The 89,229-nt window shown below is 67.3% G+C and carries 69 protein-coding genes, 1 tRNA gene and 1 pseudogene; 30 read left to right on the plus strand and 41 right to left on the minus strand.

From position 1 onward, the window contains the following. Nucleotides 1–471: 471 nt before the first annotated feature. The 4 genes from ACIG5A_RS43655 to ACIG5A_RS43670 form a co-directional block, all read right to left on the minus strand. On the minus strand, nucleotides 472–1,008 hold the full coding sequence (locus ACIG5A_RS43655; RefSeq protein WP_397251587.1) for a nuclear transport factor 2 family protein: 537 nt from the start codon (nucleotides 1,006–1,008) through the stop codon (nucleotides 472–474). Between the two features lie 25 nt (nucleotides 1,009–1,033). Next, nucleotides 1,034–1,118: transfer RNA gene (locus tag ACIG5A_RS43660), tRNA-Ser, on the minus strand. A gap of 32 nt (nucleotides 1,119–1,150) precedes the next feature. Continuing rightward, on the minus strand, nucleotides 1,151–1,561 hold the full coding sequence (locus ACIG5A_RS43665) for a MarR family winged helix-turn-helix transcriptional regulator (RefSeq protein ID WP_397251730.1): 411 nt from the start codon (nucleotides 1,559–1,561) through the stop codon (nucleotides 1,151–1,153). Nucleotides 1,562–1,693: 132 nt separating this feature from the next. Further along, nucleotides 1,694–2,869: a lactate 2-monooxygenase gene (locus ACIG5A_RS43670; protein ID WP_397251589.1), complete on the minus strand. Its 1,176-nt coding sequence runs from the start codon at nucleotides 2,867–2,869 to the stop codon at nucleotides 1,694–1,696. A 128-nt stretch (nucleotides 2,870–2,997) separates the two neighbouring features. On the opposite strand from ACIG5A_RS43670, the gene ACIG5A_RS43675 reads away from it, so the two are divergent. Next, a complete protein-coding gene (locus ACIG5A_RS43675; RefSeq protein WP_397251591.1) occupies nucleotides 2,998–3,996 on the plus strand; it encodes an NAD(P)H-quinone oxidoreductase in 999 nt (332 codons plus the stop codon). Nucleotides 3,997–4,122: 126 nt separating this feature from the next. Here ACIG5A_RS43675 and ACIG5A_RS43680 read toward each other — a convergent pair whose 3' ends face one another. Beyond that, on the minus strand, nucleotides 4,123–5,325 hold the full coding sequence (locus ACIG5A_RS43680) for a cysteine desulfurase-like protein (protein WP_397251593.1): 1,203 nt from the start codon (nucleotides 5,323–5,325) through the stop codon (nucleotides 4,123–4,125). Nucleotides 5,326–5,687: 362 nt separating this feature from the next. Between ACIG5A_RS43680 and ACIG5A_RS43685 the strand changes: the two genes are divergently transcribed. From ACIG5A_RS43685 to ACIG5A_RS43700, 4 genes are all read left to right on the plus strand, one after another. Next, nucleotides 5,688–6,296, plus strand: coding sequence for a bacterial proteasome activator family protein (locus ACIG5A_RS43685; RefSeq protein ID WP_397251595.1), 609 nt, complete (start codon nucleotides 5,688–5,690; stop codon nucleotides 6,294–6,296). A gap of 100 nt (nucleotides 6,297–6,396) precedes the next feature. Beyond that, nucleotides 6,397–7,329, plus strand: coding sequence for an ABC transporter permease (locus ACIG5A_RS43690; protein ID WP_397251597.1), 933 nt, complete (start codon nucleotides 6,397–6,399; stop codon nucleotides 7,327–7,329). 15 nt (nucleotides 7,330–7,344) lie between these two features. After that, nucleotides 7,345–8,184 (plus strand): ABC transporter ATP-binding protein, encoded by an 840-nt coding sequence (locus tag ACIG5A_RS43695; RefSeq protein ID WP_397251599.1) that lies wholly within the window; start codon nucleotides 7,345–7,347, stop codon nucleotides 8,182–8,184. Nucleotides 8,185–8,330: 146 nt separating this feature from the next. Then, nucleotides 8,331–9,359, plus strand: a complete 1,029-nt coding sequence (locus ACIG5A_RS43700; RefSeq protein ID WP_397251601.1) for a glycosyltransferase — start codon at nucleotides 8,331–8,333, stop codon at nucleotides 9,357–9,359. Here the strand turns inward: ACIG5A_RS43700 and ACIG5A_RS43705 are convergent. Continuing rightward, nucleotides 9,356–9,763 carry an NUDIX hydrolase gene (locus ACIG5A_RS43705; RefSeq protein ID WP_397251603.1) on the minus strand — a complete coding sequence of 136 codons (408 nt, stop codon included), beginning with the start codon at nucleotides 9,761–9,763 and terminating at the stop codon, nucleotides 9,356–9,358. The two genes, ACIG5A_RS43700 and ACIG5A_RS43705, sit on opposite strands and share 4 nt — an antisense overlap. A 441-nt stretch (nucleotides 9,764–10,204) precedes the next feature. On the opposite strand from ACIG5A_RS43705, the gene rsgA reads away from it, so the two are divergent. From rsgA to ACIG5A_RS43720, 3 genes are all read left to right on the plus strand, one after another. Beyond that, nucleotides 10,205–11,251 carry a ribosome small subunit-dependent GTPase A gene (gene rsgA / locus ACIG5A_RS43710; protein ID WP_397251605.1) on the plus strand — a complete coding sequence of 349 codons (1,047 nt, stop codon included), beginning with the start codon at nucleotides 10,205–10,207 and terminating at the stop codon, nucleotides 11,249–11,251. Between the two features lie 439 nt (nucleotides 11,252–11,690). Continuing rightward, on the plus strand, nucleotides 11,691–12,512 hold the full coding sequence (locus ACIG5A_RS43715) for a hypothetical protein (RefSeq protein WP_397251607.1): 822 nt from the start codon (nucleotides 11,691–11,693) through the stop codon (nucleotides 12,510–12,512). A 199-nt stretch (nucleotides 12,513–12,711) separates the two neighbouring features. After that, nucleotides 12,712–13,563, plus strand: coding sequence for an SDR family oxidoreductase (locus ACIG5A_RS43720; protein ID WP_397251609.1), 852 nt, complete (start codon nucleotides 12,712–12,714; stop codon nucleotides 13,561–13,563). Between the two features lie 124 nt (nucleotides 13,564–13,687). On the opposite strand, the gene ACIG5A_RS43725 is transcribed toward ACIG5A_RS43720, so the two are convergent. Next, nucleotides 13,688–15,583 (minus strand): glycosyltransferase, encoded by a 1,896-nt coding sequence (locus ACIG5A_RS43725; protein WP_397251611.1) that lies wholly within the window; start codon nucleotides 15,581–15,583, stop codon nucleotides 13,688–13,690. 120 nt (nucleotides 15,584–15,703) lie between these two features. Continuing rightward, complete coding sequence (locus tag ACIG5A_RS43730) at nucleotides 15,704–16,177, minus strand: GtrA family protein (RefSeq protein WP_397251613.1); 474 nt, start codon at nucleotides 16,175–16,177, stop codon at nucleotides 15,704–15,706. 235 nt (nucleotides 16,178–16,412) lie between these two features. Between ACIG5A_RS43730 and ACIG5A_RS43735 the strand changes: the two genes are divergently transcribed. Further along, nucleotides 16,413–17,384: a glycosyltransferase gene (locus tag ACIG5A_RS43735; protein WP_397251615.1), complete on the plus strand. Its 972-nt coding sequence runs from the start codon at nucleotides 16,413–16,415 to the stop codon at nucleotides 17,382–17,384. Continuing rightward, nucleotides 17,381–18,997: a DUF2142 domain-containing protein gene (locus ACIG5A_RS43740; protein WP_397251617.1), complete on the plus strand. Its 1,617-nt coding sequence runs from the start codon at nucleotides 17,381–17,383 to the stop codon at nucleotides 18,995–18,997. The genes ACIG5A_RS43735 and ACIG5A_RS43740 overlap by 4 nt, the downstream gene beginning before the upstream one ends. Before the next feature lie 146 nt (nucleotides 18,998–19,143). On the opposite strand, the gene rfbB is transcribed toward ACIG5A_RS43740, so the two are convergent. After that, nucleotides 19,144–20,160, minus strand: coding sequence for a dTDP-glucose 4,6-dehydratase (rfbB, locus tag ACIG5A_RS43745; RefSeq protein ID WP_397251619.1), 1,017 nt, complete (start codon nucleotides 20,158–20,160; stop codon nucleotides 19,144–19,146). Nucleotides 20,161–20,456: 296 nt separating this feature from the next. On the opposite strand from rfbB, the gene ACIG5A_RS43750 reads away from it, so the two are divergent. Then, a complete protein-coding gene (locus ACIG5A_RS43750; RefSeq protein WP_397251621.1) occupies nucleotides 20,457–21,167 on the plus strand; it encodes a hypothetical protein in 711 nt (236 codons plus the stop codon). Between the two features lie 168 nt (nucleotides 21,168–21,335). After that, nucleotides 21,336–22,043 carry a hypothetical protein gene (locus tag ACIG5A_RS43755; protein WP_397251623.1) on the plus strand — a complete coding sequence of 236 codons (708 nt, stop codon included), beginning with the start codon at nucleotides 21,336–21,338 and terminating at the stop codon, nucleotides 22,041–22,043. A gap of 57 nt (nucleotides 22,044–22,100) precedes the next feature. Here ACIG5A_RS43755 and ACIG5A_RS43760 read toward each other — a convergent pair whose 3' ends face one another. Continuing rightward, complete coding sequence (locus ACIG5A_RS43760) at nucleotides 22,101–23,087, minus strand: alpha/beta hydrolase (RefSeq protein WP_397251625.1); 987 nt, start codon at nucleotides 23,085–23,087, stop codon at nucleotides 22,101–22,103. A 244-nt stretch (nucleotides 23,088–23,331) separates the two neighbouring features. Between ACIG5A_RS43760 and rfbA the strand changes: the two genes are divergently transcribed. Both rfbA and ACIG5A_RS43770 read left to right on the plus strand, forming a co-directional pair. Next, a complete protein-coding gene (rfbA, locus tag ACIG5A_RS43765; protein WP_397251627.1) occupies nucleotides 23,332–24,204 on the plus strand; it encodes a glucose-1-phosphate thymidylyltransferase RfbA in 873 nt (290 codons plus the stop codon). Nucleotides 24,205–24,206: 2 nt separating this feature from the next. Then, nucleotides 24,207–24,773 (plus strand): dTDP-4-dehydrorhamnose 3,5-epimerase family protein, encoded by a 567-nt coding sequence (locus ACIG5A_RS43770; protein WP_397251629.1) that lies wholly within the window; start codon nucleotides 24,207–24,209, stop codon nucleotides 24,771–24,773. Nucleotides 24,774–24,957: 184 nt separating this feature from the next. On the opposite strand, the gene ACIG5A_RS43775 is transcribed toward ACIG5A_RS43770, so the two are convergent. Continuing rightward, nucleotides 24,958–26,421 (minus strand): MFS transporter, encoded by a 1,464-nt coding sequence (locus ACIG5A_RS43775; protein WP_397251632.1) that lies wholly within the window; start codon nucleotides 26,419–26,421, stop codon nucleotides 24,958–24,960. An 85-nt stretch (nucleotides 26,422–26,506) separates the two neighbouring features. Between ACIG5A_RS43775 and ACIG5A_RS43780 the strand changes: the two genes are divergently transcribed. Continuing rightward, nucleotides 26,507–26,908 (plus strand): MarR family winged helix-turn-helix transcriptional regulator, encoded by a 402-nt coding sequence (locus ACIG5A_RS43780; protein ID WP_397251634.1) that lies wholly within the window; start codon nucleotides 26,507–26,509, stop codon nucleotides 26,906–26,908. A 9-nt stretch (nucleotides 26,909–26,917) separates the two neighbouring features. On the opposite strand, the gene ACIG5A_RS43785 is transcribed toward ACIG5A_RS43780, so the two are convergent. Together ACIG5A_RS43785 and ACIG5A_RS43790 are read right to left on the minus strand one after the other, a co-directional pair. Then, nucleotides 26,918–27,793 (minus strand): helix-turn-helix domain-containing protein, encoded by an 876-nt coding sequence (locus ACIG5A_RS43785; protein WP_397251636.1) that lies wholly within the window; start codon nucleotides 27,791–27,793, stop codon nucleotides 26,918–26,920. A gap of 155 nt (nucleotides 27,794–27,948) precedes the next feature. Next, nucleotides 27,949–28,518: a DUF4282 domain-containing protein gene (locus tag ACIG5A_RS43790; RefSeq protein WP_397251638.1), complete on the minus strand. Its 570-nt coding sequence runs from the start codon at nucleotides 28,516–28,518 to the stop codon at nucleotides 27,949–27,951. 193 nt (nucleotides 28,519–28,711) lie between these two features. On the opposite strand from ACIG5A_RS43790, the gene ACIG5A_RS43795 reads away from it, so the two are divergent. The 3 genes from ACIG5A_RS43795 (at nucleotide 28,712) to ACIG5A_RS43805 (ending at nucleotide 32,374) form a co-directional block, all read left to right on the plus strand. Continuing rightward, nucleotides 28,712–29,191, plus strand: coding sequence for a hypothetical protein (locus ACIG5A_RS43795; protein ID WP_397251640.1), 480 nt, complete (start codon nucleotides 28,712–28,714; stop codon nucleotides 29,189–29,191). A 150-nt stretch (nucleotides 29,192–29,341) separates the two neighbouring features. After that, nucleotides 29,342–31,525 (plus strand): molybdopterin-dependent oxidoreductase, encoded by a 2,184-nt coding sequence (locus ACIG5A_RS43800; RefSeq protein ID WP_397251642.1) that lies wholly within the window; start codon nucleotides 29,342–29,344, stop codon nucleotides 31,523–31,525. Between the two features lie 231 nt (nucleotides 31,526–31,756). Further along, nucleotides 31,757–32,374: a pyridoxamine 5'-phosphate oxidase family protein gene (locus ACIG5A_RS43805; RefSeq protein WP_397251644.1), complete on the plus strand. Its 618-nt coding sequence runs from the start codon at nucleotides 31,757–31,759 to the stop codon at nucleotides 32,372–32,374. A 99-nt stretch (nucleotides 32,375–32,473) separates the two neighbouring features. Here the strand turns inward: ACIG5A_RS43805 and ACIG5A_RS43810 are convergent, their stop codons facing one another. After that, nucleotides 32,474–32,929 (minus strand): GtrA family protein, encoded by a 456-nt coding sequence (locus ACIG5A_RS43810; RefSeq protein WP_397251646.1) that lies wholly within the window; start codon nucleotides 32,927–32,929, stop codon nucleotides 32,474–32,476. A gap of 101 nt (nucleotides 32,930–33,030) precedes the next feature. Between ACIG5A_RS43810 and ACIG5A_RS43815 the strand changes: the two genes are divergently transcribed. From ACIG5A_RS43815 to ACIG5A_RS43825, 3 genes are all read left to right on the plus strand, one after another. Further along, on the plus strand, nucleotides 33,031–34,488 hold the full coding sequence (locus tag ACIG5A_RS43815; protein WP_397251648.1) for an FAD-binding protein: 1,458 nt from the start codon (nucleotides 33,031–33,033) through the stop codon (nucleotides 34,486–34,488). 16 nt (nucleotides 34,489–34,504) lie between these two features. Next, the gene (locus ACIG5A_RS43820) at nucleotides 34,505–35,266 is read left to right on the plus strand and encodes a decaprenylphospho-beta-D-erythro-pentofuranosid-2-ulose 2-reductase (RefSeq protein ID WP_397251650.1); all 762 of its coding nucleotides are present in this window, start codon (nucleotides 34,505–34,507) and stop codon (nucleotides 35,264–35,266) included. Nucleotides 35,267–35,444: 178 nt separating this feature from the next. Continuing rightward, nucleotides 35,445–37,502: a galactan 5-O-arabinofuranosyltransferase gene (locus ACIG5A_RS43825; RefSeq protein WP_397251652.1), complete on the plus strand. Its 2,058-nt coding sequence runs from the start codon at nucleotides 35,445–35,447 to the stop codon at nucleotides 37,500–37,502. An 18-nt stretch (nucleotides 37,503–37,520) separates the two neighbouring features. On the opposite strand, the gene ACIG5A_RS43830 is transcribed toward ACIG5A_RS43825, so the two are convergent. Both ACIG5A_RS43830 and ACIG5A_RS43835 read right to left on the minus strand, forming a co-directional pair. Further along, nucleotides 37,521–37,946 (minus strand): type II toxin-antitoxin system death-on-curing family toxin, encoded by a 426-nt coding sequence (locus tag ACIG5A_RS43830; RefSeq protein WP_397251654.1) that lies wholly within the window; start codon nucleotides 37,944–37,946, stop codon nucleotides 37,521–37,523. Further along, nucleotides 37,943–38,143 carry a CopG family transcriptional regulator gene (locus tag ACIG5A_RS43835; protein WP_397251656.1) on the minus strand — a complete coding sequence of 67 codons (201 nt, stop codon included), beginning with the start codon at nucleotides 38,141–38,143 and terminating at the stop codon, nucleotides 37,943–37,945. The genes ACIG5A_RS43830 and ACIG5A_RS43835 overlap by 4 nt, the downstream gene beginning before the upstream one ends. Before the next feature lie 312 nt (nucleotides 38,144–38,455). Here ACIG5A_RS43835 and ACIG5A_RS43840 point away from each other — a divergent pair, with 312 nt between their 5' ends. Beyond that, on the plus strand, nucleotides 38,456–40,273 hold the full coding sequence (locus ACIG5A_RS43840; protein WP_397251732.1) for a glycosyl transferase: 1,818 nt from the start codon (nucleotides 38,456–38,458) through the stop codon (nucleotides 40,271–40,273). 270 nt (nucleotides 40,274–40,543) lie between these two features. On the opposite strand, the gene ACIG5A_RS43845 is transcribed toward ACIG5A_RS43840, so the two are convergent. Further along, a complete protein-coding gene (locus tag ACIG5A_RS43845; RefSeq protein WP_397251658.1) occupies nucleotides 40,544–41,224 on the minus strand; it encodes a GAP family protein in 681 nt (226 codons plus the stop codon). Between the two features lie 104 nt (nucleotides 41,225–41,328). Here ACIG5A_RS43845 and ACIG5A_RS43850 point away from each other — a divergent pair, with 104 nt between their 5' ends. Further along, entirely contained in the window at nucleotides 41,329–44,733 is a 3,405-nt protein-coding gene (locus tag ACIG5A_RS43850; RefSeq protein ID WP_397251661.1) for an arabinosyltransferase domain-containing protein, read from the plus strand. Nucleotides 44,734–45,139: 406 nt separating this feature from the next. Here ACIG5A_RS43850 and ACIG5A_RS43855 read toward each other — a convergent pair whose 3' ends face one another. Next, entirely contained in the window at nucleotides 45,140–46,174 is a 1,035-nt protein-coding gene (locus tag ACIG5A_RS43855; RefSeq protein WP_397251663.1) for an NADP-dependent oxidoreductase, read from the minus strand. 100 nt (nucleotides 46,175–46,274) lie between these two features. Between ACIG5A_RS43855 and ACIG5A_RS43860 the strand changes: the two genes are divergently transcribed. Continuing rightward, nucleotides 46,275–46,670 carry a winged helix-turn-helix transcriptional regulator gene (locus ACIG5A_RS43860; protein ID WP_397251667.1) on the plus strand — a complete coding sequence of 132 codons (396 nt, stop codon included), beginning with the start codon at nucleotides 46,275–46,277 and terminating at the stop codon, nucleotides 46,668–46,670. A 231-nt stretch (nucleotides 46,671–46,901) separates the two neighbouring features. Next, complete coding sequence (locus ACIG5A_RS43865) at nucleotides 46,902–47,063, plus strand: hypothetical protein (protein ID WP_397251672.1); 162 nt, start codon at nucleotides 46,902–46,904, stop codon at nucleotides 47,061–47,063. A gap of 476 nt (nucleotides 47,064–47,539) precedes the next feature. On the opposite strand, the gene ACIG5A_RS43870 is transcribed toward ACIG5A_RS43865, so the two are convergent. Then, nucleotides 47,540–51,100 carry an arabinosyltransferase domain-containing protein gene (locus tag ACIG5A_RS43870; protein ID WP_397251674.1) on the minus strand — a complete coding sequence of 1,187 codons (3,561 nt, stop codon included), beginning with the start codon at nucleotides 51,098–51,100 and terminating at the stop codon, nucleotides 47,540–47,542. Between the two features lie 20 nt (nucleotides 51,101–51,120). Here ACIG5A_RS43870 and ACIG5A_RS43875 point away from each other — a divergent pair, with 20 nt between their 5' ends. Together ACIG5A_RS43875 and ACIG5A_RS43880 are read left to right on the plus strand one after the other, a co-directional pair. Continuing rightward, entirely contained in the window at nucleotides 51,121–51,324 is a 204-nt protein-coding gene (locus ACIG5A_RS43875) for a hypothetical protein (RefSeq protein WP_397251676.1), read from the plus strand. A 31-nt stretch (nucleotides 51,325–51,355) separates the two neighbouring features. After that, nucleotides 51,356–51,856, plus strand: coding sequence for a peptidylprolyl isomerase (locus ACIG5A_RS43880; RefSeq protein WP_397251678.1), 501 nt, complete (start codon nucleotides 51,356–51,358; stop codon nucleotides 51,854–51,856). Between the two features lie 197 nt (nucleotides 51,857–52,053). On the opposite strand, the gene ACIG5A_RS43885 is transcribed toward ACIG5A_RS43880, so the two are convergent. The 17 genes and pseudogenes from ACIG5A_RS43885 to ACIG5A_RS43965 all read right to left on the minus strand — a co-directional run bounded on the left by ACIG5A_RS43885 (nucleotide 52,054) and on the right by ACIG5A_RS43965 (nucleotide 79,276). Beyond that, complete coding sequence (locus ACIG5A_RS43885) at nucleotides 52,054–53,598, minus strand: acyl-CoA carboxylase subunit beta (RefSeq protein WP_397251680.1); 1,545 nt, start codon at nucleotides 53,596–53,598, stop codon at nucleotides 52,054–52,056. Between the two features lie 76 nt (nucleotides 53,599–53,674). Further along, nucleotides 53,675–58,972, minus strand: a complete 5,298-nt coding sequence (gene pks13, locus ACIG5A_RS43890; RefSeq protein WP_397251682.1) for a polyketide synthase Pks13 — start codon at nucleotides 58,970–58,972, stop codon at nucleotides 53,675–53,677. A 110-nt stretch (nucleotides 58,973–59,082) separates the two neighbouring features. Beyond that, on the minus strand, nucleotides 59,083–60,993 hold the full coding sequence (gene fadD32, locus ACIG5A_RS43895) for a long-chain-fatty-acid--AMP ligase FadD32 (protein ID WP_397251685.1): 1,911 nt from the start codon (nucleotides 60,991–60,993) through the stop codon (nucleotides 59,083–59,085). 268 nt (nucleotides 60,994–61,261) lie between these two features. Continuing rightward, the gene (locus ACIG5A_RS43900; RefSeq protein ID WP_397251688.1) at nucleotides 61,262–62,305 is read right to left on the minus strand and encodes an LLM class F420-dependent oxidoreductase; all 1,044 of its coding nucleotides are present in this window, start codon (nucleotides 62,303–62,305) and stop codon (nucleotides 61,262–61,264) included. A gap of 230 nt (nucleotides 62,306–62,535) precedes the next feature. Further along, complete coding sequence (locus ACIG5A_RS43905) at nucleotides 62,536–63,516, minus strand: cutinase family protein (protein WP_397251690.1); 981 nt, start codon at nucleotides 63,514–63,516, stop codon at nucleotides 62,536–62,538. Then, entirely contained in the window at nucleotides 63,516–64,040 is a 525-nt protein-coding gene (locus tag ACIG5A_RS43910; protein ID WP_397251692.1) for a DUF732 domain-containing protein, read from the minus strand. Before ACIG5A_RS43910 ends, ACIG5A_RS43905 begins: the two co-directional genes overlap by 1 nt. 110 nt (nucleotides 64,041–64,150) lie before the next feature. Further along, the gene (locus tag ACIG5A_RS43915) at nucleotides 64,151–66,010 is read right to left on the minus strand and encodes an alpha/beta hydrolase-fold protein (protein WP_397251694.1); all 1,860 of its coding nucleotides are present in this window, start codon (nucleotides 66,008–66,010) and stop codon (nucleotides 64,151–64,153) included. A 286-nt stretch (nucleotides 66,011–66,296) separates the two neighbouring features. Continuing rightward, complete coding sequence (locus ACIG5A_RS43920; protein WP_397251696.1) at nucleotides 66,297–67,304, minus strand: alpha/beta hydrolase; 1,008 nt, start codon at nucleotides 67,302–67,304, stop codon at nucleotides 66,297–66,299. A gap of 351 nt (nucleotides 67,305–67,655) precedes the next feature. Next, the gene (locus tag ACIG5A_RS43925; protein ID WP_397251698.1) at nucleotides 67,656–68,657 is read right to left on the minus strand and encodes an alpha/beta hydrolase; all 1,002 of its coding nucleotides are present in this window, start codon (nucleotides 68,655–68,657) and stop codon (nucleotides 67,656–67,658) included. 239 nt (nucleotides 68,658–68,896) lie between these two features. Beyond that, nucleotides 68,897–69,976 carry an alpha/beta hydrolase gene (locus tag ACIG5A_RS43930; protein ID WP_397251700.1) on the minus strand — a complete coding sequence of 360 codons (1,080 nt, stop codon included), beginning with the start codon at nucleotides 69,974–69,976 and terminating at the stop codon, nucleotides 68,897–68,899. 300 nt (nucleotides 69,977–70,276) lie between these two features. Beyond that, a complete protein-coding gene (locus ACIG5A_RS43935) occupies nucleotides 70,277–71,341 on the minus strand; it encodes an alpha/beta hydrolase (protein ID WP_397251702.1) in 1,065 nt (354 codons plus the stop codon). Between the two features lie 275 nt (nucleotides 71,342–71,616). Next, on the minus strand, nucleotides 71,617–73,593 hold the full coding sequence (zomB, locus tag ACIG5A_RS43940) for a flagellar motor control protein ZomB (protein ID WP_397251704.1): 1,977 nt from the start codon (nucleotides 73,591–73,593) through the stop codon (nucleotides 71,617–71,619). Nucleotides 73,594–73,597: 4 nt separating this feature from the next. Then, entirely contained in the window at nucleotides 73,598–74,530 is a 933-nt protein-coding gene (locus ACIG5A_RS43945; protein WP_397251706.1) for a decaprenyl-phosphate phosphoribosyltransferase, read from the minus strand. Next, on the minus strand, nucleotides 74,523–75,050 hold the full coding sequence (locus ACIG5A_RS43950) for a phosphatase PAP2 family protein (RefSeq protein WP_397251734.1): 528 nt from the start codon (nucleotides 75,048–75,050) through the stop codon (nucleotides 74,523–74,525). The genes ACIG5A_RS43945 and ACIG5A_RS43950 overlap by 8 nt, the downstream gene beginning before the upstream one ends. Before the next feature lie 185 nt (nucleotides 75,051–75,235). Continuing rightward, nucleotides 75,236–77,209: pseudogene (locus tag ACIG5A_RS43955) on the minus strand (glycosyltransferase); the annotation flags it as partial. A gap of 15 nt (nucleotides 77,210–77,224) precedes the next feature. Then, nucleotides 77,225–78,445, minus strand: coding sequence for a UDP-galactopyranose mutase (gene glf / locus ACIG5A_RS43960; protein ID WP_397251708.1), 1,221 nt, complete (start codon nucleotides 78,443–78,445; stop codon nucleotides 77,225–77,227). Between the two features lie 108 nt (nucleotides 78,446–78,553). Next, on the minus strand, nucleotides 78,554–79,276 hold the full coding sequence (locus tag ACIG5A_RS43965; RefSeq protein ID WP_397251711.1) for an SDR family NAD(P)-dependent oxidoreductase: 723 nt from the start codon (nucleotides 79,274–79,276) through the stop codon (nucleotides 78,554–78,556). A 98-nt stretch (nucleotides 79,277–79,374) separates the two neighbouring features. Here ACIG5A_RS43965 and ACIG5A_RS43970 point away from each other — a divergent pair, with 98 nt between their 5' ends. Further along, nucleotides 79,375–80,001 carry a TetR/AcrR family transcriptional regulator gene (locus tag ACIG5A_RS43970; protein ID WP_397251713.1) on the plus strand — a complete coding sequence of 209 codons (627 nt, stop codon included), beginning with the start codon at nucleotides 79,375–79,377 and terminating at the stop codon, nucleotides 79,999–80,001. Nucleotides 80,002–80,011: 10 nt separating this feature from the next. On the opposite strand, the gene ACIG5A_RS43975 is transcribed toward ACIG5A_RS43970, so the two are convergent. The 4 genes from ACIG5A_RS43975 to ACIG5A_RS43990 all read right to left on the minus strand — a co-directional run bounded on the left by ACIG5A_RS43975 (nucleotide 80,012) and on the right by ACIG5A_RS43990 (nucleotide 83,225). Then, the gene (locus ACIG5A_RS43975; RefSeq protein ID WP_397251715.1) at nucleotides 80,012–80,596 is read right to left on the minus strand and encodes a hypothetical protein; all 585 of its coding nucleotides are present in this window, start codon (nucleotides 80,594–80,596) and stop codon (nucleotides 80,012–80,014) included. Nucleotides 80,597–80,655: 59 nt separating this feature from the next. Then, nucleotides 80,656–81,216, minus strand: coding sequence for a hypothetical protein (locus ACIG5A_RS43980; protein WP_397251717.1), 561 nt, complete (start codon nucleotides 81,214–81,216; stop codon nucleotides 80,656–80,658). 213 nt (nucleotides 81,217–81,429) lie between these two features. Beyond that, a complete protein-coding gene (locus ACIG5A_RS43985; RefSeq protein WP_397251719.1) occupies nucleotides 81,430–82,203 on the minus strand; it encodes a MerR family transcriptional regulator in 774 nt (257 codons plus the stop codon). A 77-nt stretch (nucleotides 82,204–82,280) separates the two neighbouring features. Beyond that, entirely contained in the window at nucleotides 82,281–83,225 is a 945-nt protein-coding gene (locus ACIG5A_RS43990; protein WP_397251721.1) for an EamA family transporter, read from the minus strand. A gap of 106 nt (nucleotides 83,226–83,331) precedes the next feature. Here ACIG5A_RS43990 and ACIG5A_RS43995 point away from each other — a divergent pair, with 106 nt between their 5' ends. Next, the gene (locus tag ACIG5A_RS43995; RefSeq protein ID WP_397251723.1) at nucleotides 83,332–83,835 is read left to right on the plus strand and encodes a MarR family winged helix-turn-helix transcriptional regulator; all 504 of its coding nucleotides are present in this window, start codon (nucleotides 83,332–83,334) and stop codon (nucleotides 83,833–83,835) included. Between the two features lie 177 nt (nucleotides 83,836–84,012). Here the strand turns inward: ACIG5A_RS43995 and ACIG5A_RS44000 are convergent, their stop codons facing one another. Further along, on the minus strand, nucleotides 84,013–86,370 hold the full coding sequence (locus tag ACIG5A_RS44000; protein WP_397251725.1) for a SpoIID/LytB domain-containing protein: 2,358 nt from the start codon (nucleotides 86,368–86,370) through the stop codon (nucleotides 84,013–84,015). Between the two features lie 340 nt (nucleotides 86,371–86,710). On the opposite strand from ACIG5A_RS44000, the gene ACIG5A_RS44005 reads away from it, so the two are divergent. After that, nucleotides 86,711–89,047 (plus strand): N-acetylmuramoyl-L-alanine amidase, encoded by a 2,337-nt coding sequence (locus ACIG5A_RS44005; protein ID WP_397251728.1) that lies wholly within the window; start codon nucleotides 86,711–86,713, stop codon nucleotides 89,045–89,047. Nucleotides 89,048–89,229: the final 182 nt, after the last annotated feature.

Genomic DNA, 89,229 nt, shown 5'->3' on the forward strand with positions numbered 1-89,229 from the left:
ACACGGGGGTATGAGAGGCTAGAACCAATAAATAATTGGCACTGACATTCATCGACACACTATTGAGTTCTCAAAGAACACACGCACACACCATCGCCCCGGTTTTACTCGGATTGATCGGTGAGGCAACTTTTCTAGCTTAGCTCAGGCAGCAGCCCAGATCAAAATCGGGGTCGCTGTCGAACCAGTGTGATCATCAGGCGCTCCTCGTCCTACCTCGTTTCCCAGGCCATCCGCTCAGCGTTTCCGCTGGGCTTCTCGGCTCCGGGTCGGTGTCCGTGTCGCTCTGACCTGGAATAAGTTACGTGTCGGGAAACGCTACGTCAAATGCCCTGGACAACGGAGTGTTTCCGCAGGTAGGAGCGGACGGGATCGGCCGGTTTACCGGCACCAACCGGACAAATGTGACCCAGCTCACCGAGATCTGGTTGTTTGAACCGCCCACGGACACCATCGGCGCAGGTCGCACCGCTACCGCGGTTCGAGCGTGCACGCCTTCCACTTGCCGTCCTCCCTTTTCAGGTCGAAAACCTTGTCTTCCTCCTTGCCGCGAATGACGGCGCGCACGTGCGCGGTCGCGGAATCACCGGTGATCCGGATCCGATCGACGCTTTTCACCTCGGGCCGATAGACGGCGACATCGGTCTTGCGCCTGCTGCGGTACTTCTCCCGGAATGCGGCACAGGCGACTTCTGGATAGGCCGGATCATCGGCGGAGGTGATCTGCAGGAAGCGGCGCATCGCCGACTCGATCTGCGCGGTGTCCGCCGCGGTCGTGTCCGGCTTGCTCTGCTCGTCGTCACCACGGGTCATGATCACCGAGGTCACGCCGGCGCCGATCAGCACGACGACGGCGCATCCGAGGGCGACGAACATCCCGATCGGCCGCCTCTGCGGTCGCACCGGCGCGGGCGGCGGCTCGGGTAGCGCTTGCGGTTGCGGGTAGTACGTCCAGCCGTCCACGTAGAGGGGCTCGGGCTGGGCTTGCGTCGGCTCCTGTTCAGGCACAACGCAGATGGTTCCACTCAATGAGCGGAGACGGAGGGATTTGAACCCCCGGTCGCTCTCGCGACGCTCGCTTTCAAGGCGAGTGCATTCGGCCGCTCTGCCACGTCTCCAGGCCACCGATCCTAGCGTGCGGACCGGCGAGTCAGCCCTCGCGCTGAACGATCTCCTCGTCGACGCGGCCGAAAACCTCGGCGATCACGTCCATTTGCGTGTTGGTGAGCAGGTCGATGAAGTCACGGCGGACCTCGTCGACATGGCCGGGCGCCGCGGCGGCCAGCCTGCGCATGCCTTCGTCGGTGAGTTCGGCGAGCACGCCGCGCCCGTCCTCCAGGCAGGTATTGCGGCGCACCATCCGCTGCGCCTCCAGCCTGCGGATCTGATGGGTCAGCCTGCTGCGCGAGGAAAGCACGCCGTCGGCCAGTTCGCTCATACGTAGCGAACGGTCGGGAGCTTCGGAGAGTAGGACCAGGATCCGGTACTCGGCCAGGCTGAGATCGGAATCGCGCTGAAGCTGACGGTTCAGCGCGGTCATCAGACGCTGATGGCCGTCCATGTAGGCCCGCCAGGCACGCTGTTCCGTCGAGGTCAGCCAATTCGGCTCGACGAGCGTGCGACTGTTCCGTTCGGGATGCACGATTCTCATTCTATGCCCCCGACCAGGCAAGACTTGCGGGGCGCCGTCGGTTCAGCGAACCGAGGCGATCAACGAGCGGTTCAGTTCGGCGGCGCTCACGCAACCGGAAAGGCCAACGGTGGCATCGAAATCGGCAAGCAGCAGCCGTAGCGCGTGACGCACACCCGCCTGTCCGGCGATGCCGAGACCGTAGGCCCACGGCCTGCCGTAGAGGACGGCCTTCGCGCCGAGCGCCAGCGCGATGACCACGTCCGAGCCGGAGCGGATACCGGAGTCGAACAGCACGTCCGCCCGGTCGCCGACGGTCGCGACCACGGTGGTCAGCGCGTCGAGCGCGGCGATCGCGCCGTCCACCTGGCGGCCGCCGTGGTTGCTGACCACCACCGCGTCGGCGCCCGCGTCCACCACCTGGCGCGCGTCGTCCGGATGCACGATGCCCTTCACCGCGATCGGCAGATTCGTCCATTCCCGCAGGCGGGCGAGGTCGGCCGGGCGCAGCGAGTGATTGCCGAACAGGCCGATCCAGGTGAGGATCGCGGCGCGCATGGCGTCCTCGCTCTCCTCCGGCCGGGTGGCCAGCTTGGCGCGGAACACCGGATCGGACAGGTAGTTCGCGATGCCTTTGCCCTGGAGGAACGGCAGGTGCGCCAGCTCCAGATCGCGGGGCCGCCAGCCCATGGCCGGTGTATCGACGGTGACAACGATGGCCTTGGCGCCCGCCTGCTCCGCGCGGCGGACGAACGAGCGCGCGAGTTCGTGATCGTTCGGCCAGTACAGCTGATACCACCACTCGCCCGCCGCCGCGCCGACCTCTTCGATCGTCGAGGACGCCGCGGTGGACAGGACGCAGCCGATGCCCAGTTCCTTGGTCGCCTTGGCGACGAGCACCTCACCCTTGTCGTGCAACAGCTCGAGCACACCGATCGGCGCGGTCAGTACCGGCGCGGCGAGCCGGGTGCCGAGCACCTCCGCGGAGAGATCGCGCGCACCGGGACCGGTCGCGCCGCGCAGCATGCGCGGCAGGATCCGATGCCGCTCGAACGCGGCGCGATTGGCGTCGGCGGTGCGTTCCGCAGAGGCGCTGCCCGCCACATACGCGAAGGCCTTGGGATCGAGCAACTCTTCGGCACGCTTCGCCAAACCCTCGGCCGTCATCGGCAATTCGGGCACCGCGCCGCCGAGCCCGGCCAGGTAGATCTCGTTCTGGAAGTCGACGAAGCTGCTCACGCCACCGAACGGTAGTGCGTCCGCACCCTCCGCGCAGCAAGCTCACCGAATTGCTCGCTACCCAGCGATTTCCCGGATCGGATCACCCACAGGACAGAACGGACAGGAGGGAGGCGCACTATGAGTTCATGCGCGCTATCAACCTGAACGGTTTCGGCGGACCCGAGGTGATGGAGTGGGCCGAGGCGCCCGATCCGCACCCGGGGCACGGCGAGGTGCTCATCGAGGTGGTCGCGGCCGGGGTGAACCGCGCGGATCTGCTTCAGCGGCAAGGGTTTTATCCGCCGCCCGCGGGCGCGAGCACGATCATGGGGCTGGAGTGCTCCGGTGTCATCGCCGCGGTGGGTGACGGTGTGCGCGAATGGCAGGCCGGCGATCGGGTGTGCGCGCTGCTGTCCGGCGGTGGCTATGCCGAGCGGGTCGTCGTGCCCGCCACGCAGGTGCTTCCGGTACCGGAGGGACTCGATCTGGCCGCGGCCGCCGGGCTGCCCGAAGTGGCGGCGACCGTGTGGTCGAACCTGGTGATGACCGCCGGACTGCGCGCCGGTCAGCTACTGCTGATCCACGGCGGCGGCAGCGGAATCGGCACGCACGCCATTCAAGTGGCGACGCATCTCGGCGCACGGGTCGCGGTGACCGCGGGCTCGCAGGAGAAGCTGGCGCGCTGTAAGGAATTGGGCGCGAGCGTGCTGATCAACTATCGGGAGGACGATTTCGTCGCCGCGGTGCGCGCGGAATCGGACGGCCGTGGCGCGGACGTCATCCTCGACGTGATCGGCGCCGCCTACCTCGCGCGCAATGTCGACGCGCTCGCACCGCGCGGTCACCTGGTGGTGATCGGCATGCAGGGCGGCGCCACCGCGGAGCTGAATCTCGCCGCGCTGCTTGGCAAATGGGGCAGCATTCACGCGACGAACGTGCGCAACCGGCCGGTCACCGGGCCCGGCAGTAAAGCGGAGATCATCACCGAGCTGACCCGCCACCTCTGGCCACTGATCGCCGACGGCACCATCGCTCCGATCATCGACGCCGAACTCCCCATCACCGACGCCGCCGAAGCCCATCGCATCCTGGACTCCTCGGCCAACGTCGGGAAGGTGATCCTGTCCATCAGAAGCGACAACTGATTTCGAGAGAACATGGGTAACTCGTCGGGCACGCCCAAAACTCAGCCGAATACCCAACCGTCGGCCGCCGACGTAGGTCCCGCGGCACTCGGTCCGGCCTGAATACGCGGAGAGGCGGGGAGGGCACTACTCCAGCGCGGCGAGCGCGCGGCCTAGCTGGTCTATCTCGAATTTCGTTGTGTAGGGGGCTAGTCCGATCGTCACGGCACCGCCCTCGTCGTTGACGCCGAGCGCGTCGAGCAGGCGGCTGCCCCCGTGCACACCGCTGAGGGTGCCGATGCGATTGTCGGCGAGCTTCGCGGCGACCTTCTCGGCCTGCATGCCCGCCATGGTGAAACTGACCGTCGGGATGCGGGTGGAGGCGCGGCCGATCACGGTGAGATTCGGCAGTTTGTCCAGCACATCCATCAGATGCTCGAACAGCTGGTCGTGGTAGTCCTGCAGCGAGGTGATGGAGATTTCCAGCCGCTCGCGCCGGGTGCCCCTGGCTCGTTCGTCCAGGCCGGCGAGGAAATCGATGGAGGTGGTCAGTCCGGCGAGCAGCGCGTACTGATGTCCGCCGACCTCGAGCCGCTCGGCGCCTTTGGCGTAGGGGTTCAACGACATCGACGGAATCCGGTCCAGGAACGCCGGATCGCGGAACACCAGCGCGCCGATCTGCGGACCGCCCCATGCGGGCGCACTCAGCGCCACCACATCGGCATTGAGCTCATCGATATCGATCAGCGCATAGGGCGCGGCACCGAACGCGTCGGCGACGAGCAGCCCGCCGACTTCGTGCACCCGGTCTGCGGCGACCCGCACCGCGGGCGCGGAGCCGACGATCGGCGAGGCCGCGGTGAGCGCGACCAGCCGGGCCGTCGGCCCGATCAGCTCCTCGAACTGCCAGGACGGCATCTCGCAGGTTTCGATCTCCACCTCGGCCCAACGCACATGCGCGCCATAGCGATTGGCGATCCGCAACCAGGGCGCGACATTCGCCTCGTCATCCAGGCGGGACAGCACGATGCCGGTGCCGAGCCCGAGCCGCGAGCTCAGCGATTCGGCGAGCCAGGCGAGCAGGACCGCACGGTCCGGTCCGAGCACGACGCCCGCCGGATCACCGCCGACCAGATCGGCGACCGCCTCGCGCGCCGCCTCGAGTATTCCGGCGCTGCGCACGGCGGCGCCATGCCTGCCGATATGTGAAAACGACGAAGTCCGGAAACCTGTTGAGACGGCACGGGATACCGAATCCGGCACCAACATCCCGGCCTGCGGATCCAGATGAATCCAGCCGTCGCCCAGGGAGGGTATGAGGCCCCGAACCCGCGCGACGTCGTAAGTCATGTTGGCCACTCTAAGGGCAGCGGCCGAGCCTGTGTAACCGCGTTCCCCCAGACCGGCGGGCGGCGAAGCGAATCGGACACGGGCGGTGGCGGGCATGCGCGAAGCGACCGGGGAAGTGACCGGGACATCGGCACGGAGCACCGGGGCAGCGACGACCTGGGACTCAGCATGGCAACCGACTTTCAGCAAATCCGAACCACACGACCCGAACAGAATAGCGGTGCGCGCCCCTCGCCGGGCCGTGTCCGTCGGGCATGGGTGAGGGCCCTGCGTGGTGACGCTGTCGCTACCGCCTCCGGGGCTTGACCGCGCCGGGCCACCCTTCTTAGCGCGTTGCGCCGGGACGCGACATGATGGGGACCATGACGCAATCGGAAGAGGCACCGGACTCCATTGTCGTGATCGGACCCGACGGCCGGCCGTTGGTCATTCCAGCGGACGCGAACTCGGACGCGCCCCTGACCGCGCAGGTGGTTTCCGACAGCGATAAGGATTCCGACGATCGGGATGACCGTGACGATTCCGGCGAATCGCTCGCGGACATGGTCGAGCAGCCCGCGAAGGTCATGCGCATCGGCACCATGATCAAACAGCTGCTCGAAGAGGTCCGCGCGGCGCCGCTCGACGACGCGAGCCGGACCCGGCTGCGCGATATCCACAAATCCTCGGTCCGCGAACTGGAACAGGGGCTCGCCCCCGAACTACGCGACGAGCTCGAGCGGCTCACGCTGCCGTTCACCGACGACGCCATCCCCTCCGACGCGGAACTGCGCATCGCGCAGGCACAGCTGGTCGGCTGGTTGGAAGGGTTGTTCCACGGCATCCAGACCGCGCTGTTCGCACAGCAGATGGCGGCGCGCGCGCAACTCGAGCAGATGCGCCAGGGCGCACTGCCGCCCGGCATCCACGCGGCCGATCCGCGCGCGGGTCAGTCCAGCCAGGTGACCGGCGGTTCGGGACAATATCTGTGAGAGAAGGACCCGCGTGTGCCACGCGGGTCGGTAGGAATTTCCAAGGGTAGTGTCGTGCACCGTGCCCGCCGCTGCCGCTCGCCCCGACTCGGTTCCCGCCATGGGTACGGGGCGTCCTGAAGAAAGCCGAGTGGATGAAACGGATCGGGAACAGGTGAGCGCCGCGGAAGATACGGCCGTAGCGGAGGTCGCGGGCGACCAGCCGCTGGTGTCGGATTCGCAGACCTTCCACCGCGCGTTCAAGGATCTGCGCGACGGCTTCTCCCAGCGCGAACTGTGGCTCTCCCTCGGCTGGCAGGACATCAAGCAGCGCTACCGGCGCTCGGTGCTCGGACCGTTCTGGATCACCATCGCCACCGGCCTGCAGGCCGCGGCGATGGGCGTGCTGTACGCGGCGCTGCTCGATCAGTCGCTGAAGACGTACCTGCCGTACGTCACCGTCGGACTCGTCGTCTGGAATGTGATCAACGCGAGCATTCTCGAGGGCTCCGAGGTGTTCATCGCCAATGAGGGCTTGATCAAACAACTTCCGTCGGCGTTGAGCGTGCACGTCTACCGGCTGGTGTGGCGGCAATTGCTGTTCTTCGCGCACAACATGGTCATCTATCTGGTGCTGCTCGTCGCGCTCGGCGTCTGGCAGAACGTGGGATGGTCCAGCCTGCTTGCGATTCCGGCGATACTGCTGCTGTTCCTCAATTCGATGTGGGTGTCGATCGTGTTCGGCATTTTCAGCACCCGCTACCGCGATATCGCGCCCATCCTCAGCAGCACCACGCTGATGCTTTTCGTGCTGACCCCGGTCATGTGGAACACCAAGGTGCTGAATTCGCAGATCGGCGGCAACGGCGATCGGGCCAGGCTGGTCGAGCTGGTACCGACCTTCCACTACCTCGAAATCGTCCGCGCCCCCCTGCTCGGCGAACCGCAGGCGCTGCGGCACTGGGTGATCGTCGGGGTGATCACGCTGGTCGGCTGGATCGTGGCGATCCTCGCCATGAAGCAGTACCGTTCGCGCGTGCCGTACTGGGTATAGGAGACTGGCGTCCTGATGACCGATCACGTGAGTATCGAAACCCGCCAGGCCTGGGTCGAGTTCCCCATCTTCGATGCCAAATCCCGGTCGTTGAAGAAGGCCGTGCTCGGCAAGGCGGGCGGCGCGATCGGGCGCAACCAGTCCGACGTGGTGGTGGTCGAGGCGCTGCGCGACATCACGCTGTCACTGAAGGAAGGCGACCGGGTCGGCCTGGTCGGGCACAACGGCGCGGGCAAATCGACGCTGCTGCGGCTGCTCTCCGGTATCTACGAACCCTCGCGCGGCAGCGCGCGCATCCGCGGGCGGGTGGCGCCGGTATTCGACCTCGGCGTCGGCATGGATCCGGAGATCTCCGGCTACGAGAACATCATCATTCGCGGGCTGTTCCTCGGGCAGACGCGTAAGCAGATGCTGGCCAAGATCGATGAGATCGCCGATTTCACCGAACTCGGCGAATATCTGTCGATGCCGCTGCGCACCTACTCCACCGGTATGCGGGTGCGGCTGGCGATGGGTGTGGTCACCTCGATCGATCCCGAGATCCTGTTGCTCGACGAGGGCATCGGCGCGGTGGACGCCGAATTCATGAAGAAGGCGCGACTTCGGTTGCAGTCGCTGGTGGCCAGGTCCGGCATACTGGTGTTCGCCAGCCATTCCAACGAATTCCTCGCCCAGCTCTGCGATTCCGCGCTGTGGATCGACCATGGTCAAATCCGGTTGCGCGGCGGTATCGAAGAAGTGGTGCGGGCCTACGAGGGTCCGGACGCGGGGAATCACGTCGCCACCGTGCTGCGGGAAATGGAAGCCGAGCGGGCGGCGGATAATGAACGAGAATTGGAGAGCAATCAGGCATGAGTGAGTCAGGCCCGGAGGAGGCAGCGCAGCGTAACCACGCAGGGCCCTCACACATGCCCGATGGACACGGCATGAGTGAGTCAGGCCCGGAGGAGGCAGCGCAGCGTAACCACGCAGGGCCCTCACACATGCCCGATGGACACAGCATGAGTGAGCCGACCGGGCAGGACGCCGCCCCGATCGAGACCGGGGCGGCGACCCCGGTCGACTCCGCGCCTACGGGCGCCGCAGACGAACCTGCGGTGTTCGATCGCGAGACCTTCACGCCGACCGATACCGGGCCGAACGCGAAGATCGTCGCCGTCGTCGTCACGCACAAGCGCCGCGAGCTACTCGCGGAATCGCTGAAAATCGTTGTCTCCCAGTCACGACCGGTGGATCACCTGATCGTGGTCGACAACGGGAACGAGGCCGAGGTCGCCGATCTGGTGCGCGAGCAGCCGATCGAATCGACCTATCTCGGGTCGGCGCACAATCTCGGTGGCGCGGGCGGATTCGCGCTCGGCATCCTGCACGCGCTGACGCAGGGCGCCGACTGGGTGTGGCTCGCCGACGACGACGGCAGGCCCGAAGGGCCAGAGGTGCTCTCGATCCTGCTGGATTGTGCCGACAGGCACGGGCTTTCGGAAGTATCCCCGGTCGTCTGCGATATCGATGAGCCCGACCGGCTCGCCTTCCCGCTGCGCCGCGGCGTGGTGTGGCGGCGGCTGCGCTCCGAACTCGGCGACGAGGATTTCCTGCCCGGTATCGCCTCGCTGTTCAACGGCGCGCTGATCTCCGCGCAGGCCGTCGATCTCATCGGCGTGCCCGACCTGCGCCTGTTCGTGCGCGGCGACGAGGTCGAGGTGCATCGGCGCCTGGTCCGCTCCGGCCTGCCCTTCGGCACCTGCCTGCAGACGGCCTACCTACATCCCAACGGCGCCGCCGAATTCAAGCCGATCCTCGGCGGCCGCATGCACACCCAGTACCCGGACGATCCGGTGAAGCGCTACTTCACCTACCGCAACCGCGGCTACCTGATGTCCCAGCCCGGCATGCGCAAACTTCTCCCCCAGGAATGGATCCGCTTCTCCTGGTTCTTCCTCGTCACCCGCCGCGACCCCGCGGGCCTGCGCGAATGGTTCCACCTGCGCTCCCTCGGCCGCCACGAGCAATTCGGCAAGCCCGACAACTAAGCGCGCGAACTCACGATCACCGCGGCCACGGCCTTCCTGACATCCGCGAAGGCCACCTCGGGCACCTCATCGAATCCGAACCAGGCGTATTCGGAGTTCTCGTCGGACAACTCGATCGGGCTGCCGTCGACCTCGCAACGGAAAGCGATACCCAGCGTCTGCAGACCCGTATCGCCATAGACCGACGCGAACGTGCCCAAGAAGGACAGCGCGTGGACATCGATCCCGATTTCCTCGCGCGCCTCTCGCCGCAAGCACTCCTCGGCCGTCTCGTCACCGGACAGAAATCCGCCGACGGTATCCCACTGCCCGCACGCAGGCTCGATCGCCCGGCGCAGCAGGAGCACGCGCTCCGCCACGGTGATCACCCCAATGGCCGTCGGCAACGGGTTGTCGTACTTCACGAAACCACACGCCGCGCAGGCGGCATGAAGATCATGTCCGACACCCGTAACAGCCAACGCACCACCACATCTGGGGCAGAACTTCCAATCCTGCATCAGCGAGCCTCACTATCCGATCACGGAAACCCGCCGCACCGCCTCGGCTGCGGCTGCCCGCGCATTGTGCCACTTTCCACTCCGGCCGCCGCTTTTGTCACGCGGCAGTACCTGCGGGCACCTATGGCACCCGCGATCGGAAAATAGGTTGCGACGGATCGAGGGGTCTGTCAGGGTTGGGAGAACTTCGAGATGAGTGAGGAGGTGTGGACCGTGACCAGGAACGTTCGGGTTGTTGTGCCTGGGCGAGCTGTGGGGTTCCACGCCGCCGGACGGACTTCTACCTCCATCTCACTTCGCTGAGTCCTGGTCGGGCTCGGCGCTCGACGAAGGACTTCTTCCATCATGGTCGATCACGACCTTCTTGTTTCTTACGGCTGGACCGAAGCGGTAGCCGATGACTACGCACCACTCATCGAGGATGGGTGGGCACCGGCCCGGGTGATCCGGATGGATCGCAGTGAATGTGATGTCGCGACGCCGACGGGGCTCGGGCGTGCCCGGTGCCCTCGGGCGGACTCCGAGGTCAGCGGGCTGTGCACCGGTGACTGGGTGGCCGTCGACGCGGAAATGAACGTCCGGCGGCTGCTGCCGCGGCGCGGGGCGATCATGCGGTCGGTGGTCGACCGGCGGTCGGAGGGGCAGGTGCTCGCCGCCAATGTCGATACGGTGCTGATCTGTTCGGCCGCCGATGGCGATGTGGATCTCGGGCGGATCGAACGGATGCTCGCGCTGGCCTGGGAAAGCAACGCGCAGCCGATCGTTGTGCTCACCAAAGCGGATGCGGCGGTGGATATTCCGATCGACGAGGTGCGCGCGGTCGCGCCCGGCGCCGCCACGGTGACGGTCAGCGCGAACAGCGGCGCCGGACTCGATGTGCTCACCGCGATGCTCGACGGCACCGTCGCGCTGATCGGGCCGTCGGGCGCGGGCAAATCCACGCTGGCCAATGCACTGCTCGGCCGAGAGGTGTTCGCCACCAACGCGGTTCGCGCGGCGGACAAGAAGGGCAGGCACACCACGGTGCATCGGGAGCTGCAACCGCTGCCCGGCGGCGGCACGCTGATCGATACGCCCGGACTGCGCGGCATCGGGCTGTGGGATGCGGCCGACGGTATCGAAAAGACGTTCAGCGACGTCGAATCGATCGCGCGGGACTGCCGATTCAGCGACTGCGCGCACAACGGCGAACCCGGCTGTGCCGTACAGAAAGCCATCGACAGCGGCGAGCTGACCCAGCGCCGCATCGACAGCTACCGCAAGCTCGCCAGGGAGAACGCTTGGATGTCCGCCCGGACGGACAAGCGGTTGCAGGCCGAGCGAGAACGCGTCTGGCGCGATATCACCAAGCAGCAGCGGCAGATCTACCGCCAGCGCGGCTCCCGGCGCTGATCGCTCCACCCGCCTCGTGCCAACGGTGAACGGCACGAGGCGGGCCGCCCGCCCCACCGGACGCAGTCAAATGGCGGTCCGACACGCCTACGGGAACGACCATCTGACTGCGCTCGACAACGTGACACTGGCTCCGCAGGCCAGGTCGGCGGCCATGCTGCGCGCGGTAGCGCCGTACCGCCCGGGCAGGCGGACGGCGGGGATCATCTCACCGTCACAACGACATCAGGATCTAGGACTCGCGAACCTCCTCCTCTCGGAGGCGAATCACGCTGCGCGAGCACAGGAAACTCCGAGGTCGGTTGACCAAAGTTGCGGTGAGCGCCGCTCCTCCTGCTCCACCGCAGGGCGCCGCCGCTCGCCTAATCGAGGCTCGTAGCGCCGATTCGTTGGCGCCAAGGTAGATTCGGCACGCACCATCGCTATCTGGGAGGGATAGATGAATCAACCTGGCGGATTCCCGCCTCATGGCCAGCAGCATCCGGGCACAGGTCCGCAGGGCTATGGTCAGCCACCGCAGCACGGCGGACAGTACCCGCCGCAGTACGGTCAGCAGGCCGGAAATCCTTACGGCGCAACGCAACCCGGCCAGCCGGGTACCGGTCCGCAGTTCGCGCCGCCGCCCGGCGCACCGCAGTACGGTCAGCAGCCGCCGCAGTACGGTCAGCCGCAGCACGCCCAGCCACCGCAGTTCGGCCAGCAGCCGCAGCAGCACGGCCAGCAGCAGCACGGCCAGCAGCAGTTCGGGCAGCAGCCCGGTCAATTCGGCCAGCAGCCAGGCCAGTTCGGGCAGCAGCAGGGCCAGCCGGGCCAGTTCGGTCAGCAGGGTCAGTTCGGCCAGCAGGGCCAGCCGGGCCCGGCACCGGGCGCGCCCGCCGATCCCCCCGGGATCACGGTCGACGCCTCGTACCACCCGTTCGCCTTCCTGCTCGGTCTGCTGACCAAGCCGAAGATCCGGATCAACGGGCAGCCGGTGCCGAATACCAAGTGGGGCGCCAACCACATCCCGGTCGGACCGGGTCAGTACGACGTGTGGGTGGCCACGCCGTGGATCTTCGACATGGGCGCGAACCAGCTGCCGACGCAGATCGGGCAGGGGCCTGGCACCAGGGTCTACTACCGCACGCCCGCGGTGTTCTTCCTGAAGGGCGGCATCGGCCTGACCCCGCAGAAGACGCCGGGCATCCTGTTCATGTACATCCTGCTCGGGTTCATCGGCCTGATGTTCCTGCTGAACATCCTGCTGATCGCGGTCGCCTGACCATCGCGTTCGCCTGATCGAGGCGCCGGGTCCGGGGGGCTTCCCGGGGTCGCCGAAGCGGTAAGGGGCGTCGGAGTTCACCTCCGGCGCCCCTTCTTCGACCACCCTATGCAACTGGTTGCATAGGACTCGGGTTTACGCTTACTGTCAGACAAAGCCGCGGGCCAACCCCTGCGGCAGAGACGACAGGAGCAGGTCAATGACGGAACCGGTTTCGAAGCCGCTCGCGGGCAAGACGATGATCATGTCCGGCGGCAGCCGCGGTATCGGCCTGGAGATCGCCAAGCGGGCCGCCGCCGACGGCGCCAACATCACCCTGATCGCCAAGACCGACCAGCCGCATCCCAAACTGCCTGGCACCATTCACACGGCGGCGGCGGAGCTCGAGGAGGCCGGCGGTCAGGTGCTGCCGTTCGTCGGCGATGTGCGCATCGACGAGTCGGTCGCCGAGGCCGTGCGCCAGACCGTCGAGCGGTTCGGCGGCATCGACATCGTGGTGAACAACGCCTCCGCCATCGATCTGTCGCCGACCGATGTGCTGCCCATGAAGAAGTACGACCTGATGCAGGACATCAACTGCCGCGGCAGCTTCCTGCTGTCCAAGCTGAGCATTCCCGCGCTGCGCGAATCGGCCGCGGCGGGCCGCAATCCGCACATCCTCACCCTCTCACCGCCGCTGAACCTCGACCCCAAGTGGGCGGGCATGGCGCTCGGCTACACCATCGCCAAGTATGGAATGTCGCTCACCACACTGGGTTTGGCGGAGGAGCTGAAGGGCGACGGCATCGGCGTCAACTCCCTGTGGCCGCGCACCACCATCGCGACCGCCGCGGTGAAGAACCTGCTCGGCGGTGACGAGATGATCGCCACCTCGCGCACCCCCGACATCTACGCCGACGCCGCCTACCTGGTGCTGACCTCCCCGGCCAAGGAAACCTCCGGCAACTTCTTCCTCGACGACGAAGTCCTTGCCACGCACGGCATTACCGACCTCGACAAGTACCGCGTGGTCCCCGGCGACGGCGAACTCAGCACCGACCTGTTCCTCTAACCGCGCACGCCCTGATTTCCCGCAGCGGCCGGAGGCCGCTTCGCGCCGGGCCGGAGCGACGCGATGCGGAGTCGGAGGCAGCCACACACCGAACCGGTATGCGGGAAGTCAAAGGTGTCCGGCGCTATTCGGCGTCGATGCCGTAGAGGCGTTCCCAGTTGGCGCGGCTGGTGAGCTCCGGCATCGCCGCGCGGTATTCCCGTTGCAGCGCGGGCAGTTCGCGGCGCAGGCGGCGCAGCACACGCCAGGTGCGCAGCAGCAGGGCACGCGCACGCGCCTTGTCCCGCCTGCGGATTCGCACACCGGACTGCGAGGCGTCGGTGACGACGACGTGATCGAACAGCGAGACGTGCCACCAGTAGGCGTCCTCGCGGGTGACGCCGATCAGCCCGCGCTGGGTGCGCCCGGTCCACTGGGTGATGGCCCGCTTGACCAGCACCAGGTTGGCGCGGCTCGGTTCACCACTTGCCCGGCGCAATTGGATGTCGCCCGAACGCACCGGCGGCGTCGCGGCGGCGTGCTTGACGGTCTCCGGATAGTCGCCTCGGGTCGAGCGGGCGGCGGACAGCGCGGCGATACCGCCGTCGCGCAGCACCTTCGGCCCCTTCAAGAAATCCTCGATGCCCTGCAGCGTGGTGTGCACCAAGCCGTACTGCATCGCGACCAGGTGTTCGGCGAGCTCGCGGAACAGCTTGCGGGTGATGGCTTTTCCGTCGAGATCGGTGTGCAGCGAGCCGACGATGAGCGAGTTGCGCGTGCTGAAGTAGCGCGCCCAGTCGTCGTAGTCCTTCCAGTAGAAGTCGGCGTGCCACACCGCCGCGTTGGGCAGCGTCACCGTCACGAAGCCGGCCTCGCGGGCGCGGACACCGTATTCGACGTCGTCCCACTGGAAGAAGATCGGCACCGGCAGCCCGATCCGCGCGACCACCTCGGCCGGGATCAGGCAGGTCCACCAGGCGTTGTAGCCCGCGTCGACGCGGCGTTCCTGGTTGCGCTTGAGCATGCTGGTGTTGCGCAACGCCTTCGGCACCTTCTGCCCGTGCTTGAGCTCGTTCAGGTGCACCTCTTCGGCGCCGACGTTGAGGTAGTCGGGGTTGAGCAGGAACAGCATCTGCGCGCCGACCAGGGTCGGCTCCACCGTCATATTGGCGAAGGCATTGAGCCGCACCACCGTTTCCGGTTCGCACAGGATGTCGTCGTCCATCAGGATGACGTCGGCGTGCTCGTTCACCGCGGACACCTCGTAGAGCCCGCGCGTGAAACCGCCCGCGCCACCGAGATTGGGCTGGCGGATGTAGCGCAGCTTGTCACCGAAGATCGGGCGCACCTCTTGGAAGTGCGGGCGGTTCTCCACCAGGTCGGTGCCCTGATCGACGACGTAGACCGCGTCGATGGCGGCGAGCACGGTCGCGTCGGATGCCAAGGCGGCCACCGTGTTCGCGCAGTCCTCGGCCCGGTTGAAGGTGCAGATCGCGATGGCGACCGGGCGCACGTGATCGGGCGCGACCGAGGTCCAGGTGAGCTCGGAGATGCCGAGTTCGCCACCGACGGCATCGAATTCCAGCCACAGCGCGCCACCGTCGACGTACTGGTCGAGCGGCGCGGACAACGAAAGCGGGCCGCTGGCATCGACGTCGGCGGTCTGGATGATCCGGCGGTGGCCCGCGATATCGGAGGCGACGATCCGCACCCGCGCCTGCTTGGCGACATCGAGCACCATCGAGGCGCGCACCTCGGTGACGGTGGTCCAGCGCTGCCAGTAGCTGGCGGCGAACCGGCCGAAGTAGGTGTTGGTGTGCGCGGCGGCGCCCTTGTCCAGTCGCAGCGCCTGCCGTTCCCGCTCTGCCCTGCCCTTCACGACGGCGTAGAGCTCGTCGCTCACCTTCGCCGACGGACCGGTGAAGATGCCGCGCTGCAGCACCAGCCGGTCGGGCGCCCGGTGATCGGCGCGCAGCGAGGCGGGTGCCTCGGCCGCGCGGTGGTTGGCTTCGGTAACGGCATGGGTAGCCGACTGCTCCATGAAGTCCTCGAAATCTTTATTGTGCCGACGGGACAGACACGCCCCTGGATGCCGTTCGCGGCGGGGCGAGGATATCAATCCACTTCGCGGTGCGCCCGCCCAGCAACCAGCCTACGGTGACTACTTTTGTTGCTCTGTGTTCGCCGCTCCGCCGGTGAAGACGAATTTTCCGTACGCCCAGTAGCGGAACACCACCGCGACGATCTGGCCGATGAGCGTGCCGGAGACGTTGTCCGCCAGCTGTGACGACAGGTCGAGGACATAGCGGGAGAACCCGAGGCAGCCCAGTTGCAGTGCGATCGCGAGGACGTTGAACAGCGCGTAGAGCAGGTACTCACGGCCGGGATTGTCGGTCTGCTTGTGCGAGTAGGTCCACCACTTGTTGCCGAAGTAGGTGACCACGGTCGCGGTGGCGATCGCGATGATCTTGGCGGGCAGCGGCGCGGCGCTCAGCGCGCCGGTCCAGAAGACCAGCAGGTTGTAGGTGCCCGCGTCGACGAGGAATCCGATCGCGCCGACTATCAGGAAGGGGATGCCGATCTGCCGCAGCGCGGTGAGCACCTTCGCGAACAACCCGGATTCTCGTGTGTCCACTGGATCCACCGTGTCTACGGGGTGAGATTCGGGGTGTTCGGGGTAAGACACTTAGCGAAGGTACCCCAACTCGACCCGACGCGAGCTCAGGCCCGAAGGAGGCAGCGCAGCGTAACCACGTAGGGCCAGGGAGCGTCGGCATTGAACACAGCCCAACCGAGTGAGCATCAGCGGTACCGGCCCTGTACCCTCCCGGTGTTCCCCAATTCACCGCCGACCTCGAGGATTGACCCGGGTGGACTCCACCGAGCTTCGAATTGCCGCTGTGGTCCCTTGCCACAATGAAGAGGCCGCGGTCGCCAAGGTCGTTGCCGACCTGCAGGCCGCCGTGCCGGGGATCGTCGTCTATGTCTACGACAATCTGAGCACCGACAAGACCGCCGAACGCGCCCGCGAGGCCGGGGCGATCGTGCGCCACGAGCACACCAAGGGCAAGGGAAACGTGGTGCGCCGCGCCTTCGCCGATATCGAGGCCGACGTCTACCTGATGATCGACGGCGACGACACCTACGAGGCCTCGGCCGCACCGCTGATGATCAAGACGCTGCTCGACGGCCCCTACGACCACGTGCTGGGCGTGCGCAAGCAGGAGCATGAGGGCTCCTCGGCCTACCGCGCGGGCCACGAGACCGGCAACAAGGTGCTCAACGGCGTGGTCGGCAAGGTGTTCGGCGAGAACGTCGAGGACATGCTCAGCGGATTCCGCGTCTTCTCGCGCCGGTTCGTGAAGAGCTTCCCCGCGGTGTCGCGCGAGTTCGAGATCGAGACCGAACTGACGGTGCACTCCCTACACCTGCGGGTACCACGCACGGCGGTGCCGGTCGGCTTCCGCGATCGCCCGGCGGGCAGCGAATCGAAGCTGCGCACCTACCACGACGGATTCAAGATCCTCGCGCTGATCGCCGGGCTGGCCAGGCACGAGCGGCCGGTCGCGTTCTACGGCGTCTTCGGCACGCTGAGCTGGCTGGTCTCGATCATCCTGAGCGTCCCGATCGTCATCGAGTTCTACAACACCCATGAGGTGCCGCGCTTCCCCACGCTGTTCCTCGCCTTCACGCTGCTGCTGCTCGGCAGCCTGGCGTGGACCGCAGGCCTGATCCTCGACGGCATCCGGCGCTCGCGGCACGAGGCGGCTCGCCTTGTCTACCTGCGGTATTCGGCGGTCGGCACCGACGAAACAGCCGGCGGTGACGGGGCAGGCCGTTGACCACCTCCGCCGACCGGGCCGGGACGACCGGTTCCGCATCGAGTGAGGAGCAGGCGCTGAGCGCACCGGCGAGCACCACGACCGAAACCAACGGCAAGGCCACGTCCGCCGAGACGGTCACGGCCCGAACCGATTCGGCGGGTGCGCGCGCGACTGTGCGCCGCCTGACCGGCCCGCTGGTCGCCCGGTTCGGTGCGGCGACCCTCGCGTTCACCGTCGTCGCCGGCATCTTCGGCGTCGTATTCGCCTGTCTCACACCGCCGTTCTGGGGTCATGACGAGATCACCCAGTTCGGCAGGGCCTATCAGGTCGCGCACGGCGGGATCATGCCGCAGCGGATCACCGACGACCGCGGCGTCGCCTACGGCGGCGACGTGCCCGCCTCCGTCGATCACCTGATGAGCTACGCCTTCCAGGACTACAACCACAACCCGGAAGAACCGGATCCGATGGTCGCCGATCCCGGCGCCTACGACCGGCTCGGCGACGCGAAGGTCTCCTCGGCCACCACGCAGGTCTGGTTCACCAACACCTCGGCCTATTCGCCGGTGCCGTATGCACCTGCCGCGGTGGGTATTCGGCTCGCCGAACTGTTCGACCTGAACGTCGGCGGGATGATGCTGCTCACCCGGCTGTGCGGGCTGTTCGCCTACCTGCTGATCGTCGGATTCGCGCTGCACGCGCTGCGCGGGCATCGGGTGCAGTGGCTGGCGTTCACGGTCGCGGTGCTGCCGATCGCGGTGTTCCAGGCGGGCACCGTCACCGCGGACACGATGACCAACGCGCTGGCGATCCTGGTGTCCGCGTTGCTGATCAAGGCGCTGTTCCTCGGTGATCGGCTGCATCCGGTGGAGACCGCGGCGCTGCTGACCGCGACGGTCCTACTACCCGTGAGCAAGCCGACCTACGTCCTACTCGCCATGCTCGTCGTCCTCGTCCCCGGGCAGCGGCTCGGCCTCTCCGGCGTGCTGCGCTGGCTGCCTTGGGTTTTCGCGGGCCTCGGCGCGCTCGCCTTCGCGGTCTGGATGAAGATCGCCGCGCCGACCGGCGAGGGCATGGGCCTGATGCGGCCGCAGCCGCAGTGGCATTCGGTGCGGCCAGGCGATCAGCTGCACGAGATCCTGTCCAGTCCGGGTCATTTCGCCAACGTGTTCGCCGAGAGCATCTGGCTGCGCGACAACCGGTGGTTCACCCAGTTCTTCGGCGAACTCGGCTTCGCCTACATCGACGTGCCCGCCCTGACCATCGTGACCTGCCTGCTCGCCCTCGCGGTGAGCGTCGGCATCGCGGATCGGATGAACAAGGAGACGGCCACCTTCCGGCGCACCCTGCTGGTGGCGCTCACCGTGGCGGCCAGCGTCGCGATGATCTACGTGACGCTGTACATGTCGTTCACGCCGGTCGGCTACTACCTCATCGACGGCGTGCAGGGCCGCTACTTCGTGCCGCTCGCGCTGCTCGCGTTCGCGGTGCTGCTGCGCTGGATGCCGCTGCGGCTCACCGATGCTCAGGGCCGGACGCCGACGTGGGGGCCCGCGGTCACCATCGTTGCGGCCAGCAGCATCGCCCTGCTCGCGACGATCGGCAAGTACCACGCCATCGTCTGGGGCTGAGCATTCCGCTCAGCCCCCGGCGAATTCCCCTTGTTTCACCGATGTTTCCGAATTGGTTCCGTTGATGTTTCCGAATTCTCCACGCGTGCAATAACTCCGACAATTCGGGCACATTGACCGGTTGCCGAGTTAACTGGACGTCTGCCCTATTCGCTTGCGCCGCTGAGAGTTTTCTCCCCGGCCTCGGCATAGGCGCGCTCGGTAACCGCTTTGCCCGGGCGCCACCACGACTCGTTGTCCCGGTACCACTGGATGGTCGCGGCCAGCCCGGCGGCGAAGTCGCCGTACCGCGGCGTCCAGCCGAGCTCGGTGCGCAGCAGGCTCGCATCGATGGCGTAGCGCTGATCGTGACCGCGCCGATCGGTGACATGGTCGAAGTCGTCCGGATCGCGATCGAAGGCGGCGAGCAGCATCCGCACCACGGCCTTGTTGTCCAGTTCGCCGTCGGCGCCGATCAGATAGGTCTGCCCGATCCGGCCACGCTCCAGGATGTCCCACACCGCGCGGTTGTGATCGTGCACGTGGATCCAGTCGCGCACCTGGTGGCCCGCGCCGTACAACCGCGGCCTGATCCCATCGATCAGATTGGTGATCTGACGCGGGATGAACTTCTCCACGTGCTGGTAGGGGCCATAGTTGTTGCTGCAGTTGGAGATTGTCGCGCGTACGCCGAACGAGCGGGTCCACGCGCGAACCAGCAGGTCGCTGCTCGCCTTGGTGGCAGAGTACGGGCTGGACGGGTTGTAGGCGGTGGTCTCGGTGAACGCCGGATCCGCCGGGGCGAGATCGCCGTACACCTCGTCGGTGGAGACGTGGTGATACCGCACGTCGTGCCGGCGCACGGCCTGGAGCAGGGCATAGGTGCCGACGATATTGGTCTGCACGAACGGCCACGGCTCGGCGAGCGAGTTGTCGTTGTGTGACTCGGCGGCGAAGTGCACCACCGCGTCGACGCCGCTGACCAGCTCGTCGACCAGGTCCAGGTCGGCGATATCGCCGTGCACGAAATCGATGCGGTCGGCGACGGGATCGAGCGAGGCCTTGTTTCCCGCGTAGGTCAGCGCGTCAAGGACCGTTACGGTCGTGCCTGGCCGATCGGTCACGGTCTGCTGAACAAAATTCGAGCCGATGAATCCGGCGCCGCCGGTTACGAGCAATCGCACCCCACGACTCTACGTCGAGCCCGCTCGCGCGCCCGTCGAGCCTGGCCAGGGCGCTTTGCGAGGGTTTCATTCTGTGAGCTTCGTCTCAATGACTGCACAGTGAGTGGTACGTCAAGTCCGTATTTTCGGGCAAAAGCCCGCCCAGAATGCGGGTTTCCAATTACCCACCAAGCCTCAGGTCTCCTCGGTGAACAAAATTTGAATAAAAGGTCACAATCGGTTCACCACGCGTTAGCTGTCCTAGATTTCGATCGGTTAGTCCCCTCCGAACGCTCCACCCTCGAGGAACCGAACAAATGCTGATGAGGAAATTCGCCGCTACGTCGGCGCTGCTGATCGCCGCGATCGGCGTGACCGCGGGAACCGTCAACGCGACACCCACCGACCAGGCCGACAACGGTGTCATCAACTTCACCGCCAAGGCCACCGACACCCAGTCGATCATCACCACCGACGCCGGCTCGATCGTCGTCGAAGACGACGTACTGAAGATCAAGGCCGCCAACGGCACCGTGGTCGCGGGCACCCCGCTGAAGTTCCGGGTCGACGAATTCGAATTCCCGATCGCCGCCCAGATCACCGACCGCACCGCCACCCTGACCCCGCAGCTCGACATGCAGCACGCCGCGTACAAGCCGGTCGCGCTGCCGTTCGAGGACAAGGCGCCGTGGAAGTCCGAGTACGACCGTGAGCAGGCCGCCTTCAACCGCATGAAGGACACCATCGCGATGGGCGCCACCGTCGGCACCCTGGTCGGCGGCATCGGCGGCGGCGCCATCGGCTGCGTGCTCGGCGGCATCGTCGGCGCAGGCGCGGCCGCCGCGGCCATCGTCGGCCTGTTCGGTCCGTTCGTCCCGGCCGCCATCCTCGGCTGCCTCGGCGGTATCGCCGCCATCGGCGCCATCGGCGCGCTGGCCGGTCAGATCTTCATCACCGCACCGGTCGCCATCGCCGCGGTGATCCAGTACGTCACCACCATCAACCAGCCGTTCGTCGCTCCCAAGTAAGCACGAACTCGCACAACTGAATTCGCACAACTGAAACAGCGAGCCAGGAAGCCCCATCCGGCCCACCCGGATGGGGCTTTTCTCGGCCAGGCCGAATTACTGAAAGTTTGCGTCGTCAGTTCTCGGTCGCCACCACTTGCACAACGCACCTGATGAGGACCAAATCCAATGAGTATCAAGAAGTTTGCCACTACAGCCGCTCTGCTCACCGCCGCGATCGGCGTCACCGCGGGCACCGTCAACGCCGCGCCCGCCGTCGACAACCCGGTCATCAACTACACCGCCCGTGCGACCGACACCTCGTCGATCATCACCACCGACGCGGGCTCGCTCGTCGTCGAGGACGACACCTTCAAGATCAAGGCCGCGAACGGGACCGTTGTCGCGGGCATGCCGCTGAAGATGCGTATCGACGAGTTCGAATTCCCCATCGCCGCACAGATTTCCGACCGCACCGCGACGCTCACCCCGCAGGTCGACATGGCGCACGCCGCCTACAAGCCCGTCGCGCTGCCGTTCGAGAACAAGGCGCCGTGGAAGACCGAATACGAGCGTGAGCAGGCCGCCTGGAGCCGCATGACCGCGACCATCAGCATGGGTGCCACCGTCGGCACCCTGGTCGGCGGCATCGGCGGCGGCGCCATCGGCTGCGTGCTCGGCGGCATCGTCGGCGCGGGCGCCGCGGCGGCATCGATCGTCGGCCTCTTCGGCCCCTTCGTCCCCGCCGCCGTCCTCGGCTGCCTCGGCGGCATCGCCGCCATCGGCGCCATCGGCGTCCTGGCCGGCCAGATCTTCATCACCGCCCCGGTAGCCATCGTCGCCGCAGTCCAGTACTTCACCACCATCAACGCCCCCTTCGTCCCCGCAGCCAAGTAGGGCCACACACACAAAGAACCCCGCCCGGCCACTCGGCCCGGGCGGGGTTCTTCGGACTCAGGCGGTGCGCACTGCCTGGGCTTCCTCGGTGCAGGTGCGGACGAAGCGGGCTACTCGGCCTAGGACGGCTCGGGCTTCGGGGAGGTTGGGGAAGATGCTCATGAAGGCGTGGACTTGGCCGCGCCAGAGTTCTACGGAGTTGGGGACGCCCGCGGCGGTGAGGCGTTCGGACATGAGTTCGCAGTCGTAGCGCAGGACTTCGTCTTCGGCGGCGATGAGCAGCGCGGGTGGGAGGGCGGCGAGGGCGGCGTTCACCGGGGACAGGGTCGGGTCCAGGTGGCCGTCGACTTCCGCGCCGATCCGGACCACCGCCGCTAGGGCGGAGAGGGGGATGTAGGGGTCGCGGCGGGCGTTGACGTGAGCGCGCTTGGCCGCGTAATCCAGATCGAGCAGGGGGCTGAGGCCGACCAGGCCCGCCGGAGCGGGCAGGCCGGATTCGATCGCGCGCAACGCGGTCGCGAAGGTGAGGTAGCCGCCCGCCGAATCGCCCGCGAAGACGATGCGTGCCGGATCGGCGCCGTGGCGCAGCAACCAGCGGTAGGTGGTGAGGCAGTCCTCGATGGATTGCTCGATGCTGCGGCCGGGCAATTGGCGATAGTCGACGTTGAGCACGGGCAGGCCGGTGCGCCTGGCCAGGCTTGCGGCGATCGGGCGGTGGGTGCGCAGGCCGCAGACGGCGAAACCGCCGCCGTGCATGTACATCACCGCGCCGTGCCGCAGCGCGCGGCTCGCGCCGGCGGGGCGCAGGATCTCGACCTGGAAACCGTTGAGCGTCACCTGTTCCCGATCAATACCGCGCGGCTGGGGTCGCAGCCTGGCGAGGCCGTCGATCGCGACGGCGCCGATCGGGATGGTCGCGCGGGTGATCGGCAGGGTCCGCAGTACGGGACGCACCACGCTCTGGCAGGTTGCCAGCAGCACTCGCGCCTGGGCGCTGGGTCCGTTCGGATTCATGACGACGGGGGAATCACTGGTCGCGGACATCGCGCACCTACCTCACCAACAGGCGTCGTTGCCCGGCCGAGGGTCTTCCCGGCGGATGTCGACGCTGACATCGCACCCCGCGTTCAACTGGTGTCACACGGTGTCAATTCAGAAGACCATGGAATAGTGACCTACGCAACAGAAATCATCCGACGCGCCCGATCGCGAAACGTTCGTGATCAATTCGCCGACGAGTCGGAACCTCCCCGCGTCCACCCGCCACTGAGCTGGCAGACTCCATGCCATGCGCGGAATCATCCTGGCGGGCGGCACCGGATCCCGGTTGCACCCGATCACGCGCGGGGTAAGCAAGCAGCTGGTGCCGGTCTACGACAAGCCGATGGTCTACTACCCGCTGTCCACCCTGATGCTCGCGGGCATCAGGGACATCCTCGTGATCACCACCCCCGAGGACGCCGAGGCGTTCACCCGGCTACTCGGCGACGGCGCCCAGTTCGGCATCTCGATCAGCTACGTGGTGCAGCCGGAACCGGACGGCCTGGCCCGCGCCTTCGTGCTCGGCGCCGATCACATCGGCACCGACAGCGCCGCCCTGGTGCTCGGCGACAACATCTTCCACGGCCCCGGCCTCGGCACCAGCCTCAATCGCTTCGCCGATATCGACGGCGGCGCGGTGTTCGCCTACTGGGTATCGGATCCGACCGCGTACGGCGTCGTCGAATTCACCGACGGCCGTGCGGTGTCCATCGAGGAGAAGCCGAAGGCGCCGCGCTCCAACTACGCCATCCCCGGCCTCTACTTCTATGACAACGATGTCGTGGAGATCGCCCGCACGCTGCGCCCTTCGGCGCGCGGCGAATACGAGATCACCGATATCAACCGCGCCTACCTGGCCCAGGACAAGCTGCGCGTCGACGTACTGGCCCGGGGCACCGCGTGGCTGGACACCGGCACCTTCGATTCGCTGCTCGACGCGGCCAACTACGTGCGCACCATCGAAGAGCGGCAGGGCCTGAAAATCGCCGTGCCGGAAGAGGTCGCGTGGCGGATGGGCTTCATCGACGACGAGAACCTGCGCGCGGTGGCCGAGCCGCTTGTCCGCTCCGGCTACGGCCGTTACCTGCTCGACCTGCTCGATCGCGGGAGGGACTGGTAGCCATGGAGTTTCGCGAGCTCGCCGTACCCGGCGCCTGGGTGATCACCCCGCGCCAGCTCCGCGATGAGCGTGGGGTGTTCACCGAATCGTTCAAGGCCACCGAATTCGAGAAGGCCACCGGGCGCGGGTTCGACCTGTGCCAGGTGAACGTCTCGGTGTCGGCGGCGGGTGTGCTGCGCGGCATCCACTACACCGAAGATCCACCGGGCCAGGCGAAATACGTGACCTGCATGCGCGGCGCGTTCCTCGACGTGGTGGTCGATCTGCGGCCGGGCTCGCCGACCTACGGCCGCTGGGACAGCGTGGTGCTCGACGATGTCGACCGGCGCTCGATGTTCCTGGCCGAGGGGCTCGGGCACGCGATCCTCTCGCTGGAGGACGAATCCACCGTCACCTACCTGTGTTCGCTGGAGTACACGCCCGAATTCGACAGGGATATCGACGCTTTCGATCCGACGCTGGCCATCGACTGGCCGACCGTCGGCCGCGACGGCAAGCCACTCATCTACACAAGGTCCCCAAAAGACACTGTCGCTCCGCTGTTCTGTCCCGCCTCCCCGCAGATTTAGGCCGGACCTAGGTGCCCCAAGAGTTGACGCCGGCGGTCAGGTGACGACGGACTTTGCTGGTCCCCGATGAGTTACCCGTGTACTCACGAGATCAGTTGACCGGTTCGTGAAAACTGCGCCCACAGCCGAACGCCACGCCAGGTAACGAGTACCTGCGTGGCGTCGACTATCGGCTGGAGGGGGTTCAGCCGACGAGTTCCATCTCCCGCTCCGCTACCGGCTGCGCCCGCTTGGCGCGCTTGGGCAGGTAGACGGTCAGGGCGACCAGGGCGCCGACGATGGCGACTCCGGCGGCGAACTCCAGGCCCGGCCGGTAGGCGTCGAGCATCGCGGCCGGATCCTTGGCGACGTGCCCGCCCGAGGAGATGATGGCGGTGGTCACCGCGAGCACGATGGCCGCGCCGACCTGCATCGAGGTCTGCAGCACACCGGCCGCCAGGCCCTGCTCGTCGTCATCGATACCGCTGGTGGCCTGAATGTTGATGGCGGGGAAGCCGACCCAGCCGATGCCGATCAGCAGCACCGCGGGCAGCAGCACCGTCAGGTAGGACGGCGCGGTGTCCAGCCGCAGGAACAGCAGGTAGCCGATGGCCATGACGACCAGGGTGATCGCGATGATCGGGCCGGTGCCGAACTTGTCGACGAGCTTGTCGGAGACGAACGCCGACGCGACGACGAGCAGACCGACCGGCAGCAGCGCCATCGCCAGCTTCAGCGGCGACCAGCCGAGCGCGTCCTGCATGTACAGCGTGGTGATGAACTGCCAGCTGAAGTAGGAACCGCCGACCGCGATGATGGCCAGGCTGGCGCGGACCAGCGACACCTTCTTCAGGATGCCGAGCCGGACCAGCGGGTGCTTGACCTTGTTCTCGACCGCGACGAACGCGGCGAACAGTGCGATGACCGCGGCGAACGAGGCGAGGGTGCGCACCGAGGTCCAGCCGACCTCGGGGGCGGTCACCACGGTGTAGACCAGCAGCAGCATGCCCGCGGTGGAGAACAGCGCGCCGAACAGATCGTGGCCGCCCTCTTCGGCGGGCTTGTCCTTCGGCACCAGCACGAGGGCGGCGACCAGTGCGGCCAGCGCGATCGGGACAGGGAGCAGGAAGGTCCAGCGCCAGCCGACGCCGGTCATCAGACCGCCGAACAGCAGACCCATGGAGTAACCACCGGCACCGAACACGGTGTAGATGGACAGCGCCTTGTTACGGGCCGGTCCCTCCGCGAAGTTGGTGGTGATGATCGACAGACCGGTCGGCGCGGTGAACGCGGCGGCCAGGCCCTTGATGAAACGGGTGAGGATCAGCAGCGGACCCGAGGTCACCAGGCCGCCCGCGAGGGAGGCGACGGCGAAGACGGCCAGCGCGATCAGGAAGACCTTGCGGCGCCCGAGCAGGTCGGCGGTGCGGCCGCCGAGCAGCAGCAGACCGCCGTAGCCGAGCACATAACCACTCACCAGCCACTGCAGTGTGGAGGTGTTCAGATCGAGTTCGGCGCCGATGGACGGCAGCGCCACACCGATCATCGACACGTCGAGACCATCGAGGAACAGCACGATGCACAGCGTGATCAGCATGCCCCAGAGCCGGGTTGACCATCTGGTCGGATCGGTCGCCGTGGCGGCCGAGAGGGTTGCTGGTGAAGTCATGCGGGGTACATTACATGCACACGCATTAAATGCCAACACATCTAATGCGGTTGCATGGATTGGTGCGAGTGACTAGGATGGGCCCATGTCGAAGCCATCGACGATTGACGAACCCCAGCGCAAAGCAGCGCCCACCGGGGTGCTCGGCGAGTGGCGTGATCTGCTCGAGCGCCATGCCGTGGTGAGCTGCGCATTGGAAAAGGCGCTGGCAGTGCACGGAATCGGCCTCAGCGAGTTCGAGACGCTCGAGCGGCTGGTCGATGCGCAGTGCGGCAACTACCGGATGAGCGACCTGTCCGGCGATATCTACCTGAGCCAGAGCGCGCTGTCCCGCGCGGTGGCCAGGCTGGAACGCGACGGGCTGGTCTCGCGCAACATGTGCGCCGACGACCGCCGCGCCGTCTTCGTCTGCCTCACCGACAAGGGGCGCGAGGTCTACGAAACGGTGCTGCCGACGCACCGCGAAGTGCTCGACCGCTGCCTGTGATCCGGTAGCTCAGATGCCGGTGCGGGCCTCTTCGATGCCCGCCCGCGCGTCGACCGCCACGCTCTTGATACTCGTGAACGCGTTGCGGTACTTGTCGATGTCGTGGTCTTTGTCCAGGTACACCGGCCCGGTGTAGGACTCGAGGTAGACCACCGGCGGCTCCAGCGGCTCCGCGGTGCCCGCCTCGGTGAATTCGAGCATGACGAACCGGCCCGAATCCATGCCCTCGTGGTAGCCGGATTCGGCGGGCACCAACTGGATTCGCACATTCGGCAGCTCGGACAGCTCACGCAGCCGGTCGAGCTGATCGGCGGCCACCGCGGTGCCGCCGATGCGGTGCCACAGCACCGGTTCGCTGATCACCACATCGAGCTGCACCGGGGAATCACCACGGGTGACCAGGGTTTGGCGCGCGATCCGCAGCGCGACCCTGCGCTCGAGTTCGTCCTCGGCGATGCCGGGACGGGCCGCGGTGAACAGCGCGCGGGCATAGGACTCGGTTTGCAGCAGTCCGGGAATCAGCTCGTTCTCGTAGGTGGACAGCCTGGTCGCGGCCTCCTCCAGCCCGATGTAGACATCGAAGCCCTCACCGATCACGTCGCTGTACGCGGTCCACCAGCCCCTGGCCTTGGTCTCCCTGGCCAGCGCGGTCAGCGGTTCGACGAGATCGGTTGGCGCGCCGTAGATCTTGCACATCGCCTCGACATCGAGGCTGCGCAGCGAGGTCTGCCCGGTTTCGATGCGCCAGATCTTGGCCTCGGACCATTCGAGCTGCTGAGCGGCCATCCTGGTGGTCATCCTGGCCCGGTTGCGCAGGTCACGCAGGTGCCTGCCCAGCTGCCGACGCGGCATGGTCGATCCCGTGGTGCCCTGTGGTAAAGCCATGCTTCCCCCTTATATGCCGTGCGCGAACCGCCCCCGCGGACCTCCCGTGTCCGCCCGACGGCATTTCTCCGAACAGCATTGTTTCACAGTGAAACTGACACAGGTCACTGTGGGCGTCGCAGATACGCCGATGACCCTCCCGCGACAATGAGTGTTTATTTTCGGGAGCCTCGTTTGCCGAAGCGCCAGAACTGCACCGCCCGAACGTCTTCGGAGAGTTGATTCACCGGTTCCGCGACATCCGACAGCGCCTGGAACAGGTCGTCGGCGAGCTCGCTGATGTGCTCGACCCGCGTCGCCAAACGCGAGGCGTTCACCAGGAATTCGAGCATCAGGCGCACCGCGGCCGCGATGGTCAGCCCGAGCGGCAGCGCGATCAGCGCGAAAAGCACACCGAGCAGCGCCGAGTACGGCCAGATCAGCACCGTCAACGCGATCGGGGTGCCGAAGGCGAAGGCAAGGCCGAGAATATAGGCGAGCGGGAGCAGCGTGCGGGTCGCCGAGCGGTGGAACTGCACGTCGAGCAGGGCGCGGGCGGTGTCGATGCTCCACTCACGGAAGGCACGGGGGCTCCGGAACGGTTCGGCTGGTTCGTCTTCCGTCGGCGGCGTACGAGAGAAGCGGCGGGTCGCCGATTCTCGCCATGCCAGCCAACGGGATTCGACCTCGTACTCACCCCGGTCCGGCGTCCCGGCGGTCCCGGCGCCGGTGGGCTCATCGGTCATGCCGGAATCTTCCCCGCAGTACACCGCACTCGGCAACCGTTCAGCAATAGCCGATCGCTACCAAAACCCCATGGAATGAGACGAATACAACACTTATGAAGAAATTCTGGAAGACCCCGTAACGCTGGGGTCGTCGGGTGCCGATAGCACCCATGTAGCAGGACCCAGATCTACCGGGGAATGGAGAAAGACAGTGCGTACGACGTTTCCGACTTCCGTCTCGGCGGCTGAAATGACCGCCGCCGCGCAGGACTACAGCGAGCGTGGCTGGACGGTCGCCGAAACGGCCAACGGGCTGTGCCTCATCACCGATGAGGAACTGGCCGGTATCGAGATCAGCGGCGAACTGGCCGCCGAGGTTCGCCGCTTCCTGCGCGCGAACAACCTCACCGGCCCGGTGATCGAGCTCCCCGGCGCCGAGCGCCGCGAGATCCACCTGGTGACCGGCCTGCGCAAGGCCGAGATGGCGCTGGCCGCGCTGAAGGACGCGGGCGTCACCGTTTACACCGACGGCGCGGGCATCCCGCTGCCGCCGACTCAGCTCATGGCGGGCTCCGCCTGCTGGGGTGTCGCTCCGGGCGAGGCCCGCTGGGTGCCGCCGGTCGTCGCGATCGGCGCCGCCGTGCGCGCCGCGCGTGCGCGCAAGCGCACCGCGCTGACCGTCGCCTGCTGAGCCAACCCCCACCAGAGTCCTGCTGGACCGGTACCCGCACCGCGGGTACCGGTCTTCTTTGTGTCCGGGGCAACGGAAATGCACGAACGTTCGGCCGTCTTTTTTAGACGTTCTCGTTTCAGAACCGTCCGGTGCGCGCGATGATGGGTTATGGCCTCTGTGACCGACCGGACGCTGCTGCGTACCTGCCCGCTCTGTGAGGCCGTGTGCGGCCTCGAAATCACCCTCGACTCCGACGACCACGTGACCGCCGTGCGCGGGGACAAGGCGGATCCGTTCAGCAACGGGTTCATCTGCCCCAAGGGCGCGAGCCTCGGACACCTCGACGAGGATCCGGACCGGGTGACCGCGCCGATGATCCGGGACCGGGCGAGCGGCGCATGGCGCACCGCCTCGTGGGCCGAGGCGCTCGACTACATCGCCGAGCGTTTCGCCGCGATCGTCGCCGAATACGGAAGTCAGTCCGCGGCACTGTATCTGGGCAATCCCAACGCGCACACCGTGGCTGGCGCGCTGTATGTGCCCGTACTCGCCCGCGCGCTCGGCACCCGCCACATCTACTCCGCGAGCACCGCCGACCAGATGCCCAAGCAGGTGGCCAGCGGGCTGATGTTCGGCGATCCGCTCACCGTGCCGGTGCCCGACCTCGATCGCACCGACTATCTGCTGATGCTCGGCGCGAACCCGCTGGAATCGAACGGATCGCTGTGCACCGCACCGGATTTCCCGGGCAGGCTCAAGGCCTTGCGCAAGCGCGGTGGCCGGTTCGTCGTCGTCGACCCACGGGTGACCAGGACGGCGAAACTCGCCGACGAGCACCTGTTCATCCGGCCGGGCAGCGACGCCTACCTGCTCTTCGGCATCGTGCACACGCTGTTCGCCGAGGGGCTCACCGACGTGCGCGTCCCGGTCAGCGGGCTGGACGACGTGCGTAGCGCGGCAGCGGAATTCACCCCGGAGGCCGTCGCGACGCGCACCGGCGTACCCGCCGAGACGGTGATCAGGCTGGCCCGTGAGCTCGCCGCCGCGCCGAGCGCCGCCGTGTACGCCCGAATGGGAACGTGCACAGCCGAATTCGGCACGCTGACGCAGTGGCTCGTCGACGTGATCAACGTGCTCACCGGCAACCTGGACTCCCCGGGCGGCGCCATGTTCGCCGACGCGGCGATCGGCGGCATCCGCCGCAGCAAGCCGTTCCGGATCGGGCGCTGGACCAGCAGGGTGCGCGAATTGCCCGAGACCATGGGCGAATTGCCGGTGGCGACGCTGGCCGACGAGATCGAGACGGCGGGCGAGGGACAGATCCGCGCACTGATCACCGTCGCGGGTAATCCGGTGCTCTCCGCGCCGAGCGGCGGCAGGCTCGACGGCGCCTTCGCCACACTCGATTTCATGGTGAGCGTCGACCGGTATCGCAACGAGACGACCAAGCACGCCGATGTGATCCTGCCGCCGCCGCGCACGTTGCAATCGGCGCACTACGACTTCGCTCTGCTGCAGTTCGCGGTGCGCAATTACGCCCGCTACTCGCGCCCGCTGGTTCCGCTGGACGGCAGGCCGTCGGAACCGGAGGTCCTGGCCAGGCTGGCGGCGGCGCTCACCGGACAGCCGCACTCGCCCACCGATGGCCCGGACCCGCTGACCGCGCTCGACGAGATGCTCATCATGGGCACCCTGCAGAAGGCCGGAATGGCGCAGCGGCGACCGGAACTGCACGGCGCGAACAGCACCGAGCAGCGCATCGACATGATGTTGCGACTGGGCTCGTATGGCGAATGGAACGGTGGCACGCTGAATCTGCAAGTGCTGCTGGACAATCCGCACGGGCTCGATCTCGGTCCACTGCGGCCCCGGCTGCCCGGCGCACTGCGCACCGAATCCGAGACGGTGGAGCTGGCGCCGCGGCCGCTGCTCGACGATGTCGCCAGGATGCGGGCCAGGCTGGCCGACGCGGCGCCCGACGTGGTGCTCATCGGCCGCCGCCAGCTGCGGTCGAACAACAGCTGGATGCACAATATCGCCACGCTGGTCAGCGGGTCGAATACCTGCACGCTGCATATCAATCCGGCCGACGTGGCGCGGCTCGGACTCGGCGATCATGCGGTGGTGAAATCGGCCGCCGGGACGCTGACGGTGCCGTTGGAACCGACCGAGGCGATCATGCCCGGCGTGGTGAGCCTGCCGCACGGATGGGGGCACACGGGCAGCGCACAGGCGGTGGCTGGCGCGCACGCGGGCGTCAATGCCAATGTGCTGACCGATGATTCGGTGGTGGATGTGCCGTCGGGCAATGCGGTGTTCAATGGTGTACCGGTGACCCTGATACCGGCCTGATACCGAACGCCCTGTATTTTCGGCCGATCGGCCCGGGTTATCAATCCGGCCGGTCGGCTTTTTGTGTCACCACGGAATCCCTTGCGCTAACTAGCCATTCCATGCATTCTCAACATGGATTTTGTAGATTTGCTCGTCGAACTCTATTAAAATGTATACGATTTCGGCTTCCCGGCAGGTTCAGTGGCGAACCCCGAGGCATCCGGACTCCGGCCACCAAAGGGGGCGCAGATGCCCGGCACACACTGTGGCAGCGACGGCGAACACGAGCTGCAGGACAGGTACGGTACGCAGGATCGCGCCGATCGCTTCTATCAGGACCAGGTGCTCGACCATCTCAACCCGGCAATGATCGAGTTCATCGCCAGGATGGATATGGCCTTCATCGCCACCTCCGATAAACACGGCGAATGCGACGCAAGCTTCCGGGCCGGCCTGCCCGGCTTCCTGCACGTCATCGATGAACGCACGATTGCTTACCCCGAATATCGCGGCAACGGCGTGCTGGCCAGCCTCGGCAATATTCTGGAGAATCCGCATATCGGCGTGCTGCTCATCGATTTCGTCCGCGATCTGATCGGTCTGCATATCAACGGGTCGGCTCGCATCATCGAAGACGATGCCCTGCGGCGCCACCTACCCGATCTGCCGAGCCCGCACAGTCTGCGCGGCCGCATCGTCGAGCGCTGGGTGGTGGTCCAGGTGGAAGAGGCCTATATCCACTGCCGCAAGCACATCCCGCACCTGGCGCCCGCGGTGCGCGAGGCGCGCGAATGGGGCACCGACAACGTGCGCGCCAAGGGCGGCGATTACTTCGGCGCGAAAGCCGGGGCGCTGGCCGGTCATTGACCCTTCATTGGGGGCCCGGCTCGTGTTCGACGGCCGACGTGCTTGCGACGACGCCGCGGGGACCAGGAGAACACGAGCCACCAGGGTCGCTCGAGCTCGTCAGTGGATCTTGAAGATCACCAGACGCTGCACGACGAAGTTGATGACCGTCGCGGTGCCCTGCGCGACAACGAACGCAAAAGGCACGCGCCACCACTGCTCACCGATCCAGAGGTAGAGCACCTGGTTGATGCCGACCTGGACGGCGAAGGTCACCGCGTAGAGCGCGATCACCGCGAGGAAGCGGGCGCGGCTCGGCGCCGCCTGGAAGGTCCACCGGCGATTGATCAGGTAGGCGGTGGTGGTGCCCGCGATGAAGCTGATCGACTTCGCGACATAGACCGGAAGGCCGACGACGTTCAGCAGAAAGACGTAGATCCCGAAATCGACGATCGCCGACAACCCGCCGGTCACGGTGAACCGGATGATCTGCGTCTTCAGATCGACATCGGTGCCACCGGGCTCGTCGACCAGCGGCAGTTCTACCGGCAGCGGCAGATGGGGTTCGGCAGGCACGCGACGAGCATAAGGGGAAGGCGGGGTGTGACGAGGACCAAGTACTGGCGAGTACGGCGACTCCGGCCCGCCAGGGCGTCATACCTGTAGCCTCTATCCCGATGTCCACGAAAGCTTCGACCGCCACAACGACCGGTAACGACAACGGTGCCAGTACCGGCGGCGCGTTCGCATTGCCCACCCACACCCGGTCGCTGACCGGGTGGGGTCGCACCGCACCGACCTCCGCTGAAGTGCTCTCGACCAGCGATCCGGAATTGATCGCCAAGGCCGTCGCCATGGTCGCCGAGGACAACGAATCCAAGCCGGCCCATCTGCGCCGCGGCGTGATCGCCCGCGGCCTCGGCCGCTCCTACGGCGACAACGCGCAGAACGCCGGCGGCCTAGTCGTCGACATGACGGCCCTCAACAAGATCCATCGCATCGACCGCGACACTCGACTCGTCGACGTCGACGGCGGCGTGAACCTGGATCAGTTGATGAAGGCCGCGCTGCCGTTCGGACTGTGGGTGCCGGTGCTACCGGGCACCCGTCAGGTCACCATCGGCGGCGCCATCGGCTCCGATATCCACGGTAAGAACCATCACAGCGCGGGCAGCTTCGGCAACCACGTGCGCTCGATCGATCTGCTCACCGCCGACGGCACCGTGCAGCACATCACACCGCGCAAGAACGCCAAACTGTTCTGGGCCACCGTCGGCGGCTCGGGGCTCACCGGCATCATCCTGCGTGCCACCATCGAGATGACGCCGACCGAGACCGCGTACTTCATCGCGGACGGCGACGTCACCGCGACCCTGGACGAAACCATCGCCTTCCACAGCGACGGCTCCGAGGACCACTACGAATACAGCTCCGCCTGGTTCGACGCGATCAGCCCGGAACCCAAGCTCGGCCGCGCCGCCATCTCCCGCGGCAACCTGGCCAAGCTGGACCAGCTGCCCGCGAAACTGCAGAAGGATCCGCTGCGGTTCAACGGCAAGACGTTCTTCACGCTGCCCGATATCTTCCCGAACGGGCTGGCCAACAAGTACACCTTCACCCCGATCGGTGAGCTCTGGTACCGCAAGTCGGGTACCTATCGCGGCAAGGTGCAGAACCTGACGCAGTTCTATCACCCGCTCGACATGATGGGTGAGTGGAACCGCGGCTACGGCTCGAACGGCTTCCTGCAGTACCAGTTCGTGGTGCCGCCGGAATCGGTGGACGAATTCAAGCGGATCATCGTCGATATCCAGCGGTCCGGGTTCTACTCGTTCCTCAACGTGTTCAAGCTGTTCGGCGCGGGTAACCAAGCGCCGCTGAGCTTCCCGATGCCGGGCTGGAACATCTGCGTGGACTTCCCGATCCTGCCCGGACTCAACGAGTTCGTGACCGAGCTGGACCGGCGGGTACTCGAATTCGGCGGGCGGCTCTACACCGCGAAGGATTCGCGGACCACCGCGGAGACCTTCCACAAGATGTACCCGCGGATCGACGAGTGGATCAAGGTCCGCCGAAGTGTCGACCCCACAGGCGTTTTCATGTCCGATATGGCGAGAAGGCTGGAGCTTCAGTGACTGTAAGGACTGGCAAGTGATCAATGCCGTTGGTAACCCCCAAGCCATCCTGCTGCTTGGCGGTACTTCCGAGATCGGCCTTGCGATCTGTGTCGAATACCTGCGCAAGGGGTCGGCGCGCGTCATCCTGGCCGCACTGCCCGGCGATCCGCTGCGCGAGGACGCCGTCGCGCAGATGAAGGCGGCGGGCGCGAGCCAGGTCGAGGTCATCGACTTCGACGCGCTCGACACCGAGAGCCACCCGAAGGTCATCGACGCGGCGTGGGCCGGCGGCGATATCGACGTCGCCATCGTCGCGTTCGCGCTCGACGGTGATCCGGAAGAGCTGTGGCAGAACCAGCGCAAGGCCGTGCAGGTCGCCCAGATCAACTACACCGCATCGGTTTCCGTCGGCGTGCTGGTCGGCGAAAAGATGAAGACGCAGGGCTTCGGGCGGATCATCGCTATGTCCTCGGTCGCCGGCGAGCGGGTGCGCCGCTCGAACTTCGTCTACGGGTCGACCAAGGCCGGGCTGGACGGGTTCTACCTGGGGCTCGGCGAGGCGCTGCGGCCGTACGGGCCGCGCGTGCTCGTCATCCGTCCGGGCATGGTGCGGACCAAGTTCTCCGCGCATGTCAAAGAGGCTCCGCTCACCGTCGACAAGGAAGACATTGCGGTGCTTGCGGTTTCGGCCTCCCAGAAGGGCAAGGAGCTCATCTGGGCCCCCGCCCCCTTCCGCTTCGTGATGATGATCCTGCGCCACATCCCCCGCCCCATCTTCCGCAGACTGCCCATCTAGCCCCCCGTTCCGCCGAGCGCAATCAAATGGCCCCCCGACACGCCGTAGGCAGGGGCCATTTGACTGCGCTCGGCGGCTGACCGGTCGCGGAGTGGGGCGCTGCCGGGGCGCGGGTGGTGATCGGGTCCCACTAGGCTGACGCGACGACTTCGAGCCGATCGAGGAATCCGGAGGGGTTATGAGCAGCACCGATACCGAGCGTGGCAGTGCCGCACCCGGGCGGGTGTCGCCGTTCGTCCGGCAGGTCGGCTCGGGGCTGGGTGAGGCCGTACTCGCGGCGCTGGTCGCGGTGATCGTGGCCGCCGTTGGGCTGGTGGCCTTTTCGATGGTGCAGTGGCCCGCGTTCAACTCCTCCAACGTGACTCGGTCGCTGACCACCGTCGGGCAGGTCGGCGCGGCCGTCATGGTGGCGGTGGCGATCGCGCTCGTCCGGCTGCGCAAGTGGCCGTGGATCGCGAAACTGCTGTCCTGGGGCGGGATTTCGACGTTCGTCACGGTCACGCTCGGTATGCCGCTCGCCGCGACGAAGCTGTACCTGTTCGGTGTCTCGGTGGATCAGGAGTTCCGCACCGAATACCTGACCAGGCTCACCGACAGCGCGGCGCTGCACGATATGACCTACATCGACCTGCCACCGTTCTACCCGGCGGGCTGGTTCTGGATCGGCGGCCGCGTCGCGAACGTGCTCGGCATGCCGGGCTGGGAGGCGTTCAAGCCCTACGCCATCGGGTCGCTCGCCGTCGCCGCGGTCATCGCACTCGTCCTGTGGTCCAAGCTGATTCGCACCGACTGGGCCATCGGCGTCACCGCCGCCACCACCGCGGTCGCCGTCGCCCACGCCTCCCCCGAGGCATACAGCGCCGTCATCGTCATCCTGCTGCCGCCCGCCCTGGTCCTCGCCTGGGGTGCGCTGCACCGCCCGCTCGACCACGGGGCGTCAGCAGCGATCGGCACAGCATCCGAGTCGAGTGCCGGATCCCAGGCGACCGGTACCGCGGGTGGCTGGGGTGCCGTGGTGGGGGCCGGGTTGTTCCTGGGGATGGCAGCGTCGTTCTACACGCTGTATTTCGGGGTCGCGGTACTCGCGATCGGCCTGATGGGGCTGGTGGCCGCCGGGCTCGCGGTGCGGGCGCGGCGGGCGGCGAACCGTCCGCGGCACGGTGTCGGCATGTCTCGCACCGGGGATGCGGCAGGCTCAGCGTGGCGGGCGGAGGTGCCGCCGCTGGTTCGGCTCATCGCGATCGGAGCGATCGCCGGAGCGGTCGCGCTGATCGTGTGGCTGCCGGTGCTGGTGAAGATCCTCAGTGGGAAGGCGTCGTTCAGCTCCGGGTCGGCGTTCCACTATCTGCCGGAGGGTGGTTCGGAGCTGCCGCTGCCGATGGTGGAGTTCTCGCTGCAGGGTGCGCTGTTCCTGCTCGGCACCGTCTGGCTCGTGGTGCGCGCCGGATCGTCGCGGCGGGCGCAGGCGCTCGGCATCGGCGTGGTGGCGATCTATCTGTGGTGCCTGCTGTCGATGCTGGCGACCGCGGCCGGGACCACCCTGCTCTCCTTCCGGCTGGCACCGGTGCTCCAGGTGCTGCTCGCGGCGGCAGGCGCGTTCGGCTTCGTCGAGGCGGCACGCGCGGCCTATCAGGCCTTCAACGAGCCAGGGCGGTTCCGGTTGGCGGCGATCGTGCTCGCCACCGTCGGGGCGCTCGCGTTCACGCAGGACATCCCCCGCGTGCTGGCACCGGAAATCACCACCGCCTACACCGACACGGACGGCAACGGCGAACGCGCCGACAAGCGCGCCCCCTCGGCGGTCTCCTACTACCGCCAGGTGGACGAGGCACTGCTCGCGCAGACCGGGCGACCACGGTCGGACAGTGTCGTGCTCACCGCCGACACCAGCTTCCTCTCCTTCTACCCGTACTACGGCTTCCAGGCGCTCACCTCGCACTACGCGAACCCGTTGGCGGACTTCGCGGGCCGCGCCGCCACCATCGAAGGCTGGTCCAAGCTCGGCTCCTCCACCGCGATGCTCGACGCCCTCGCCAAATCCCCCTGGCGCGCCCCCGACGCCTTCCTCTTCCGCCGCAACGGCGACGACTACACCCTGCGCCTCGCCAAGGACGTCTACCCCAACGACCCCAACGTCAAGCGCTACACCGTCGCCTTCCCCAAATCCCTCTTCACCGACCCCCACTTCACCACCACCGAAATCGGCCCCTTCACCCTTGTGACGGTCCGCCGGTAGACGCTGCCGCCCGGCAAGCTATGGCCGAGCAGGACCTGGCTGCGGCCCCTCCTCCGTGTTTGCCTGTCCAGCGAACTTCGCCAGGCGCGCGGCGATCTCCTCGATGCCGTCGAGTTCACCGGTGGCGACAGCGATCACAAACGGGTAGGTCTCGAGCGTCGGGGCATTGTCCAACGTGACCCGGTAGCCGTTGATGCCGAGGAACACCACCGCTGCAGTCCATGCGGTGCGCTTGTTGCCGTCGACCAGTGCATTATTGCGCGCGAGCGACTCGAGCAGCGCGGCAGCCTTGTCGAACACAGTCGGGTAGGCATCCTCACCGAATACCGTTGTGCGATAACGGAAGACTGCCGCTTGAAGCAGACCCGGGTCGCGCACGACGGCTGCACCGTCGGTGACCCTGTAGGCGATCTCGAGGACATCGTCGACCTCGAGAAACCTCACTTGAGCTTGTCCAGCAGGTCGCGATGTTCGCCGATCGCGAAGGCGATCTCTGTGCGCACCATGTCGCGGTGCTGCGAGCGCGCCACGTACTCGGCGATTGCGTCGTTGATGACGGTGTTCATGCTGCGTCCCTCACGCTCGGCCTGAGCGCGAACGTTCGCTTCGTTCTCGTCGGTCAGTCGAAGGTTCATAGCCATGCCTCAATAGTACCGCCGTGGTACCACATCGCGCTCGTGGCGAGATCGGCTGACGGCTAGCGATCGCGGCGGCATGAGATTGATGGGGACCAGGGGCTGAGCGGGTTGCCAGGTTCGGCACAGGGTTGGTGGGTACGGTGGGCGGCTGATCGGCTGTCTATTCGGGAGAAGTTCGCAGGTGGGACAGGTATGGCCAGGTAGAAACGGAGTTTCGGGGGCTCGGGGGTTCGACTGCTCGGCGGGTCGGGAGTTCGGCTCTTGGCGCTGCGGCTGGCGTGCGGCATGAGCGGGGAAGCGCTCGGCGGGGAGCGGATGGGCGGCGGGGCGGCGACTGGGGTGCGCACGCTCGATCGGGCTGCGGCGACGCGGGAGCGCACGCGGCGGCGGTTCTCGATTCGGGGGCGGATGTCGCGGGCGGATCTGGTTGCCGGGTTCGGCTATCTGGCGCTGGCCGTTGTGGTGTTGTCGGGGCAGTGGCGCAACACCGGAAGTGGATACCTGATCAAGAGTGGTCAGGATCAGACGATGTGGGAGTGGTTCTTCGCGGTCACGGCGCATTCGGTGGCGCACCTGGAGAATCCGCTGGGGACGAATCTGCAGAATTTTCCGGCCGGGGTGAACATGATGGCCAATACGGCCATGTTCGGGGTGGGGGTGCCGTTCACGCCGATCACCTTGCTGTTCGGGCCAACCGTCACGTTCGTGCTGGTACTCACCCTCGGGCTGGCGAGCACCGCGTACGCCTGGTACTGGCTGTTCTCGCGTGAGCTCGTCCGATCACGGGTCGCCGCGGCGATCGGCGGGCTGTTCTGCGGTTTCGCGCCCGCGATGATCTCCCATGCCAACGCGCATCCGAATTTCGTTGTGCTGGCGCTGCTTCCGGTTATCACCGGGCAGGCGATCCGGATGGCGCGGCGCACGAGTCCGTCGCGGGCGCGCAGGATCAGGGATGCGGTCGTCCTCGGCCTGCTGGTGACCATGCAGATCGCGCTCGGCGAGGAACCGCTGCTGATCTTCGCGCTCGCCTTCGGGCTGTTCGCCGTCGTCTACCACCTGCACTCGCCGCGACTCGGATGGCAGGCGCTGCGCCGGATTCTGCCGACGGTCGCGCTCGCGGCGGCGATCACGGTGCTGCTCACCGGGATTCCGCTGTGGTGGCAGTTCTTCGCCGCCCAGAGCTACCGCATCATCGATCACGGTCCGATGGGCAACGACCTCAAAGCCATGGTGCAGTTCCCGTCCGAATCACTGGGCGGAATGGTGTCGCCGGGACAGAACGTGGCGATCAACGAGACCGAGCAGAACGCCTACTTCGGTTGGCCGCTCCTGCTTTTGGTGGCCGTCACGGTCGGCTTCCTGCGGCGCGAGCGGGTGGTGCGCGCCGCCGCCGCGGTGATCGCGGTGTTCGGCGTGCTCTCGCTGGGCGCGGTGGCCATGTTCGGTAAGCACGACACAGGCATCGAATTGCCTTGGCGCTGGGCCGAACACGTGCCGCTGCTGAACACCGTGCTGGAAACCCGGCTCACCATGGCCGCGATCCCGGCCATCGCCGCAGTGCTCGCACTGGCCACCGACCGCGCGATCGCCGCATGGCGGCGATCGGCCGTCGACTGGAAACCGCTGGCCTGGTTCGCCGCTCTCGCCCTGGCCTTGCTACCGCTGACCCCGACCATCCTCCCGGTCACTCACCGCGCACCGACGCCCGAGTTCTTCGCCGACGGAACGGTACGCGACTACCTCAGCGGCGGATCGGTGGTCATGGTGCCGCCACCCCGCCCCGCCGACGCACGCGCCCTGCGCTGGCAGGCCGACGCCGACTTCGAATTCCCCCTCGCCGGTGGCTATTTCGTCGGCCCCACCGGCACCGACAAGAAGGGCAGCTACGGCCCCGAAACCCGCCCAACCACCGCCCTCCTGGTGCGGGCACAGGACACCGGCATCACCCCGCCCATCGACGCCGCAACCCGCGAACAGGCACGCGCCGATCTCCGGTTCTGGGACGCCGACGTCGTGGTCCTCCCCGCCACCAAGAACGGCGACACTCTGCGCGCCACCATGACCCGACTCCTCGGCTTCACCCCGACCCGCATCGCCGACGTCTGGCTGTGGGACGTCCGCACCCTCTCGTAAACGCACCAGCTCACTCGCCGCGCACCGATTCATCTGCCGCGCAGCGAATCACGCGGCGATGGAATCCGTGCACACCGCCACGACCGAGCGACCGGACACGGCTTCCGGCCCAACACCGGGCAAGCCTTGCGGCCGACGGCGGTGCAGCGCCTCGTCCGCCGCGCAGCGAATCGCACGGCAATTCGAGCGCGGCGATGGAACCCGTGCGCGCGATCTCTTCTCGGATCCTCAGCTTTGCCTCGGCGCCGTCGACGGGATGGGCGAGCCCGGTCATAGCAGGTGGGAGAAGTGGCGTAGGGCGTCTATGGCGAGTGCCAGGCCGAGCAATGCCAAGAGGATTCGGACCGACTTCGGGCCGTAGCGGGCGAGGACGCGGACCAGGGTGCGGTAGGCACGGCGGGCTCTGGTGGTGCGGCGGGTGGACATGATGAGGATCAGGGTGGGTGGGAGCAGGGCGATCAGGCAGTAGGCGATGACGATCAGCGGCCAGAGGGGCGGTAGTGGGTCCCGGGTCGAGAGCATGGTCAGTGCGGCGAGGTAGGGGACGGCTGTCGGCGCCTGGCCGAGGCCGATCGCGAAACCGGCCGCACCGAGTAGCCAGGGACGCTCGCGCATCTTCAGCACCCAGGCGGGCATCGTCGCTCGTCCCGACGATCGGATCGTGCTGAGGATCAGCAGCACCAGCCCGACGGCCAGTTCGCCGCGGTAGCGGAGTGCGGGGGTGAGTTCGATATCGATCAGGTCCGTCAGGAAGCTCAGGCCGAGGACCGTGCACAGGCCGAAGGTGGTCGTCACCGCGAAGACGCCCGCGAGGAAGCTCAGGCCGCCCGGCACCGGGGATCGGCGGCGCAGGCGGCTGTCGTAGACCACCGCGGTGGTCACGCCGACGAGCAGAACATCGAGCGAGTCGAGGAACGCGAAGCCGGCCAGCGCCAGGAGAAAGATCAACATGACCTTCTCGAAAGTACGCGCGGAAGAGGCGATATCCGGCGCAGCGCCGCTCCCGGTCGCGTGGATCACAGGTTGTGGCCGTCGGGTAGATAGCATCAACCCCCGTGCGACCGGACCGATCAACTCGAGCGTTCACCCGTAACCGCCTGATCGCCCTCGTCTCCGGGCTCCTCGGATTCGTGCTGGCGCTGCTGAGCCCGCTGCTGCCGGTGAAGCAGGATCAGGCGACGCTGGACTGGCCCCAGGCGGGCAGCCCGAGCGTCGAGGCGCCACTGGTGTCGTATGTGCCGCTGTCGCTGACCGCGACGCTGCCATGCGCCCTGGCGCAGACGACCACCGGAACGGTGCTGTCGACGATCCCGGTGGCGTCAGGCAAGGCGACCACCAAGGGGCTGGTCGTCTCGGTCGCCGACGGGACGCTCTCGGTGCTGCAGCGCGATGTGCCGCTGCTGTCCGCGCCGGTCGCCGAACTCGCGGAGAACGGCTGCCGGTCGATCACCATCGACGCGACCCCGGCCGCGACGACGGTCGAATTCGCCGGCGCGGTTCGCAAGGACGGCACACCGTTCCGCAACACCGTGACCCGGGATATCCGGCCACAGGTGGTCGGGGTGTTCACCGACCTGCCCGCGAACCAGCTGTCCGGCGCCCGGTTGCACGCCGAGATCGATTCGCGCTTCTCCTCGACACCGAGCGCGCTCAAGCTGACCGCCATGATCGCGGCCGCGGTGTGCACCATCATCGCGCTGATCGCACTGCATCTGCTCGACAACGCGGACGGCCGCCGGGCCCGCCGGTTCCTGCCCGCGCACTGGTGGCGGTTCACCATCGCCGACGGCGCGGTGCTCGGCGTGCTCGTGCTGTGGCATTTCATCGGCGCGAACACCTCCGACGACGGCTACATCCTGAATATGGCCAGGGCGTCGGAACATTCGGGATATATGGCGAACTACTACCGCTGGTTCGCGGTCCCCGAGGCGCCGTTCGGCTGGTCCTACGAGGTGCTGGCGTGGATGACGAAGATCTCCGACGCCAGCCCGTGGATGCGGCTGCCCGCACTGGCCGCCGGCGTGACGTGCTGGCTGGTGATCAGCCGGGAGGTGTTGCCGCGCTTGGGCGCCCGGGTACGGCGCAACAAGGTCGCGCTGTGGACGGCCGGCCTGGTGTTCCTCGCCTTCTGGCTGCCCTACGACAACGGCCTTCGCCCCGAGCCGCTGATCGCCGCGGGCGCGCTGCTCACCTGGTGCTCGATCGAACGCGCCATCGCGACCGGGCGACTGCTGCCCGCCGCCATCGGCGTGCTCATCGCGGGATTCTCCCTGGCGGCAGGTCCGACCGGATTGATCTGTGTCGCAGCGCTCATCGCCGGTTCCCGGCCGGTGCTGCAGATCATCGTCAAGCGGGCACGAGACGCATCGGGCTCCACACACGGCGGAACCGATAGCGAATCCGATGCGATCGCCGCCCGCGATGCCGCACGGGCCGGAGGTTCAGCGGCTACCCGCGATGACACATCCGCCGGTGGCCCGGACTCTTCGCAAGCACAGGCGCCCACCACAACCGCACCGGCACGGCGCTCGTTCGCCGCCGCGTTCTTCCACTACGCCGCACTGCTCGCGCCGGGACTCGCGGCCGGAACCCTGGTGCTCATCGTCGTTTTCGCCGATCAGACGCTGGCCACCGTCATGGAGGCGACGCGGGTGCGCACCCTCGTCGGCCCGAACGTGGCCTGGTTCGATGAACGCACGCGCTGGGATTCGCTGCTGATGCTCTCGCCGGACGGTTCGCTGGCTCGGCGGTTCGGTGTGCTCGTGATGCTGCTGTGCCTGCTCGTCTGCGTACTGCAGGTGCTGCGCAAGGGCCGGATTCCGGGTACCTCGCGCGGGCCGTCGGTGCGCATCCTCGGCATCGTGTTCGCCTCGCTGTTCCTGATGATGTTCACGCCGACCAAATGGACCCACCACTTCGGCGTCTACGCGGGCCTGGCCGGATCGCTGGCCGCGCTGGCCGCTGTCGCGGTGGGCAGCGCGGTGATTCGCTCGCCGCGCAACCGGGCGCTGTTCGCGGCGGCGGTGCTTTTCCTGCTCGCGGTGACCTTCACCGGACCCAACGGCTGGTGGTACGTGTCCAGCTTCGGCGTGCCGTGGTGGGACAAGGCGCCGCTGGTCGCGGGCAAGGGGATCTCGACGCTGTTCCTCGGACTCAGCGGTCTCGCGCTGCTGTGGGCGGTGTGGGAGCACTACCGGGAGCCGTATCGGACACGCACCAGCACAACACGTTTCGATCGATTCGCCTCCGCGCCGCTGACCATCGCCGCGGCATTGCTCGTGGTATTCGAGGTGGCATCGCTGGCCAAGGCGGCGGTCACCCAGTACCCCGCGTACTCGATCGCCAAGTCGAATATCGAGTCGCTGTCGGGCAATACGTGTGCGCTGGCCAACGAGGTGCTGGTGGAATCCGACACCCCGGACTCGCTGCTGCTGCCCTACACCGGCTCCCCTGCCGACGGATTGGCCGCGCAGGTCACCGGATTCACCCCGAACGGGGTCGCCTCGGACCTCACCGCCGACGCCGACGAGACGGTCACCGGCGGGGCCAACTCGGTCAACGCGGGCGCGAAGAACAAGACCACCAACACAACCGGCGCCGGCACCGGCGGCGGCAGCAGCACGAAGCCTGGCATCAACGGCAGCACCGTCGCGCTGCCGTTCGGTCTCGATCCGGCGCGCACGCCGGTGCTCGGCAGCTATACGGAGAACGAGCAGAAGGAAGCCAAGCTCACGTCGCAGTGGTACCGGCTCGATCTGAGCGACAAGCGCGACGACCCCGCGTACCGGGTGCTCGCCATCACCGCGGCGGGCCGGATCAAGTCGGTCGACGCCGACGGTGTCGAAAAGTACGGCGCCGACCTGAAACTCGAATACGGTGTGCGCGGCGCGGACGGCGAGGTGACCGGCATCGGCTCGGTGCGCCCGCTCGACATCGGTCCGGCGCCGTCGTGGCGCAATCTCCGTGTGCCGCTGTCCGATCTGCCGCCGAACACCAACGCGGTGCGCCTGGTCGCCGACGACAGGGACATCACACCCAAGCAGTGGCTCGCCCTCACCCCGCCGCGGCTGCCGAAACTGGCCACGCTGGAATCCGTTGTCGGCAAGGTGGATCCGGTGCTGCTCGACTGGCACGTCGGCCTCGCCTTCCCCTGCCAGCGCCCGTTCGACCACCGCGACGGCGTCGCCGAGGTGCCGAAGTGGCGCATCCTGCCCGACCGCGTCGGCTCCGATGCCTCCAATGCCTGGCAGGACGACATCGGCGGCGGCCCGCTCGGCTGGACCGGCCTGCTCCTGAAGTCCGCAACCATCCCCACCTACCTCGACCACAACTGGGACCGCGACTGGGGCTCCCTCGAACGCTTCACCCCCTACGCCCCATCCGCCGACCCCGCCACGATCGACGTCACCGTCACCACCCGCAACGGTTGGTCCAAGCAACCCCAGATCCTCGCCCGCTGACCGACACGTCCTGATTTCCCGCGGTTCCGGCGCACGCCGATCCGCCACTCGGCATGCGCCCGGACACGGCGGTGCGTCGAGGAATCCAACGGGTCCACACCCTTTGTCGCAGCTGCACACCCAGTACAGAGGGTGTGCAGCTGCGATAAGGGGTGTGAGCCCATGTGCACACCGTTTCGCATGCGATTCGGTATGCGGGAAAGCAAAGGGTTTGAGCCTCAGGGCCAGGCAGCCGCGGAAACCACCGGATGCCGAGCGCTTCTCGACCGCGGCTCGTGGAACGCAACACCATACGCCTCAGCCGTCTCCCGCCAAGATCGGCGCCACGTCGTAAGCCGCACGACTGGCCTCCTGGTCCTGAGTGGACCACGGGCTGGGCAATGACGGAAGCCTGGGCACGAGCCGGTCAGGGCACCAGGACTAGACGGCCGCGGAGGCCGCCGGAGGCGAGGCGCTCGTGGGCGGTCGCGAAGTCGGGCAGCGGGTAGGTGTCCGCGACACGGAGGGTGAGTTTGCCCGCGTCGACCAAAGACACGAGGTGGTCGAGTTGGGGACGGTCGGCGTGCACGAGGACGGTGGTGACGGTGGTGCCGCGCAACGGAACTGGAGTGTTGGGAACACTGATCGACACGAACCGGCCGGAGCTGCGGACGGCGGCGAGTGGTTGCGGGCCGAGGGCGGCGGCGTCGAGAGCCGCATCCACGCCGCCGGGGATCAACGCGCGCACGGCATCGGCGAGGTCGAGGGTGCGGGCGGTGGCCCCCGAGGAGCGCAGAGGCTCGTCGGCCGGGTAGACAGCGTCGCCCCCTCCGGGAACCAGTTCCCCTACCGCATCGCAGGAGCCGGTGGTGCGAGGGATGAAGTCGGCGGCACCCAGGGCACGAACCGCGGCCTCGTCGGCCGGTGCGGCGTTGGCGATCACTCGAATACCCTGGGCGGCCGCGAGTTCCACCGCGAAACCGCCGACGGCACCGGCGGCGCCGGTGATCAGCAGTGTTTCGCCCGGTTTCAGGTCGAGTGCGGCGAGGGCCTGTAGTGCGGTGAGGCCGTTGAGTGGGATGGTGGCCGCTGCGACGAGATCGACGGAAGTGGGTGCGGGAGCGACGTTTCCGGTTTCGAGGACGACGTATTCGGCCTGGGCGGCAAGCGAGACGTCGAGGCGGTCGCTGATGCCGATCACCGGCTGGCCGATGGTGAAGTCGGTGACGTCGGGGCCTACCGCGTCGATGGTGCCCGCGACATCCCAGCCGAGGCCCCACTGGTCACGCTCGGCGGCGAAAGGTGTGCCGCCTACTCCTCCGCGAACCATCAGGTCGACCGGATTCACGGTCGCCGCAACCACTTTGATGCGGACCGCACCTCGGCCCGGCGACGGAATCTCGACATCGATGAGCTCCGCCACGGCGTCGGGGCCCGGCTCACGAACGACAACTGCACGCATGAGATTTCCTTTCTGTTCGACGTCGACCAACCTAGGCAGCGCTACTATCTGTTGGGTAGTAGTTACCCAGGAGTGCGTTGGTAGCGATGAGGTGAGCGGATTGGCGACCACAACGGCGGCACAACGTCGAGACCAGGAAAAACAGCGATACGACGCCTATGTGGCGGAATGCCCGACACGCCAACTACTGGACCGGATCAGCGACAAATGGGTCAGCCTGATCATCGCCACACTGTCCGACGGCCCGCGCCGCTACGCCGAAATCAGCCGCACCATCGCAGGCGTCAGCCCGAAAATGCTCACCCAAACCCTCCGCACCCTCGAACGCGACGGCCTGATCGAACGCACAATCACCGCCGAAGTCCCGGTCCGCGTCGACTACGAACTCACCGACCTAGGCCGCAGTCTCCAACCGGTCATGTGCGCGATCAAGTCATGGGCCGAGGCACGGATGGACGATGTGCTGCTCGCACGGGAGCATTACGACGCGCGTTAGAACTCGCAAACTTGCGGTAGCCGGGGGAAACTGGCGGTATTGCCGAGAATGCGATCGGTCTGTCGCCGGTTTTGTCGGCATTGTGTGGAGCTGCGGGCAGCGCGCCATTGTGCGGACTTCGACATACGTTCGACATCGGGCGGAAACAGTTGTGCGACAAGGCAATCCGGGCTCGGCGAGCCGTGATCGGAATTCCTGCCGAATGGGCGTTCTGGCCGTAATCTATGCAGTATGACGACGGCATTGGAAGAAATGGAACTGCGCGACCTCGTCGGTCTGCTCACCGCCGAGGAGCAACGGGAACTGCGCCCCCTGGTATTGCGTGTACTCGACCGGCAATCGGCACCGGAACTGTTGCGGCGCGAACTCCACCAGCGCCTGACCGGAGTCTGATCCACCGATCCGGTACCCGCCGCGCACCCCGGGTACCCGCGAACCAGTGTCTCCCCCAGACGGACACAGGGTGCGCACACTCCCCAGCCCGACTCGTACCGGCGCACGTCGACAGAGTGTGCGCCGACACGGCACACGCGGCGTGCTCATACGCTTCCCGAGTCCACTGCGCCTCCGCCGCCCCGAAACGCAGTGCGGCCAACCTCGCGCCGAGATCCAGCCCTGCTGCAACGCGAACTCGCGCCGCTATCTCGAGTGCGCGCCGACACGACAGTGCGCCATCCCATCACGAAACAAGGCTCCCGCGCCGCCGTACCGAGTGCGCGCCCACACGACAGCCCGGCATCCCTACGAGCACGGCCTCTACCGCTGATAACCAACTCAACGCACCCGCCGTCGAGACCCGCCGAGCGCAGTCGAATGGCCTTTGATTGCGGTGTGTCGCAGGGCCATTCGACTGCGCTCGGCGGATGAGGTTAGAAGACGCGCAGGCGGCCCGGGTTCCACCAGCCCCAGCGCGCCGCCGTGCCGGTGTCCAGCTTGGCGGGGGTGGCGTTGGCGTAGTACTGGTCGAAGCGCTCGAGCGAACCCCAGTCGCGGGCCCAGTCGTTATTCAGGTAGGTCGGGACCGTCACCGACTTCGCCAGCATCTTGGCCCAGCCGTTGGGGCCGCCGAATTCCTCGGCCTGCCAGGTGTCGGTGGAGCTGATGGCCAGGGGACGATCGGGCAGGATGCGGTAGCCCGGCACCTGGGCGACGCCGTTCTTGTGGTCGAACGGGTGCTGGCACGGGAACTGCAGGCCAACCGCCCAGTCCAGCAGCACCGGCTGCTCGGAACCGATGAAGGTGTTGAGCGACTCCAGCTTCGGCATCCGCGGCGGGGTGAACGCCAGCCACTGGTCGCCGATCAGGATCGGGTCGTTGGCGACGATGCGCACCGCGTCGGCGTCGGCGTCGATCTCCTTCAGCGGGATGCGCAGGTTACGCCAGGACGGGAACGGGCCGATATCGCGCGGCAGGTAGGTACCGAGCTTCTGCACGCTGCCGTCGGGCATGCGCTTGCCGTAGTCGACGGTGAGCGACTGGCCGTACTTGGTCGAACCGGTGTCGTCCACCGACAGGATGCGGCCCGCGGCGGTGATGACCACCAGCGGACGGTCGTCGGCGCGCGGCGCCAGCTGGTACCAGCTGGAGGTCAGGTTCGCGGGCTGCTGCACGCCGTCCTGGTAGCTGCCCATCACCGGCGTGGTCGCGGGGTCGAGCCCGAACGGCAGCACCGCCTTGCTGCCGTTGATGCCGACCGCGCCGTAACCGCCCTCGGTGCCCGAGCTCTGCCCGTCCGCGCCCACCGGTCCGACGGATTGGGTCGAGGTGTTGCCGGTGCCCGGCTTCACCTCGATGGAATCCGCGCTCAACTTCTCGGGAACACCGTTGGCTCTGAAGCCGACCGGGTTCGCCCCGGCGAGCGGATCGCCGTTCTTCGGCGGGTTCGCCGGATCGATGATCGGCGTGAGCATGCCGTTGCCCTTGCTCACATCCGGTTCCACCAGCACGTCGTTGGCGAGCCCGCACGAATTACCGCGCAGCGCATCGAAGTTCGAGCGCGCCAGCGAGTAGGCCGGGTACTGCGCGACCGCGCCCTTGACGAGCGAGAACACCTCGATCGCCACCATCAGCGCGGCGACGACGGTCAGCGGAATCGCGGCGAACTGCCGAATCCGCTTGCGCCGCTCGGCCATCGATGGACCGTCGTGCAGCAGATACCAGACGACGAGCACGGTCGCCGCGAGCACGACGACGAGGAAGACGACCAGCACGGCGTAGGCGTCGCGCCGCATCAGCATCCGCGCGCCGAACGCGGCCGCACCGGCCATCAGCAAGACGAACACACCGGCGGTAATCTGCCGAATCAGCTTCTCGCGCTGAGTATTCGCGCCCATCGGCTGCTTGACGTACCCCTCGCGCAGTGCATGCCAGGCGACCAGCGCCAGCGCCGCGCCGAACAGCACGAGCATCAATGTATTCGACTGGTAGCCGTGCAGCGAGATCCGCTTGTCGAACCACGGCACCCCGAAGCTCGATACGTACCAGTACCCGTTGATCCCGGAGAACGCGACCGCGAGCACGAACAACAGCCCGGCCAGGAAGATCGCGCGATTCTTCCTGGCGCGCAACGCCGATGCCGAGACCGCCACCGCGGTGACCGCCGCCAGCGAGCCCGCGATGCCCGCGTACGCGCCGAAGTGGTGGGTCCACTTCGTCGGGTTGAACATCATGAAGAAGATGGTGCCGAAGACGACGCCCATCAGCCGCCAGGTCGGACCGCTCGCGATGCCGGGCACCTGCCTGCGCCGCAACAGCACGAGCATGGTGGTGAACAGGCACAGCAGCATGGTCAGGAACGCGAACCGGCGCGACAGCGATCCGTCGACGGTCTCGACGAACAGGTAGTAGTAGCGCAGATAGTCCTCGTACCAGGCGAGATTCGGCCCGGTGACCTGACGCACCCGGTTGGCCTCCTGAATACCCGCGAAGGTCTGATCGCTGTAGACGACCGTCAGCACCAGCACGCCCGCCGCCGCGATCGGCGCGAGCAGCGGCGCGGTCGCCCCCCACTTGCCGATGCCCTGCGCGGCGAACTGCCTGCGCCTGCGCACCACGATCTGCACCATCGGCCGGATACCGGCGAGCAGCGCGGCCACACACATCAGGCCGGTCGGGGCCGCCGCCAGCGTGAACGCCGCGACCAGCACCGCGACACCGGCGGGCAGCAGCCGCCCGGTGGCGATGGCCCGCTCGATCGAGACCCAGGTCAGCAGCGCGCCGAGCGCGACGATCGGTTCCGAGCGCAGGCCGTTGTCATAGGGCAGCCAGAAGGCGAGGAACACCAGGCCGCCGGTCCACAGCGCCACCTTGCTGTTGCGCACGCCGCGCCCGAGGCGGGGCACCACCTCGCGGCTGATCACCATCCAGCAGAGGATGGCGCAGAACAGCGCGGGCAGGCGCACCCACGGGCTCGCGGTGGAGATCTCCGCGAAGGTCTGGATGACGTAGTAGTACCAGCCGAACGGCGCCTCGGGCACGCCGTACCAGCGGAAGTAGTTGGCCATGTAACCCGCGTGCGGTGCGACGCGCACCATGGTCATGATGTAGCCGTCGTCGGAGGTGTTGGCGCCCACGAAATGCCACAGCAGCAGCGTGCCGACCACCGCGCCGTCGGTCCAGGTCGGCTTCAGCCAGTTCGCGGGCAGCACGCGCCGATGCCCGCGGCCGTCGCCGCTGTCGAGCTTGGCCAGCGCGCCGAGCGCGACCAGCGTGAGCAGTACGGCCGCGATCATGGCGGTCAGCTTGATCCAGGTCGGGCTGGAGGAGAAGCGGGTGTCGACGTTCATGTGGAACGACAGCCCGGCGGGCACCGCGCCCTGCAGATCGGAGAACACGCCGACCACCTGCGGGCGCAGATCACCGATCAGCCGGCCGTCGACCGGCACGACCGCCGTCTCGGTCTGCCCCGGCGCGCCGCCCGCCACCGGCCGCTCGACCGTCTTGGTCAGCCCCTCGAACGTCGCGTAGGTCTCGTTGCTATCGGAGGTGATCTTGATCGACGAACACTGCCCCATGTCCGCGCGATCGGCAGACACCACCACCGCATTGCGGTCGCGCACCTCCACCGAGGTATCGGTCACCAGAACGAACATCGCCTCGAGACCGGCGCGATCGCCCTGCGCGGGCGCGGTCGCCAGCAGGAATCCGCCGTAGGCGGGCAGCCGGTCCACCGCCGAGCACGGAATGGTCGCCGTCAGATCGATCGGCACCTGCGACACCAGCGGCGCCTGCACATTGCCGAGCGTGCCGCCCTGCGGCCAGTTCAGCGCGGCCGTCGTCTGCGTCACCGGCAGGAACGGTGTCGCCAGCGCGAACAGCGCCCCCAGGATTCCGGTGATCAACGCGATGAGTCGCGCGGTCCGGAAATCGCGAGGAGCGGCCGCGGGGGCGGCGGCCGGCTTCGTCAGAACAGCAGTAGCGGCGTCGGGCACGATTGGCAATGCTAGCTGTGATGGATTTGCCGCGCCTGCGGCGCGGCGTGTTCGCTCTCGCGTCGCCGAAAAAGCAAGATCAGCCCGGCCTCTCGGCGACCCCGAAATACGGCATGACCAGCGGACACGGCGGTATCGGCCACGCTGCGGACGGTGTCACGGCGCATTGCGCGGTACCGCGCGCGGATTTCGTCACGAGACACCAACTCGACCCGAACTGCTGACCGGTAACCGGGGCAATGGAAAGGTAGGGGTATGACCAAGGTGAATCTCGAGACCAACTTCGGAAAGATCGTTCTGGAACTGGACGACGCGAAGGCACCGAACACCGTGCAGAACTTCGTGGATTACGTGAACGCGGGCCACTACAGCGGCACCATCTTCCACCGCGTCATCCCGGGCTTCATGATCCAGGGCGGCGGTTTCAGCTCGGACATGAAGCAGAAGTCCACCCAGGCGCCGATCCAGAACGAGGCCAACAACGGCCTGAAGAACGACAAGTACACCGTCGCGATGGCGCGCACCAACGATCCGCACTCGGCCACCGCGCAGTTCTTCATCAACGTCAGCGACAACGGCTTCCTCAACCACTCCGCGCCCAGCCCGCAGGGCTGGGGCTACGCGGTCTTCGGCAAGGTCGTCGAGGGCCAGGAAGTGGTCGACAAGATCGAGGGCGTCTCCACCGGCAACAAGAACGGCCACGGCGACGTGCCGAACGACGCGGTGATCATCGAATCCGCCGCTCTGTCTGACTAGCGGCGCCTGGTGTCTCGCATCCGAGCGGCCGAGACTCGCGCCTTCGGCGCATGCGCTTCGGCCACTCGGACGCGAGACGGCCGCGAACGTCGCTCGTAAGACTCGCTCCGTGCGAGGCACGAGTCGCTTGAATCTTCGCGCAAATACACGAATCGGGCCGCGCCCCTTGGGGTGCGGCCCGATCGAGCATCGGGGGTCTACAGCGGGAGCAGGTGGTGTTTGCGCGGATTGCGGGCGAGTTTCTTGTCGCGCAACAGCTGTAGGGCTCGGCGCAATTCGAGGCGGGTGGTCGACGGCTCGATGACCGCGTCGATATAGCCGCGCTCGGCCGCCACCCACGGCGTCGCCATGGTGGCGTTGTAGAAGTCGATCATCTGCTGGCGCATGGCGGCTCGCTGTTCCTCCGGCGCCGCCTCGAGCTGCTTGCCGCCGATCAGGCTGACCGCGCTCTCGGCGCCCATCACCGCGATCCGCGCGGTGGGCCAGGCCAGGTTCACGTCGGCCCCGAGCTGTTTGGAACCCATCACCGCGTAGCCGCCGCCGTACGACTTGCGGATCACCACGGTCACTTTCGGCACGGTGGCCTCGACGAACGAGAACAGGAACCGGCCACCGCGCTTGATGACGCCGATCTTCTCCTGTTCCACCCCGGGTAGGAAGCCCGGTGTGTCGACCACGAACACCAGCGGGACCTCGAACGCGTCGCAGAGCCGCACGAAATGCGCCGCCTTGTCCGATGCCCTGGCGTCGAGCGCGCCCGCGTAGACCATCGGCTGATTGGCGACCACGCCGACGCTGCGGCCGTCCACCCTGGCGAACCCGGTGATGATATTGCGCCCCGCCGACGCACCCACCTCGTGGAAATCGCCGTCGTCGAAGATGCGCAACAGGATGTCGTGCATGTCGTAGCCCGCGTTGTCCGCATCGGGGACAAGCGAATTCAGTTCCAGATCGGATTCGGTGATGCCCGGCTCCAGGCCGGGATTCACGATCGGCGGTAACTCCTGGCAGCTGGTCGGCAGGAAGCCGAGGTAGGCGCGGACCCATTCGAAGGCGGCCTGCTCGTCCTTGGCGACGTGGTGGATGTTGCCGTACTCCGCCTGGCTCTGCGCGCCGCCGAGCTCCTCGAGGCTGACGTCCTCGCCGGTGACCTCGCGAATCACCTTGGGGCCCGTCACGAACATGTACGCCTCTTCGGTCGCCACCACCACATCGGTGTTGATCGGGGCGTACACCGCGCCACCGGCGCACTTGCCGAGGATCATCGAAATCTGCGGCACCAGACCGGATAGCGGCTCCTGGCGACGGCCGAGTTCGGCGTACCAGGCGAGCGAGGTCACCGCCTCCTGCACGCGGGCGCCGCCGGAATCGTTGATGCCGACCACCGGGCAGCCGACGCGCGCCGCGTACTCCATGATGTAGGCGACCTTGCGGCCGAACATCTCACCGACCGACCCGCCGTACACGGTCTGATCGTGCGAGAACACGGCCACCGGCCTGCCCTCCACGAGGCCATGCCCGGTGACGACACCGTCGCCGTAGAGCGCGGCCGCGTCACCGGGTTTGCGCACCAGGGCGCCGATTTCGACGAAGGAGCCCGGATCCAACAGCATGTTGATCCGGTCGCGAGCGCTGGGAATACCCTTCTTGGCCCGCTTGGCCACCCCCGCCTCCCCCGCCGGTTCCTGTGCCAGCTGTAGTCGCTGGCGCAGGTCGGCGAGTTTGTCGGCGGTCGTAGTCACAGCGATACCTCGCTTGCGCTAGGCACCACTGCACCCAAGGGTGCTGTGCGGATGGGTCGCTCGCTGCGCTCCCTCACTAGGCCCCTTTCGCCTCGATCTCCGCCAACTTGGCGGTCAGGTCTGCGCCGATCTTGCCGATGCGCGGCTCGTCGATGATCTGCAAATGGTCACCCGGGATGTGGACGATCTCCAAGTTCGGAATGAACTCGTCCCAGCCGCCGTCGGGCCGCCGGTCGGCGAAGCGCGGTTCCAGTTCGATCGCGCCGTCGTGGTAGCGGTCGGCGAGATAGAGCACGACGCCACCCTCGTAGCGGCTCGGCTTGACCTGCTGCAGCGCCCGGTTCTCGATCCACGAGGTGCGCTGATGCTCGAGCACACCGCCCGGAATCTTCGCGCCGCTCATCTTGATCAGATCACCGATCATCTTGAACTGCTCCGCGTCGTCGGCCGCGGCCAACGTCTCCAACTGCTCACGATCCAACTCACCCTGGACACCGTAGGTCTTCTTGGCGAAGGCCTGGTAGCGCTCGATGCGCCGGATGCGCTCCTCGGGGCTGTTGTCCTCGTCCTCGACCGTTCTGGCCAGGTCGATCAGCCCGACCATCCGGACGTCGGCACCCTCGGCCCGCAACAGCTGCCCGACCTGCAGCGCGAGCACCGCGCCCAGCGACCAGCCGTACAGCACGTACGGGCCGTCACCCTGGATCTTGCGCAGCTCGGGCAGGTACTGGCGAGCACGCTCCTCGATGGAGCCCTCGACGCGCTCGATGCCGTACATCGGGGTATCGGCGGGCAACCGCTTCAGCAGCGGCTCGTACACCAGGGTGTTGCCGCCTGCCGGATGGAAGACGAAAACGGGTGTGGCGGTAGAGCCTTCGGGGCGAACACGCAGCGGCCGGACGAAACCGTCGATCTCGGCGCTGCTGTCCTGCTGATTGCGCACGATCTCGGCGAGCTCTTCGATGGTCTCCGAATCGAGGACATCCTCGACGGTGATTTCCGCGCCGACGCGCTCGGTGAGGCGCGCCGCCAGCTTCTCGGCGACCTCCTCCTCGAGGATCGGCAGGTTGTCGAAGATGCCGCCCGCCGACTTTCCGGTGACGACCGCCCAGCTGGCGAAGGTCAGTCGCTCGGCGGCGTCGCGCGGCGGCACATTTTCTTCGCTGTCCGACGACTGGCCGCCGAAGGCGGGCGTAGCGGGTGCAGCCGCTGGCTTGGCCCGCGGAACAACCTCGGCGGCAACAGACTTCGGCGCAGCGGTAACCGGCACGGCCGCAGCTTGCCCCTCCGCAACCGGATCAGCTTCGGCCGCAACGGTTTCCGTCGAGCCCCCCGCGGCTTCCTGCACCGCGGCAGCCGGATCCTGCCCGGCCGCGAGCGCCGCACGCGCGGCGGTGACGAAGTCCCCATCGGCGCCGAGCTCGCCCGCCTCGCCCGAGGCCTGCTTGTCCGCCATCGCCTGCATCTCCTCGCGATGCTCGACGGCGTAGTGCAGTACCTTGGCGACCTCGTTCAGGTTCGCGTCGCGCACCGCCTGGATCTGCAGCTGCGGGATATCGAATTCGTACTCGACCCGGTTCTTGATCCGCATGGCCATCAGCGAGTCGAGGCCGAGCTCCATCAGCGGGATCTCCATCGGCAGATCCTCTACCGCGTAGCCCATGGACTCGGCGACGATCAGCCCGAGCCGATCCTCGAGCGTCTGCGTGCCGTTCGGATCCCAACGGTCACCGAAGGATTCGACGACCGCGACCTCGGCGGTCGCGGTGCCCTCCGCCGCGGCGGCCGGGACCGCCTCGGCAGCGACGGGTGTCGGCAGCGGCGCACCGGAGACGACGACGGCGTCGAAGATCAGCCGGAAGGCATCGCCCTCCTTGGCGTGCACCTGCACCGAGGCGCCACCGGGATGCTGGGTCAGCGTGGTGGTCAGCGTGCCGACGGCCGGAATACCGGCGTGCGGAATCGACGCGCCCACCGAAACGTCACTGAGCACCTGTGCCGCAGCGGAATTCACCAGCGCGGTCAGATCGGTGACGGCCGAGGCCTGCACCTCCCACACGTGCCGCCCGTCCGGCAGCGCGACGTGCGCGCCGGGCACCCGGCCGCTGCCGGTACCGGCGGACAGGCTGACCTTCGGCCAGAACTCCTTGCGCAGGAACGTGGTTCGCGGAATATCGGCGTACTCGCCCGGACCGGACAGCGAGGGCAGGTCGACCTTGTGCCCGTGCACGTACAGCTGGGCCAGCGCACCGATGACGCCGCCCGCCTCGTCTTCCTTGCGCTTGAGCGTCGGAATCAGCTGCGCGTCGTGCAGTCCGGCCGCGAAGGTGGTGCCGAGCACCTGCATCAGCGCGACGGAATTCGCCGAAAGTTCCAGGAAGGTGGTGTGTCCGGCGTTCACCGCCTGCTTCACCGCATTGGTGAAGTACACGGCGTGGCGCATGTTCTTGACCCAGTAGTCCTCGGTGTGGATCGGGCCGTCGCCGGGGCGGTAGAACTCTTCCTTGTTCACCGTCGAGTACAGGCCGACCTTCAGCTTGGTCGGTTCGAGGCCGGCCAGTTCCGCGGCGAGCTCGCCGAGCAGCGGATCCATCTGCGAGGTGTGGCCCGCGCCGCGGGTCGGCAGCACGCGGGCGAATTTGCCCGCCGCCTCGACCTTCGCCACGATCGCCGCGACCTGCTCCTGCGGGCCGCCGATGACCGTATTGGTCGGCGCGGCGTACACGGCGCACTCCACGTCGGGGTAGTCGACGAGCATTGCCGCGACATCCTCGGCGCCGAGTTCGACGAGCGCCATATTGCGCACATCGTCGTCGGTGATCATGGCCTCGCCCTCGCCCATCAGGCGCGAGCGTGCGCAGATCACCCGGACCGCGTCCTCGAGCGGCAGCGCGCCCGCGATGTAGGCACCGGCGACCTCGCCGACCGAATGCCCGACCACCGCGTCCGGTTCGGCACCGTGCGCGCGCAGCAGCGCGGCCAGGCCGATCTGGATGGTGAAGTTGCCGACCTGGGAGGTGCCGACGTCGTAGTCCTGGGCGTCGTCGAGGAACATGTCCCTGATCGAGTAGCCCGCCTCGTCCTGCACCAGCTCGTCGACCTGATCGACGACCTTCGCGAAGATCGAGTTCTCCAGGTAGAGCTGCTTGCCCATCTTGCGGTGTTGCGCACCGAAACCGGAGAGCACCCAGACCGGGCCCACCGCGGCCGGAGCGTCCGCGGTGAAGACACCGGTGCCCGGCTTACCCGCGGCGATCGCGCGCAGACCGGCGACCGCTTCCTCGTGCGTCTTGGCGACGACCACACCGCGCGAGCGCCAGTGGCTGCGCTTGGCCAGCGACCGCGCCACATCGGCGAGCGGTACGTCGCGGCCCGCCTCGGACTCCAGCCAGTCGGCCAGTTCGGTGGCGGCCCTGCGGCGGCGCGAGGGCAGGTAGCCCGAGACCGCGATGATCACCGGCAGCGGCTCGGCCCGCTCGGCGGTCCACTCGGCCTGCTCGGCGGTATCCGCCTCGGCGACAACGGCTTCCGCCTCCGCCACGACATCGGTCGTCTCGACGTCATCGGCATCGGCGTCGGCATCGGCCGGCGCGGGCGCAACGGCCTCGACCGGGGTCGGCACGTACTCCTGCAGCACCACGTGCGCGTTGGTACCGCCGAAGCCGAAGCCGGAGATGCCGACGGTCGCGGTGCCGCTGTAGCGCGGGAACTCGGTCGCCTGCTCGACGACCTTCAGATGCGCCTGCTCGAACGGGATGTACGGGCTCGGCAGGGTGAAGTTGATATTCGGCGGGATGACGCCGTGCTGGAACGCCATCACCACCTTGGCCAGGCTGGCCGCGCCCGCACCGGATTCCAGGTGGCCGAAGTTGGTCTTCGCCGAACCGAGCAGCGCGGGCTTGTCCTCGTCGCGGCCGCGGCCGACGACCCTGGCCAGCGCGTCGGCCTCGATCGGATCGCCGATCGGGGTACCGGTGCCGTGCGCCTCGATGTAGTCGACGCTCGATGGCTTGATGCCCGCGTCACGGTAGGCGCGGCGCAGCACATCGGCCTGCGCGTCCGGATTCGGCGCGAGCAGGCCGTTGGACCTGCCGTCGTTGTTGACCGCGGAACCCTTGACCACGGCCAGGATTCGGTCACCGTCGCGCTCGGCGTCGGCGAGGCGCTTGAGCACGACGAGACCGGCGCCCTCGGAGCGCACCATGCCGTCGGCGTCCGCGGAGAACGCCTTGATCCTGCCGTTCTTGGCGACGCCGCCACCCTGATCGAAACCGAGGGTGACCATCGGGGCGAGCATCATGTTCACGCCGCCGGCCAGCGCCAGATCGGCATCGCCCTCGCGCAGCGCGCGCACGGCCTGATGCACCGCGACCATCGTGGACGAGCACGCGGTGTCGACGGTGACCGACGGGCCGCGGAAGTCGAAGAAGTAGGAGATACGGTTGGCGATGATGCCGTTCGAACTACCCATGATCCCGTAGGCCCTGGCCGAGGCCGGAACATTCGGGTCGGGACCCTCGCCGAGTCCGAGCGCGGAGACCAGCATGAAGTCGCTGGTGGACGAGCCGACGAACATGCCGACGGCCTGCCCCTTGAGCTCGCTCGCCGGAATCCTGGCGTGCTCCAACGCTTCCCAGGTCAGCTCCATCATCAGGCGCTGCTGCGGATCGACCCGCTCGACCTCGATCGGCGACATCGCGAAGAACTCCGCGTCGAAGCCCTTGACCACGTCCTGGTCCAGATAGCCGCCGAGGGTGTTGCCCTCGGCAACGGCCTTCGCCACCTCGGGCTCGCCGAGGAACTCCGCCCACCGGCCCTCCGGCCGCTCGCGGATACCGTCACCGCGGTTGATCAGGAATTCCCAGGTGGATTCGGGGGTATCGCCCGCACCGGGCAGCCTGGTCGACATGCCGACGATCGCGATATCGTGCGCCTCGCCCGGGACGTAGCCCGCGTAGAAGGCGTCGTCCGCGGACTCCTCCGGCACCTCGGGCTCACCGTTGATGATCCGCTCGGCCAGCGCCGCGATGGTCGGGTGCTGGTAGGCGACGGTCGCCGTCAGCACGACACCGGTGACGTCCTCGATATCGCCGCCGAGCGCGAGCAGATCGCGCGAGGCCAGGCCGAATTCCTCCATCGGCCGGTCGACGGTGATCTTGTCGACCGACTGACCTGTCGCGTCGGCGACCCAGTTGCGCAGCCACTCTCGCAGTTCGGCCACCGATATATCAGTGGTCGCACCGGTTTTCAGCGCGTCGTTGCCGACCATGAACTCGGCGAGCGCGCCGGCGTCGGACGGCTGCGCACTCACAGCGGCATCCGCGGCGGCGGGAACGATCTCGGTGGTCTGGGGCGTGCCCTCGTTGTCAGCCATCAATCCTCAAGCTACCTGTCTGCGTACCGGGCGCGCCGCGGAACTGACGCTCGGCGGTGGGGGTGTCGGCGCCGAGCGTCGTCGATCGGGCCGCCGTGCCACCTTGGTGGTTACTCGTCGGGTGCGTCAGGGAATGCCTGCTGGGTGTAACCGCCCCGCAGCGTCCCCTCTAGATAAGCAGTCTTGCAGGCGCGGCGAGCGATCTTGCCGCTGGAGGTCCGCGGGATCGAGCCCGCGGGGACAAGCAGCACGTCGCGCACCGTGACACCGTGGCGCGAGGACACCGCCGCGCGCACCGCGTCGGCGATGGGCAGCGGATCCGCCTTGCCCGCGCCGGGGCCGCGCTCGCCGACGATGACGAGCTGTTCGGAGGCGTCGTCGGCGTCGAACTTCAGGCCGGAGTGGCTGCCCTGTTCGAAGACCTCGGCGGGCAGCTGGTTCGCGGGCACCGAGAACGCGGCGACGAATCCGGGTCTGAGCGCCTTGCTCGCTTCCTGCGCCGAGAACTCCAGGTCCTGCGGGTAGTGGTTGCGACCGTCGACGATCACCAGGTCCTTGACGCGGCCGGTGATGTAGAGCTCGCCTTCGAAGTACACGCCGTAGTCGCCGGTACGCATCCAATTGGCATCGGGCGCAGTGCCTTCCGCATGGCTGCCCGCGGCGATGCGGTGCTCGATGCGGTTCTGGAAGGTCTTGGTGGTCTCGTCGGGGCGGCCCCAGTAGCCGATGCCCATGTTGTTGCCGTGCAGCCAGATCTCGCCGACCCGGCCGTCTTCCTGTTCGCGACCGCCCTGCTCGATCGAGTCGGGATCGACGATCGCGGCCCACTGCGACATCGCGACATACCCGCAGGACACCTGGGCGATGGCGCTGTCGGAGTGCTGCTCGACCCTGACCATGCGGCCCGCGTTGAGCTCGTGCCGGTCGACGTAGACGACCTTGGCCTCGTCCTCGTGCTTGGTCGCCGAGACGAACAGCGTCGCCTCCGCCATGCCATAGCAGGGCTTGATCGCGGTCTTGGGCAGGCCGTACGGCGCGAACGCCTCGTTGAACTTCTTCATCGACGAGGTGGTCACCGGCTCGCTGCCGTTGATCAGGCCGATGACGTTCGACAGGTCGAGCGATTCGCCCGCCTTCGGCAGGCCACGCGCCGCGGCGTGCTCGAACGCGAAGTTCGGTGCGGCGGCGAAGGTTCCGGCGCCGTCGGAGACCGCGGCCAGTTCCTTGATCCAGCGGTACGGGCGGCGCACGAACGCGCTCGGCGACATGATGGTGATGTATTTGCCGCCGACCGCAGGCAGGATCACCGTCAGCAGGCCCATGTCGTGGAACAGCGGCAGCCAGGTGACGCCGCGCGAGTTCCAGTCCAGGTTGATCGCCTCGACCATCTGCAGCAGGTTGGTGCCGACGGCGCGGTGGGTGATCTCGACGCCGGCGGGCACTCGGGTCGAGCCCGAGGTGTACTGCAGGTAGGCGATGTCGTCGACCACGATGTCGGGGCGGACCCAGGTGTCGCCGACGCTGTCCGGGATCGCGTCCACCGCGATGATGCGCGGACGCTGCGCGGCGGGCTGCGAGCGGAAGAACTGGCGCACACCCGCCGCGGAGGAGCTCGCGGTGAGGATGGCCGACGGCTCGCAGTCGCCGAGCACGGCGTGCAGGCGATCGGTGTGGCCGGGCTCGTCCGGATCGAACAGCGGCACCGAGATGGTGCCCGCGTAGATCGCGGCGAAGAAGGAGATCACGTAGTCCAGGCCCTGCGGCGCGAGGATCGCGACCCGGTCGCCCGGGTTGGTCACCTGCTGCAGACGAGCGGCCACCGCGCGCAGCCGGGTACCGAACTCACGCCACGTCAGCTCCTGCGCCTCGCCGTCGCGCTCCCGCGAGTAGTCGATGTAGCGGTACGCCAGGGTGTTCGCGTCGTTCCGGGTGTGCTTCTCGACGTGATCGACCAGGGTGCGACCCTCGGGAATATGGATGTTCCCGGTTTCGTCCAGGTAGTCGTCGAAAGTCTCTTCCATTCCTTCTTCTCCTCCGAGGCACACGCAGCAAGACGGCGACATCGCCGCTGTTACCTGTGAGGCCCCGACTCGCTATCGCCCGCGGGTGTGCCCTGCCATGCAAGAGCAGGCCTGCAGATTAATGCGGTCTGCGCGGTGACCGCTATCGGCTAGATGTTCTCAAACCAGAGTCATGTTACAGAGGAGCGTGGCCCCGGCTCCACCTCGCTGGCGCTCGGCTCCGCCGTGCCCGCTGGCGCTGTGTTTTCGGTTCACTCGCTGCGCTCGCTCACGCATCCCTCAGCAGTGGAATAACGCCCGCAAAAGCGTCCATCTGCGTGGGGAACACCCCGACATAGGACATCGACGTGAGTTGCCGCACACGACGGATGTGGTCGGCGATCTCCTCGAATGATCCGATGGCGACGTAGGGCGAATCGAGGATGTCCTCGACCGAGAGCTTCACGTCGACCTCGAGCAGCGGTGAAAGCCCCCTATCCAACGCGGACAGCGCCATCTCGGCGGTCTTCTCCCGGTCGTCGGTGATGACGACGGCGGTGATCGCCCAGTTCAGCTCGATCTCGGCGAAGCGGTCACCCGCGGCCTCCTTGATCAGCTCGACCTTTTCGATCGCCTTCTCCAAGGTGATGCCGGACAGCTTGCCCTTGCCCTCCTTGGTGGTGACCGGAACGACCGAGATGATGTCGGCGTGTTTGGCCGCAAGGCGCAGCATCTTCGGGCCGCCGCCACCGGTGCAGATCGGCGGGCGCGGACCCTGCCGCGGCCGCGGCGTGCCCTTGATGCCGTGCACCTGGTAGTGCTTGCCGTCGAAGTTGCACTCCTGGCCGCGCAGCAGCACATCCAGGATCGTCAGCGCCTCGTCGAGCTTCTCCAGCCGGACGCCGGGCGAATCATAGGCAATGCCCGCACCTTCGAATTCGTCCTGCTTCCAACCGGCGCCGAGGCCGACCTCGAGCCGCCCCTTGGACAGCACGTCGATGGTGGCCAGATCCTTGGCGAGCACCACGGGATGCCGGAAAGGGTTGGCCAGCACCGAGGTTCCGAGCCGGATCCGCTCGGTGGCCTGGGTCAGCGCGCCGAGCGCGGCGATCGGGCCGATCTGATCGCCGAGGTGATCGGGCACGACGAAGGTGTCGTAGCCGTACTCCTCCGCGGTCTGCGCGGTCTGGATGAACTTGCGGGCACCGCCCTCCTGCTTGTTCCCCTCCCCCGATGCGGCGAATCGGAACGGGCGCAACGGAGTCCCGAGTGCGGTCAACGCAGCATCCGCTTCACGGCTCGCCGTGGGGGCCGGTGCGGCGGCTTCTGTCATGAACTCATGCTCCTGGATGTAAGGAAGTTGCCTCTGCGACACCTCGCCCGTCGGGTGAGCGCGGTCGCGATCATCAGCGCACTTTACAGCGTGTGGGAGAAAACGAGTGAGGTTGTCGCAGCACTCTGGGCTCGGGCACGTCCGGTACGGGGTGCTTGTGCACCTTCGGAGGGCCGGTGACGAGTGCTACGCAGGGTAAACACGGAGAAAGTCACCAAAACTGTTCAGGTTTACGAGTGCTTGGGGTGCGGCGCTCCATCGATCAGGCCGTTGGCCCAGTTCGCGGTCCACTGCGTCGACGTGGTGCCGTCGGGATCGACGACGTAGCCGTTGTACAGCGCGTGCACCGGATTGCCCGCCGCACGCACCAGCGACATCAGCGAACCCATGATGTTGAACGGGTTCATCGCCTCACGCGGTGCGTCACAGATCAAATCGCCTGGCGCGCAAATGGTGTACGTGCGGTTGGCCAGCACGCCGAAGCCGCCGGGGCGCGGACCCGTCATGGTGATGCCCGGCACGTTCAGCCCCTTCAGTGCCACCTCCGCACCGACACCGGGCGGCGGCGGTCCGACCTGCTGCGCCTGGCCCGGTCCGGTATCACCGGTACGGCGCCCATCCGAAATGAGCATCACGCCGAGCACCAGATCCGGGCGCACCGGACCCTTGTTCGCACCGATATCCGCGGCCACGTCACCGGCGATCACCGCGCCCTGGGAGAAACCGGCGATCACGTAGGAGGTGAGCGGACATTCCTTGGTGCGCCTGGCCATTTCGTCGACCATGCGCCGCGCGCCCTCGGTGCGGCTGTTGTTGTAGGACTGCTGGCCGTCCGGCGGTATCGCGATCGGATTGGAGAACTGCGCGACATACGGCACGGTGAAGACGTCGAGCCGCTGGTCCGAGAAGCGCTCGCGGATCGGGTTGGAGACGTTGAGCATCAGCGACGCCGGATTCGCGGCCGGATTGCGCGGGTCATCGCCGCTGTTCGATTCCCAGGTGCCCGGCACCGAGATCATCTCCACGTCCGGGCACCACGCGGGCTGCGAGGTGGGCACCTCGGGCGGCACGGGCGGCTTCGGCGGCCGCAGCCTGCCCGCGAGCAGGTACCACAGCAGGATCACGATGACGACGATCAGCGCGACGATCGCCAGGAAGATCAGGCACCCCGCCGGACGTGACCGGCGGGGTCTCGAACCGCGGCGGACCATCACTGGCAGTACGTCGACTTAGCGGCGTCGATGTAGATCTTGCCCGCCTTCTCCACCGGCATCTTGGCCGGATCGAAGGACGGATCCGAACCCGCCATCGCGTTGACGAACGGGGTGATCTCCTCGTCCTTCGCGCCCGCGGCCTGGCTCTGGCAGACGTAGGTTGCCACGCTCAGCGCGATATCCGGGCTGTTGACGGTGATGCCCTGTGCCTTCAGCGCGTCGAGGAACTTCTTGTCCTTGTCGGTCAGCTTCGAGCTGTCCGACGGCGGAGCGGCGTTGGTCGGCACCGGCTGCGGGCGCTCCGGCGCCACCGTGCTCGGCGGCGCCGCCTCGGGCGCGGGTGCGGGGGCGCCTGCGTCACCCGATGTCGACGACGAGGTCGGCGCTTGCGTCGCTGTCGTGGTGTTGGTCAGCGTCGGCTTGCTCGATGCGGTCGAATCATTGCCACCGCACGCGGCGAGCAGTCCGGTGGCGGCGATCGCCACGGCTACGCCGAGTACCTTTCCACGGGTCCGATGCATGAAAATATGTCCTCAGATCTTGTTCCAGGGGCAAAGTCGCCACCCAGGCTAGCGGCAAACGTTAAGCGAGCGGTGGCAGCGAGCAAACAGACCGGTGTGAATCTTTCTGGTCAGTGCACCTCTGCCTTCCCGTCGCGCACGATGATGAATCCGGCCTGGAAATTCTGCTGCACTCCACCGGCGATGGGGAATTCGTCGCTGATCGGATATCCCAGCCTGCCGTTCTCGAAACCGGTGTCCTTCCAGGTATCCATGATCACGCCGGAGCGCACCGCCCACGCGCCCGACAGCGGGCTCCAGTAGATGCTGCCGCCCTCGAAGCGCATGAACCGGCCGAGATCCTTCACCGCGAGCTCTTCCGACGCCGGGAAACCGAGCCAGCTGTTCTCGAAGCCCATCTGCGCGAACTTGCCGAGGATCAGCCCCTCCATCCGATGCGCGCCGGTCTTCTGGCTGTAGTAGATCGGGCCGTTCTCGAAGCCCTGCACCACACCGTCGCGATTGGGCGTCTTGGTTTCCGGGCCGGTGGGATAGCCGGCCGGACCGCGTTCGAAGCCCTGCCGTGCCCATTCGTCGCGGATCGCGCCGCGCACCACCTGCGCGCCGGTCTGCGGCGTCCAATAGAGCAGGCCGTTCTGGAAGGCCTGGAAGCGGCCGCGGCCGTCCGGCAGCCCGCGCTCCTCGCTGGTCGGCAGCCCGAGCACACCGGCGGGGCCCGCGGCGGCCTGGTAGCCACCGCCGATCATGCCCGCCACCGGATGCGCGCCGGTCGGCCCCGAGTAGAACACCCGGCCGCCCTTGAAGTCCTGTGCCACACCGCCGTTCACCTGGTACTCACCGGTCAGGCACTGGCCGAGCCAGCCGTTGCCCGCGACGAGCGCGCCGATCGCGCCGGTGACACCGCAGGCCTGCCCCGGGTCGACGCCGAGCGCGCCCGCGGCCTGCGCCCAGGACTGGCGCATCTCGAAATCCCAGTAGGGCCACGAATGTGTGCCGGAGGGGCGGTAATTCACCTGCGCCGGGATGGACAGCTTGCCCAATTTGGTGACGAAGTTCTGCGAGGTCAGCCGCGACAGGATCTCCAGGCCCATACCCGCGTAGTTGGTGCTGACACCGGGAATCCCGGAGGCCTGATCGAACGGCCCGTTCGCGCCGCTGCCGCTGGAAACGTAAAGGGTGATGCCCTTGAGCTTTTCGGCCAGCGCGTACGGATCGTGATCGGCCCACTCCTGGCTGCCGGGGGCGCCCCACATGGCCGAGGAATCGAAACCGCCCGCGTCACGCATGGCGAACTGGATCGCCTGCGGCATGCCGAGCGTGGTGGTGGTCAGGAAGCCGGAGTAGGAGGCGGCGTATTTGACGAAGTTGGGGTTGCGCGCGGCCAGGAACATGGCGGCCGTGCCGCCCATCGAAAGTCCCTCCATGCCACGCACATCCGTGGCGCGCCACTGGCTCTCCAGCAGCGGCGGCAGCTCCTTGGTGAGGAAGGTTTCCCACTTGTAGTTCTTGCCGTTGTTCGGTTGTAGCCAGTCGGAGTAGAAGCTGGACTGGCCGCCGATCGGCAGGACGACGGTGACGTTCTTGTCGGCGAAGAAATCGACCGCGCCCGCGTCCTTGGTCCAGCCGCTCTCGTCATCGGTCGCGCGTAGGCCGTCGAGCAGGAACAGCACCGGGAAACGACTGTCCGGGCGGGTATTCCAGTCCCTGGCCAGCAGCAGCTGCACCTGGACCGGCGCGCCCATGGACGGCGAGTTCACCCAGAGCGCGACCCGGCGATCGCCGAGCCACACCACCTTTTGCACGGTGGCCGCGGACGCGGCGACGGGTTCGTTCTCGGCGTGCGCTGTCAGCGGGGATAGGCCCCCGGCCAGCGGTAATGCCAGCGCCGTGGCCAGCACGAGTATCCGGGCGCGCGCCGATCCGGCCCGTCGCCCGGTTCTCCCCCATCTACCGCACGCTTTCCCTGCCACATGAGTTTTCTACTCCCGAACCCACCCAGTTCCTGGGAGGACACGCACGGTAACAGACCACCTGGTTGCCCCCGAGCATGTCCAACACACCGCGACAACTGATTTCGCGAGGACATGGGTAACTCATCGGGCACGCCCCGAACTCAACCAGGGCACTGACCGCCGGCCCGCAACGAAAGTCTCGCGGCTCTTACCAGTGCGCTGAATTCGCGGGGAGGCGGACGAGCCCAAACGCGACTCAGGCCGCACCAGAGTTGGTGCGGCCTGAGTTCTACGAGCTAGATGATCACCAGCCGCCGGTGGCGTCCAGGATCTGCTTGCGGGACTTGAAAAGCTCCTGCTCCCAGTACTTCCACGAGTGGGTGCCCGCGGCCGGGAAGTCGAACACGGCCGGGATGCCCAGCGAGTTCAGGCGCACCTGGAAGGCACGGGTGTTCACCAGCGACAGCGCTTCCAGACCCATCGCGGTGCCGGTGTTGAACACACCGACCGCCGAGTTCGGGCGATCGAATTCGCCGGGCAGGCCGTTGGCCGCCGAGATGTACATCGGCAGGCCGCGCAGCTGCGGCGCGAACACGAACGGGTCCATCCGCAGCCACTGCGGGCTCCACGGCGCGGCCATGGAGTCGACGTTGAAGCGGCCCGCGTCCAGCATCGCGAGGCGGATGGCCTCACGCATGCCCGGCGCGGAGATGTTCAGGTAGCCGGAGTACGACGCGGCGAACTTGAACTGGTCGCGGTGGTAGGCGGCCAGCGCCAGCGCGCCACTGCCACCCATCGACAGACCGGCGACCGCGTTGTTGGTGCGCGAGACGCCCCTGGTCTCCAGGTAGGCCGGGAGCTCCTTGGTCAGGAAGGTTTCCCACTTGTAGGTGGTCTTCTGACCGTTGGTGTTGCTCGGGGCGTACCAGTCGGCGTAGAAGCTCGACTGCCCGCCGACCGGCATGATCAGGCTGATGTTGTCGTTGCGGAACTGCTCGAGCGCGTTGGTCTCGAACGACCACGCGTTGCGGTCGTCGCGCGCACGCAGGCCGTCGAGCAGGTAGAGCGCCGCGTTGCCGCCGCGCGCGGCCCACTGCACCTGGACCTTGATCGGGCCCATGCTCGAGTTGACCATGATGTCTTCGAACACGCCGGGGTCGGCGGCGGCAAAGGTCGGCGCCGCCACTCCGGCGGCGATCGGTAGCGCTAGGACAGCGGCACCGACAGCCAGAATTCGTTTACGCCAACCGCGAGGTGCGCCTTGCCGGCCCGACCTGTTTCTACTCGGCGCGGCGGCCCTGCCGAAACGCATGAATCCTGCTCTCTTTCTGCTGTTGTGGTGCTTCCCCGCCCCGCGAGGGCAGGGCAACACCCGTGTTGCCAACGAGACGCACGGCATACCGCACCGGATCCCGACCTTCCGGCACATACGACGGCGCTACAACGATCTGGTCACACTTGCGCTCGCTGGACGATATTCGACCGGGGAAGCCTTAGCAAGGCCGAGGCAACCCGGTGGCCGAAATCCGCCCGTGGGCAAGATGTGATTCTGCGGTGACCTTAGCGCGTTCACTCGGTGATGTCGCCCCGGATGACGGATTTTCACTCCGCGAGACGGGATTTCGGCTATCCGGGTCAATCGGCGGGTAAGACCGGGTACGAGTCAGCCCAGGTGCGCACTCAGGTCGGGGAGCATCTTGAATACCTGGTCCTGCCAGTAATGCCAGCTGTGCACGCCGACCTCGGTGTAGTCGAACACCGCGTTGCAGGGGCCCATCGCCTCCATTCTGGCTTGGAAGGCGCGGGTATTGGCGAGCGCGATCGTCTCCAGCGCCATCGCGTTGCCCAGGTGATAGACGTCGATCGGCGCGTTGATCACATCACGTGGCCCGTTGACCCCGTTGCCGGTCGAGATCCACAGCCGAGTTCCGTTCTCGCGCAACAGCGGCGCGAACATGAACGGGTCGTTGCGCAGCCACTTCGGATCCCACGGCGGGCCCCACATGGCGTCGATGTTGAACCCGCCCGCGTCGAGCAGCGCCAGCCGCAGACCCTCGCGCATCCCCGGCGCGGAGATGTTGAGGTAGCCCGAATACGAACCGGCATAACGGAATTGGTCGGGATGATAGGCCGCCAGCGCCAGCGCCGCGCTGCCACCCATGGACAACCCGAACACGCCGTTGCCGTACGGGTTGAAGCCGAGCCGGTCGCGCATGGCCCAGCGCAGGTTCTCGGTGAGGAAGGTTTCCCACGCGTACGGCGTCTTCTGGCCGTTGGTGTTGCTCGGCGCGATCCAGTCCGAGTAGAAGCTGGACTGACCGCCGATCGGCATGACCACGTTGATGTTCCACTGCGGCAGCACACGGGAGATCTCGGTGTCGATCTCCCAGCCGCTGAGATCGTTGCGGGCGCGCAGGCCGTCGAGCGCGTAGACGACGCGGCGGGTGTTGCCGTCGATGGCGCGGAAGATGCGGGTCTTGATCGGGCCCATGCTGGAGTCGACCCAGAAGTCGTGGCCCGCCGGATTGAATCCGGCCGACGCGGGCGCGGTCAGGCCGACCGTCGCGACGCCGAGCGGTAGCGCGAGGGCAAACGCCAGTCCGGCGACCGATCGCCGCAGCCAGCGGCGTCCACATCCGTCCGTGCGCATTCCGCCAGTCCGCATCGACCCGACCTTTCACCCGTTCGATCACCGTTGACCGGAACGCCGTTTGCCTCAGCCTTGCTATGACACGGCGCTAACGCTTTCTATCGGTAGATATTCGAAGTCGAACCACGAGAAACGCACTGCGAGACCGGATCGTGATAGAAACCAGAGATTTGCCAGGTAAATGCGTAAGCGGTACTGACAAAAACGGACCGCCCAGTACCCCATGGGTACCGGGCGGTCCGTCACTCGAATCGCTAACCGATGTTCGCCGACATGTCGGGAATCATCCGGTAGGCCTCGTCCTGCCAGTTCGTCCACGCGTGCAGGCCGAACTGCGGGAACGAATAGACCACATTCTGCGCACCCAACGACAGCATCCGAAGTTGGAATGCGCGGGTATTCGCCAGCGCCAACGCCTCCAGCGGACCGCCCTTGACCAGTCGGTCGGCGGCGTCCAGCGGTGGAATGCTGAGGTCGTCGCCGCGCGGCAAGCCGCTGCCCGCGGCGACCCACAGCCTGGTGCCGTTCGCGATCAGCCGCGGCGCGAAGACGAACGGGTCCATCCGCAGCCACTGGGGGCCCCACGGCGGCGCCATCGAGTCCACGTTGTAGCCGCCCGCGTCGATCATCGCCCCGCGGATGGCCTCACGCATGCCGGGCGCGGAGATGTTCAGATAGCCCGAGTAGGACCCGGCGAAGCTGAACTGCTCCGGGTGGTAGGCCGCCAGGGTCAGTGCCGCGCTGCCGCCCATGGACAGGCCGAAGACGCCGTTGCGGTTCGAGCTGAAGCCGTACTTGCCACGCAGGTAGTCGGGCAGATTACCGGTCAGGAAGCTCTCCCACTGGTACCGGTAGCTCTTGCCGGGACCGGAGGACAGGACGTTCAGCCCGCCCGATCCGGACGATGAACCGGTACCCGCCGGGATGCCGAAGAACTCACTCGGCGCGTTCCAGTCGGCGTAGAAGCTGGACATGCCGCCGACCGGCATCACGACATTGATGTTCCAGTCCGCGAGCACCTGGGGGACGTTGGTCTCGATCTCCCAGCCGTTCAGATTCTCCGGCGCGCGCATGCCATCGAGCACGTAGGCGACACGATTGGTGTTGCCGTCCCTGGCGCGCAGCACCCGAACCTTGATCGGCCCCATACCGGACTGGACGAAATTGTCCTCGATCGCCGGATCGAACGCTGCCGATGCGACCGGTCCGTCGCCGAGCACAGTGATCCCGAGCGGTAGCAACATGGCCAGCGCGATCCCCAATGCCGATCGCTTCACCCATGATCCCGAGGCCGCTGATCTGCCTGGCCTACGTTTCCCGCGCGCAATTCGCATCAACTCGACCTTTCGTTCGGGCGACCGGGTCGGCAAATTTCTAGCGATCTTCACCGGCCCCCTCATCGGGCACCAAGACTCGACATCCGCCAAGTACGGACGAATCGACCTGTGTGCATGCTGTTCGTGTATCAATCGGAAACGAATGCTTATATGTTGCTGGAAAGTGACCCATGCCACAACTACCGCACGGGTCTCGCCACACATTCGTTGTCGAACCGCACTCGGACGAGCCGCAGGTGAACATGAAAAAACCGCCCGGTGCGCGTACGCACCGGGCGGTTCTTCGGTTCGGAAAGATCAGCCGATGTTGGCCGAGAGATCCGGGATCATCCGGTAGACCTCGCCCGCCCAGTTGTTCCAGTTGTGGATGCCGACGGGCGGGAAGTCGTAGGTGACGTTGTTCGCGCCGAGGGTCAGCATCCTGACCTGGAAGGCGCGGGTGTTGGCCAGCGCGAGCGCCTCCAGCGGCACACCCTGGATGATGTCCATCGGCGCCACCGCGTCCTGTGCGGCGGGCAGCGCGCTACCCGCGGCGATCCACAGGCGGGTGTTGTTCGCCTTCAGTCGCGGCGCGAACACGAACGGATCCATCCGCAGCCAGGCCGGGCCCCACGGCGGCGCCATCGCGTCGATGTTGTAGCCGCCCGCGCTCAGCATGGCGACGCGCAGCGCCTCACGCATGCCGGGCGCGGAGATGTTCAGGTAGCCCGAGTAGGAACCGGCGTAGCTGAACTGATCCGGGTGATAGGCCGCCAAGGTGATCGCCGCGCTGCCGCCCATGGACAGGCCGAATACGCCGTTGCGGCTCGGGCTGAAGCCCAGCCGGTCGCGCAGCGCGTTGCGCAGGTTCTGGGTGATGAAGGTTTCCCACTTGTAGGTGCTGACCTTGCCGACCGTCTCGTTCCAGCCCGACGATCCGGTCATCGCCGAACCCGACGAGGAACCCGAGGGGCCGGAGCCGGTGGGAATGCCCAGGAAGGTGCTCGGCGCGTTCCAGTCCGCGTAGAAGCTGGACGGGCCGCCGACCGGCATTACGACGTTGATGTTCGCCGCGGTGAGCGCGTTGGCGACGTCGGTCTCGATTTCCCAGCCGTTGAGGTCGCCGCGGGCGCGCATGCCGTCGAGCGCGTAGACGACGCGGTTGGTGTTGCCGTCCGCCGCGCGGAAGATCCGCGACTTGATCGGGCCCATGCTGGAATCGACCCAGAAGTCGAACGCCGACGGGTTGAACGCCGCCGAAGCGGTTGCCGCGGGACCTGCTACCGACGCCCCGAGCGGGAGCACGATCGCCAGCGAAAGCAGCATGGACCGCTTGAGCCAGCCGGCTCTTAGCGACTTCGGACGCGCGAACACGCTCCTCATCAGGTTTAAGCCTTTCCTCGTGCGGCATACCCGGCCGCGTCTAACGGACCGCCGACGGCATCCAGCACAAAATGGCGCCCCGGCGGGCGTACCTCAGCACCCTAACCTGCCATCGATGCCCATGCGTTATCAAACCGAGACAATGCGGTGTACGACACTCTTGCGCTTTAGTTGTGCGCAACCGCTGGGACAGGGAGCGATCCAGGAGACGACTGAGCCCCAGCGTCATCAGCGAGACGGCTGGGGCTCAGCGGGTTCTCCGTGGCCGGTGTGACTCAGCGCGGTGGCAGCACCGGCGGCGGCGCCTGCGGATACGGGTCGACCAGATCGCAGCGCTGGATCTCGTACTTCGGCACCCGATCGATGCGGTACTTGGCGAAGGTCAGCGCGTTCTTGAAGTTGTGCCGGAAGCGCTCGAAGGTGAGCGGATCGCGGTAGGAGATCATCAGCGCCTGGGTGCCCGGGCATCCCATCGCGGTGCGCGCCTGGGCGACCCACTTCTCGTCCAGGTAGAACGGCATCCACGGCTTCTTGTCCACCATGCCGGTGTCGACGATGACCCAGTCCGGGTAGAGGTTCTTGTCGTGCCCGATCCGGCCGTCGGTGAGCCGCTCGGTGTGCGCGGCCAGCGGATAGGCCAGGCCCATCTGGTCGATGACCCGCACGTTCAGCGGCACGTTCATGCTCGTCATGCCCAGGTTCAGGAAGAAGACCGTGTGCCCGGAGCCGCCGGCCTGGATGGGCAGCGGCGGCGGCGCGACGTACCAGAACATGTACGACGGCGAGTTGAGCAGCAGGCCGCCGTTGGGCGTCTCGGCGATGTCGTTGACCATCGCGCGGATGCGCGGGTAGTCCAGGTAGTCCTCGGCCAGGATCGGATGATCGTGGCCGGTGTTGAGCACGTAGTAGACCCGCTCGTCGACGATGCCGGTCGAGGTGATCTTGGTGCCGCTCTTGATGGCCGTGGTGTTCGCCGCGAACAGCGCCCAGCCGATGGTGCCGAGCAGTGCGAACAGGATGATCGCGAAGGACCAGTCCGCCGCGGTTCCGGCGCGCAGCTGACCGCGCAGCAGGAATCCCGGCACCCGGACCGGCACCACCGCGACCGGAAGCAGCAGCAGGAACAGCTGCGGCAGCAGCATCCGGCCGTGCATGAAGTCGCCGCCGACGCGCAGCGCGTAGACGGTGAGCAGGAAACCGCTGCCGAGCATCAGCGTGACCACCGCGCTCGGTGACCGCAGCCAATCCAGCACCCGGCGCACCGACCAGCGCGGCTTTTCGGCCTCACCGTTCGCGGTTGCCTTGGCCGCCTTGGCATCCAGGCTGGCCCGGCCGGCGACGACGCCCGCGGCGAGCAGCACGAGCAGCGGCACCCACAGGTAGTACGGCCCGACCAGATCCCAGAGGTAGGTGAAGCCCTGGCTCCACTTGGCGCCGCCCGCGTCCTTGGCGACCGCGGTGTTCGGATAGGGCAGGCCGTAGTAGCCCATCCGCCAGATCTGATAGAGCACCGGCACGCCGCCCGCCACCGCGACGATCAAGGCGCGCAGCAGGATCGGGTGCAGCCTGGTCTGCGGCATCGGCGCGAGGAAGACCATGAGCAGGGCGAGCCCGCCGACCACGATCATCTCGGGCCGGATGAGCGGCGCGAGCCCGGCGAAGAACACCAGCCCGAACAGTCCGGGCAGCCGGACCCGATCGGCCTGGCTCCAGCGCATCAGCAGGTACCAGAGCACCGCGATCCAGCAGATGACCAGACCGCTCTCCAGACCGGAGGACGCGTAATCACGCGCGGGCGGAACGGCGATGTAGACGAGCACGCCCGCGGGCAGCAGCAGCGCGGACTTGGTGCCGCCCCACAACCGCGCGGAACCGAGCATCGCGAAGACGATCGCGGCCATCGACACCGTCAGCGCGACGCCGAGCACCACGTACTCGAGCCGCGCCTGGGTCAGCCAGCTGAAGAACCAGACCAGATAGGTCCACGCGGTGCTGGTGTTGGTCTCGACGCGCTCGCCCTCGTTGAAGACGGGACCGTTGCCCGCCATCAGGTTTCGGACCGTGCGCAGCACGATCAGGCCGTCGTCGGCGATCCAGCGCCGTTGCCAGGCGCCGATCCAGAACAGGACGACGGTCAGTGCCACCCCACCGACGAACGTGGTCCGGGATAGCAGCGCGAACCGCGAAGCACGAGCCGGCTGCTCGGCCGGCTCGTCGGACGCGTATTCCGTTGGCTCTCCCGCTACCAACATCTCGTCAGGTGAGATAGACAGCGACACCTACCGCTCCGATCCAGGCGATTGCGAGAAGCTGGAGGACGCGATCCCCCAGCGCGATCTCTTCGGGTTCACCGGCCTCGCCGCCATCGACGTCGACCGCGTAACGCAGGATTGCGATGGTAAACGGAATCATCGAAATCGCGAACCAGTCGGTGTCTTTCAAGTCACCCTGCTGGAACGCCCACAAACCGTAGAACACCACGACGGCCGTGGCCGCGAGGGTCCAGATGAACCGCAGGTAGGTGGGCGTGTAGTACTCCAACGACTTGCGGATCTTGGCGCCGGTGCCGAGCGCGATCTGCAGTTCGGCGTAGCGCTTGCCCGCGGCCATGAACAGCGAACCGAACGCCATGATCAGCAGGAACCACTGCGACAGCGGGATATTCGCGGCCGCGCCGCCTGCTACGGCGCGCAGCAGGAACCCGGAGGACACGATGCAGATGTCGAGCACGGCCTGGTGCTTGAGCCCGAAGCAGTAGGCGAGCTGCACGGCGATGTAAACCGCCATCACCACGGCAAGACGCCAGTTCGCCAGGAACGAGCCGCCGATGGCCAGCGCGAACAGCACCACCGACAGCGCGTAGGCCAGGTTCACCGGGACGACGCCCGCGGCGATCGGCCGGTAGCGCTTGGTCGGATGCGCGCGGTCGGCCTCCACATCCAGTGCGTCGTTGACCAGGTAGATGCCCGAAGCCGCGATGCAGAACACCACGAACGCGATCGCGACGTGCCCGAGCACCGTCCCGTCGGTGAGCACCCGCTCGCCCGCCGCCAGCGGCGCGGCGAGGACAAGGACGTTCTTCACCCACTGGCGTGGACGCACGGCCTTGACGAGCCCGGCGGCCAACGACTTCGGCGGACCCTTGACGACGGCGTCAGCTAGGTCAGCGCCTGTCGGCTCTTCAGACATGTCGACCCCGACTCTTTCCTGTGCGGTCACTATCGCGTCTCTTTTCGGCGGCAAGCACTACAGCGGCGGACGCGGCGCCGAGCGCGGAACCGGCGAGCACGTCGGAGGGATAGTGCACGCCAAGAACCACACGGGACAGCAGCATCGGCGGCACGAGCACCGCAGGCAAGGGTAGCCCGGTGAGCCTGCCGAGCAACACGGCCGCGGCCGTTGTCGAGGTGGCGTGTGAGGACGGGAAGCTCAGCTTGCTCGGCGTCGACACGTTGACCTGCACCGAAGGGTCGTTCGGGCGGGGGCGGCGGACGACCCGCTTGATCACGATCGATGCCGCGTGCGCGCCGACCGCGCCGACCGCGACACCGGCCCACTGCCTGCGCCTCGGCTTGTCGGCCAGCCAGCCGACCGCCGCGATGCCGACCCAGCCGAGCGCGTGCTCGCCGAAGTGCGACATACCGCGCGCGGCCTTGATCACCGAGGGATTGGTGCCGATGGCGGCCTGCACGGCATTGATGATCGCCACCTCGGGCGGGCCCGGCTTCGCCGGTGCCGCTGCGTCGTTCACCCGCGGGACGGCGCCGCTGTCATCGGCGGTGTTGGTGGCCCCGAGGCTCACTTGCCCTCACCCTTCGTTTCGATGCTGGTCTCATTCCGGCGTTCCCGGGGCCCTTCGTGGCTACGCAAGCTGCCGCCTCCGGGCCCGTCGCTCACGCCGAAAGCCTGCTCCCAGGCCGCGGTGCTGGTCAGCTGCGGATGAGCGGCACGATAGCGCTCCCGCATCTCCGGGAAGCGCGCGGCCAGCTCCTTGCGCAGCCGCATGGCCTCCTTGAACAGGCCGAGCGCCTGGCGCGGATCGCGCTTGCGGTACACAACGCCACGGCCGTCGGCGGTGGTCACGGTGACGCCGTCGACCTGCGAGAGCAGGAACCAGCGCGCGTCGAGCGTCGGCACGTTCAGCTGCGGGCGCTCATGGTGTTCGGTGTGCGCGGGCCGCACGTTGTGCACGAGCCCCTTGGCCAGCCGGACGATCTTGGCCAGCGGATTGGCCGGTTCGCCGACCGCGCCGACGCCGATGTGGCTGGCCAGCGGCAGTTCGGTGGACGAGGGCAGGATGACCGCGTCCGGGTACTGCTTGCGCAGTTCGTGCACCGCGCCGAGCGCCGAGGGCAGCAGCTGGAACAGCCGCTCCGGGCCGGCGAGATAGTCACGGATGGCCAGGTTCTGGATGGCGACCGTCGAATACTCCAGGCAGAGCAGGTGTTTCAGCGTCGCCTTGACGGTGTTCACCACCATCGCGCGGCCGTTGTTCGGCAGGTGCAGCGAGGCGACCACCAGGCGGTTGCGCAGGTGGAAGTACGCCTGCCAGTCGATGGCGTCGTCCTTGTCGCTCCAGGCCATATGCCAGACGGCCGCGCCGGGCAGCGTGACGGTCGGATAGCCGTGATCGCGTGCGCGCAGGCCGTATTCGACGTCGTCCCACTTGAGGAACAGCGGCAGCGGCTGGCCGATCTCCTCGGCAACCTGGCGCGGGATCACACAGGTCCACCAGCCGTTGAAGTCGACGTCGATGCGCCGGTGCAGCAGCTTGGAGTTGTCCCGGTCCTTGAGCGGATACTTCGAGAAGTCGTGGTCGTACTCGACATTCGGCGCCGAGGTCCACATGAAGACGCCGCGGTCGACGACCTCGCCCATGCTGTGCAGGTGCGAGCGCTCCTGCAGGTTGAGCATCTGACCGCCCACCAGCATCGGCGATTTGGCGAACCGGGCGAAGGCGAGCGCGCGCAGTATCGAGTCGGGTTCGATCTCGATATCGTCGTCCATGTAGACGATGTATTGCGCGTCAGTGGTTTTCAGCGCCTCGTACATCACCCGGCTGTAGCCGCCGGAGCCGCCGAGGTTGGGCTGATCGCGGATGGCGAGCCGATCGCCGAGCACCGCGGCGGCCTCGGCGAACCCCGGCTCGTCGACCACCTTGCGGTTGCCCTGGTCGGCGACGATCACCGCGGCGATCTTCTCCAGCACCAGCGGGTCCGAACCAAGCGCGGCAAGGGTTTTCACCATGTCGGTCGGCCGGTTGAAGGTGGGCATGCCACACGCGATGGTGCTGTCGCCCGGCGCCTCGATCGGCGCGTACCAGCCGCCGGACAGCAGCGTGACCGCGGTGTCGGTGGTGATGTCGAACCAGAGCCAGCCGCCGTCTTCGAACGGGCCGAGGTCGGCCTCGAACTCGACCGTCACCGACTCGGTGCCTGTGTCTGATTGGCGGCGCTCCCCGGCCCCTCCGTGGTTACGCTCCGCTGCCTCCTCCGGGTCCTGAGCTCGCGCCGCGAGAGCGACCGCGAATTCCTTGCCCTGCACGTGGATTCGCGAACCGTCCGCCTTGGAGCGGTACATGTCGACGCGGCCGTGCCCAGCCAGCTCGAGGCGGAGCACCACGGACTTCAGGATGCTCCAGCGCCGCCAGTAGCTTGCGGGCAGCGCGTTGAAGTAGGTGCAGAACGAGACCTCGGATTCCGCGCCCACCGACAGCGAGGTGCGGGTGGCGGCGTGCGCGCGCCGCGCGTTGGTCGCCGATTCCTCCAGGTAGAGGGTGCGCACGTCGAGCGGTTCACCCGGGCGGGGCAGGATGATCCGCTGCAGCAGCGATTTCGCTCTGGTTTCGGTGGCCATGTCTTCCAGCATCGATTGGGAGGACACTCAGGCCTCCTCGTCCACGAGCGGCGCGCCGGTCTCCAGGTGCGGGCGCAGCACGTTGTCGAACATGCTCAGCGCGCTGCCGATCGCCATATGCATGTCCAGGTACTGGTAGGTGCCGAGGCGGCCACCGAAAAGCACCTTCGCCGTTGCGGTTTCCTGCTTGGCCCGGTCGCGGTAGGCGAGCAGCTTCGCGCGGTCCTCCGGGGTGTTGATCGGGTAGTACGGCTCGTCGCCGGTCTGCGCGAAGCGGGAGAACTCACGCATGATCACCGTCTTGTCCTGCGGGTAGTCGCGCTCCGGGTGGAAGTGGCGCGGCTCGATGATGCGGGTGTAGGGCACGTCCGAGTCGTTGTAGTTCATCACCGAGGTGCCCTGGTAGTCACCGGTTTCCACGACTTCGGTCTCGAAATCGATGGTGCGCCAGCCCAGTTCGCCCTCGCTGTAATCGAAGTAGCGGTCCAGCGGGCCGGTGTAGACGACCGGTGCGTCCGGGCTCTCCGCGCGCAGCTCATCGCGCACGTCGAACCAGTCGGTGTTCAGCCTGACCTCGATCAGCTCCGAGGCGGCCATATTCTCCAGCCACTTCGTGTAGCCCTCTTTGGGCAGGCCCTCGTAGGTGTCGTTGAAGTAGCGGTTGTCGAAGGTGTAGCGCACCGGCAGGCGGGTGATGTTGCCCGCGGGCAGTTCCTTCGGATCGGTCTGCCACTGCTTGGCGGTGTAGTCGCGGATGAACGCCTCGTACAGGGGACGGCCGATCAGCGAGATCGCCTTCTCCTCGAGGTTCTGCGCGTCCTTGGTCTCGATCTCCGAGGCCTGCTCGGCGATCAGCTTGCGCGCCTCGTCCGGGGTGAAGTAGCGGCCGAAGAACTGCGAGATCAGGCCGAGGCCCATCGGGAACTGGTAGGCCTGACCCTTGTGCTTCGCGAACACGCGATGCTGGTAACCGGTGAACTCGGTGAACTGGGTGACGTAGTCCCAGACCCGCTTGTTCGAGGTGTGGAACAGGTGCGCACCATATTTGTGCACCTCGATCCCGGTTTCCGGCTCCGGCTCCGAGTAGGCGTTGCCGCCGAGGTGATAGCGGCGATCGAGCACTAGCACCCGCTTGCCCAGCAGGGTGGCTGCGCGTTCGGCGATGGTCAGCCCGAAGAAACCGGAGCCGACGATGATCAGGTCGAACGGTGAGGTGGAGGAGTTACCCGGGGACGATGCGACGGTCACGGGAGCCCAGCGTATCGGAAGTCTCCGCCGAGTCCCGGCGGAGTGCGGTACATGCCGATCCGGTGGCAGCGCCACCGGAGATCGGCAGGCCGCGCGGGTGACACGGACTCAGTCGGCAAACCCGACATCCAGCTCGACCCGGTCCCGTTCCGAGTACAGCCGCCAGTAGATATCGCCCAGTTCGGCATTGGTCATCCTGGGGATCTCGACGCCGGGCGGAACCAGCTCGGGATGTTCGTCGACGATCCGCTCCGCCCTGCTGTCACCGATCAGCACACCGATGTTGAGCAGCCCGACGTAGACGCCGGTGCCACGCAGTTCGACCTCGAGCTGACGGAGATAGCCGCGCTGCGCGGCCAGCGCGACGCCGAAGTTGGACAGATACGGCAGCGGGTGCCGCTCGGAGTTGCCCGAGGTGAACAGCAGCGCACCGTCGCCGCGCTCGATCATTGCGGGCGCGAGCGCGCGGGTCATCAGGATCGGCGAGTGCAGCTTCAGCGCGAGCGGGGTGGCGAGCGAGGCCACGTCGACCGCGAGCGTGCTCGGGACGCGATCGGCCATCTCGCCCGCCGCGCCGTGCACCGCCACATCGATCGGCCCGAAAGCGCCGGTGATCCGGTCGACGGCGTCGCGCACCTGTGCCTCATCGGTGACATCGGCGGGGAACGCCGCCGCATCGATCCCTTCGGCGACCAGCTGGTCGGTGTGCCGCCGCGCCTTGTCCGGATCGCGGCCGATCACGGCCACCCGGAAACCCTCCTTGCCGAATCGTCGCGCGGTCCCCATGCCGAGCCCGGGGCCGAATCCGAATATCGCGAGTGTCTTGGTCATGTCGCCTCATCAAGTTGAGCCATGGTTCAAGTTACTGATCGACCGTAGCAGTAAGTTGAACCCATGCTCAAGATAAGTTCGATTTGTAGGATCGGCGCATGCCCGAGGACAAGCCGTTGCGCAGCGACGCACGCCGCAACCGCGACGCGCTGGTGACCGCGGCGCGCGAGGTCTTCGAGGAACGCGGCCTCGACGCACCGCTGAAGGAGATCGCCGCACGCGCCGGCGTCGCCATCGGCACCCTCTACAACCGCTTTCCCACCCGCGACGAACTCATCGCCGCGGCCGTCGAGGACCGCATCGAAGCGGGCGGGCGCATCGCCGAACAGGCGCTGGCCATTGCCGATCCGTGGGACTCGTTCGTCTACCTGGTCGAGAAGGTCTGTGAACTCCAGGCCGCCGACCGGCTGCTCGGCGAGCTGGCGGTACGCGCCGCCCCCAACCACGCGGTCGCGCGCGCACAGGAGGACGGGCACCGGCTGATGCGCGAAATCATCACCCGCGCACAACGATCCGGCGCGCTGCGGGCCGATTGGGTACTGGAGGACATCGCCTTCATCACCTGGTCACACACCAGGATCGTCGAGGCGACGGCGCAGATCGCGCCCGAGGCATGGCGACGGCACTTGGCGCTTGTCCTCGACGGGCTGCGTGCCAGTGCCGCCCACCCGCTGCCGGTGCCGCCGATCACCGAGGATCAGTTGCTCGACGCGTTGCGCGGGTGAGGAATTCGGGTCAGTACTGGGGGTAGTTCGGCGGCTGGCCGTAGGGCTGCGGCGGGTAGGGCGGCTGACCGTAGGGCGGTGGCGCCGGATACGGGTAGGGCGCCGGTTGCCGACCGGCGGCGATCCAGCGGCCGGTGGAGCTCACCGACGCGAGGATGAGGATCGTCAACTGGATCACGAATCCGATGCCGCTACTCGGGACGAAGCCGCCGTTCCCCGCGGCGATGGCGATGCCGACCACGCCGAAGATCGCACCCAGCGACGAGATGAGGATCAGGAGCACCCGTCCCGCCGTCTTGCGGCACAGCAGCAAGATCGCGCCGAGGATGTACACCACGGTGAGCACGAGCAACACGGTGGCGAGCCCGGTGAAAATCCCGGTGTAATGCCGACCGGACTTGAATGTGGGGCCTTCGGCGGCATAGGCGAACAACCCGATGGAACCGACGAGCGTCAGCAGTCCGACGCCGATCGCGAGTACCCCCGCGGTGATCGCGGTACCGCCGCTCGGCTGCGGCGGAGGCGGAGCGCCATACGGTTGATACGGCTGGCCATAGGGCGCAGGGTAGCCGGGTTGGCCGTACGGGTAACTCATTTGGAAACTCCCCCATCGAACGGTGTGCCGCGTCAGAGTACCGTCGCGACGCACGCGCGTCAGAGGTAGAGGGTCTCCGAGGGACGCGGCGCGACCCAGCGCGCGGTGGACGGCGCCAGCGCGAGAACCAGGGTGAGCGCCGGGAAGATCATGCCCGTGACGCTGCCGAGCCAGTCGCGATGGACCAGCGCGGTGAGGGTGCCGACCAGGCCGCCGAAGGCGCCGGTGAGCGCGTCGGCGACGCCGCCTTCCCTTGGCATCCAATCGATTCCATAGTCGGGCTGATAGCTGGTGAGCGCGCCGATCAGCGCGACGACGCCGATCGCGACCAGCAGGCCCGAGGCCAGGATCACCATGAACCGTCCGGTCTCGTCCCTGCGGAAGATCTGTACCGCCCCCATGATCAACGTGACCGCTAGCAGCACCCCGCCGAACGCCGAGAAGACCGCGAGCGATCTATCGATATGCGGCGATCCGTCGAACCACGCGGTCAGCACCGCCTGCTCACCCCACAGGTTGAACAGCGCCGAGACGATCGCCAGCGCACCCGCGGTCGCGGGCACCACTCCGATGGAGTTCACGCGCAGTGCCACGCCCGGGTTTCCATTGGCGTAGGTCATAGTTCGACTTTCCTCCCCGTAGGTGTCGGCCGTCCGATCGTACGACCCCGTCGCCGCCGACGGCACGCGGCAATTTACCGCCCTGCCGGGCCGCCGGGGCGAGAATCGTCAGGTTGCTATCGATACGCCGACAGTCATCCCAGGACCTTCCGCCCACCGCAAAGCGCCCGCGCGGCTCGTTGCTGCGCGGGCGCTCGATCGGTGGACGGCGGACTACCGGAGGTTCGCCTCCGCGTAGACCTTGATCGCGTCACGGACGAGTTCGGCCGTGCCGTCGCCGTGCACGTCGTAGTTCGCCCGGAAACGCGGGTCGGCTACGTACATTTCGCCGAGGCCGATGAAGGCGTCGGCGTACACGTCCCGGCCCTGCCAGCCGTCGCCGAGCCAGGCGTGATGCCTGGCCACGATGGCCTGGACCTCGGCGTTGTCCGGCGCCAGCCCCGCCGCGTGCGCGCGGCCGTAGTCGGCGGCGATATCCAGGTGGGTCTGCATGTGTGCCTTCTTCTGGGCATCACTCATCGAGCGCCACCAGCGATCGCCGCGTTCGTAGGCGTCCTTGCCCCAGCGTTCGATCACCTCATCCTTGTACTGAGTGTGGTCGAACCCGTCGAAAACTTCTGCTGCCATGAGTTTTTCACCTCGTTCCGTCTTGAGCAGCGTGGTGTGCACCGACTCGATCTGGCGTCGGATCCGGTCCTGTTCCTGCCGAAGCAGATCCAGATGCGTGCGCAGCGCGGCGGCGGTGTCCCGTTCTCCCGCAAGGACTTCGGCGATGACCGGCAGGCTCAGGCCGAGTTCCCGCAGCAACAGGATGCGTTGCAGCCGCACGAGGGAGGTCTGGTCGTAGTAGCGGTACCCGTTGGCGCCGATCCGGCTCGGCGGCAGCAGCCCCAGCTCCCCGTAGTGGCGCAGTGTCCGGCTGGTTGTGCCCGCCGCCTTGCCCAGCTCCTGGATGGACCATTCGCCGGTCCCGGTGTTCGCGGTCATGACCAGGTTCTCCTTTCGTTTCTCGTCGGTGCTCTCAGTCTGCAAGTTGACGTTACGTAAGAGTCAAGGCTTATCCGCTACCTGCTCGAAGCGGTCTCCACCAGCACGTTCTCGGCGGCGGGTGCGGGCTTGCCCGTCCGCAGCGAGCCGGTGAACTGGCCGAGCAGGGTGCCGCCGAGCGCGACGACCATGCCGGACACCTGCAGCGGAGTCAGCGCCTGACCGAGCGCGACCCAGCCGATCACCGCGGCCGAGACCGGGCTGAGCAGGCCGAGGAAGGCGACCGAGGTGGCGGAGACCTTCGAGATGCCGCGGAACCAGATCCAGTACGCCACCGCGGTACCGATGACGGCCAGGTAGAGGTAGCCGCCGACGGCGCGGCCGTCCATCGCGGGCGGTGCGCCCTCGATGATCAGCGCGAGCGGGGCGATGAACAGACCGCCCGCGGTGAGCTGCCAACCGGTCATCGCGAGGGGGCCGACACCCTCCGGGCGTCCCCAGCGCTTGGTGAGCACGGTGCCGAGCGACATGGACCCGGCGCCGGCCAGCCCGGCGATGACGCCGACCGCGTCGAGTTGGGCGTTGCCCTTCAGCACCACCAGCGAGACACCGAGTACGCCGATCAGACCGGCGAGAACCTTACGGCCGGTTGGCTTTTCGGACAGCACCACGGTCGCGAAGGCCAGCGCGAACATCGGGCCGACGGCGCCGAGCACGCCGGCGATGCCGCCGGGCAGCCGGTACGCGGCCAGGAACAGCAGCGGGAAGAAGGCGCCGATGTTGAGCAGGCCGAGTACGGCGGCCCGGCCGATCCAGCGGCCGCGCGGCAGCATCCTGGTGATGGCGAGCAGTGCGAGTCCGGCCGGCAGCGCACGCACCAGCGCGGTGAACAGCGGGCGGTCCGGCGGCAGGAATTCGGTGGTGACCGCGTAGGTGGAGCCCCAGACGATCGGGGTCAGCGCCGTGAGTGCGAGGGTGCCGGCGACGGAGGCTCCGGCGCGCTGGGTGGTGGTTGTGGTCATGTCAGTGGCTCCTCATTGATAATCTCAACGTTGAAATATCTACTCCACAAGGTGTCTCACCGTCAAGTAGATTAAGATTGAGATATTCGCGATTGAGAGGAGTGCCATGTCAGACGCGGTAGATCTGTTCACCGAGCAGTGGAATCGAGAGCGCCCCGACGTCGACGTCTCGCCGATGGCGACCATCGGCCGCATCCAACGGCTGTCCCGGCTGATCGATCAGGACCTGAAGCAGTTCTTCGCCGGGTTCGGCATGGAGTTCTGGGAGTTCGACGTGCTCGCCACGCTGCGCCGTTCCGGCGTCGAGGACGGGCTGACCGCGGGCGCGCTGATCCAGATCGCCATGGTCACCTCGGGCGCGATCACCAACCGGATCGACCGCCTGGTCGCCAAGGACCTGGTCGAACGCGCACCGTGCCCGGAGGACCGCAGGGCGATCCGCGTCCGCCTCACCCCCAAAGGCCGGGCCCTGATAGACGACGTCCTGCCCAAACACATGGAAAACGAGCAGCGCCTCCTGGCCGCCCTCGACCCCGCCACCCGCACCCAGCTCGCGGAAACCCTGCGCACCCTCACCGAATCACTCGGCGACACCCCACCGCCGCGGTAGCCCCCACCCGCACACCTGCTGATCTCCCGCGCACCTTTCACCTGCGATTCGGTACGTGAGAAGTCAGAAGGTGTGCGGCTGAAGCTCTTTCACGCACGGTCGCCCGCTCCGACGAGATGGCAGGCGAACGCGCCGGTTATCGGAACGCTCGCCGGGCACTGAACGCTCGAGCGGGACTTACGAGGTGGCCGTTCGGCCCGAGGGGATCACAGGCGCGTTGGTCGGCGGCGGGGTCGGCGTCGATGCGGTGCTCGGCGGGATGGTTGCGGGCGCGGGGACGACACTCTGCTGGGGTGCGACGCTTGCGGGCGGCGCGGCCTCACTGGTTCCGGGCGCGAGACTCGGCGCCACGGTGGCGACCAGCCCGCCGGAATCACACAGTGGCACATACAGTCCCACCGGTTCGACGCTGCCCGCCGCCATCGGCTCGGACTCCGGCGCGATCACATCCTCCGACGGTGTGTCCGACGCCGACTCGTTGTAGCCGCCCGGCGCCGCGTCCGGTGAAGGCGCCTCGGCATCAATGCCAGGGCCGACATCCGGGACGCCATGGCTCGCCGACGGCGCCGAACCATCGTGCGGTAGCTCGGTTTCCGGGTTGAGCGCCGGGTCGGCAGGCGTCGCGTCGGACGGAGGAAGCGAGCCGTCGCGTGCGGCGGGCCCTCCCGACGCACCGTCCGGAGCGGCGGAGTTCGCGGGCGGGACCGAACGGTTCTGCGAAAGTCCGCTGCCCGGTAGACCGTTGGGAGCAGCAGAGTCGGCGGGTGGCACCGAACGGTTCTGCGGGATGCCGCTGCCGGGGGCACCCCGCTCGGCAGGCGTGATGGCACGGTTCTGGGGAATGCCGCCGTCCGGCAGGCCATTCGGGACGGGCGAATTCACCGGCGGAACCGCGTGGTCTCGGGGAACCACACTGCCTGGTGCGGTATCCGGTGGGGCCGAACGGTCTTGGCGAACGCCACTACCTGGCGCACCGTCGGGTGCGACGGAGTTGGCAGGCGGAACCGCACGATTCTGGGGAATGCCGTTGTCCGGCAGGCTGTTCGGGGCAGCGGAGTTCGCGGGCGGAACCGAACCGTCTCGGGGAACAGCACTACCTGGCCCGCCGCCGGGAACGGCGGAGTTCGCAGGCGGGACCGCGCGGTTGTGAGGGACTGTGTTTCCCGGTGGCACCGAGGCGTCGGCGGGAGCGCCGTGGGCCGGATTCGAGGCGAACGAGTCTGCGGGTGGAGCGGAGCTGTCCTGTGGCGCAGGGGTTTCCGGGGCAGGTGTGCCGGTGTTCGGGTCGGGGACCAGTTGCAGGAGGGTGGTGAAGTCGACCACCTGGGCGCCGAGGGTGGGAGTGGCGATGATGACGCCGTTGGTGAACATGCGGTAGGTGCCCGCGTGTTCGGGGAGTTGCATTTCCGGGCCGATGGGTTGGCCGACGGCGCTGTTGGGGCCGCCGATCCTGCGGTATTCGATGTCGATGGGCGATTCGGCGACGGCGGTGCGGCGCCTGGGATCCATCGGGTCGGTGGCGGGTTCGTGCGGCGCGGGAGCGGGCACGAGTTCGCTCGGCGCGGGGCCGACGGCGAAGGTATCGATGTCGGCGGGGTGGCCGCCACCGGGTGCGGCGGAGTATTCGGCGCGCAGGATGCGGCCGTCGCGCAGCAGCACGGTGCCCGAGGTCTCGGCGACCGCGGCCGTCGCGCGCGGATCCTCTTTCTCGGTGCCGGGATAGAACTGACAGTCGGTGGTGTCGCAGGTCTGCGCGTAGGGGTAGCGATGCTCGGCGAGCGCGTACGAACGTGCGGCAATGGCCTGGGCGCGCAGCGCCGCGGCGCCACCGTCGTCGGCCCAGTTGGCCTGCATCTCGGCCGGGACAACGCCGCGCAGGTAGTCGTCCACGTCGACCAGGTCGACGGTGCGCGCCTCGCCGTCCTCCAGCGCGACGCCGAGCGCGCCGCGGTACGCGCCCCCGCCGCAGAGCGTCAGGTGTTCGGCGGCGGGCCGGTCCGGTCCTGGATCGAGCGGATAGGCGAACGGGTCGTCGGTGCTTTCCTGCCAGCGCACTTCACCGTCGCAACCGAGGGTGACCACCACGTTCGCCCGGCCGTCGGGCAGCGGGGTCAGGTGTGCGACCTCGCCGGGTGCGACGATGCGACCCGCGACGCGCAGCCCCGCGTCGGCGTAGGTGTCCAGGCTCGCGCCGTCCTGCGCGGTGAGCCGCACCCGCACCAGGGTGCGCGGAATGGTGCCCAGTTCGGCGCCGGGATAGTAGTGATCGAGGATGCTCTCGGCCGCCCAGCCCGCCTGCGCGTTGGCGAACGCGCCGAGCTGACTCATCCCTCGGCCATGGCCGGGACCTGCGGCGACGGTCCGATACGGCACGGCATCGGGCCAGGTCCAGAGCACCAGGACGGTGCCGACGAGCAGCACGGTGCCACCGGTGCACAGCGCGGGCGTCAGCGGTGCGACGGATCCGGGACCGCGCGACGGAATTCCGCGGCGCCCTTTTCGGCCTGCGCCATTCCTTCGTAGTTTTCGATCCACCCGCGCTCTCCCGTTCCGCTGCCGCCTGCCTGGCATTCGTTTACTCCCACGGTTTTCCGGGACCGGCCGGGTTCGATACCTGTCGGCATGTCGTTCCGTCCAGTCGCTTTATGAGAGCTACATTCGAGCAACACATAATCCTCAACCAGAGGTTTAGGATATGTGAAAGTTGTGACGAATGTGACATTTGACGCATCAGGAAGCAGTACCGACTTTTTTCGCTCTCGCTCGTTGGTTCACCTGAATGGAGACGCTCGTGCCGTACCGCAAACCGAAACGTTCCTACGTGCTCCCGGTTGTCACCACACTTGCGGTAGCGGCTCCGCTCGGAGTGCTCACGATGAGCGATTCGACCGACTACCGCACCACCACCGACAGCGAACTCGCGGCAGTCCCGGCCCAGCTGGCCGAGGTGGTACTCAGCCAGGCGCCCGATATCGTGCTGCCGCTGCGCGAACTCACCGGCCTCGATCTGCCGGACCTGCACCTCTCCGATCTACGGATGCTGCCGCTGCCCGCCTCGATTCCGGTGCCGCAGGGCCTGCCGCTGCCGCCGGGAGTGCAACTGCCCAAGGAGATTCCGCTGCCGCGGCTCAATCAACCGGTGCCGGGGCAGAGCACGCCCGCCCCGAGTAAGCCCGGCGCGAGTGCCGTTCCCGGACAGGCGGTTCCCGGGCAGGCGCCGGGTCAGAGTGCCAACACCGGCCAGGGCGCCAACGCGGCGCCGCATCCCCAGGCAGCGAATCCACAAGCCGCCGCACCTAATCCACAGGCGGCGACCCCACAGGCGGCGCCCGCTCCACAGGCAGCACCCAGCCCCCAGGCCGCCAGTCCACAAGCGGCCGCCAATCCACAGGCTGGTAATCCACAAGCCGCCAATCCACAGGCAGCGCCGAATTCCCCAGCCCCCGCACCGATTCCGCAGGCCACCCCGCCGGGCCGGATGCCGGCCGCGCAGTACATCGCCGAGCCGGACCGACTACAACCGGGCACCGGCCCCGACACACCGGCACTCGCGCCGGGCGCCATCGCGCCCGAGCTGATGAATCAGGTCGGCGCGCAGGTCAAGGAGCTCAGCCGCGACACACCGTTCAGCGTCGTCGCACTGACCGCACCAACGCTGGCCGACACCAAGGCGATGATCCGCGCCCGCCAACCCAACGGCACCTGGGGTCCCTGGTACGACACCCAGCCGGTGGACACCCGCCGCGCCGACAACGCCCCCGCCGGCGGCACCACCGGCACCGAACCGCTCTACGTCGGCAACACCAATGCCGTCCAGGTCCTGGTGACCCGCAAGGCCGCCGCACCGGCGCCGCAGGCCCCGGTCGAGCAGCCGGAGGGTGAACCCGCCCCGCTCCAGCCGGCCGAGACCGTCACGCCGCACCCCGACGATCCCGCGCAGCTCACCGCCGCCGCGCTCAAGGCCGTGCTCATCGATCCGGGCCGCGGCGCCATCGACGGAGCGCTCGCCGATGTCGCGGCGGCGCTGCCCGGCGGCGGACCGCAGGTGATCACCCGCGCGCAGTGGGGCGCCGACGAATCCATCCGCTGCGAGGATCCGACCTACGACAGCGAACTCGGCGGCGTCACCGTGCATCACACCGCGGGCCGCAACGACTACAGCAAGTCCGAATCCGCGGGCATCGTCCGCGCCATCTACACCTATCACGCGAAAACGCTCGGCTGGTGCGACATCGGCTACAACGCACTGGTCGACAAGTACGGGCAGATCTTCGAGGGCCGCTCCGGCGGTCTCGACCGCCCGGTGCAGGGCGCGCACGCGGGTGGTTTCAACGAGAACACCTCCGGTGTCGCGCTGATGGGCAACCACGAGTCCGAGCCGCCGACCGAGCAGGCGCTGAACGCGGTCGGCCAGTTCGTCGGCTGGCGCACCAAGGCCGCCGGGCTCGATCCCAAGGGCTACACCACGATGTTCTCCGAGGGCACCGAATTCACCTCCTACGCACAGGGTCAGGCGGTGCGGCTGCCGATCGTGTTCGCGCACCGCGATGTCGGCAACACCAGCTGCCCCGGTGACGCCGCCTACGCGCTGATGGACCGGATCCGCGATATCGCCGCCGGAATTCCGGTGAGCAGCGCGGGCAGCAGGCCCGCCGCGCCGAGTACGGCGACACCGGCGGGCCCCGATCCCGAGGGCGCGGGCACGCAGCAGGCGCCGCGCGCCACCTCACCCGATCTGGCCGCGTTGACCGCGCTGACGAACAAGCTGCTCGGCATGGTCGACCAGAACCTGATCGCCAAGTACTGGGCGCAGAAGGGTGGCCCGACGGGTCCGCTCGGCCAGGCGCAGTCCGAGCCACTGCCCGCCGCACAGGGGCAGCAGTACGCCAAGTTCGTCAACGGGTACGTCTACACCACGCCGGGCGGTCAGCTATTCGAGGTGGTCGGGGTGATCCTCGACCGTTTCCTGCAGCTCGGCGCCGACGCGGGCGTGCTCGGCCTGCCGCTGAGCAACGCCTATCCCGTGCCGAACGGACTGCGGTCGGACTTCCAGCACGGCTCCCTGATCCTCAACCAGGTCACCGGCATCGTCACCACGATCTGGAAGACCTACAACGACACCTACCAGCAGGAACTGCGCAACGGCCAGACAACGCCCGCCACACAGACTCCAGCTGCCCCCGTCCCCGCAACGCCGTCTCACGGCAACTGACCGCCGCACTCAACCACTAACCCCAACAACAGGTTCCGACGCCGCCGCAACTCTCGAAACATCGCGCGCCCCGTTCGGAGCGAGTCTTACGAGCGACCGTTGGCGGCCCGTCTCGCATCCGAGTGGCCGAAGCGCATGCGCCGCAGGCGCGAGTCTCGGCCGCTCGGATGCGAGACACAGGG

Origin of the sequence: Nocardia sp. NPDC052566, from assembly GCF_044547285.1 — a bacterium.
In the GTDB taxonomy this organism is placed as follows: domain Bacteria; phylum Actinomycetota; class Actinomycetes; order Mycobacteriales; family Mycobacteriaceae; genus Nocardia.

What these genes read in the sequence shown, in the direction of transcription:
- ACIG5A_RS43665 (WP_397251730.1), bottom strand. Translation starts at nt 1,561, where the DNA reads ATGGACGGCCATCAGCGTCTGATGACCGCGCTGAACCGTCAGCTTCAG.
- ACIG5A_RS43675 (WP_397251591.1), top strand. Translation starts at nt 2,998, where the DNA reads ATGCGCGCTATCAACCTGAACGGTTTCGGCGGACCCGAGGTGATGGAG.
- ACIG5A_RS43680 (WP_397251593.1), bottom strand. Translation starts at nt 5,325, where the DNA reads ATGACTTACGACGTCGCGCGGGTTCGGGGCCTCATACCCTCCCTGGGC.
- ACIG5A_RS43685 (WP_397251595.1), top strand. Translation starts at nt 5,688, where the DNA reads ATGACGCAATCGGAAGAGGCACCGGACTCCATTGTCGTGATCGGACCC.
- ACIG5A_RS43690 (WP_397251597.1), top strand. Translation starts at nt 6,397, where the DNA reads ATGGGTACGGGGCGTCCTGAAGAAAGCCGAGTGGATGAAACGGATCGG.
- ACIG5A_RS43695 (WP_397251599.1), top strand. Translation starts at nt 7,345, where the DNA reads ATGACCGATCACGTGAGTATCGAAACCCGCCAGGCCTGGGTCGAGTTC.
- ACIG5A_RS43700 (WP_397251601.1), top strand. Translation starts at nt 8,331, where the DNA reads ATGAGTGAGCCGACCGGGCAGGACGCCGCCCCGATCGAGACCGGGGCG.
- rsgA (WP_397251605.1), top strand. Translation starts at nt 10,205, where the DNA reads ATGGTCGATCACGACCTTCTTGTTTCTTACGGCTGGACCGAAGCGGTA.
- ACIG5A_RS43715 (WP_397251607.1), top strand. Translation starts at nt 11,691, where the DNA reads ATGAATCAACCTGGCGGATTCCCGCCTCATGGCCAGCAGCATCCGGGC.
- ACIG5A_RS43720 (WP_397251609.1), top strand. Translation starts at nt 12,712, where the DNA reads ATGACGGAACCGGTTTCGAAGCCGCTCGCGGGCAAGACGATGATCATG.
- ACIG5A_RS43725 (WP_397251611.1), bottom strand. Translation starts at nt 15,583, where the DNA reads ATGGAGCAGTCGGCTACCCATGCCGTTACCGAAGCCAACCACCGCGCG.
- ACIG5A_RS43750 (WP_397251621.1), top strand. Translation starts at nt 20,457, where the DNA reads ATGCTGATGAGGAAATTCGCCGCTACGTCGGCGCTGCTGATCGCCGCG.
- ACIG5A_RS43755 (WP_397251623.1), top strand. Translation starts at nt 21,336, where the DNA reads ATGAGTATCAAGAAGTTTGCCACTACAGCCGCTCTGCTCACCGCCGCG.
- ACIG5A_RS43760 (WP_397251625.1), bottom strand. Translation starts at nt 23,087, where the DNA reads ATGTCCGCGACCAGTGATTCCCCCGTCGTCATGAATCCGAACGGACCC.
- rfbA (WP_397251627.1), top strand. Translation starts at nt 23,332, where the DNA reads ATGCGCGGAATCATCCTGGCGGGCGGCACCGGATCCCGGTTGCACCCG.
- ACIG5A_RS43770 (WP_397251629.1), top strand. Translation starts at nt 24,207, where the DNA reads ATGGAGTTTCGCGAGCTCGCCGTACCCGGCGCCTGGGTGATCACCCCG.
- ACIG5A_RS43775 (WP_397251632.1), bottom strand. Translation starts at nt 26,421, where the DNA reads ATGACTTCACCAGCAACCCTCTCGGCCGCCACGGCGACCGATCCGACC.
- ACIG5A_RS43780 (WP_397251634.1), top strand. Translation starts at nt 26,507, where the DNA reads ATGTCGAAGCCATCGACGATTGACGAACCCCAGCGCAAAGCAGCGCCC.
- ACIG5A_RS43785 (WP_397251636.1), bottom strand. Translation starts at nt 27,793, where the DNA reads ATGGCTTTACCACAGGGCACCACGGGATCGACCATGCCGCGTCGGCAG.
- ACIG5A_RS43790 (WP_397251638.1), bottom strand. Translation starts at nt 28,518, where the DNA reads ATGACCGATGAGCCCACCGGCGCCGGGACCGCCGGGACGCCGGACCGG.
- ACIG5A_RS43800 (WP_397251642.1), top strand. Translation starts at nt 29,342, where the DNA reads ATGGCCTCTGTGACCGACCGGACGCTGCTGCGTACCTGCCCGCTCTGT.
- ACIG5A_RS43805 (WP_397251644.1), top strand. Translation starts at nt 31,757, where the DNA reads ATGCCCGGCACACACTGTGGCAGCGACGGCGAACACGAGCTGCAGGAC.
- ACIG5A_RS43815 (WP_397251648.1), top strand. Translation starts at nt 33,031, where the DNA reads ATGTCCACGAAAGCTTCGACCGCCACAACGACCGGTAACGACAACGGT.
- ACIG5A_RS43825 (WP_397251652.1), top strand. Translation starts at nt 35,445, where the DNA reads ATGAGCAGCACCGATACCGAGCGTGGCAGTGCCGCACCCGGGCGGGTG.
- ACIG5A_RS43835 (WP_397251656.1), bottom strand. Translation starts at nt 38,143, where the DNA reads ATGGCTATGAACCTTCGACTGACCGACGAGAACGAAGCGAACGTTCGC.
- ACIG5A_RS43840 (WP_397251732.1), top strand. Translation starts at nt 38,456, where the DNA reads ATGGGCGGCGGGGCGGCGACTGGGGTGCGCACGCTCGATCGGGCTGCG.
- ACIG5A_RS43845 (WP_397251658.1), bottom strand. Translation starts at nt 41,224, where the DNA reads ATGTTGATCTTTCTCCTGGCGCTGGCCGGCTTCGCGTTCCTCGACTCG.
- ACIG5A_RS43855 (WP_397251663.1), bottom strand. Translation starts at nt 46,174, where the DNA reads ATGCGTGCAGTTGTCGTTCGTGAGCCGGGCCCCGACGCCGTGGCGGAG.
- ACIG5A_RS43865 (WP_397251672.1), top strand. Translation starts at nt 46,902, where the DNA reads ATGACGACGGCATTGGAAGAAATGGAACTGCGCGACCTCGTCGGTCTG.
- ACIG5A_RS43875 (WP_397251676.1), top strand. Translation starts at nt 51,121, where the DNA reads ATGGATTTGCCGCGCCTGCGGCGCGGCGTGTTCGCTCTCGCGTCGCCG.
- ACIG5A_RS43880 (WP_397251678.1), top strand. Translation starts at nt 51,356, where the DNA reads ATGACCAAGGTGAATCTCGAGACCAACTTCGGAAAGATCGTTCTGGAA.
- pks13 (WP_397251682.1), bottom strand. Translation starts at nt 58,972, where the DNA reads ATGGCTGACAACGAGGGCACGCCCCAGACCACCGAGATCGTTCCCGCC.
- fadD32 (WP_397251685.1), bottom strand. Translation starts at nt 60,993, where the DNA reads ATGGAAGAGACTTTCGACGACTACCTGGACGAAACCGGGAACATCCAT.
- ACIG5A_RS43900 (WP_397251688.1), bottom strand. Translation starts at nt 62,305, where the DNA reads ATGACAGAAGCCGCCGCACCGGCCCCCACGGCGAGCCGTGAAGCGGAT.
- ACIG5A_RS43905 (WP_397251690.1), bottom strand. Translation starts at nt 63,516, where the DNA reads ATGGTCCGCCGCGGTTCGAGACCCCGCCGGTCACGTCCGGCGGGGTGC.
- ACIG5A_RS43910 (WP_397251692.1), bottom strand. Translation starts at nt 64,040, where the DNA reads ATGCATCGGACCCGTGGAAAGGTACTCGGCGTAGCCGTGGCGATCGCC.
- ACIG5A_RS43920 (WP_397251696.1), bottom strand. Translation starts at nt 67,304, where the DNA reads ATGCGTTTCGGCAGGGCCGCCGCGCCGAGTAGAAACAGGTCGGGCCGG.
- ACIG5A_RS43925 (WP_397251698.1), bottom strand. Translation starts at nt 68,657, where the DNA reads ATGCGGACTGGCGGAATGCGCACGGACGGATGTGGACGCCGCTGGCTG.
- ACIG5A_RS43930 (WP_397251700.1), bottom strand. Translation starts at nt 69,976, where the DNA reads ATGCGAATTGCGCGCGGGAAACGTAGGCCAGGCAGATCAGCGGCCTCG.
- ACIG5A_RS43935 (WP_397251702.1), bottom strand. Translation starts at nt 71,341, where the DNA reads ATGAGGAGCGTGTTCGCGCGTCCGAAGTCGCTAAGAGCCGGCTGGCTC.
- zomB (WP_397251704.1), bottom strand. Translation starts at nt 73,593, where the DNA reads ATGTTGGTAGCGGGAGAGCCAACGGAATACGCGTCCGACGAGCCGGCC.
- ACIG5A_RS43945 (WP_397251706.1), bottom strand. Translation starts at nt 74,530, where the DNA reads ATGTCTGAAGAGCCGACAGGCGCTGACCTAGCTGACGCCGTCGTCAAG.
- ACIG5A_RS43965 (WP_397251711.1), bottom strand. Translation starts at nt 79,276, where the DNA reads ATGACCAAGACACTCGCGATATTCGGATTCGGCCCCGGGCTCGGCATG.
- ACIG5A_RS43970 (WP_397251713.1), top strand. Translation starts at nt 79,375, where the DNA reads ATGCCCGAGGACAAGCCGTTGCGCAGCGACGCACGCCGCAACCGCGAC.
- ACIG5A_RS43975 (WP_397251715.1), bottom strand. Translation starts at nt 80,596, where the DNA reads ATGAGTTACCCGTACGGCCAACCCGGCTACCCTGCGCCCTATGGCCAG.
- ACIG5A_RS43980 (WP_397251717.1), bottom strand. Translation starts at nt 81,216, where the DNA reads ATGACCTACGCCAATGGAAACCCGGGCGTGGCACTGCGCGTGAACTCC.
- ACIG5A_RS43985 (WP_397251719.1), bottom strand. Translation starts at nt 82,203, where the DNA reads ATGACCGCGAACACCGGGACCGGCGAATGGTCCATCCAGGAGCTGGGC.
- ACIG5A_RS43990 (WP_397251721.1), bottom strand. Translation starts at nt 83,225, where the DNA reads ATGACCACAACCACCACCCAGCGCGCCGGAGCCTCCGTCGCCGGCACC.
- ACIG5A_RS43995 (WP_397251723.1), top strand. Translation starts at nt 83,332, where the DNA reads ATGTCAGACGCGGTAGATCTGTTCACCGAGCAGTGGAATCGAGAGCGC.
- ACIG5A_RS44005 (WP_397251728.1), top strand. Translation starts at nt 86,711, where the DNA reads ATGAGCGATTCGACCGACTACCGCACCACCACCGACAGCGAACTCGCG.